General features: G+C 71.5%; 77 protein-coding genes. 28 read left to right on the top strand and 49 right to left on the bottom strand.

Annotated features, from left to right (window positions below; translation table 11 throughout):
- Positions 1 to 935 (bottom strand): serine/threonine-protein kinase (locus IPZ69_RS19575; RefSeq protein WP_235455448.1); only part of this gene is annotated, 935 nt, incomplete at its 3' end.
- Between the two features lie 89 nt (positions 936 to 1,024).
- The gene (locus IPZ69_RS19580; RefSeq protein ID WP_235455449.1) at positions 1,025 to 1,873 is read right to left on the bottom strand and encodes a menaquinone biosynthetic enzyme MqnA/MqnD family protein; all 849 of its coding nucleotides are present in this window, start codon (positions 1,871 to 1,873) and stop codon (positions 1,025 to 1,027) included.
- A 288-nt stretch (positions 1,874 to 2,161) separates the two neighbouring features.
- Between IPZ69_RS19580 and IPZ69_RS19585 the strand changes: the two genes are divergently transcribed.
- Positions 2,162 to 2,365, top strand: a complete 204-nt coding sequence (locus IPZ69_RS19585; RefSeq protein ID WP_003992177.1) for a cold-shock protein — start codon at positions 2,162 to 2,164, stop codon at positions 2,363 to 2,365.
- A gap of 107 nt (positions 2,366 to 2,472) precedes the next feature.
- Here the strand turns inward: IPZ69_RS19585 and IPZ69_RS19590 are convergent, their stop codons facing one another.
- Positions 2,473 to 3,048, bottom strand: coding sequence for a helix-turn-helix domain-containing protein (locus IPZ69_RS19590; RefSeq protein ID WP_235455450.1), 576 nt, complete (start codon positions 3,046 to 3,048; stop codon positions 2,473 to 2,475).
- Positions 3,049 to 3,116: 68 nt separating this feature from the next.
- On the opposite strand from IPZ69_RS19590, the gene IPZ69_RS19595 reads away from it, so the two are divergent.
- From IPZ69_RS19595 to IPZ69_RS19605, 3 genes are read left to right on the top strand one after another with little or no spacing between them, the layout of a single operon-like run.
- Positions 3,117 to 3,848 carry an AzlC family ABC transporter permease gene (locus IPZ69_RS19595; protein WP_235455451.1) on the top strand — a complete coding sequence of 244 codons (732 nt, stop codon included), beginning with the start codon at positions 3,117 to 3,119 and terminating at the stop codon, positions 3,846 to 3,848.
- Entirely contained in the window at positions 3,845 to 4,159 is a 315-nt protein-coding gene (locus IPZ69_RS19600; protein WP_235455452.1) for an AzlD domain-containing protein, read from the top strand. Before IPZ69_RS19595 ends, IPZ69_RS19600 begins: the two co-directional genes overlap by 4 nt.
- Before the next feature lie 49 nt (positions 4,160 to 4,208).
- Entirely contained in the window at positions 4,209 to 4,856 is a 648-nt protein-coding gene (locus tag IPZ69_RS19605) for a class I SAM-dependent DNA methyltransferase (RefSeq protein WP_235455453.1), read from the top strand.
- A gap of 18 nt (positions 4,857 to 4,874) precedes the next feature.
- Here the strand turns inward: IPZ69_RS19605 and kstD are convergent, their stop codons facing one another.
- A complete protein-coding gene (kstD, locus tag IPZ69_RS19610) occupies positions 4,875 to 6,647 on the bottom strand; it encodes a 3-oxosteroid 1-dehydrogenase (RefSeq protein WP_268834792.1) in 1,773 nt (590 codons plus the stop codon).
- A 111-nt stretch (positions 6,648 to 6,758) separates the two neighbouring features.
- Positions 6,759 to 7,316 carry a DUF6817 domain-containing protein gene (locus tag IPZ69_RS19615; RefSeq protein ID WP_235455454.1) on the bottom strand — a complete coding sequence of 186 codons (558 nt, stop codon included), beginning with the start codon at positions 7,314 to 7,316 and terminating at the stop codon, positions 6,759 to 6,761.
- Positions 7,317 to 7,507: 191 nt separating this feature from the next.
- Here IPZ69_RS19615 and IPZ69_RS19620 point away from each other — a divergent pair, with 191 nt between their 5' ends.
- The gene (locus tag IPZ69_RS19620) at positions 7,508 to 8,449 is read left to right on the top strand and encodes a LysR family transcriptional regulator (protein WP_235455455.1); all 942 of its coding nucleotides are present in this window, start codon (positions 7,508 to 7,510) and stop codon (positions 8,447 to 8,449) included.
- Here IPZ69_RS19620 and IPZ69_RS19625 read toward each other — a convergent pair.
- Positions 8,403 to 10,343: an AMP-dependent synthetase/ligase gene (locus IPZ69_RS19625; RefSeq protein WP_235455456.1), complete on the bottom strand. Its 1,941-nt coding sequence runs from the start codon at positions 10,341 to 10,343 to the stop codon at positions 8,403 to 8,405. The genes IPZ69_RS19620 and IPZ69_RS19625 overlap by 47 nt on opposite strands.
- Positions 10,344 to 10,758: 415 nt before the next feature.
- On the opposite strand from IPZ69_RS19625, the gene IPZ69_RS19630 reads away from it, so the two are divergent.
- On the top strand, positions 10,759 to 11,604 hold the full coding sequence (locus IPZ69_RS19630; protein ID WP_235455457.1) for a MaoC family dehydratase: 846 nt from the start codon (positions 10,759 to 10,761) through the stop codon (positions 11,602 to 11,604).
- 39 nt (positions 11,605 to 11,643) lie between these two features.
- Here the strand turns inward: IPZ69_RS19630 and IPZ69_RS19635 are convergent, their stop codons facing one another.
- The 8 genes from IPZ69_RS19635 to IPZ69_RS19670 form a co-directional block, all read right to left on the bottom strand.
- Positions 11,644 to 12,291, bottom strand: coding sequence for a TetR/AcrR family transcriptional regulator (locus IPZ69_RS19635; RefSeq protein ID WP_235455458.1), 648 nt, complete (start codon positions 12,289 to 12,291; stop codon positions 11,644 to 11,646).
- Positions 12,292 to 12,339: 48 nt separating this feature from the next.
- Complete coding sequence (locus IPZ69_RS19640; protein WP_235455459.1) at positions 12,340 to 12,639, bottom strand: DUF4229 domain-containing protein; 300 nt, start codon at positions 12,637 to 12,639, stop codon at positions 12,340 to 12,342.
- A gap of 114 nt (positions 12,640 to 12,753) precedes the next feature.
- On the bottom strand, positions 12,754 to 13,275 hold the full coding sequence (locus tag IPZ69_RS19645) for a GNAT family N-acetyltransferase (protein ID WP_235455460.1): 522 nt from the start codon (positions 13,273 to 13,275) through the stop codon (positions 12,754 to 12,756).
- 1 nt (position 13,276) lies between these two features.
- Entirely contained in the window at positions 13,277 to 14,440 is a 1,164-nt protein-coding gene (mqnE, locus tag IPZ69_RS19650; RefSeq protein WP_235455461.1) for an aminofutalosine synthase MqnE, read from the bottom strand.
- Positions 14,441 to 14,520: 80 nt separating this feature from the next.
- The gene (locus IPZ69_RS19655) at positions 14,521 to 14,976 is read right to left on the bottom strand and encodes an Lrp/AsnC family transcriptional regulator (protein ID WP_235455462.1); all 456 of its coding nucleotides are present in this window, start codon (positions 14,974 to 14,976) and stop codon (positions 14,521 to 14,523) included.
- 67 nt (positions 14,977 to 15,043) lie between these two features.
- Positions 15,044 to 15,718, bottom strand: coding sequence for a UbiX family flavin prenyltransferase (locus IPZ69_RS19660; protein ID WP_235455463.1), 675 nt, complete (start codon positions 15,716 to 15,718; stop codon positions 15,044 to 15,046).
- Positions 15,719 to 15,829: 111 nt separating this feature from the next.
- The gene (mqnP, locus tag IPZ69_RS19665; RefSeq protein WP_235455464.1) at positions 15,830 to 16,732 is read right to left on the bottom strand and encodes a menaquinone biosynthesis prenyltransferase MqnP; all 903 of its coding nucleotides are present in this window, start codon (positions 16,730 to 16,732) and stop codon (positions 15,830 to 15,832) included.
- A gap of 90 nt (positions 16,733 to 16,822) precedes the next feature.
- Positions 16,823 to 16,984, bottom strand: coding sequence for an Arc family DNA-binding protein (locus IPZ69_RS19670; RefSeq protein ID WP_374293487.1), 162 nt, complete (start codon positions 16,982 to 16,984; stop codon positions 16,823 to 16,825).
- A gap of 20 nt (positions 16,985 to 17,004) precedes the next feature.
- On the opposite strand from IPZ69_RS19670, the gene IPZ69_RS19675 reads away from it, so the two are divergent.
- Entirely contained in the window at positions 17,005 to 18,207 is a 1,203-nt protein-coding gene (locus tag IPZ69_RS19675; protein WP_235455466.1) for an RNA-guided endonuclease InsQ/TnpB family protein, read from the top strand.
- Positions 18,208 to 18,241: 34 nt separating this feature from the next.
- Here the strand turns inward: IPZ69_RS19675 and IPZ69_RS19680 are convergent, their stop codons facing one another.
- Positions 18,242 to 19,693, bottom strand: a complete 1,452-nt coding sequence (locus IPZ69_RS19680) for a menaquinone biosynthesis decarboxylase (protein WP_235455467.1) — start codon at positions 19,691 to 19,693, stop codon at positions 18,242 to 18,244.
- Between the two features lie 76 nt (positions 19,694 to 19,769).
- On the opposite strand from IPZ69_RS19680, the gene IPZ69_RS19685 reads away from it, so the two are divergent.
- Positions 19,770 to 20,057 (top strand): PLD nuclease N-terminal domain-containing protein, encoded by a 288-nt coding sequence (locus tag IPZ69_RS19685; protein ID WP_235455468.1) that lies wholly within the window; start codon positions 19,770 to 19,772, stop codon positions 20,055 to 20,057.
- A 35-nt stretch (positions 20,058 to 20,092) separates the two neighbouring features.
- Here the strand turns inward: IPZ69_RS19685 and IPZ69_RS19690 are convergent, their stop codons facing one another.
- Positions 20,093 to 20,416 carry an ArsR/SmtB family transcription factor gene (locus IPZ69_RS19690; protein WP_235455469.1) on the bottom strand — a complete coding sequence of 108 codons (324 nt, stop codon included), beginning with the start codon at positions 20,414 to 20,416 and terminating at the stop codon, positions 20,093 to 20,095.
- A gap of 114 nt (positions 20,417 to 20,530) precedes the next feature.
- Here IPZ69_RS19690 and IPZ69_RS19695 point away from each other — a divergent pair, with 114 nt between their 5' ends.
- Positions 20,531 to 21,505, top strand: a complete 975-nt coding sequence (locus tag IPZ69_RS19695; protein ID WP_235455470.1) for a quinone oxidoreductase family protein — start codon at positions 20,531 to 20,533, stop codon at positions 21,503 to 21,505.
- A 32-nt stretch (positions 21,506 to 21,537) separates the two neighbouring features.
- On the opposite strand, the gene IPZ69_RS19700 is transcribed toward IPZ69_RS19695, so the two are convergent.
- The gene (locus tag IPZ69_RS19700; protein ID WP_235455471.1) at positions 21,538 to 22,305 is read right to left on the bottom strand and encodes a CDP-alcohol phosphatidyltransferase family protein; all 768 of its coding nucleotides are present in this window, start codon (positions 22,303 to 22,305) and stop codon (positions 21,538 to 21,540) included.
- Between the two features lie 115 nt (positions 22,306 to 22,420).
- Here IPZ69_RS19700 and IPZ69_RS19705 point away from each other — a divergent pair, with 115 nt between their 5' ends.
- The 4 genes from IPZ69_RS19705 to IPZ69_RS19720 all read left to right on the top strand — a co-directional run bounded on the left by IPZ69_RS19705 (position 22,421) and on the right by IPZ69_RS19720 (position 28,700).
- Positions 22,421 to 23,425, top strand: coding sequence for an isopenicillin N synthase family dioxygenase (locus IPZ69_RS19705; protein ID WP_235455472.1), 1,005 nt, complete (start codon positions 22,421 to 22,423; stop codon positions 23,423 to 23,425).
- A 130-nt stretch (positions 23,426 to 23,555) separates the two neighbouring features.
- Positions 23,556 to 24,941 (top strand): condensation domain-containing protein, encoded by a 1,386-nt coding sequence (locus IPZ69_RS19710; protein ID WP_235455473.1) that lies wholly within the window; start codon positions 23,556 to 23,558, stop codon positions 24,939 to 24,941.
- 91 nt (positions 24,942 to 25,032) lie between these two features.
- Positions 25,033 to 27,153 carry a hypothetical protein gene (locus tag IPZ69_RS19715; protein ID WP_235455474.1) on the top strand — a complete coding sequence of 707 codons (2,121 nt, stop codon included), beginning with the start codon at positions 25,033 to 25,035 and terminating at the stop codon, positions 27,151 to 27,153.
- Positions 27,153 to 28,700: a hypothetical protein gene (locus IPZ69_RS19720; protein WP_235455475.1), complete on the top strand. Its 1,548-nt coding sequence runs from the start codon at positions 27,153 to 27,155 to the stop codon at positions 28,698 to 28,700. The genes IPZ69_RS19715 and IPZ69_RS19720 overlap by 1 nt, the downstream gene beginning before the upstream one ends.
- A 47-nt stretch (positions 28,701 to 28,747) precedes the next feature.
- Here the strand turns inward: IPZ69_RS19720 and IPZ69_RS19725 are convergent, their stop codons facing one another.
- From IPZ69_RS19725 to hemL, 9 genes are all read right to left on the bottom strand, one after another.
- On the bottom strand, positions 28,748 to 29,152 hold the full coding sequence (locus IPZ69_RS19725) for an SRPBCC family protein (RefSeq protein ID WP_235455476.1): 405 nt from the start codon (positions 29,150 to 29,152) through the stop codon (positions 28,748 to 28,750).
- A complete protein-coding gene (locus IPZ69_RS19730; RefSeq protein WP_235455477.1) occupies positions 29,149 to 31,152 on the bottom strand; it encodes a zinc ribbon domain-containing protein in 2,004 nt (667 codons plus the stop codon). Before IPZ69_RS19730 ends, IPZ69_RS19725 begins: the two co-directional genes overlap by 4 nt.
- Before the next feature lie 172 nt (positions 31,153 to 31,324).
- A complete protein-coding gene (gene ccsB, locus IPZ69_RS19735) occupies positions 31,325 to 32,458 on the bottom strand; it encodes a c-type cytochrome biogenesis protein CcsB (protein ID WP_235455478.1) in 1,134 nt (377 codons plus the stop codon).
- Positions 32,455 to 34,239 carry a cytochrome c biogenesis protein ResB gene (gene resB, locus IPZ69_RS19740; protein ID WP_235455479.1) on the bottom strand — a complete coding sequence of 595 codons (1,785 nt, stop codon included), beginning with the start codon at positions 34,237 to 34,239 and terminating at the stop codon, positions 32,455 to 32,457. Before resB ends, ccsB begins: the two co-directional genes overlap by 4 nt.
- A 3-nt stretch (positions 34,240 to 34,242) precedes the next feature.
- A complete protein-coding gene (locus IPZ69_RS19745) occupies positions 34,243 to 35,019 on the bottom strand; it encodes a cytochrome c biogenesis CcdA family protein (protein ID WP_235455480.1) in 777 nt (258 codons plus the stop codon).
- A gap of 1 nt (position 35,020) precedes the next feature.
- The gene (locus IPZ69_RS19750) at positions 35,021 to 35,608 is read right to left on the bottom strand and encodes a TlpA family protein disulfide reductase (RefSeq protein ID WP_235455481.1); all 588 of its coding nucleotides are present in this window, start codon (positions 35,606 to 35,608) and stop codon (positions 35,021 to 35,023) included.
- A gap of 66 nt (positions 35,609 to 35,674) precedes the next feature.
- Positions 35,675 to 36,982, bottom strand: a complete 1,308-nt coding sequence (locus IPZ69_RS19755; protein WP_235455482.1) for a hypothetical protein — start codon at positions 36,980 to 36,982, stop codon at positions 35,675 to 35,677.
- Positions 36,983 to 37,136: 154 nt separating this feature from the next.
- A complete protein-coding gene (locus IPZ69_RS19760) occupies positions 37,137 to 37,820 on the bottom strand; it encodes a histidine phosphatase family protein (protein WP_235455483.1) in 684 nt (227 codons plus the stop codon).
- A complete protein-coding gene (hemL, locus tag IPZ69_RS19765; RefSeq protein WP_235455484.1) occupies positions 37,817 to 39,151 on the bottom strand; it encodes a glutamate-1-semialdehyde 2,1-aminomutase in 1,335 nt (444 codons plus the stop codon). The genes IPZ69_RS19760 and hemL overlap by 4 nt, the downstream gene beginning before the upstream one ends.
- Before the next feature lie 329 nt (positions 39,152 to 39,480).
- Here hemL and IPZ69_RS19770 point away from each other — a divergent pair, with 329 nt between their 5' ends.
- Positions 39,481 to 40,128 carry a hypothetical protein gene (locus tag IPZ69_RS19770; RefSeq protein WP_235455485.1) on the top strand — a complete coding sequence of 216 codons (648 nt, stop codon included), beginning with the start codon at positions 39,481 to 39,483 and terminating at the stop codon, positions 40,126 to 40,128.
- A gap of 169 nt (positions 40,129 to 40,297) precedes the next feature.
- On the opposite strand, the gene IPZ69_RS19775 is transcribed toward IPZ69_RS19770, so the two are convergent.
- The gene (locus tag IPZ69_RS19775; protein ID WP_235455486.1) at positions 40,298 to 40,945 is read right to left on the bottom strand and encodes a YdcF family protein; all 648 of its coding nucleotides are present in this window, start codon (positions 40,943 to 40,945) and stop codon (positions 40,298 to 40,300) included.
- Positions 40,946 to 41,197: 252 nt separating this feature from the next.
- On the opposite strand from IPZ69_RS19775, the gene IPZ69_RS19780 reads away from it, so the two are divergent.
- Together IPZ69_RS19780 and IPZ69_RS19785 are read left to right on the top strand one after the other, a co-directional pair.
- On the top strand, positions 41,198 to 42,091 hold the full coding sequence (locus IPZ69_RS19780; RefSeq protein ID WP_235455487.1) for a phosphorothioated DNA-binding restriction endonuclease: 894 nt from the start codon (positions 41,198 to 41,200) through the stop codon (positions 42,089 to 42,091).
- Between the two features lie 139 nt (positions 42,092 to 42,230).
- Positions 42,231 to 43,499 carry an ArgE/DapE family deacylase gene (locus IPZ69_RS19785; protein WP_235455488.1) on the top strand — a complete coding sequence of 423 codons (1,269 nt, stop codon included), beginning with the start codon at positions 42,231 to 42,233 and terminating at the stop codon, positions 43,497 to 43,499.
- On the opposite strand, the gene IPZ69_RS19790 is transcribed toward IPZ69_RS19785, so the two are convergent.
- The 13 genes from IPZ69_RS19790 to IPZ69_RS19850 form a co-directional block, all read right to left on the bottom strand.
- Positions 43,468 to 45,306 carry a phosphatidylglycerol lysyltransferase domain-containing protein gene (locus tag IPZ69_RS19790; RefSeq protein WP_235455489.1) on the bottom strand — a complete coding sequence of 613 codons (1,839 nt, stop codon included), beginning with the start codon at positions 45,304 to 45,306 and terminating at the stop codon, positions 43,468 to 43,470. The two genes, IPZ69_RS19785 and IPZ69_RS19790, sit on opposite strands and share 32 nt — an antisense overlap.
- Positions 45,307 to 45,432: 126 nt before the next feature.
- A complete protein-coding gene (locus tag IPZ69_RS19795) occupies positions 45,433 to 45,735 on the bottom strand; it encodes a hypothetical protein (protein ID WP_235455490.1) in 303 nt (100 codons plus the stop codon).
- Between the two features lie 250 nt (positions 45,736 to 45,985).
- Complete coding sequence (gene pstB, locus IPZ69_RS19800) at positions 45,986 to 46,807, bottom strand: phosphate ABC transporter ATP-binding protein PstB (RefSeq protein ID WP_235455491.1); 822 nt, start codon at positions 46,805 to 46,807, stop codon at positions 45,986 to 45,988.
- A 27-nt stretch (positions 46,808 to 46,834) separates the two neighbouring features.
- A complete protein-coding gene (locus tag IPZ69_RS19805) occupies positions 46,835 to 47,743 on the bottom strand; it encodes a sortase (RefSeq protein WP_235455492.1) in 909 nt (302 codons plus the stop codon).
- 79 nt (positions 47,744 to 47,822) lie between these two features.
- Entirely contained in the window at positions 47,823 to 49,820 is a 1,998-nt protein-coding gene (locus IPZ69_RS19810) for an Ig-like domain repeat protein (RefSeq protein ID WP_235455493.1), read from the bottom strand.
- 125 nt (positions 49,821 to 49,945) lie between these two features.
- Positions 49,946 to 52,591, bottom strand: coding sequence for a hypothetical protein (locus IPZ69_RS19815; protein ID WP_235455494.1), 2,646 nt, complete (start codon positions 52,589 to 52,591; stop codon positions 49,946 to 49,948).
- On the bottom strand, positions 52,588 to 54,294 hold the full coding sequence (locus IPZ69_RS19820) for a phosphate ABC transporter substrate-binding protein PstS (protein ID WP_235455495.1): 1,707 nt from the start codon (positions 54,292 to 54,294) through the stop codon (positions 52,588 to 52,590). The genes IPZ69_RS19815 and IPZ69_RS19820 overlap by 4 nt, the downstream gene beginning before the upstream one ends.
- Positions 54,294 to 55,697, bottom strand: coding sequence for a phosphate ABC transporter permease PstA (gene pstA / locus IPZ69_RS19825; protein WP_235455496.1), 1,404 nt, complete (start codon positions 55,695 to 55,697; stop codon positions 54,294 to 54,296). The genes IPZ69_RS19820 and pstA overlap by 1 nt, the downstream gene beginning before the upstream one ends.
- 2 nt (positions 55,698 to 55,699) lie before the next feature.
- Positions 55,700 to 56,719: a phosphate ABC transporter permease subunit PstC gene (gene pstC, locus IPZ69_RS19830; protein WP_235455497.1), complete on the bottom strand. Its 1,020-nt coding sequence runs from the start codon at positions 56,717 to 56,719 to the stop codon at positions 55,700 to 55,702.
- Positions 56,720 to 56,969: 250 nt separating this feature from the next.
- Positions 56,970 to 58,460 carry a HAMP domain-containing sensor histidine kinase gene (locus IPZ69_RS19835; RefSeq protein ID WP_235455498.1) on the bottom strand — a complete coding sequence of 497 codons (1,491 nt, stop codon included), beginning with the start codon at positions 58,458 to 58,460 and terminating at the stop codon, positions 56,970 to 56,972.
- Positions 58,461 to 59,192, bottom strand: coding sequence for a response regulator transcription factor (locus tag IPZ69_RS19840; RefSeq protein ID WP_308407507.1), 732 nt, complete (start codon positions 59,190 to 59,192; stop codon positions 58,461 to 58,463).
- Positions 59,193 to 59,382: 190 nt separating this feature from the next.
- Entirely contained in the window at positions 59,383 to 60,006 is a 624-nt protein-coding gene (locus IPZ69_RS19845) for an FMN reductase (RefSeq protein ID WP_235455500.1), read from the bottom strand.
- Positions 60,003 to 61,139 (bottom strand): LLM class flavin-dependent oxidoreductase, encoded by a 1,137-nt coding sequence (locus IPZ69_RS19850; RefSeq protein ID WP_235455501.1) that lies wholly within the window; start codon positions 61,137 to 61,139, stop codon positions 60,003 to 60,005. The genes IPZ69_RS19845 and IPZ69_RS19850 overlap by 4 nt, the downstream gene beginning before the upstream one ends.
- Before the next feature lie 105 nt (positions 61,140 to 61,244).
- Here IPZ69_RS19850 and IPZ69_RS19855 point away from each other — a divergent pair, with 105 nt between their 5' ends.
- Positions 61,245 to 62,051, top strand: a complete 807-nt coding sequence (locus IPZ69_RS19855; RefSeq protein WP_235455502.1) for a helix-turn-helix transcriptional regulator — start codon at positions 61,245 to 61,247, stop codon at positions 62,049 to 62,051.
- 4 nt (positions 62,052 to 62,055) lie between these two features.
- Here the strand turns inward: IPZ69_RS19855 and IPZ69_RS19860 are convergent, their stop codons facing one another.
- Both IPZ69_RS19860 and IPZ69_RS19865 read right to left on the bottom strand, forming a co-directional pair.
- Entirely contained in the window at positions 62,056 to 62,487 is a 432-nt protein-coding gene (locus tag IPZ69_RS19860) for a GNAT family N-acetyltransferase (protein WP_235455503.1), read from the bottom strand.
- Between the two features lie 21 nt (positions 62,488 to 62,508).
- A complete protein-coding gene (locus tag IPZ69_RS19865; protein WP_235455504.1) occupies positions 62,509 to 63,402 on the bottom strand; it encodes an NADP-dependent oxidoreductase in 894 nt (297 codons plus the stop codon).
- A 126-nt stretch (positions 63,403 to 63,528) separates the two neighbouring features.
- On the opposite strand from IPZ69_RS19865, the gene IPZ69_RS19870 reads away from it, so the two are divergent.
- Complete coding sequence (locus IPZ69_RS19870) at positions 63,529 to 63,945, top strand: winged helix-turn-helix transcriptional regulator (RefSeq protein WP_235455505.1); 417 nt, start codon at positions 63,529 to 63,531, stop codon at positions 63,943 to 63,945.
- A 336-nt stretch (positions 63,946 to 64,281) separates the two neighbouring features.
- Here the strand turns inward: IPZ69_RS19870 and IPZ69_RS19875 are convergent, their stop codons facing one another.
- Positions 64,282 to 64,761, bottom strand: a complete 480-nt coding sequence (locus IPZ69_RS19875) for a MarR family winged helix-turn-helix transcriptional regulator (RefSeq protein WP_235455506.1) — start codon at positions 64,759 to 64,761, stop codon at positions 64,282 to 64,284.
- A gap of 71 nt (positions 64,762 to 64,832) precedes the next feature.
- Positions 64,833 to 65,303: a hypothetical protein gene (locus tag IPZ69_RS19880; protein WP_235455507.1), complete on the bottom strand. Its 471-nt coding sequence runs from the start codon at positions 65,301 to 65,303 to the stop codon at positions 64,833 to 64,835.
- A 160-nt stretch (positions 65,304 to 65,463) separates the two neighbouring features.
- On the opposite strand from IPZ69_RS19880, the gene IPZ69_RS19885 reads away from it, so the two are divergent.
- From IPZ69_RS19885 to IPZ69_RS19895, 3 genes are all read left to right on the top strand, one after another.
- Positions 65,464 to 65,802, top strand: coding sequence for a YnfA family protein (locus IPZ69_RS19885; RefSeq protein ID WP_235455508.1), 339 nt, complete (start codon positions 65,464 to 65,466; stop codon positions 65,800 to 65,802).
- 62 nt (positions 65,803 to 65,864) lie between these two features.
- On the top strand, positions 65,865 to 66,641 hold the full coding sequence (locus tag IPZ69_RS19890) for an SDR family NAD(P)-dependent oxidoreductase (protein ID WP_235455509.1): 777 nt from the start codon (positions 65,865 to 65,867) through the stop codon (positions 66,639 to 66,641).
- Positions 66,641 to 66,835: a hypothetical protein gene (locus IPZ69_RS19895; RefSeq protein WP_235455510.1), complete on the top strand. Its 195-nt coding sequence runs from the start codon at positions 66,641 to 66,643 to the stop codon at positions 66,833 to 66,835. Before IPZ69_RS19890 ends, IPZ69_RS19895 begins: the two co-directional genes overlap by 1 nt.
- A gap of 164 nt (positions 66,836 to 66,999) precedes the next feature.
- Here the strand turns inward: IPZ69_RS19895 and IPZ69_RS19900 are convergent, their stop codons facing one another.
- Together IPZ69_RS19900 and IPZ69_RS19905 are read right to left on the bottom strand one after the other, a co-directional pair.
- A complete protein-coding gene (locus IPZ69_RS19900) occupies positions 67,000 to 67,944 on the bottom strand; it encodes a pyridoxamine 5'-phosphate oxidase family protein (protein ID WP_235455511.1) in 945 nt (314 codons plus the stop codon).
- On the bottom strand, positions 67,941 to 68,639 hold the full coding sequence (locus tag IPZ69_RS19905) for a hemerythrin domain-containing protein (RefSeq protein ID WP_235455512.1): 699 nt from the start codon (positions 68,637 to 68,639) through the stop codon (positions 67,941 to 67,943). Before IPZ69_RS19905 ends, IPZ69_RS19900 begins: the two co-directional genes overlap by 4 nt.
- A 167-nt stretch (positions 68,640 to 68,806) precedes the next feature.
- Here IPZ69_RS19905 and IPZ69_RS19910 point away from each other — a divergent pair, with 167 nt between their 5' ends.
- Positions 68,807 to 72,106 (top strand): BTAD domain-containing putative transcriptional regulator, encoded by a 3,300-nt coding sequence (locus IPZ69_RS19910; RefSeq protein WP_235455513.1) that lies wholly within the window; start codon positions 68,807 to 68,809, stop codon positions 72,104 to 72,106.
- Positions 72,107 to 72,130: 24 nt separating this feature from the next.
- On the opposite strand, the gene IPZ69_RS19915 is transcribed toward IPZ69_RS19910, so the two are convergent.
- Positions 72,131 to 73,324: an RtcB family protein gene (locus tag IPZ69_RS19915; protein WP_235455514.1), complete on the bottom strand. Its 1,194-nt coding sequence runs from the start codon at positions 73,322 to 73,324 to the stop codon at positions 72,131 to 72,133.
- Between the two features lie 217 nt (positions 73,325 to 73,541).
- Here IPZ69_RS19915 and IPZ69_RS19920 point away from each other — a divergent pair, with 217 nt between their 5' ends.
- The 3 genes from IPZ69_RS19920 (at position 73,542) to IPZ69_RS19930 (ending at position 76,908) form a co-directional block, all read left to right on the top strand.
- Positions 73,542 to 74,426: a DUF3558 domain-containing protein gene (locus IPZ69_RS19920; protein WP_235455515.1), complete on the top strand. Its 885-nt coding sequence runs from the start codon at positions 73,542 to 73,544 to the stop codon at positions 74,424 to 74,426.
- Positions 74,427 to 74,544: 118 nt separating this feature from the next.
- Entirely contained in the window at positions 74,545 to 75,471 is a 927-nt protein-coding gene (locus IPZ69_RS19925) for a DUF3558 domain-containing protein (protein ID WP_235455516.1), read from the top strand.
- 153 nt (positions 75,472 to 75,624) lie between these two features.
- Complete coding sequence (locus IPZ69_RS19930; RefSeq protein WP_374293503.1) at positions 75,625 to 76,908, top strand: DUF2637 domain-containing protein; 1,284 nt, start codon at positions 75,625 to 75,627, stop codon at positions 76,906 to 76,908.
- A gap of 92 nt (positions 76,909 to 77,000) precedes the next feature.
- Here IPZ69_RS19930 and lysS read toward each other — a convergent pair whose 3' ends face one another.
- Positions 77,001 to 78,743, bottom strand: coding sequence for a lysine--tRNA ligase (gene lysS / locus IPZ69_RS19935; RefSeq protein ID WP_235455517.1), 1,743 nt, complete (start codon positions 78,741 to 78,743; stop codon positions 77,001 to 77,003).
- A 132-nt stretch (positions 78,744 to 78,875) separates the two neighbouring features.
- Here lysS and argS point away from each other — a divergent pair, with 132 nt between their 5' ends.
- Entirely contained in the window at positions 78,876 to 80,642 is a 1,767-nt protein-coding gene (gene argS, locus IPZ69_RS19940) for an arginine--tRNA ligase (RefSeq protein WP_235455518.1), read from the top strand.
- Positions 80,643 to 80,703: 61 nt separating this feature from the next.
- Here argS and IPZ69_RS19945 read toward each other — a convergent pair whose 3' ends face one another.
- Positions 80,704 to 81,132: an ATP-binding protein gene (locus IPZ69_RS19945; RefSeq protein WP_235455519.1), complete on the bottom strand. Its 429-nt coding sequence runs from the start codon at positions 81,130 to 81,132 to the stop codon at positions 80,704 to 80,706.
- A 112-nt stretch (positions 81,133 to 81,244) separates the two neighbouring features.
- Between IPZ69_RS19945 and IPZ69_RS19950 the strand changes: the two genes are divergently transcribed.
- Together IPZ69_RS19950 and IPZ69_RS19955 are read left to right on the top strand one after the other, a co-directional pair.
- Positions 81,245 to 82,069, top strand: coding sequence for a helix-turn-helix domain-containing protein (locus tag IPZ69_RS19950; RefSeq protein WP_235455520.1), 825 nt, complete (start codon positions 81,245 to 81,247; stop codon positions 82,067 to 82,069).
- A complete protein-coding gene (locus tag IPZ69_RS19955; RefSeq protein ID WP_235455521.1) occupies positions 82,066 to 82,248 on the top strand; it encodes a DUF397 domain-containing protein in 183 nt (60 codons plus the stop codon). The genes IPZ69_RS19950 and IPZ69_RS19955 overlap by 4 nt, the downstream gene beginning before the upstream one ends.
- Positions 82,249 to 84,010 lie beyond the last annotated feature (1,762 nt).

Consider the following 84,010-nt stretch of genomic DNA (forward strand, 5'->3'; position numbering starts at 1 on the left):
GGACCGGTGAACCCCACCGGCCCCGAGGGCGCCGATTCCGTCGTCTCCAGGTTGAGCAGCTGTACGGCGCCCCGGCTGACCTGCTCGACCAGGGTTCCGGGCAGCCAGCCGCCCGTGACCAGCCGGGCCGCGCCGTCGGGTGCCAGGCGGCGGGCGACCTCCTCCGGGGCCGGCCGCGCGGCCGCGTCCTTGGTCAGGCAGGCCTCGGCCACCTCGCGCAGGTCCCCGCCCATCCCGCCGAGTTCCGGCTGCTCGTGGACGACCTTGTAGAGGAGGGCGGCCGAGGAGTCCCCGGGGAACGGCGGCTCACCGGTGGCCGCGTACGCCAGCACCGCGCCGAGGGAGAAGACGTCCGCCGCGCCCGTGACGCCCTTGCCCAGGATCTGTTCGGGCGACATGTAGCCGGGCGAGCCGATCGACACGCCGGAGGAGGTCAGCGACGCCGTGCCGTCCGTGGCGCGGGCGATGCCGAAGTCGATGAGGAGCGGGCCGTCCAGGGTCAGCAGCACGTTGGACGGCTTCACGTCCCGGTGCACCAGCCCCAGCGCGTGCACCGCCGCCAGCGCCTCGGCGAGGCCCGCGCCCAGCGCCCGTACCGTGTGCGCGGGCAGCGCGCCGGCGTCGGCCACGGCCGCCGCGAGGGAGGGGCCGGCCGCGTAGGCGGTGGCGACCCAGGGCACGGCGGCCTCCGGGTCGGCGTCCAGGACCGGCGCGGTCCAGGCTCCGCCGACCCGCCGGGCGGCCTCGACCTCGCGCCGGAAGCGGGCGCGGAACTCCTCGTCGAGCGCGAAGTGCGGGTGCACGATCTTGACGGCGACCGTACGGCCGCCCGCACTCCGCCCCAGGTACACGCGCCCCATCCCGCCGGAACCGAGCCGGCCGAGGAGCCGGTAGGGCCCGACGACGGTCGGTTCGTCGGCCGCGAGCGGCTGCATGGCGTCCCCCTCCCCCTGGGTCCTGCCGTCGAACTGGGCCCTGCCGTCGCACGACAGGGCCTACGCCTGACTGTCCAGCAGCGTAGTGATTAGGGCTGGAGCAGATCCACCTTCACATCCGCCGGGAAGCCGGTCGTCGGCCCGACCCGGCGCGCGAACTCGGCGACCGCCTCCAGTTGCGGCCCGCCGAAGCGGAAGTCGAGGGTGGTGAAGTACCGCTCCAGGACCTTCTCGTCGAAGGCCTCCCAGCGGGCGGCCTGCTCGGCGACCTTGCCGACCTCCTCCAGGGAGAGGTTGCGGGAGGAGAGGAAGGCCTCGTGGACCTGACGCGTGATCATCGGCTCGCGCTCCAGGTAGTCCCGCCGGGCCGCCCAGACCGCGAAGACGAACGGCAGCCCCGTCCACTCCTTCCACAGCGCACCCAGGTCGTGCACGGCGAGTCCGTAGCGCGGCCCGTCGTGGAGGTTCGCCCGCAGCGCCGCGTCGCCGATGAGTACGGCCGCGTCGGCCTCCTGCATCATCAGGCTGAGGTCGGGCGGGCAGGTGTAGTACTCGGGCTGGACGCCGTAGCGCTCGGCGAGCAGCAGTTGGGCCAGGCGCACGGAGGTGCGGGAGGTCGAGCCGAGGGCGACGCGGGCGCCGTCGAGCCGGTCCAGCGGGACCTGCGAGACGATCACGCAGGACATCACCGGGCCGTCGCAGCCGACCGCGATGTCGGGGAAGGCGACCAGGTCGTCGGCGTTGCGCAGGAATTCGACGAGGGTGATCGGGCCGATGTCCAGGTCACCCCGGACCAGCTGCTCGCTGAGCTTCTCCGGCGTGTCCTTGGTCAGCTCGAAGTCGAGGAGGGTGCCGGTTCTCGCGAGCCCCCAGTACAGGGGCAGGCAGTTCAGGAACTGGATGTGGCCGACGCGCGGCCGGGTGCGAGAATTGTCCACATCGCGACACTAGACCCCATGGGGTACGGTGCTGACTCCGACCCCTCCGTCAACCCAATAGGGCGAGTTCTTCAAACATCCGGGTGACGTGATCTTGACCTCTATTGCTTTCGGCTGCCCGCATGCTAGGCTCGCCGCAAGTTGCAGTTTGGTTTCCCTTGCAGTACAGAGCCTGCGGAGCATGTGACCGCGGGCTCTCGTCGTTTTCAGACGTATGCAGTCGTGCAGCACCGTTTCGCACTTGCAGGTTCTGGAGCAGGGCAACCCTTTTGAGCCCAAGGAGGGCTTATGGCTACCGGAACCGTGAAGTGGTTCAACGCCGAAAAGGGCTTTGGCTTCATCGCCCAGGAGGGCGGCGGCCCCGACGTCTTCGTTCACTACTCCGCGATCAACGCCTCCGGCTTCCGCTCCCTCGAGGAGAACCAGCAGGTGAGCTTTGACGTGACGCAGGGCCCGAAGGGTCCGCAGGCGGAGAACGTCACCCCCGTCTGATCTCTGCCTGATCGCAGAACCTGAGAGCAGTACCCAAGGAGCCCCGTGCCGTACGGCGACGGGGCTCCTGCCTTTTTCCACACGCGTTCATTTCTCGTTCACGCGCCTCACATGTGCTGCATGATCAGTACAAAAGTCGTACCGGGCAGCAGCGCCTCGTACGCGTGCGGAACATCCCCGCGATAGGTCAGATAATCCCCGGGCCCCAGTTCCACGGCCTCTCCGCTCGGCCCGGCCTTCACCTTCCCGGTACTCACCACGAGATGCTCGACGGTTCCCGGAATGTGCGGCTCCGAGACCCGGGCCGCGCCGGGTTCCGCACGCAGGTGGTAGATGTCCCGCCGGGCGCCCGGCGGGCTCGCCGACAGCAGGGTGGCGACGTAGTTGGCCTGCTCGGAGGCGACCGCGGGGCCCTCGCCGGCCCGGATCACGCGCACCGACGGCGCCGGCGGCTCGACCAGCGCGCTGAACGGCACCCCCAGTGCCACGCCCAGTGCCCAGATCGTCTCCATGCTGGGATTCCCGCTCGCCGCCTCCAGTTGCGAGAGCGTGGACTTCGCGATGCCGGCCCGTTTGGCCAGCTCGGACAGGGACAGCCCGGCTCGGGTGCGCTCGCGCTTGAGGGACGCGGCGATCCAGTCGAGGGGCAGCCGGGAGGGCGGGGGCGCCGCTGCGTCGGACATGTCGTTCGCTCCATCGGTACGATCGTTCGCCTTGACGAACAGGGTCTCTGCTGTTCATTGTAGAAAACATGCGTTCGCTGCTCCGAACAGACCCAAGACGCGGAACACGCCCCTCGGCGGACGGCCCCGACCGCGCCGACCGCACCGTGCGCGCGCTGGTGCGCGACAGCTCGCTCGTCTGGCTCGCCGGCGGCATCGTCGGCGTGTCCTTCGGGGCGATCTCCGTGGCCGGCGGGCTGCCGGTCTGGGTGCCGGTGCTGATGTCGCTGCTCGTCTACGCGGGCTCCGCCCAGTTCAGCGCGGTCGGTGTGCTCCTCGCCGGCGGCGGCCCGTTCGCCGCGGCGGCCACCGGGCTGCTGCTCAACACCCGCACCGCGGCCTTCGGTCTCGCGGTCGCGGAGTTCATCGGGGAGGGACGCCCGGCACGGTTCCTTGGCGCCCACCTGGTGACCGACGAGACCGTGGCCTTCGCCCTCGCCCAGCCGGACTCGGCCCACAGGCGGGCGGCGTTCTGGATCTCCGGCGCCGGTCTGTTCGCCGCGTGGAACGCGGGCGTGCTGATCGGGGCGCTCGCGGGCGGCGCGCTCGGCGACACCGCGGCGTACGGTCTGGACGCCGCCTTCCCCGCCGTCCTCGTGGCCCTGGTGCTGCCCGCCCTGCGCATGGACACGCGGCTGCGCCGCTCGGCGGCGCTCGGCGCCCTGTTGGCACTGGCGGCGACACCCGCCGTACCGGCCGGAGTGCCCGTGCTGCTCGCGCTCGCCGGGCTCGTGCTGTACGGACGGAAGGAGGCGGCATGAGCGCGACGGCCGCGATGATCCTGGCCCTGGCCGTCGGGACGTACGCGTTCCGGCTGGTCGGCCCCGCGCTGCACGGCCGGGTGGAACTGCCCGCCCGGCTCCAGGAGTTGCTGTCGGCGGGGGCCGTCGTCCTGCTCGTGGCCCTGCTGGCGACGGGCGGGCTCACCGAGGGCGGTGGCTTCGCCGGGTGGGCGCGGCCGGCCGGGGTGCTGGCCGGCGGCGTACTGGCCTGGAGGCGGGCGCCGTTCGTGGTGGTGGTGCTCGGCGCGGCGGGGGTGACGGCGCTGCTGCGGGCGGCCGGGGTGGCGTGAGGGGCGGTTGCCGAAGGGATGTCAGAGGGAGCGGATAGGGTCCGCGACCATGACCGACGCCGACTTCCTCACCACCACCCGGGCCTTCTACGACACGATCGTCGAGGACTACGCGGCCCACTTCCCCGACCCCCTGGGCACGAGACCGCTGGACCGGGCGGTGCTGTCCGCGTTCGCGGAACTGGTCGGGGACGGCGGGCGGGTGGCGGACCTGGGCTGCGGGCCGGGGCGGGTGACGGCGCACCTGGACTCGCTCGGCCTGCGGGTCTTCGGGGTCGATCTGTCCGGGGGAATGGTCGAGTTCGCCCGCCGGGAGCATCCGGGACTGACCTTTCGGCAGGGCTCGATGCTCGACCTGGACCTGGCCGACGGGGACCTGGCGGGGGTGGTCGCCTGGTACTCGGTGATCCACACCCCTGTGGACCGGCTGCCGGACCTGCTCGCCGAGTTCGACCGGGTCCTGGCCCCGGGCGGCCATCTCCTGCTGGCCTTCCAGGTCGGCGACGAACCCCTGTGCCTGGACCGGCCGTTCGGCCACCCGGTCCGCCTCGACTTCCACCGCCGGCAGCCCGGCCGGATGACCGAGCTGCTGGCGGCGGCCGGATTCGAGCCGCTGGCCCGGACCGTGCGCGAGCCGAACCGCGAGGACGGCGAGTCGACCCCGCAGGCCTTCCTGATCGCCCGCAAGCCCGGCTGACAAACCCCCGGAACACCTCTACAGCGTCCCGGCGATGTCCAGCGCGGCGATGTAGCCGAAGGTCATCGCCGGGCCGATGGTCGACCCCGCGCCCGCGTAACTGTGTCCCATGACGGCCGCGCTGGCGTTCCCGGCGGCGTACAGCCCGCGGATCACCGAACCGTCGGCCCGCAGCACCCGCGCCCGCGCGTCCGTCACCAGCCCGCCCTTCGTGCCGAGGTCGCCCGGCACGATCCGGAAGGCGTAGTACGGGGGCAGCCACAGGGGCGCGAGGCAGGAGTCCGGGAGGACGATCGGGTCCGTGTAGTAGTGGTCGTAGGCGCTGTCGCCGCGGTGGAAGTCGGGGTCCTTGCCGCTCAGGGCCTGGGAGTTGAACCGGTCGACGGTGGACCTGAGGGCGCCCGCCGGGACGCCGATGGCGGAGGCGAGCGCGTCCCAGCTCCAGGCCTTGTGGGCGGCCCGGGAGCCGTACCAGTCGTCGGGGAACGGCAGCGTCGGCGCGACGTCCCGGAACAGGTAGCGGTTGCGGTAGTTCTGGTCGACGATCAGCCAGGCCGGGATGTCCGGGTCGGTCGGGTTGCGGTCGTACATGGTGTGGACGACGTCGCTGTACGGGGCGGCCTCGTTGACGAACCGGCGCCCGGCCGCGTTGACCATCAGGCCGCCGGGAAGGGTGCGTTCGGCGAGGCAGAAGTAGGCCTGGCCGGGCAGCGGAATGGCGGGGCCCCACCAGGCGTCGTCCATCAGGTCGAGCGCGCCGCCCACCCGCTCGCCGGCCCGGATGCCGTCGCCCGTGTTCTCCTTGGCGCCGACGGTCCACTCCGTCCCGATGGGCTGCCGCTGGTACCGCGCCCGCATGGCGGCGTTGTGCTCGAACCCGCCGGACCCGACGGCGACCGCGCGCCGGGCGCGGACGAGTCCGGCGGCGCCGTCCCGGGTGACGACCGCGCCGGTGACCGCCCCGTTCTCGGTGTACAGTTCGGTGAGCGGGGTGTTGAGCCAGACCGGGACCTGGGCGTCCAGCAGCCCCTTGCGCAGCCCGGCCGCGAGGGACTGCCCCATGGTGAGGGGCTTCTGCCCGAGCAGGGCGGCCTTGGTGCCGCGGGCCAGGCACTCGGCGGCGACGGCGGCACCCTTGACGTTCACCGCCGCGAGGGCGAGCCACTTGTAGTCGGCGCTGAAGACCACCATGCCGGCCGGGACCGCCAGGTATGCCGGGTTGAGGTGGGCGAGTTCGCCGCCGAGGAGGTTGCCGTCGAGCTGGTCGGGCTCGATGGACCGGCCGCCCGGCAGGCCGCCCGGCAGCTCGGGGTAGTAGTCGCTGTAGCCCTCCATCCACCGGAACCGCAGCGGGCTGTTGGCCATGACGAACGCGATCATGCCCGGCCCGTGGGCGAGGAAGGCCTGCTGCCGCGAGGCGGGCACGTCGGACCCCACCACGGCCGCGAGATAGGCACTGGCCTTCGCCGGGGTGTCCGGCACGCCGGCGGCCAGGAGGACGGGGTTGTTCGGTATCCAGATCCCGGCTCCCGAGCGGGCGGCGGACCCGCCGAAGGTGGCCGCCTTCTCCACGACGACACAGCTCAGCCCCTGCTTGGCGGCGGTGAGCGCGGCCGTCATACCCGCGGCGCCCGCCCCGATGACGACGACGTCGTACGTACCGAGGACGGGTAAGTCGGCGGCGTCGGCGCTCTGCCCGGTGGCCGTGCCGACCGCGAGGGCGGCGCCGGCGCCCGCGGCGGCGCCGAGCACATGTCTCCGGGTGGGTGCTCCGGTGCGTCTCACGGCCATGGCAGGTCCCTCCAGAGGCGGGTTCGGGGGACCGGACTGTCGCGCGAGGGTCTTGTGAAGTCAAGGCCCGCGAGGGGCCGTGCGCCGGCCGCGGCGGCGGGCGGACCGGGGTTACGGCCGCAGGACGGCGTGGCAGTCCCGCCGGGCCGGATCGCTCAGCAGGGCCTCGCAGCGGGTGAAGAGGTCGAGCAGATCGGGGCCGTACGTCCGGCGGAAGGCGGGGTCCCGGCGGGCGAGGTCGAGTTCGTTGGCGGCGGTCAGCTCGGCGAAGTCGCGCAGGAGCTGGGGCGCGGGGTGCCTTGGGCCGCCGCCCGGGAAGCGGTCGTGGAAGGGGGAGGCGCCGTCCGTGAGGGTCGGGTAGGTGCCCTTCCGGTCGCAGCTCGCGTAGAAGTACACGATCGCCTCGGCCTCGGTGCCGATCACGGACACGAGGTCCGGGCGCCGGTCCAGGGGCAGCAGCGCGCCGGGGAACCCGTCGGTGCCGTAGGCCGCGTGGCACAGGCCGGCGAGCTGGAGGGCGGGGCGGGCGCCCCAGTAGGCGAGGAGCGCGCGGACGCGTTCGAGGTGGGCGAGGAGGGTGCCGCCGGGGTGAGGCAGGGCGTCGGCGCCGGTTCGAAGGAGGAGTTCCCTGGCCTCTGCCGCACGGTCTGCCACCCGTTCTGCTGCCACGGTGCCGCGTCCTTTCGGCGGTGGAGGGACGGAGGTGGTCGGCACCCGCTCCCTCTCCCCGTACCGGGTCCGGACTCGACGTGGGAGGTGGAGCGGGTTGCCGCCGGGGCCCTGTGGAGATCGTCGTACACGCCCTGAACCGAGTCAATCCTAAGGATGTGTCACCAACTCCAAGCGTTAACTTGGGTGTTATGACCTTGGAGGACCTGCGGGTGTTCGTGGCGGTGTGCCGGGCCGGGAGCCTGAGCGCGGTGGCCCGGGAGCTCGGCTGTACGCAGTCGGCGGTCAGCCAGCACGTGAAGCGGCTGGAGCGGGAGACGGGGGTCGCGCTGCTGGAGCGACAGCCGCGGGGCGTCGTGCCGACCCGGGCGGGCCGGCTGCTGGAGACTGCGGCGGCCGAGGGGATATCGGGCCTGGACCTGGCGGTGCGGCAGCTGCGGGATCTGGTCGACGGCCACAGCGGCCAAGTGCGGGTGGCGACCGGGGCGACGACCGTGCGGCACTTCATGTCGGAGGCGCTGGTGACGTTCCGCCGGCGTCATCCCAAGGTGAACCTGGAGTTCCGGACGGTGAGTTCGGGACGGGGCAGCTTCGACGCCCTGGCCGACGGGACGCTGGATCTCGCCTGGATCACCATCGGCCCGCCGGTGCGGGGGATCGAGCAGCGGCCGGTGGTGGAGCTGCCGTGGGTGCTGGCGGTCCGCTCGGACGACCCGCTGGCGGCGCACGCGTCCCTGGACGCCGCCGGCCTGCGGGACGTACGCCTGATCCGTCTGCCCCCGAACTCCACGTCCGCCACGCATCTCGACGCCACCTGCGCCGAGTCGGGGGTGCGGCTGGCGTACGACACGAGCGTCGCCGACTGGGACACGGCGCTGCTGCTGGCCGAACTGGGCGTGGGGCGGGCGGTGGTGCCCGCGGTCCCGGGCCTCGCCGTGCCGGGAAACGGCGAGCTCCGGCTGGTCCAGCTGCCCGGCCTGCGCCCCCTGCCGGTCGGCTGGGCCGTGCGCCGCTGGGACGCGCTCAGTCCGCCCGCCCGCTCCTTCGCGGCCACGGTCGCCGAACAGCGCCGCGAGCGGCTCGCGGTCAGCCCCCGTACAGCTCCTCCACCTCCGTCGCGAAGTCCCGCATGATCTGCTCGCGCCGCAGCTTCATCGACGGGGTGAGATGGCCGTCCAGCTCGGTGAAGTCCACCGGCAGGATCGTGAACTTGCGGATCGACTCCGGGCGCGAGACCAGCCGGTTCGCCTCGTCCACGGCCCGCTGCAGGATCGCCCTCAGCTCGGCGTCGTCCACGAGGAGTTCCGGCGGCACGGGGTGCTTGCCGTTCATCTGGCGCCAGTGGGTGATGCCGTCGAGGTCGAGGGTGATGAGGGCGCTGACGAAGGGGCGGGTGTCGCCGACGAGCATGCACTGGGAGATCAGCGGGTGCGAGCGCAGCCAGTTCTCCAGCGGGGCGGGGGCCACCGACTTGCCGCCCGCGGTGATCAGCAGCTCCTTCTTGCGGCCGGTGATCGTCAGATAGCCCTCGTCGTCGAGCTCGCCGATGTCGCCGGTCGGCAGCCAGCCGTCCCGTGTCGCGGGCACCACGCCGCCCGCCTGCGGATCCCAGTATCCGCGCAGCACGTGCTCGCCCGCGATCAGGATCTCGCCGTCGGCCGCGATACGGACCTTCGTGCCGGGCAGCGGCCAGCCCACGGTCCCCAGCCGGGGCTTCAGCGGCGGGGTCACCGTGGATGCGCCGGTGGTCTCCGTCAGGCCGTACCCCTCGAAGATCTCGATGCCCGCGCCCGCGTAGAACGCGGCGAGCCGGCGGCCCAGCGGGGAGCCGCCGCAGATCGCGTACCGCACGCGCCCGCCCATGGCGTTGCGGATACGGCGGTAGACCAGCGGATCGTAGAAACCACGGGCCGTCTTCAGGGCGCGGCTCGGGCCGGGGCCGGTGCCCGTCTGCTGGGCCTCGACCGCCTCGCCGTACCGCCGCGCCACCGCCGCCGCCCGGTCGAAGGACGACGCCCGGCCGCCCGACTCCGCCTTGGCCCGCGCGCTGTTGAAGACCTTCTCCAGCATGTAGGGGATGGTGAGCAGGCAGGTCGGCTTGAAGGCGGCCAGGTCCGGCAGCAGGTCCTCCGCCTTCAGGCTCGGGACGTGTCCGAGCCGCACCCGCGCCCGGACGCAGGCGATGCCCACCATCCGTCCGAAGACGTGCGACATCGGCAGGAAGAGGAGCACCGACACGTCCTCCCCCTTCGCCTTGAAGATGGGGTGGAGGAGCTCGATCGCGTTGTCCACCTCGGCGAAGAAGTTGCCGTGCGAGAGCGCGCAGCCCTTGGGGCGGCCGGTGGTGCCGGAGGTGTAGATGAGGGTGGCGAGCGTGTCGGGGCCGAGCATCCCCCGGCGTACGGCCACCTCCGCGTCCGGCACCAGCGCGCCGAGTTCGGCGAGCCGGTCCACATGCCCCTTCTCCATCACCCACAGGTGCCGCAGGTCGGGGATGTGGTCGAGTTCGGGGCCCAGCGCGGAGGCCTGGGCCGCCGTCTCCGTCACGAGGGCCACCGCGCCCGAGTCCTGCAGGATCCAGCGGGTCTGGAAGAGGGAGGAGGTGGGATAGATGGGGACGGTCACCAGGCCCGCGGCCCAGGCCGCGAAGTCGAGCAGCGTCCACTCGTACGTCGTCCTGGCCATGACGGCGATCCGGTCGCCCGGCACCAGGCCCTCCGCGATGAGGCCCTTGGCCACCGCGAGGACCTCCTCGGCGAACCGGGCGGCCGTCAGGTCCACCCAGGAACCGTCGGCCGTCCGCCGGCTGAGGACCACCGCGCGGGGGGCCGTCTCCGCGTTGTCGAACGGCAGGTCCCCCAGCGATCCGTGCTTCACGGGCGGGGCGAACGGCGGTACGAACGCCTCCCGCACGGCCCCGTCGAGCCGGCGCGTCTCGGGCTCGACGAGGATCGGCAGACCGTCGTAGTCGGTGGCCGAAACAGGTGCGGTTGAGGAGGCGGGGGCATTCGGAAAGGGCGTGGACACGGGGCGGCTCCTCGGGCGTGCAGCGACGGAACGCTTGCTGCCTGTCGTACGTGCCTCGCGCACCGAGGCGTTCAGCGGCGGGCCGTGGATTGGGGGTTACCGCCAGTTAGGCAGGAGATCGTACCCAGCCACCTGTGGCGGGATTGTGCGGTTTACGGGCGGGTCCGGGGCCGGGGCTGTGCAGTCTCACGGGTGACGTGAGGGAGGCTCAGTTTCGGTACAGGACCGCCGCGAGCGTGTCCTGGTTGGGTAGCCTTACCTCCGGTAACCTTACTCCGGAGTAAGCATTCCGGTAAGTAGCCGCGCACGCACACCGAGCCGCATGGGAGTTGGACATGGCCGACCGCTACCTGAGCTTCACCGGCACGGCGCCCGGCCGCTTCCCGACCAGCGGCCAGAGCCTGCTGGGGGCGTGATGACGTCCGCCGCTCTTGTCCTCACCGACTCCCCCGCCCTCGCGCCCCTGCTCGCCCGGGGCGCGCTGCGCTCCCCGTTCAAGCGGCCCTGCCCGGACGCCGACTACCCGCGCACCCGGCTGGTGCTGCCCGGCGTGCGCGTCGACCTGTCCCGGCTGGCCGCGTACGAGCGGGTGTGCGGCTTCGCCACCGGCGACGACGGGCTGCCGGTCACCTATCCGCACGTCCTCGGCTTCCCGCTGGCCATGCGGCTGATGAGCGACCGGCGCTTTCCGCTGCCGCTGCTCGGCCTGGTCCACACGTCGATCGAGATCACCCGGCACACGTCCCTGCCCGCCACCGGGGAGTACGAACTCGCCGCGCACGTCGAGGGACTGGCAGCGCACCGGCGCGGGACGCAGGCCACCGTCGTCACCGAGGTGCGGGGCGCCGGGGAGGTCGTCTGGGAGTCGCGGAGCACGTATCTCGCCCGGCACCGCACCGGTTCCGCCGCCGCGCGGCCGGCCGGGGACGAGCCGGGCGGGCTGCCCGAAGTCGCCGAGTGGCGGATCGCGGAGGACGTCGGACGCCGGTACGGGGCCGCGTCCGGGGACCGCAACCCCATCCACCTGCACCCGCTCACCGCCCGCCTCTTCGGCTTCCCGCGGGCCATCGCGCACGGCATGTGGACCGTGGCCCGCTGTCTCGCCGCGCACGGGGTGCCCCAGTCCACCCGGGTGCGGGCGGAGTTCAGGGCACCGGTCCTGCTGCCCGGGACGGTGGAGTACGCGGCGCGGGACGGCCGGTTCGAACTGCGCGGCGGGGGCCGCACCCATGTGGAGGGGCGTGTGGACAGGCTCGGGTGAGGGGCGAGGAGCAAGGGGCCTACGGTCGCCCTGCCCCGCTCAGACCGTGGCCGGAGGAGTCCAGGGCCGCCCCTCCATGAGGTTGCCCAGGCCCGCCCAGGCGAAGTTCATCAGGGTCGCCGCGGACTGCCGGGCGGTGACGCCCGGGGTGGCGTTGGCCCAGGCGGCGAGGGACTCGGCGGCGCCGACCAGCGCCTCGGCCAGCCCGGCGACCTCCCGCTTGGGCAGGTCGGGGTCCCGGTGCGCGTCCCGGGCGGCGACCACGATCAGGTGGGTCACGAACGCGACGAGTTCCTCGCGCATCGCGGCGACCTCGGCGGCGAAGGGCTCGCCGTGGGTGCGGGCCTGCAGATGCAGCACCGACCAGCCGTCCGGGTGCTCGGCGGTGTGCGCGAAGAACGCCTGGAGCCCGTCCCAGAGTTGGCGGTCGGCGGGCAGTCCCGGCCGGACCCCGCCGCGGACCGCTTCGATCAGCGCCTTGCCCTCACGGCGGATGCACGCCGTGAACAGGTCTTCCTTGGAGTTCAGGTACAGGTACACCAACGGCTTGGACACGCCCGCCAGTTCGGCGATCTCGTCCATCGACGCGGCCATGTATCCCCGCTGGCCGAAGGTTCTCACGGCGGCGTCGAGCATCTGCTGCTCCCGCACCGCCCGCGGCATCCGCTTGGTCTTCACGGCACCCATGAGGGAAAGACTAGTTGGGCGCCGCACTCCCCAGCGCGCGCAAGGGTGTTACGAAGCCTGACCCTGCGCCCGCGCCGTGTCGTCCGCCACGTCCTCCTGGCTGCGGTTGGCGGCCAGGTTGGCCTTGGCGCGGTCGACCTTCTGCACGACCTGCACGGACGCCCGGTCCCGCTCCTTGCGCAGCACGACCCAGCTGATCGGCGCCGAGATCACCATGGCGAGCAGGATGATCCACAGGAAGTTGGAGTCGCCGAAGCCGCGCGGGAAGAGGCCGGCGTAGACAGCGCCCCAGACGACCAGGAAGCAGCCCGCCAAGATACCGAGGCGCATCAGCGTGTAGCGGAGCATCTCAATCCACTCTTCCGAATCGAACGGTCTGAACAGCCACAAAGGGCACCGTCCAGTGAAGCACGTTCCGGACCCGATCTTGCAGGGGGGTGGCCGGGGGCGCGGGGCGGGCGGTCACAGCGGCAGCAGCATCGTGATGTCGTCGCGGTGGTCGCCCGGCCCGACCCGTATCGCGCCCGGCACGCGGCCGACCTCCCGGTATCCGCAGGAGGCGTAGAACCGCTCCAGGCCCAGGCCGCTGCGGCAGGTGAGCCGGATCGCGTCGATGTCCTCGAAGCCGCGCCCCGCGTCGGCGGCGGCCGCCAGCAGGTCACGGCCGTACCCCCGGCCCTGGTACTTCGGGTGCACCATCACGGTGTAGAGCCACAGCCAGTGCGTCTTCAGCCGGTGCGTGTTGAAGGCGAGGAACGCGGTCGCGGCCACCCGCCCCTCCTCGTCGTGCCCGACGAGCAGCCGCATCCGTCCCCCGGCCATCTCCGCGAGGTGCCTCAGCAGCTCCGGGCGTATGTCCTCCCGGGTGACCGGCGCCACGAAGCCGACCGCCCCGCCGGAGTTGGTGACCTCGGTCCACAGATCGAGGACACCGTCCCGCAGGGCGGGCGTGACGGCGGGGTCCAGCGTGAAGGTGAGCGGCACGTCAGACGCGCATGGGCTGCGGGGACTCGCGGCGCGCCGGGTCCGGGCCGTCGTACTCGCGGATGATCTCGTACCGCGTGTTGCGCTCCACCGGCCGGAAGCCCGCGTCGCGGATCAGGTCCAGCAGGTCCTCGCGGGTCAGCTTGTTCGGGGTGCCGTAGTTGTCCGCGTCGTGCGTGATCTTGTACTCGACGACCGAGCCGTCCATGTCGTCGGCGCCGTGCTGGAGGGCGAGCTGGGCGGTCTGGACGCCGTGCATGACCCAGAAGACCTTGACGTGCGGGACGTTGTCGAAGAGCAGCCGGGAGACCGCGAAGGTCTTCAGGGCCTCGGCGCCGGTCGCCATCTGGGTCCGGGCCTGCAGCCGGTTGCGGATCTTGCCGTCCTGCATGTCCACGAAGTCGTGCTGGTAGCGCAGCGGGATGAAGACCTGGAAGCCGCCGGTCTCGTCCTGCAGCTCGCGCAGCCGCAGCACGTGGTCGACGCGGTGGCGGGGCTCCTCGATGTGGCCGTACAGCATGGTGCACGGGGTCTTGAGGCCCTTCTCGTGCGCCAGCCGGTGGATCCGGGACCAGTCCTCCCAGTGGGTCCGGTGGTCCACGATGTGCTGGCGCACCTCCCAGTCGAAGATCTCCGCGCCACCGCCGGTGAGGGACTCCAGACCCGCGTCGATGAGCTCGTCGAGGATCTCGGAGGCGCTGAGCCCCGAGATGGTCTCGAAGTGGTGGATCTCCGTCGCCGTGAAGGCCTTCAGCGACACGTCCGGCAGGGCGGCCTTCAGCTCGCGCAGGGAGCGCGGGTAGTAGCGCCACGGCAGGTTCGGGTGCAGCCCGTTGACGATGTGGAGCTCGGTGAGGTTCTCCGACTCCATCGCCTTGGCGAGCTTGACCGCCTCCTCGATGCGCATCGTGTACGCGTCCTTCTCGCCCGGCTTGCGCTGGAACGAGCAGTACGCGCACGAGGCCGTGCACACGTTGGTCATGTTGAGGTGCCGGTTGACGTTGAAGTGCACGACGTCGCCGTTCTTGCGCGTCCGCACCTCGTGGGCCAGGCCGCCGAGCCAGGCCAGGTCGTCCGACTCGTACAGCGCGATGCCGTCCTCGCGGGTCAGCCGCTCACCGGAGCGGACCTTCTCCTCCAGCTCGCGCTTGAGCCCGACGTCCATGCCAACACCTTTCCTCGACAGCTCGACCAACCGTACTCCCCCGCCTCCAGGGCGAACGGCACCCCCGGGCGCCCTCGCCCCTAGACCTCTTCGGGCAGCTCGCCGACCCGGTTCTCCCACTTCGTGGACAGCACGATGGTGGTGCGGGTGCGGGAGACGCCCTTGGTGCCGCTGAGCCGCCGGATGATCTTCTCCAGGCCGTCGACGTCCGTGGCCCGGACCTTGAGCATGTAGGAGTCGTCGCCGGCGATGAACCAGCAGTCCTCGATCTCCGGCAGGTCCTTGAGCCGCCGGGCCACGTCCTCGTGGTCGACGGCGTCGGAGAGCGAGATGCCGATCAGGGCGGTGACACCGAGGCCGAGGGAGGCGGAGTCCACCGTGGCCCGGTAGCCGGTGATGACACCGGCCGCCTCCAGCCGGTTGATGCGGTCGGTGACGCTGGGTCCCGACAGGCCGACGAGGCGCCCCAGCTCCGCGTAGGAGGCCCGGCCGTTCTCCCTCAGGGCCTGGATGAGCTGCCTGTCCACCGCGTCCATGCGATCGAAGCCTTCCACTGAAGAGTTCCGAAGAGATGAGAGGTACTGCGACTTGCTCAGATGACGCTCACGTCGTGCGGGTTCCGCCGCCGAGTTCGCCCTCCCAGCGACGGTAGAGCCGGTGCGCGACACCCGCCGCGTCCAGCACGCGTCCGGCGACGAAGTCCACCAGGTCCTGGATGTGGGTCGCCCCCGCGTAGAAGGCCGGCGAGGCGGGCACCACACTCGCACCCGCGTCGTCGAGGGAGACCAGGTGGCGCAGGGTCTGGCCGTTCAGCGGGGTCTCCCGTACGGCCACGACGAGCGGGCGGCGCTCCTTGAGGGTGACGCTCGCCGCCCGCTGCAACAGGTCCTTGGACAGCCCCAGGGCGACACCGGCCACGCACGCGGTCGAGGCGGGCACGATGAGCATCCCCTTCGCCGGGTACGACCCGGAGGACGGCCCGGCGGCGAGGTCACCCGCGCTCCAGTACCGCATGCCGTCCACGTCCACCTGGAACGTGCCGGGCTTGCCGTCGGCGCCCCGCGCCAGCCATTCCCGCAGGTCCTCCTGCCAGTGGCCGTCCCTGAAGGCGATCCCGGTCTCGTCGAGCAGCGTGAGCCGCGAGGCCCGTGACACCACCAGGTCGACGCTCTCACCGGCGTCCAGCAGCGCCCGCAGCACGGCGGCGGCATACGGCGTACCCGACGCCCCCGACACCCCCACGATCCAAGGCGCGCGCTGCGTTTCTCCTGCGTTCACACCTTGAGCGTACCGGTGGGACGCGGGGTGTTCAGGCCGGGTCGGCCGTCACCGGGTCCGGCCGGGGTCCGAGCCCGGGATCCGATCCTCCCGAGCACCCCGGCACCGTACTCAGACGGTCAGGCCCCGGACCAGAAGGTCGAGCAGGGCGCACACGAACAGGGCAATGCCGATGAAGCCGTTGACGCTGAAGAACGCCCTGTTCAGGCGGGACAGGTCGTGCGGGCGGACGATGGTGTGCTCGTAGACGAACGCGCCCGCGACGATCAGCAGGCCGAGCCAGAAGAACGCGCCGGCGTCGGTGAGCGCCGCGTACCAGGCGAACAGGGCCGTCGTGATCACATGGCAGACCCGCGCGCCCCGGATGGCCGCCGGGATGCCGAAGCGGGCCGGGACCGACATGACGCCGATCTCGCGGTCGGTCTCGACGTCCTGGCAGGCGTAGATCAGGTCGAAGCCGCCGATCCAGATGCCGACGGCGAGACCGAGGACGACCGCGTCCCAGGACCACTCGCCGGTGATCGCCAGCCAGCCGCCGATGGGCCCCATGGCCTGGGCCAGGCCCAGGATGGCCTGCGGGAAGTTCGTGAACCGCTTGCCGTAGGGGTACACCACCATCGGGACGACCGCGATGGGGGCCAGGGCCAGACAGAGCGGGTTCAGCAGGGCCGCCGAGGCCAGGAAGACCACCAGGGCGATCAGCGCGCCCGTCCAGGCGTGCTTCACCGACATCGCGCCGGTCACCAGCTCGCGGTGGGCGGTCCTGGGGTTGCGGGCGTCGATCTCGCGGTCGATGATCCGGTTCACCGCCATGGCGAAGGTGCGCAGGCCGACCATGCAGATCGTGACCAGCAGCAGGCGGCCCCAGTGGATGTTCTTGTCCCACTCGAACATCGCGGTCAGCGCGGCGATGTAGGCGAAGGGCAGCGCGAACACCGAGTGCTCGATCATCACCAGGCGCAGGAACGCCTTGGTGCGTCCCGGCTGCGGGATCGCGGCGGATGCGGAACTCACTGAGAACCTCCGAGAATGCCCCGGCTTTCAGATCGGGGCGGAATCAAACTCCTGCGGGGCAGGGTGCGGAAAGGTGAATCACTGTGATGGTCACTCGCCGTCTGGAGTGCCGACCGAGCGCTCGCCGTCCAAGCGGTAAATGATCTCGGAGTTGAGAGACCGACGGGCCGACTTGGCCTGGGCAACGAGCCAGGCGTGGAGGTCGGCGGGGAGCCTGAGCGTGATACGCACTTCATCATTCACGCTCCGCATTCTAGTGGTAGCGTAGTGTCATGACGACACCACGAGTGGTAGGCAGCGCCGGGCACGCCCGGTACACCTACCGGCTGCGTGTATCGTCGACCGCCCACTCGGCGCTGCTGGCCGAATGGGACCGCTGCCGGTGGATCTGGAACGAGTGCGTCGCCCGCTCGAAGAGGGCCCACCGCAGCGGAGAGAAGTGCGGCCCCGCCCGACTCGACAAGATGCTGACCGAGGCCCGTGCCGTCGCACCATGGCTGGCCGAAGGCAGCTCTGTGCCGCAACAGCAACTCATCCGCGACTTCGGCAAGTCCCGAGCGAAGGCGCTCAAGGACATCAAGGACCGCCTGCCGCAACGGCAGCGGGCCGGCCTGCCGAAGCACAAGAAAAAGCGTGAGGCCGGCCCCAGCCTCAACTACACGCGGCGCGGCTTCCGACTGAATGACGGACGTCTGCACCTCGCGGGCGGCATCGTCCTGACCGTGGTGTGGTCGCGGGACCTGCCCGCCGATCCGTCCAGTGTGCGCGTGTACCGGGACGGTCTCGGGCACTGGTATGCCTCGTTCGTCGTTTCCGCGGAAGTCCAGCCGCTCCCCGTCACCGGCGCGGTGATCGGCGTGGACTGGGGCGTCCACGAGACCGCGACCACCACGAGCGACGCCCACGACCTCCCGCACGCCGAGCACGGCAGGAATGCCAAGGCCAAGCTGACCCGGTACGACCGGATGATGGCCCGCCGTAAACCGGCCAAGGGGCAGTCGGCTTCGAAGGGCTATCGCGAGGCGAAGAAGTTGCGGGCGAAGACGTACCAAAAGATCGCCCGGCAGCGGCAGGACACCGCCCGCAAGTGGGCCAAACGCATCGTGACCGACCACGACGCGCTCGCCGTGGAGAACTTCCGCCCGAAGTTCCTCGCCAAAACCACCATGGCACGCAAGGCCGCCGACGCGGCGATCGGCGCCACCAAGCAGGCCCTGCTGGAGATGGGCCGCAAGCACGGGCGAGACATCCGTCTGGTGCACCCCGCGCACACCACCATGGACTGCGCGTCGTGCGGAGCGAGAACCAAGCACGCACTTCCTCTTTCGGAACGTACCTACACCTGCATCACCTGCGGAGCCGTGTCCCCCAGAGACAAGAACTCCGCCCGCGTGATGCTTGTCCGGGCTGGTCTGAACCCGACTGGTGCCGAGGGCGTAAGACCTCTTGGAGCGCCGCTCCAGGAGGCAGCCTGAGCCAGGAATCCCCTCCCTTTCGGGAGGGGAGCAGTCAAAGGCCGTACTCCTTCCAGCGGCGGTCCACCAGGGCCGCCGTATCCGGGTCCGACAGGACCATGTCCGGCCATCCGCCGTCCCTCGTGTAGCCCTCCTCGGGCCACTTCTTCGTCGCGTCGATGCCTGCCTTGCCGCCCCAGAACTGCTGGTAGGAGGAGTGGTCGAGGTGGTCGACCGGGCCTTCCACGATGCTCAGGTCGCGGGCGTAGTCGGTGTTGCCGAGCGCCCGCCAGGCGACCTCGTGCAGATCGTGGACGTCGCAGTCGGAGTCGACGACCACGATCAGCTTGGTGAGGGACATCATGTGGGCCCCCCAGATCGCGTGCATGACCTTCTGGGCGTGTTTCGGGTACTTCTTGTCGATCGAGACGATCGCGCAGTTGTGGAAGCCGCCGGCCTCGGGGAGGTGGTAGTCGACGATGTCCGGGACGATGATCTTCAGCAGCGGCAGGAAGAAGCGCTCCGTCGCACGACCCAGCGGTCCGTCCTCCGTCGGAGGCCGGCCTACGACGATCGACTGCAGCAGCGGCCGCTTCCGCATCGTCACGCAGTCGATCTTCAGCGCCGGGAAGGGCTCCTGCGGGGTGTAGAAGCCGGTGTGGTCGCCGAAGGGGCCCTCCGGGAGCATCTCGCCGGGCTCCAGCCAGCCCTCCACGACGACCTCGGCGTTGGCCGGGACCTGGAGCGGGACCGTCTTGCAGTCGACCATCTCGATCCGCTTGCCCGCGAGGAAGCCCGCGAAGAGGTACTCGTCGATGTCCCCGGGCAGTGGCGCGGTGGAGGCGTACGTCACGGCGGGCGGGCAGCCGAAGGCGATCGCGACCGGCAGGCGCTCACCGCGCCGGGCGGCCACCTGGTAGTGGTTGCGGCTGTCCTTGTGGATCTGCCAGTGCATGCCGATGGTGCGCCGGTCGTGCCGCTGGAGGCGGTACAGCCCGAGGTTGCGGATGCCCGTCTCCGGGTCCTTGGTGTGGGTCAGGCCCAGGTTGAAGAAGGAGCCGCCGTCCTTGGGCCAGGTGAACAGGGCGGGCAGCGCGTCGAGGTCGACGTCGTCGCCGTGCAGGACGACCTCCTGCACGGGGGCGTCCTTCACCTTCTTCGGCGGTACGTGCGCCATCGCGCCGAGCTTCCCGAACGCCTCGCGCACGCCCACGAAGCCGTGCGGCAGCTCGGGCCGCAGCAGTCCGCCGATCTTGTCGCTGATCTCGCCGTACGACTTCAGGCCGAGCGCCTTGAGCAGGCGCCGGTCGGTACCGAAGACGTTCATGGCGAGCGGCATGGCGGAGCCGCGCACGTTCTCGAAGAGGAGTGCGGGACCGCCGGACTTCTGCACCCGGTCGACGATCTCACCGACCTCCAGATACGGGTCGACCTCGGCCTTGATGCGCTTGAGGTCTCCCTCGCGCTCCAGCGCCCTGAGCAGGGAGCGAAGATCGTCGTAAGCCATGCGTCCCAGTATCTGCCACCGGCTACCCTGGGCCGGTCACCGGGGCCGCCTCACTTCTCCGCGGGAGCGTACGACCATGCTCAGGTACCTGCCCTTGCTGCTGGTCCTCGCCCTGTGGATCTACGCCTTCGTGGACTGCCTGAACACCCCCGAGCAGGAGGTGCGCGGGATGCCGAAGGTCGTCTGGATCATCGTCATCCTGCTCTTCGGCGAGGTGCTGGTCGGCCCGGTCGCCTGGCTGATCGCCGGCAAGGTCCGAAACGCCCCGCGGCGCGACTCCGCGCCGGACCGGTGGGTCGCTCCCGACGACAACCCCGAGTTCCTGAAGTCGCTGCGCAAGGACGAGGACCCCGAGAAGGACTGACGCGGCGGCGGCCGCCGTCCCGCGTGCGCGGCGGTTCAGTCGCCCCTGAGCACCAGGTCCAGCAGTCCCGGGAAGCGGGCGTCGAACTCGGCCCGGCGCAGCCGGTTGACCCGCTTGGGGCCCTCGTCGCGCTGCTCGACCAGCCCCGCGCCGCGCAGTACGGAGAAGTGGTGGCTGAGGGCCGCCTTCCCGACCGGCACGTCGAAGCTGCCGCAGCTGCGCGACCACTCGGCCGAGCCGGCCAGTTCCCGCACCAGCGCGAGCCGCACGGGGTCGGCGAGCGCGGCCAGCGCGGTGAGGACGGGGACGTCGTCGGGGTGGGTGTGCTCCGGGGCGGCCCGATGACCGGTGGTGGCCATGCCGTCCTCCTCACCGCCGCGTGTCCGCCGCGAAATCACTTGCCGAGTGTTCGATGGAAACCATACACTCCCGAGTGTTCGCTTTTCGTTGAACAGTCGAGCCGGGGGTAAGGCATGCGTGCGGTGCGGTTCCAGGAGTACGGCGGTCCCGAGGTCCTGAAGACGGTGGAGGCGGACGTGCCCGAGCCCGGACCCGGGCAGGTGAGCGTCGACGTGGCGTACGCGGGCGTGAACTTCGCGGACCTGAAGGCCCGTTCGGAGGGCTACCGGGTCGGCGGGCTGCCGTACGTCCCCGGTCTGGAGGTCTCCGGGCGGATCCGGGCGGTCGGGGCCGGCGTCGAGGGCCTGGCCGTCGGCCAGGAGGTGGCCGCGCTGACCGACGGCGGCGGATACGCCGAGGTGACCGTGGCCGACGCGGTGACCGTCTTCCCGCTGCCGGCGGGCGTCGGCCTGCGCACGGCGGCCACCCTGACGACGGTGCTGCCCACGGCGTACGCGCTGGTGCACTCCGTGGGCCGGCTGCGCTCCGGCGAGACGGTGCTGGTGCAGGGCGCGGCGGGCGGAGTCGGCACCGTGGTGGGCCAGTTGGCGCGGGCGGCGGGCGCCGGGGCGGTGTACGGCGTGGTGTCCTCCGCGCCGAAGGCGGCGTACGCCAAGGACCACGGCTACGACGAGGTCTTCGTGGGCGCCTTCGAGCAGCCGGTACGGCAGGCGACCGGCGGCCGGGGAGTCGACCTCGCCCTGGACCCGGTGGGCGGCGAGACCCTGCGGGCGTCCCTGGACTCCCTGGCCGCCTTCGGCCGCCTGGTCTCCTACGGCAACGCGAGCTCGGCGGCGCCGTGGACCGCGGGCCCGCCGGAGCTGTACCCGCTCGGCAGGTCGGTCGCCGGCTTCTCCATCCTCAGCCTCACGACGACGGCCCCGGCGGAGCTCCGCCGCCTGGCCGAGCGGGCCTTCGAGAAGGCGGTCGACGGCACGGTGTCCCTCCCGGTGACCGCGGAGTTCGCCCTCGCGGAGGCGGCACAGGCGCACCGGCTGATGGGCGCGCGCACGAGCACCGGCAAGCTCCTGCTGCGCGTGGCGGACTGACACCGACCGCCCGCGCGCGGTCGTTTCGCTCCTCAGCGCAGCCGGGACGACGACAGGATCGACAGCAGGTGGGCCGGGACCATCACCCAGGTGATCGCGGCCAGCGCGCCCAGCGCCCACCGGGTCGGCTCGATCCCGCCGGTCGCCGTGTCCGCGACGGCCGCGGCGAGCAGGACCAGTGACGCCTCGATGCCGTTCGTCACCCGGTGGATCTTGAAGGCGGCCGCCAGCCGCCGCACCGTCGCCACGCCCTGGGAGCGCGGCCGGGTCGACTCGTCGTCGGCGACACCCAGCCCGCGCCGGGCCCGCGCCACGTCCACCAGGTCGGTCGAGGCCTTCAGCAGCACGACACCGAGCGCGGTGACGAGACCGACCGACAGCCAGCCGCCGAACCCGTTCTCGGCGGCGCGGAATCCGACGCCCGCCATCAGCGCCGCGTCGGCGAGGTAGGCGCCGAGGCGGTCGACGTAGATCCCCGCCGCGCTGTTCTGCCCCTTCCAGCGGGCGACTTCACCGTCGACGCAGTCGAAGAGGAGGAACAACTGCATGAGGATCACGGCGAGTACGGCACCGGTCAGACCCGGGATCAGCAGGGCGGCGCCGGCCGCGACGCCGCAGACGACCATCGTCCACGTCAACTGGTCCGGCGTGATGGGGGTGCGCACCAACTGGCGGGTGAACCGCAGGGAGACGCTCCGCATGTACAGCCGGCCCGCCCAGTGTTCGCCGTTGCGGCTCGCCAGCTTGGCCTGCGGCTGGCAGACCTCCCGCAGATCCTCCAGTACCGGAGCAGCAACCATGACCCGTCCTCCCGCCCGATGTGATCGGGACAGGGTACAGAGGGGTGATCGGATCGCCGACACGGTGGGCCGGATACGCGTTGCCCCGTTCTTTCCGGCGGCGGAGAGTGGACGTATGGATCAGACATCGGTGAGCGGCCCGAGGCCCTCGTCCCGTATCCCGACCATCGATCTGCGGCCCTGGCTGAGCGGGGACGCCGAGGCGCGCGCCGGTCTCGCCCGTACCGTCGACCAGGCCCTGCAGAACGCCGGGTTCCTGCTCGTCACCGGGCACGGTGTGGACCCCGGGCTGCGCCGTGACGTCCGGGGGGCCGCGCGCGCGTTCTTCGCGCTGCCCGTGGAGGTCAAGGAGGCCTACGCGGCGAAGGTGGGCGGGCGCGGCTGGCTCGGTCCGGGGGCCGAGGCCAACGGGTACGCGGAGGGGACCGAGACCCCGCCCGATCTGAAGGAGTCGCTGACGTTCGCGACGCACGAGCCGTTCGAGGATCCGGTCGTCAACGCCGAGTGGTACGCGCCCAATGTGTGGCCCCGCGAGGTTCCCCGGCTCCGGCCGCTGTGCGAGGAGTACCTGGAGCGGATGGCCGGGCTGGAACGGGAGCTGCTGTCCCTGCTGGGGTACGCCCTCGGGCTCGAACGCGACTTCTTCGCACGGCACATGGACCGTCCGACGTACGGCTTCAACATCAACTGGTATCCGGGGACGGACGTCGTCGGCGCGCCACGGCCCGGCCAGTTCCGGATCGGACCGCACACCGACTTCGGGACCGTCACCATCCTCGACCGGCAGGCGGGCCGGGGCGGGTTGCAGGTGTACACGGACCCCGCGGACGGCGGAGTCGGCTGGGCGGACGCGCCCTACGATCCGGCCGCCTTCACCGTCAACCTCGGTGATCTCATGGCCCGTTGGACCGGTGACCGGTGGCGTTCGGGCCGGCACCGCGTGCTGCCGCCGCCCGCGGACGCGCCCACCGAGGAGTTGATGTCCCTCGTCTACTTCGGCGAGTGCACCCCGGGGACGCTCGTAGAGTCCGTGCCGGCGCCCGTGGGGCGGGTGGCGTACCCGCCCGTGGACTCGCACGTCTACCTGCGGGAGAAGCTGGATTCGATCACCGTGGAGTGATCGCTTCGGCGTTCGAGCCTCCCCTCGTTCCGGTCAAAAGCCGCGGCACGGCATGTCCCGGTCGCGTCTCGCGGCATTCCCTTGAAGGGGACCCGATCAACGGGTCCCCTCTTGCGATCGGAGTTGGCCCGTGCGAATCACCGACATCCAACGCTGCGAGGTCCGGCCGGGACGACTCGTCGAGTGGACGCTCAGTCCGGCGACCGTCGCGGCCGCCTCCGGGCTGCCGGAGGACTCCCGGCCGCCGGCGTACATCCAGGAGTCGCACCTCAGGACGGCCCGCTGCGTGCGCGAGGACGGGCTGTTCGTGCCGACCTGGCTCGGTACGGCGTTCGACCTCCCGGGGCGGGTGGATCTCGACGTGCTCCAGGCGGCGCTGCGCGACTGGACGCTGCGCCACGAGACGCTGCGCAGCGGCTTCCGCTGGGACGGTGACGAGCTGCGCCGGTTCACGCTGGACGCGGACACGGTGTCCCTGCGCCGGGAGGTGGTCGGCGACTTCACCGACGCCTCGGCGCTGGTCCGGCACCTCCAGGACCGGTTCGACGTGGCGGCCGACGCGCTGGCCTGGCCGAACCTGATCTACGCGGCGGTCGTCCGGGACGACGGCACCAGCGTGTACATGGCCTTCGACCACAGCAACGTCGACGCCTACTCCCTCCACGGCATCCCCGCCGACATCCACGAGCTGTACGCGACGGGCGCCGAGGGGTGCGACCGCGTGCGGCCGGAACCGGCCGCCAGTTACGTGGACTTCTGCGAGATCGAGCGGGCGGACGCGGACCGGATCGACGAGGGCCACGACATCGTGGGCCGCTGGCGGGAGTTCATCCGGCGGTGCGACGGAACGCTGCCCGGTTTCCCGGTGGACCTGGGCCTGGAGCCGGGCGGCCGGCTGCCCACCCAGCGGATGATGAGCGAGCCGCTCGTGGACGCGGACACGGCCGCCGCCTTCGAGGCGTACTGCCGGCCCTTCGGCGGCAGCCTGGTCGGGCTGCTGGCCGCGACCGGCCTGATCGTCCACGAGCTCGGCGGGCAGTCGGTGTACCGCACGGTGGTGCCGTTCCACACCCGGGTGAAGTCGCGCTGGTCGCGGTCGGTGGGCTGGTACGTCGGGGGCGCGCCGATCGAGGTCCCGGTGGCGCGGACGCCCGACCTGCCGAGCGCGCTGCGGGCCGTGCGCGCCGAGTTGCAGGCCGCCCGCCCGCTGGCGCGCATGCCGCTCGCCCGGGTGCTGCGCCTGCTCGGCGCCGACTTCCGCCCGACGTCACCGGACCTGTACTCGATCGTGTCGTTCGTCGACGCCCGGGGCATCGCCGGCTCCGAGCGGTGGGCCGAGCAGAAGGCGTACGGGCTGATGCGGGTGTCGTACGGCGACCAGGTGTGCGCGTGGGTCAACCGGCTGCACGAGGGCCTGTGGTTCGCGAGCCGCTACCCGGACACCGATGTCGCGTACAAGAACATGCGGCTGTACGTCGAGCGGCTGCGGGATCACATCGCCTCGACCGTGGCGTAACGGGGCGCGCCGGATTCGTGACCCAACGGTCATCCCTGACTCTGGTCCGAATCAACTCCCCCTTCCTACACTGGTGTTGAGGGGGGATGCGGTGCACAGACGTCTGCATGGACGCGGGGCCCTGTTCGACACGGATCCGCCCGGGCTCGCTCCGCGGCTCCTGGGTCTGCGCCCCTACCAGCACCGTGCGCATCCGTTCGAGCACCCGGCGGAGCTGCCCTTCGTCGTGCTCACCGGGGCCCGGGGGCTGGGCAAGAGCGCGGTGCTCGACGAGCTGCGGGAGGCCTACAAGGGGCACACTCCGGTCGCCTTGGCCGACTGTGCGGAGCAGCAGTTCGCGGGGCCGCCCGCGGACCGGCCGGCCGAGTCCTGGTCGCCGGTGGCGCAGGCGCTGCTGGTGATCGCCGAGCAGCTCGCCGAGCCGGTCACCGGCGCCGGCCGGATCACCTTCCCCCGGCTGATGTCGGGGCTGGTGGCGGTGGCCGCGGGCGGCTGGAGCGACGCCGACTCGGAGCGGATCCGGCGCGAGGTGGAGCGGATCCTGCTGCTGAACGAGAGCGGGTCGTGGATCAGCAGCTTCGCCGGGCGGTGGGCGGGCAAGGTGGCGGCGAAGGTGGTCGCCGCGGCGACCGGCACCGGGCCGTTCCTGTCGGGGGCGGTGGAGGCCACCCTGGAGTCCGTCGCCGAGGGGTTCGCGAGCCGGCGGCACCAGAAGGCGTCGGTCTGGTACCGGACGTATCCGAACGCGGGCGGCAACGCCAAGCGCGGCCTCATCCTGCTGTCCGGGCACTTCCGGGCGGGCGGCACCTCCCGCGAGCACGCCGAGCGGTATCTGGTGCGGGCGCTGCTCGCCGACCTGACCGAGGCCTACACGGGCGTGCTGCCCCGCATGCAGCGCCTCGGACGGCCGCTCGTGCTCCTGGACAACGCGCAGAGCGCGCCCGGCCCCGGGCTCGTGGAGGCCGTGCTGCGGGACCGGTCGGAGGGCATCGCCGACCAGGTGGCGTTCGTCGGCGCGCTGCGCGGCGACGGGCGGGAGGCGCTGCGCAACGCCGTGCGCCGGGCGCTGCCCGAGGTGGCGCGGCGCGGCGAGTGGACGCCGGACCCGGCCGTGCCCTCCTCGCGGGCCCTCGTCGTCTCCCTGCCGCCCCTCTCCCCCGACGACACGCTGCACATCGTGGGCGCGGTCTGCGGCGAGATCCCGGTGCCGCCCCAACTTCCGCACGCCGCACACCGGTTGACCGGCGGAAATCCGCTGGGCATCGGACTGCTCGCGGAGTCGGCCGCCCAGCACCTGCCCCAGGTCTCCTCGCTCGGCGAACTGCTGACCGCCGACGTCCGGCTGAGCGAGGACACCGACGGCTGTCCCGCCTACCGCGAACTCCTCGACCGGCTGGTGCCCGCCGACCGGCTGGACGAGCTGACCGTGCTGGCCGCCGCCCACGACCACGACTCGGCCTGCGCGCTGGCCGCGGCCCTGCTCCCGGACGACTTCGGCCCGTCGGACGTCCGCGCGTTACAGACCCGGCTGGCCCAGGAGGGACTGCCGGGCGCGCCGGGCCGGTTCGTCGGCGACCCCTTCGTACGGACCCTGCTGCTGCTCCGGCTGCATCTGCGGGGCACCGACCACGGGGCGTGGCGCACGGCGCACGAGACGCTGATCGCGCACTACGGCCACGACGGCCGGGACGGAGCGGCGGACGCACCGGAACGTTCCCGCTACCGGCTGCACCACGAACTCGCCCTGGGGACGACCGAGTCGGCGGTCGCCCATCTGCGCGACACCTTCCCCACCCGCGACACCCGCGCCTGGCTGCGCACCCTGTGCTTCATCGCCTCGGCACCGTACTTCCACGCGCACGACGCCGAGGGCCGCGACTTCACCGGCCGGGGCGACCGGCGCGCCGCCGTCGCCCTGGGCCGCACGGACGCCGAGCACGAGGTGCCTCAGGACGTGGATGCCGTACTGCACCTGCGCGTAAGGCGGTTGCTGCACGCCGTGTGGCAGCTGGCCGATCCGCTGGTGCTGCCCGATCCGAAGGTCTGCGACCGGCTGCGGTTCGAGCTGGAGCAGTTGTCCAACCTGCGGCCCGCGGGCAACGCGCTGCTGTGGCGGGCGTCGCGGGACTGGCCGGCGGCCGCGCTCGCCGGACGCCCGCTGGACGCCCCCGACGACGAGGACGACCCGGACGACCGGAGCGGGGAGGCGTGATGGCGCGCAGGGGCCTGGGCACATGGGTGCGCGAGGGCGTCTGGGAGATCCCGCTCCGCCGCTATCTGGCACTGCTCGTCACGGCGGGCCTGGTGACCGGCGCGGTCTTCGCCGTGCGCGGCCTCACGCACGACGACCGGTCCTGCGCGCCCGGGGTGGTCCGGCCCCGGGGCAGTACCGAGTGCGTGGGCGTGGCGACGACGGCGTACGACTTCGGGCGGCCCCAACTGCGGGACGCGGTGCGGGCGATCCAGCGGGAGAACGACCGGCTCAAGCCGGGGAGTTATGTGACGGTGGCGGTGATGCTGCCGTACACCTCGGCCGCCCCGGCCAGCCTGAGCGACATCCAGCACGAGCTCCAGGGCGCGTACTTGGCGCAGTACCAGGCCAATCACGACTCCAACGGCGAGGCCCCGGCGATCCGGCTGGTGCTGGCCAACCCCGGGGCGACCGGCCTGCATTGGAAGGAGACGGTCGACCGGCTGGCGGCGATGACCGGGGGCGCGGACCGGCTGCGGGCGGTCGCCGGGGTCGGGCAGAGCACGGACAACAACAAGAAGGCGGTCGAACGGCTGACCCGGCTGGGGATTCCGGTGGTCGGCTCCTCCATCACCGCCGACGACCTGGCCAACGGGCAGGGCGGCAAGGACCCCTTCCCGGGGCTGGCCCGGGTCTCGCCGACCAACACCGACGAGGCCCGCGCGCTGGCCTCGTTCGCCAAGGTGAGCGCGGGCCGGGCGCTGCTGGTGTACGACAAGCCGGGCGACCCGTACACGCGCACGCTGCAGACGTCGTTCGCCGCGCTGATCAAGGGCTCGCCCTACGAGCCGCAACCGTTCACCCCGCCCGCCGACCGCAGCCAGGAGGGCACCACCGCCAACACCTTCCGGCAGATCACCCACCTGGTGTGCGACACGTCCAAGGAGACGGACACGATCCTGTTCGCGGGCCGGCACACCCAGCTGCGGCAGTTCATCAACGCGCTCGGCGGGCGGGGCTGCCAGGACCGGAAGTTCACGCTGCTGACCGGGGACGAGGGCTCGTACCTGACCGGCGAGAAGGACCTGGACCGCGGCGCCCTGCGGCACCACCTCGCCGTCCGCTACACCTCCCTCGCCCACCCGGACGCCTGGGCCCGGGACCCGGCGCGGACCGGCGGCTCGGCGCGCGAGGCGGCGGCGCTCCAGCGGCTGCTGGCGAGCGCCGAGCGCGAGCCGGTCGGGCCGATCGGCACGGTCGCGCTGGACGACGGGCAGCTGATCATCGCGTACGACGCGATGCGGCTGGCCGTGAAGGGCGTCCGCGAGGCCGTGCCGGAGGGGAGGAAGATCCCGGCGCTCTCCGACGTCGGCCTGCAGTGGCCGCAGGTGAAGGGGTCGCTGCGGGTGGACGGGGCGAGCGGCTGGATCTGCCTGGACGTGCACGGCAATCCGTACGACAAGGCCGTACCGATCGTGGAGCTCACCCCGGAGGGTGGCTCCCGGTTCGTACGGATCGCCTGGCCGGAGGGGAAGCCGCCGGCGAAGGAGTGCCTGCCGCCGTCCTAGGCACTGTCCCCAGGGGCTGCCTCCAGAGGCTGTCTCTAGGGCTGTCTCTAGGGCGCGGACGCCACCAGGTCGATCAGGCGTTCGAAGCGGGTGCGCCAGCGGGGCTCCGTCTCCGCGTCGCCCTGGAACTCGTGGGTGAAGCGCAGCGCGCTCGCCCCGTCCCCGGCCCGCTCCAGATGGAACCGGATCCGGCCGCCGCCCTCCACCGTGTACTCGGCGACCCGGTCCACGTCCCACGCGGTGACCCGCCCGCTGCCCAGGTCGCGCAGGGTGACCGCGCCACCGAGCCGGGGCTCCAGGACGTCGGCGGCGGTGAACCACCCCGCCAGGCCCTCGGGCGTGGACAGCGCGGGCCAGACCTTCTCCATGGGCCGCGGAAACCGCACCAGAAAGTGCAGGATGTGCGTGTTCCCATGCGTCTGGCTGGTGCCCTGCTCGATGGCTCCGGTCATGACACCAGTGTCTCTGACCAGCCAAGCGATCTCACGTTGGACGAAAGGTCCTTGATCGTTTCCCACCAAGGCGGGGAAGCATGGGCGTGTAGATGGAACCCCGCGCCCAATGCCGCCCCTCTCGGCCGATGCCGGATGGTGGGTGTGCTGGTCGCCGTGGCGCCCTGGTACCGGCGGGCTGCGCGAGGCAGCGCCATCCGGCCCGTTGGTGCGCGTCCCTCCGGACACTTTTCCACCGGACCGAGAGGCCTGGTGGAGGAGGGTGCCCTGCGTCGCCTGGGCGCGGGGCGTGTTGGCCTATGGCGGGTCGGTCCGGTCTTCGACCGATCCCAGCTGGTCTTCGACGTGGGGTTGACCACGGCCTTGAGTTCGAGCTTGTCGTCCACCGAACGGATCACCATGGCTCCGCAGGCGCGATCGGCTACGGTCTTGGTCTGGTGAGTGAGTCCGCGGGCGGCGATACGGCGCCATGCCCCCTGGTCGCGGTCGCCCTGCCAGCCACAACTGTGCCGGTTGGGGCAAATGGCCCACTTCCAGCCTGGCGTGGCGGGCCGATCGGGAGCTTTGCAGTGCCTCAGCGGGGCCAAACACTGGGGACAGTGCTTGGATGTGTTGCGGGGTGGGACGGTCACCACCGCGACACCGACCTCGGCCGCGAGGTGTCGCACATGGGTGGCGATCTGCCCGCGCACAGCCTGGGAGAGGCGAGTGTTCACGGTACGGCCCATGCCTCGGGCCTCCATTGACCGCAAGTCCTCCAGATAGATCACCGTGGCATTGGCGGCAATGGCCTGATCGACGACCCACCGCGCGGCGGCTCGCGCGAGTGCCTGGTTGAGGTTGGATCGGCGCTCGGACACGTGCCGGATCTCGTCCCGCAGAACATCCTGCTTACCCGCCAAGGTCGGAGGGAGCGCACTGCCCTTGTTGAGCCGCTGGTAGTGGTCGACCTTTGCATGCAGGTGTTCGGACTGTCGGCGGAGCCGGTGCTGCTTCGCGAGTACCCCAGCAGCCCGGAACTCGGCACCGGCGCCGAGGACCGCGATCTCGCCATCCGAATGCAGTCGTACCGCTCCGGCGGACAGGAGGGTGTTCAGACCCCAGTCCACGCCGAGCGCGACCGTGTGCCCGGTGCGCCGAGCCTTCGGCACCGCATGGCTGTAAGTCATGTCGGCGCGCACCGTTCCTCCCGTGGTGCGGACAGTAGGCAGGTGCAACACCGCACAGGCGGGAACAGTCGGCGGAAGGGCGATGGAGCACGCGACCCAGGTCCAGTCCCGATATGACTGCGGGTTGGGGCAAGTGGGCAGCTGCAGCCGCAGCAGCGCTCGCTTCGGGTCGGCCTCGGAGCGAGCGATGGAGGCCTGCTGACCGTCACAGGCGGCCAGCAGCAGCATCCGTGCCACTCGCGGTGGATCTTCCATCTCGAACACGTCCGCCGGCATACGGCTGGCTGCCCGCACATACGCGGAGACCTGCCGTGTCCGGCTCTTGATAACACTGGATGGCAGATGCTGCCCGCCGGGAACCGCTTCGCGTACCGCGTCCCATTCGTTCGTGGTGCGCTTCCGCGGATCGACGGGCCAGGTGGCCAGCACCCCGGCAGTTACCTCGGCCCGCCAGTGTGCCGAGCGCAGCACCCTTCCGGCCTGTTCCTGGGCCATGCGCACGATCCGATCGTTGACCCTGACATCCTCGGCGGCAGCTCCCGACCAGCCCAGACGTCGAAGCGCCATCCACGCGTTCGACGGCAGCTTCCGTCCCAGCGCGTCCTCGCCAGAGGCAAGCTGATTCACGTCATGACCGTTCCAATGATCGGCCAGCAATTGGGAAGCCATGCCCGACACCAGGTCCGTGCACCAGCCGATGCGTTTGGCCAACGTGGCCGAGGACAGTGCCGCGCCGCGCTTTTCGTCGACCCCACTGCACAGCAGAGCCTGCGCGCAGGCAGTCCGGGATGTCTCGCCCTCGGTAAGCAATAGCTTCACCTTCACACCCATCCCCTCCCGTCGCCCTGCCGATCGGCTCAACGACGGCACACGAAATGAGTTACGTATTCGATCTCCGAATATGCTCTCCACCCTGCCTATGGCCCCAACTCCCAGCCACCCGCACACCAAAGGCCGGTTCCCGTGACCCGCGTCATAGGAACCGGCCTTCGCGGTGCCGGTCTCAGAAGGGGATGCCCGTGAGCTCGCCCAGGCTCTTCACGCCGGCGTAGGAGTGCTTGCCGGAGACGAAGATGTTGACGCCGTAGTAGTTGAACAGCCAGCAGCCGAACGCGACCATCGCCAGGTAGGCGGCCTTGCGGCCCTTCCAGCCGGCCGTGGCGCGGGCGTGCAGGTAGCAGGCGTAGGCGACCCAGGTGATGAAGGACCAGGTCTCCTTGGGGTCCCAGTTCCAGTAGCGGCCCCAGGCGTCGCCCGCCCAGATCGCGCCCGCGATGATCGTGAACGTCCACAGCGGGAAGACGGCCGCGTTGACGCGGTAGGCGAACTTGTCCAGCGAGGCGGAGGCGGGCAGCCGCTCCAGGAAGGAGGTCGCGAACTTGCCGGGCGTGCCGCCGTTCTCCAGCTTGTTCTCGTACGAGTCCTTGAACAGGTAGAGGATCGTCGTGACCGCTCCCACGTAGAACACCGCGCCGCAGAAGATCGCGGTGGAGACGTGGATGTACAGCCAGTACGAGTGCAGCGCCGGGACCAGCTGGTCGCTCGCCGTGTAGAGGACGGTCACCGCGAGGCCCAGGTCGAGCAGGACCGAGGTGATGAGGAACAGGCCCATCCAGCGCACGTTCTTCTTCAGCGCCAGCAGCGCGAGGTACACGCCGACGGCGACCGTGGAGAACGTGAGGTTGAACTCGTACATGTTGCCCCACGGCGCCCGCTCCACGGAGGCCGCGCGGGCGACGACGCCGCACAGCTCCACCACGAAGGCGAGCACGGTCAGGGACACGGCGATCCGGCCGTAGAGGTCGCCCTGCTCGTCGCCGCCGTGGGCGCCGGGACCGTCCGGCACGTCACGGGCGCCGGACGTGGACCGGACGACGACCTTGGGACGCTCCAGGACGGCGGTGCCGCCGGCGGTCTTCACGGTGACCGGGGGCGCGGCCGCCCTCTTCGGCGCGTCGGCGGTGAGCGCGGCGGCCGTGCGGCCGACCTTGCTGCGGCTGCCGAGGAGCCATTCCGCGATGTAGGCGAAGAAGGCCAGCGTGTAGACGGCCATCGAGGAGTAGATCAGCGTGTTGCTGATGCTCGCCAGGTGCTCGTTGGTCGCGGCGGCGAGATCGGTTGCGGCGGCGAGAGTCACTTCTCAGCCCCTTCGGCAGGTACGACTGGGAGGTCGGGGTTTTCTGAAGGGTCGTCGTCGGGGTCGGGGGCCCCCGGCGCCTGGTCGTAGAGGATTCCGGCGAGGTCGCCCAGTTCCTCGGGCACCTTGGCGGACTCGCTGCGGCCGAGCCCGGCCATCTCGACGACGGTGACGCCGTCGGGGCCCGCGACCGCGCGCACCCAGACGCGGCGGCGCTGGATGAACAGGGAGGCGGCGAGACCGAAGATCGCGGCGATCGCGCCGGTCAGCGCCCAGCCGCCGCCGGGCTCCTGGACGACCTCGAAGCCGGCCCACTCCTTGATGTCCTTCTCGAAGGTGACCGTGCCGGCGCCGTTCGGCAGCTGCATGGTCTGCCCGGGCTTCAGGTTCTTCCGCAGCTGCTGACCCTTGGCGTCCTTGAAGTCCTTCATGTGGGTCTTGTCGAGCTGGTACACGCTCTGCGGCAGACCCGCGTCGACGCCCAGGTCGCCGTAGTAGGGCTCCAGGTTCAGCATCGGGTTGAGCAGCGCCGGGAACGCCGAGGCGATCTCCCTGCCCGGTCCGCCGTAGGTCGGCAGGAGGTAGGCCTTGATGCCGAGCTGCTCGCTCGCGCCCTTGGCGTTCTTGTAGCCGTCCATCACCTTGACCACGCCCTGCGAGGTGACGTTCCCGTCGAGCGGCAGCAGCGGCACGGCGTCGTGGAAGACGACGGTGCCCTTGCCGTCCCGGACGGTGATGACGGGGGCGTAGCCGTGGCTGACGAGGTAGACCTTGGCCCCGTCGATCACCAGCGGCTCGTTGACCTTGATGGTGGTCGAGGTCTCCTTGCCGTACGCGCCCTTGATGTAGCTGAGTTTCGCCTGGAAGGTGCGCGGCGTGCCGCGGTTGGGGCCGGTGAGCTCGTAGGTGCCCTTGAAGTCCTTCAAGTCGAAGCTGAACGGCACCAGGTCGTCATTGTGGAAGAGGTTGCCGGACTTGAAGTCGTCGTACTGGAGGATCGTGTTGGAGAAACCGCCCCCCTCGACGACCAGCTTGTTGCCGTCCGACTTGTAGAGCTGGCCGGAGGCGAAGGCCACCAGCAGCACGATCAGCGCGATGTGGAAGACCAGGTTGCCCAGCTCGCGGACGTAGCCCTTCTCGGCGGAGACCGTGGCACCGATGGGGGTACCTCCCTGGTCGAGCGAAGCCGAGAGCTCGGGGGAATGGGCGCGGAAGCGGCGCTTCTTCAGCAGGGCGAGCGCGGCCTCGCGAACCCGCTCGGGGTCGGCCTCGGTGCGCCAGGTGGTGTACGCGGGCATCCGGGTCAGCCGCTTGGGCGCGGCCGGCGGGCGGCCGCGCAGCTGGCCCACGAACTGCCAGGTGCGCGGGACGATGCAGCCGATGAGGGAGACGAACAGCAGGATGTAGATCGCGGAGAACCACACCGAGCTGTAGACGTGGAAGAGGCCGAGCTTGTCGTAGATCGGCGCGAGTGTGGTGTGGCTCTTCTGGAAGTCGGCGACCTTGGTGGCGTCGGCACCGGTCTGCGGGATCAGCGAGCCGGGGATCGCACCGAGCGAGAGCAGCAGGAGCAGCAGCAGCGCGACCCGCATGGAGGTCAGCTGGCGCCAGAACCAGCGGACCCAGCCGATGACGCCCAGCGACGGCAGGCTGAGCTCTTCCCTCGGGGCGGTGGACAACTGGGAGCCGGCGGCGCCCAGGTCGTTGTCCTCGGCGGCGCCCGGGGCCTGGCTCTGGTCCTCGGCGTCGGCCGCGGAGTTGTCGGCGGTGGTCTTGCTCATCGGTCAGATCCCCACATTGAAGCCGTCGGACCAGGTCTGCATCTGATTCACGAGACTGTCCCACGCCCCGGTGAGCAGGAGCACACCGGTCGCGATCATCATCGTGCCGCCGATGCGCATCACCCAGACATAGTGGCGTTTGACCCAGCCGAAGGCGCCGAGGGCCTTGCGGAAGGCGACGGCGGTGAGGACGAAGGGCACGCCGAGGCCGAGGCAGTAGGCGACGGTCAGTATGGCGCCGCGGCCGGCGCTCGCCTGCTGGGAGGACAGGGCGACGACGGAGGCAAGGGTGGGGCCGATGCACGGCGTCCAGCCGATCCCGAAGAGCGCGCCGAGCACGGGCGCACCCACCAGGCCCGTGGCGGGGCGCTTGTGGAAGCGGAACTCACGCTGGGTCAGCCAGGGCATCAGCCCCATGAAGAAGACGCCCAGCAGGATCATCAGCACGCCGAGCACCTTGGACAGCGTGTCCCGGTACTCCTGCAGGTTCTGCCCGAAGTAGCCGAACAGCGCTCCGCCGGAGACGAAGACGGCGGTGAAGCCGAGCACGAACAGCGAGGCGCCCGCCACCATCCGGCCGCGGCGGGCCTCACCCAGGTCGGTACCGGTGACCCCGGTCACATAGGAGAGGTAGCCGGGGACGAGAGGCAGGACGCACGGCGAGAAGAACGAGACCAGGCCGCCGAGCATGGCGATCGGCAGGGCCAGCAGCAGGGCGCCGCTGTAGACGGTCTCGTTCTTGCCCACCAACTCCGCGGCGAGCGGCACCAGCGCGCTCATGTCACTTCTCCGCGAGGACCGGCTTGACCATCTTGAGCAGGCTCTCCTCGCTAAGCGCCTCCAGGGCCCGCGCGGCGATCTTCCCGTCCCGGTCGATGACGAGCGTGGAGGGGATCAGCTGCGGGTTGAGCGTGCCCTTCTTGAAGCGGAGCATCAGCTTGCCGGTCGGGTCGTACAGGCTGGGGTAGGTGATCCCCTGTTCCTTCTCGAAGGCGATCGCCTGGGTGGTGTTGGTGTCCCGGGTGTTGATGCCGACGAACTGGACGCCCTTGTCCTGGTAGTCCTTGGCGACCTTGGCGAAGTACTTGCCCTCCGCGCGGCACGGCCCGCACCAGGAGCCCCACACGTTGACGACGACGACCTTGCCCTTGTAGTCGGCGATGTCGAGGCTCTTGCCCTCGATGGTCTTGCCGGACAGGTCCGGCGCCGCGTCCCGGTGGCTCTTGGCGGCCGTGGCGATCCCGTTCTTGCCGGTCACGAAGTTGGTGTTGCCGCCTCCGCCCGAGGTGCCGCCCGATGTGCACGCAGACAGGGCGAGGGCCGCTGCGGCGGCCGTGGCGGCAAGCAGGACGCGGCTACGGGTGCTCATGTGAAAAGTTTCGCATGCCCGTTCTGGGGATCTTGCGCACCCCCCTTGCGGAGGGAAACCCGCACATCAGGTGGTATTCACGGCGGCTCCGGAGGTCAGGAAGCCCTTCCAGCCGCCCGCCGGGCGCTGCCCGACCTCCAGCGTACGCAACTTGGCCAGCACCTGGGGCTGCTGCGCGTCCAGCCAGTCCACGAACTGCCGGAAGGAGACGAGCCGGACGTCGCCGCCCTTCTCCTTCTCCCGCGCGATGTGCTTGAACGCCTCCTCGACGGCGTCCATGTAGATGCCGCCGTTCCACTGCTCGAAGTGGTTGCCTATGAAGAGGGGTGCGCGATTTGACTCGTATGCCCGCTTGAATCCCGCTATGTAGGACTGCGCGGACTGCCGCCGCCAGCCGGGGTAGTTGTGGGCCGGCGCCTTGGTCGTGTTGACCGACTGGTTGGCGAGCATGTTGTAGTCCATCGACAGGACCTCGAAGCTGCGGCCGGGGAACGGTATCTGCTGCAACGGCAGGTCCCAGACGCCCAGCTTCTTCTCCGGCCAGATCTGGCGGCCGCCGGGCGAGGAGGCGTCGTAGCGCCAGCCGAGTTCGCGCGCGGTGGGCAGCAGGTTGTTCTGGCCGAGCAGACAGGGCGTACGACCGCCGACGAGCTCCTTGTCGTAGTCGAACGGCAGCGAGGGCAGATCGGTCCAGCCGGAGTTGGTGCGCCACTGCTTCACGAAGCCCTTGGCCTGCTGGATCTCGCTCCGCCACTGCTGTGCGGTCCAGTTGGCGACGGTGCCGTGGCCGGTGCAGAAGTGGCCGTTGAAGTGGGTGCCGATCTCGTGCCCCTCCAGCCAGGCGCGGCGGATGTTCGCCAGCGTGGCCTTGACGTGGTCGTCGGTGAGGTAGCCGATGTCGGAGGCGCCGCGCGCGTTGTTCGGGGGGTTGTAGAGCCGCTTCTTGGACTCGGGCAGCAGATAGAGCCCGGAGAGGAAGAAGGTCATGCTCGCGCCGTGCTGCTTGGCGAGGTCGAGGAAGCGCGGGAAGAGACCGTTGCCGACCTCTCCGGCCCCGTCCCAGGAGAAGATCACGAACTGCGGCGGGGTCTGTCCCGGCTCCAGCCGCTCGGGCTTGGCGGGCTGGTGGGGCTGCTTGCCCGTGAAGGACGTGGAGCCGTCCCCGATGGGCCGGCCGGAAGGCGCGCCGTCCTTGCCGCCGCCGGACCCCGCACCGTCCTTGCCGCCGGACCCCGAACCGCCTTTGCCACCAGTGGAACCCGAACGGTGCCCGTCCCCGTCAGACGAATCGAGAGCGCCGCAGCCGGCGAGACCGGCGGCGGCCGCGGCGCCCGCGCCGAGGCCGAGCATTCCCCTACGGGACAAAGTGCGCATGAGAAACCCCGATTCGTCAGGCCCTGCTGGTGGTCACCCACTCAGAGGGCGCGACGAACCGGGAGGTTCCGCTATTTGTAATACTTTCTTGATGAACCCCCGCAAAGGTGTCCAATGACACCTTTGCGGATGAGTTGCGGGCCGGGCCGATGCGTCAGGCGCCGAAGGCCTTGCCCTGACCCTTCACCGGCTTGGCACCGGCGAGGAGATGGGCGGGGACGAGGTCGCGGGCCGGCTCGGAGTAGCCGACCGACACGATCCTGTCGCCCTGGTAGGTGAAGGTCGTCAGCGAGGCGAGCGTGCACTGCCGCTTGCGCGGGTCGTGCCACAGCCGCCGCTTCTCGACGTACGAGCGCACGATCCAGATCGGCAGCTGGTGGCTGACCAGCACCGCCTCGTGTCCGCGCGCCCGGTCCTTGGCCGCGTCCAGCGCGCCCATCATCCGGACGACCTGGTCGACGTACGGCTCGCCCCAGGACGGCCGGAGCGGGTTGACGAGGTGCTTCCAGTTGGCGGGCTTGCGCAGCGCGCCGTCCCCGACCCCGAAGGTCTTGCCCTGGAAGACGTTCTCGGCCTCGATGAGCCGCTCGTCGGTGTCGAGGTCCAGCCCGTGCGCCTTGGCGATCGGGGTCGCGGTCTCCTGCGCCCGCTCCAGCGGGGAGGCGACGGCGTACGTCACGTCCCGCGGGGCGAGGTGCTCGGCGACCCGGTCGGCCATCTGCCGGCCGAGCTCGGACAGGTGGTAGCCGGGCAGCCGCCCGTACAGCACCCCGTCCGGGTTGGCGACCTCGCCGTGCCGCATGAGGTGTACGACGGTGATGTCCTTGCTGCTGCTCATGCTGCCGTGGCCTCCGCGGCCGCTCGGGCCGCCGCCGGAAGGGCGTCGGCGATCTTCTGGATGGCCCGCTCGTCGTGCGCGGTGGACACGAACCAGGACTCGAAGGACGACGGCGGCAGGTAGACGCCGTTCGCCAGGAGGGAGTGGAAGAAGGCGGTGAAGCGGAAGGACTCCTGCGCCTTGGCGTCCTCGTAGTTGCGGACCTCCCGGCCGGTGAAGAAGACCGAGAACATGTTGGAGGCGCTCTGCAGCGTGTGCGCGACGCCCTCCTTGGTGAGCGCCTCGGTGACCAGCGACTGGATCTGCGCCGAGACGGCGTCGACCTTGTCGTAGGCCGCGTCGTCGAGCAGGCGCAGCTGGGCGAGGCCGGCGGCGGTGGCGACCGGGTTCCCGGAGAGGGTGCCGGCCTGGTAGACGGGCCCGGCGGGCGCGAGGTGGGCCATGACGTCGGCCCGGCCGCCGAAGGCGGCGGCGGGGAAGCCGCCTCCCATGACCTTGCCGAAGGTCATCAGGTCCGGCTTGACGCCGTCGATGCCGTACCAGCCGCTCCTGCTGGTACGGAAGCCGGTCATCACCTCGTCGGAGATGAACAGGGCGCCGTTGCGCTGGCAGGCGTCCTTGAGCCCCTGGTTGAACCCGGGCAGCGGCGGCACGACGCCCATGTTGCCGGGCGAGGCCTCGGTGATGACGCAGGCGATCTCGCCGGGGTGCCGGTGGAAGGCCTCGTGCACGGCTTCGAGGTCGTTGTACGGCAGCACGATCGTGTCGCCGGCCTGGGCGCCGGTGACGCCGGGCGTGTCGGGCAGCGCGAAGGTCGCGACCCCGCTGCCGGCCGCGGCGAGCAGGGAGTCCACGTGACCGTGGTAACACCCGGCGAACTTGATCACCTTGGACCGCTGGGTGAACCCGCGGGCCAGCCGGATCGCCGACATGGTGGCCTCGGTCCCGCTGGACACGAGCCGCACCTGCTCGACGGGCTCCACCCGCGCGACGATCTCCTCGGCCAGGGCGACCTCGCCCTCACCGGGCGTACCGAAGGACGTACCGCGTGCGACGGCCTCCTGGACGGCGGCGATGACGTCGGGGTGCGCGTGCCCGAGGATCATGGGACCCCACGAGCAGACGAGATCGACGTACTCCCGCCCGTCCGCGTCGGTCAGGTAGGGGCCGGTGCCGGACACCATGAAACGGGGCGTACCGCCGACGGCACGGAAGGCACGCACCGGGGAGTTCACGCCGCCGGGCGTGACGACGGCCGCGCGGTCGAACAGGGCCTGCGAGGCAGGCGCTTCGTAGGGATAGGGCGCTCCTGCGACGGGCGATTCACTCATGACCTGCGACTTCTCCGACCTCTCCGGCGTAAGCCGACATTCCGGGACCTATTCGGACTTTCTCCGAGGCTGGTCGCCGGGGTGACCTCCTCAGGGTAGGCCGCGACCGTGACCACTCCGACAATCACGTGGTCGTTGCCGTGCCATCTGCGAGACTGGGTGGCGGTACACGCAGCTCGTCCGGCACATCGTGGCCGGGGACTGCGAAGATCCTGCGGACTGGTGTTTCCACGCACGTTTCGGCGGGCGGCCGTGGGGGAGGTCACTGACACGATGATCGGGTTGCGCGGCGGGGGCCACGCGTCCTAGAAAAGCAGTCGGGTGGAGATATGCATCGCGGTGGCGGACTGGGCGAGGGGACTGATGACCTGGGTCCTCGTCGTGCCCGGCGGGGAAGGCACCGGCGCGACGCGGAGGAAGCGAACGAAGCACGGCAGACTGGCGTGCCGAGTGAGTCGGACCGGGACGACCGACGTATCGATCGTCGGGCCGATCGTCGGATCGACCGGCTGAAGGCCGAGAGCAGGAATGGTGGTCGGGTGGGGGTGACGTACAAATACTTCGGCGCGCCCGACGGTGCGACCGCGGCCCGCGTCCCGATTTCGATGCGCCCCGAGGAACTCGGCGGCGACGAGCTCGGCATGAACGGCATGTTCACCAAGATCAAGCCGGAGACGATGGCCGCGATGGTGCTGACCGGCATCGAAGGCGTGCCCCTGCACAAGGTCCCGCCCCTGGAGCTGGTGGTCCTGCACCCCGACTACGCCGTCGTGAAACTCCCCATGACCGTCGTGGACCCCCTGCGGGGCATAGGCGAGGAGGCGGTGGGCGCGGCGGCCTTCATCTGGTCGACGGTCCCGGACCGCGGCGGTCCCCGGGACGCGTTCAACGTCTATCAGCTGCTCCACGAGTGGCAGGACTTCAGCCATCGGTTGCATGAGGCGGGGCATCAGCCGTATTGCCTGGTGTGGCCCTGAGCTGGGGTTTCATGGGTTTTGGGCGGGGTCTTCGGGCCTCGCCCTTTTTGGTGCCGGGGAGGGGCCGTCAGGCGGCCAGGACACATCGAGGGCACATTGATTTCGCTGGGGCCTCGGCCAGCGCCAGGCACCCGGCCCGCAGGCGCAGGCGCTGCACCGCTACGAGGCTTCAGAGCGCGACAAGGCGGCTGTCGAACCCGGCGTGCACAAGTCGCCCGTAGGCGTCACGGACGTCCCCCGGTACGTCCTGTTCGACGGCGAAGCCGAGCTTCGGGTACTCGATCACCCGCTGCAGGTCGCCGACGAGCATGTCGACGACGAGCCTCTCGTCGCCGATGGACTTGATGTAGTCGTCCAACTCCAGCGGCTCGGAGGCGCACACGATCTCCGCCTCGGGCCAGAGCTTGCGGCACGTCGCGTACGAGCGGCGCTCCATGTACGGCTTGGAGATCAGCAGCAGCGACTGCACTTCCACCCCGACCTCGGCCAGCATTTCGCGGGAGAAGGCGATGTTCTGACCGGTGTTGGCCGCCTTCGGCTCGACCAGAATCGCCTCGTCCGGCATACCCAGGCTGAGCGCGTGTTCGCGGTAATGGACGGCCTCGCCGCGCGGAAAGCGGGCACGGGTGGTGGGGCTGTTGCCGCCGCTGAAGACCACGAGTGGGAAGAGGCCGACGCGGTAGAGGCCGGCGGCCGTGGTGGCGACGCCGAGGTCGTGGCTGCCCAGTCCGACGGCCGCCGAGCAGGGGCGCGGGGTGTGTCCCATCTGGTGGTAGTCCCAGATCAACTTCGCGTCGTGGAAATGCGTATCGGCCATCCGACTCTGCTGGTGCTGTGGCACCGACACCTCCCTGGGGTGATGACTACCCACGACATTCCACCAGCGCTTGGCGGACGCCGCGCCCAGGACACCGGCGCCGACGGAGTTTCCTGCGAGCAGCCCGAAGAGCGCTGGCTACCGTCAGCGGGCTGATCTTGCGAGGCGGCGCACGAGAAGCAGGGCCGTGGTGAGGTAGATGGCGTTCTCCGAGGACATGCGTAGGCCGGAGCATCACTACGATCACCGGACATGGACTGGCTGGAGCGCACCGCGAAGCTGAGGCAGTGGAGTAGGGGCGGGGCGCGGGCGCCGCACAAGCCTCTGCTGTTCCTGTACGCCCTCGGCCGGTTCCAGGAGGATGCCGATGGCGAGCTGCGCTACAGCGCGGTGGAGGAGGAGCTGGCGCGTCTGCTGGCCGAGTACGGCCCGCCCAACAAGACCACCCCCGCCTACCCGTTCCACCACCTCGTCAGCGACGGAGTCTGGGAGGTGCGAACGGACCGCGGACCGGGCAGCCCGGGCAACGGGGCGAGGGATCTACGGAACACCGGTGCCGCCGGCCGCCTCGCCCCCGATCTGCGAGCGGCGCTGCGGAAAGAACCGGCGCTGCTCGGCCGTATCGCCCGGGTCCTGCTCGACCTGCACTTCCCGCCCACCTTGCACGGCGACCTGTGCGAGGCCGTCGGCCTGGAGTTGGAGCCGGTCGAGACCGGACGGCTCTCGGACGCACGCCGCCGGCGAAACCGGCGGATGCGTGAACTGGTGCTCACCGCCTACGAATACCGATGCGCCTTCTGCGGCTACGACGGATGGATCGGCGCGGTGCCGGTCGGTCTGGAGGCCGCCCATGTGCGGTGGTGGGCGTTCGACGGCCCCGACGACGTCGACAACGGCCTGTGCCTGTGCTCGCTGCACCACAAGCTCTTCGACAAGGGCGTCCTCGGCCTCGGCGACGGCCACCGCATCCTGGTCTCCCAGCGCTTCGTCGGCCACAGCCCCGCCGCCCATGACCACGTCATAGCCCTGGCCGGGCGCCCGATCGTGGGCCCGCAGCCGGGCGTCCGTCCTGTCGCGTCCTCCCACCGGGCCTGGCACACCGACCAGGTCTTCCATGGCGCTCCACGCCCTGCCGCGCAAGGGTGATCCGAGCCGGCGGAAAAAGAGCACGGGGTACCGACGGCCCGAGAACATGCGGGCATCTGTTCGGGCCGCAGGTGGAGAGCGATGATCGGGGTGAACTGGATCCAGGTGGTCGTGGTCCGGGCCGACGAAAGGAGTCCACGTGCTGACGGACGAGGAGGCCGCCGCGCTCGCCTGGATCGACGCGGGGGACGTGGCGCGGACACTGGTCGAGTTGATCGCGGTGCCGAGTGTGACCGGGAGTGCCGCCGAGTCGGAGCTTCAGCAGGGGCTGGCCGGGCGGCTGGAGCGGCTCGGGCTGGAGGTCGATCTGTGGTCCATGGATCTGGACGCGCTGCGCGCGGACCCCGGCTTTCCCGGGATGGAGGTGGCGCGCGAGGAGGCCTGGGGGCTGGTCGGGCACACGCCGGACGGCGGTGACGGGCCGACGCTGATCATGCAGGGGCACGTGGACGTCGTACCGCCGGGCGACCTCGCGGCCTGGGACGGGGACCCGTTCGTGCCGAGAGTGACCGGTGACGTCGTGCACGGGCGTGGCGCCTGTGACATGAAGGCCGGGCTGGTGGCGCACCTCGCCGCGGTGGCGGCGATCCGGGCGGCGGGGATCCGGCTGCGCGGCCGGGTCGGCGTGCACTTCGTCGTCGGTGAGGAGGACGGCGGTGTCGGCGCCTTCGGCACGCTGCGCCGCGGCCACCGGGGCGACGCCTGTGTCATCACCGAGCCCACCGCCGGCACCCTGATCACCGCGAACGCGGGCGCGCTGACCTTCCGTCTCGCCGTGCCCGGCAAGGCCGCCCACGCCGGCTCCCGGGACGCCGGGGTGAGCGCGATCGACGCGTACGTGCCGCTGCACCGCGCCCTGGCCCGCCTGGAGACGGAGCGCAATCGCGACCCGTCACCGCTGATGGCCGAGTACGCCATCCCCTATGCCCTGTCCGTCGGCACGGTCCGCGCGGGCGACTGGGCGAGCAGCGTCCCCGACCTGCTGGTGGCCGAGGGCCGGCTCGGCGTCCGGCTCGGCGAGGAGCCGGACGCCGCCCGCGCCGAGCTGGAGCGCGCGGTGGCCGAGGCCTGCGCCGCCGACCCCTGGCTACGGGACCATCCGGCGACCGTGAGCTGGCCGGGCGGCCAGTTCGCCAGCGGGCGCCTGCCGGATGGGCACCCGCTGCGGGACGTGGTCCGCGACGCCTGCGCCGACGCGAACGGCTGGGCCGCCCGGCCCCGGGAGCGCGGGGCGCCCTACGGGAGCGACCTGCGGCTGTACGCCGGGGCCGGGATACCGACGCTGCAGTTCGGCCCGGGGGACGTGCGGGTGGCGCACAGCGCGCAGGAACGGGTGTCCGTGGCCGAAGTGGTGGCCGTGGCACGGGCGTTGGTGCTCACGGTGCTGCGGACTGTGGGGACGAGGTGAGTTCCGGGCAGGCGGTCCGCTTGCGCCGGGCGAAGGACGGGAGCGCGGGCGGGGTGAGGAAGCCCTCGGCCCGCGCGCTCGCCAGCCCGATGCGCGGGATGTCGCTGCTCTTCGCGAAGAGCAGGAACCGCGGCTCCCACACCGGCCGGTACTTGGCGTTGGCGCGGTAGAGGGACTCGATCTGCCACCAGCGGGAGAAGAAGGTGAGGGTCGAGCGCCACAGCCGCAGCACGGGGCCGGCGCCGAGCCGCGAGCCCCGCTCGAAGACCGAGCGGAACATGGCGAAGTTCAGCGACACCCGCCGTACGTCCAACTCCTCGGCGCGCAGCAGCAGTTCCACGACCATGAACTCCATCAGGCCGTTCTCGCAGTCGCGGTCACGGCGCATCAGGTCGAGGGAGAGGCCGTGCTCGCCCCAGGGGACGAAGCTGAGCAGGGCCCGCGGTTCGCCCTCCGCGTCCCGGCACTCCAGCATCACGCAGCGGCCGTCGCAGGGGTCGCCGAGGCGGCCCAGGGCCATGGAGAAGCCCCGCTCGGTCGTGCCGTCGCGCCAGTGGTCGGCCCGTTCGACGAGGACCGCCATCTCGTCGTCGGGGATGTCCTCGTGGCGGCGCATGCGCACGGTGTAGCCGGCGCGGCGGACGCGGTTGTGCGCCTGCCGGACGACCCGCATCGCCCGTCCCTCCAGGGTGAAGTCGGACAGGTCGACGATCGCCTCGTCGCCCAGTTCGAGGGCGTCCAGTCCGTGCCGGGCGTAGATGGTGCCGGCCTCCTCGCTCGCGCCCATCACGGCCGGCGTCCACGCGTGCCGGCGGGCCTGGGCCAGCCATGCGTCGATGGCGCCGGGCCAGGCCTCGGGGTCGCCGATCGGGTCGCCGGAGGCGAGGCTGACGCCGCCGACCACGCGGTAGGCGATGGCGGCCTTGCCACTGGGCGAGAAGATGACGGCCTTGTCGCGGCGCAGGGCGAAGTAGCCGAGCGAGTCGCGGGCGCCGTGCCGGTCGAGGAGGGCGCGCAGCCGGTGCTCGTCGTCCTCGGCGAGCAGCGCCTGGCCGCGCGGGGCGCGGAAGCAGGCGTACAGGACGAGCAGGAAGGTCGCCGCGATCAGGATGTTGATGATCACGTCGACCCAGCGGGGCGCGTCCACGGCGTCGATGCGGTCGGCGAGCGGGCCGACGCTGATGCCGCGCAGCAGGGTGTAGGCGATCTTGTCGGCGAGGGATGCCCCCGACAGCTTGTTGGTCGCGTCGACCAGCAGGGTGCCGAGCGTGCCGCTGATCAGGATGCCGCCCACGCCGACGGCGAGCGCGAGGCGCGGGTTGGAGCGGTCGCCGATGGCGTCGAACTCGCGCCGGCCCAGCAGCAGCGCGGCCACGAACAGGCCGGTGAGCAGGGCGGAGAGCCAGTTGAAGAGGTGCTCGCGGTAGGCGGCGTGGGTGAGTGCCAGGGCGTAGAGGCCGAAGAGCGGGCCGGCCATCAGGAGGTTGAAGACCCAGGCGGCCCGTTTGCGGCGGCGCATCACCACGGCGAGGAACAGCGCGAGCGCCGCCGAGACCAGGCCGGCGGTGGCCAGGTACGGCGTGAAGAACTCGCCCGCGTTGTGCTCGTGGACCTCCTCGCGGAACGGCAGCGAGACGACGGCGGCGATGTTGAGCACCGCGAGCAGCCGCAGGTACCAGACGGTGGCCGCGGCGGCCCGTGCTCTGAGCCGGGCGTCGGCGGGCGGGAGGATGCGCCGGATGTTGCGCTGGGGGTTGCGTTGAGCGGGGATCTGTGGGGAGATCGGGGTCGACTGCTGTACGGACATGGTGACTGGTCACCTTGGGGACGGGAATTTGGGGGACGGGACGCTCGGCGGACCTACGGCCCGTCGCACGCCTTCGTCACCGACCCTACAGTTTGTAGGGTAATGGAGCCAGGTGACCGACAGGACTCACTCGACAGGGTCCGTACGACGACGGGCCGCCGCCAGGTGCCAGGCCAGGTTGCCCACCGCCGCGCCCGCCGCCACCACGGCCACGATGACACCACCCGTGGCCAGCCCGTCACTGAAGAGGTGCGGCCGCCGGTCGAGGCTGTGCAGACCGAAGCCGCACAGTTCGTACACCCCCACGGCGGCGACGACCAGGCTCACGACGAGCAGCGCGATCGTCGGCCCGAGGCCGTCGGTCGCCCCGAACGCCGCCTTCCGCGCTGGTCGCGGCGGTTCCTGCGTGCCCGTGCCCGTGCCCGGCATGGCTCCCCCGTTCAACAGGCGTCGGCTGTCCGACGCATGGCCGTGGACAGTTGGGAAACCTACAGTACGTAGGGTCCAGTGACCGTACGGTTGACGCCGTGCCGGTCCGCAGGACCGCCGATATGGCGGGCATCTCCGTGCCTGCCGGGGGTGTTGCCGCGACTGTGGCGGTCATCACCCCGAGGGCGGGCGGGGCCGCCCGCGGACCGACCGGCCGCCGAGCAGCCGGCCGCCGAGCCTGCGACCGGCCTCAGCCGAAGCGGCCGGCCACGTAGTCCGCGGTCCGCGTGTCCACGGGGCTGTTGAAGACCTGCTCCGTGGGACCGTGCTCGACGATGCCACCCGGGGTGCCCTGCTCGGCGAGGAAGAAGGCGCACTGGTCGGAGACGCGCGCCGCCTGCTGCATGTTGTGCGTGACGATCACGATGGTCACCTGGCCGGCGAGCTCGTGGATCGTCTCCTCGACCCGGCGGGTGGAGGTGGGGTCGAGCGCGGAGCAGGGCTCGTCCATGAGCAGCACGCGCGGGCGGACGGCCAGCGCGCGGGCGATGCACAGACGCTGCTGCTGGCCGCCGGAGAGCGCGCCACCGGGCTGGCGCAGCCGGTCGCGGACCTCCTTCCACAGACCCGCGCGGGTCAACGACTCCTCGACGAGCTCGTCCTTCTCCCGGCGGTTCACCTTCGTCCCGGTCAGCTTCAGACCCGCCACCACGTTGTCGTAGATCGACATGGCCGGGAACGGGTTGGGCTTCTGGAAGACCATGCCGATCCGGCGGCGGGCGTCGGTCAGGCGCCACTCGGGGGCGTAGATGTCCTCGCCCTCGAAGAGCACCTCGCCGCCGAAGGCCGCGCTCGGGATCAGCTCGTGCATCCGGTTCAGGGTGCGCAGGAAGGTCGACTTGCCGCAGCCGGAGGGGCCGATCAGGGCGGTCACCCGGCCCGCGGGCATCGTCAGCGAGACACGGCTGAGCACCTGGTGGCTGCCGAACCAGGCGGAGACCTCGCGGGCGTCCAGGGTGGCGGGCGCGGCGGCCGGCGTCGCGGTCAGGGGAAGTACGGCGGTGTCGGTCATGATGGGGCTACCTCGGGTCGGGGGCGGTCACAGCAGGTTGGGCAGCAGCTCGGTGGTGCGCGTGGCGACCTGCAGGCCGAGCACCGCGACGACCGGGGCGAAGACGATCCACGTCTGGTGGCGGCCCCAGCGGTGCCACGCCCAGACGGCGGCCACGGCGGCGAGCAGCAGCGCCTGCAGCCACATCACCAGCGGCCACGGCACCCCGGAGGGGTGGGCCAGCGGCTCCTCGGACTCCGGCAGGGTGCCGGAGCGGATGACCGCCGAGGGAGTCTGGAAGGGCGCGGAGATCAGCTCGGCGTCGACGCGCAGCACACCGGCCGGCATGAAGCGCGCGCCGGTCGCGGTGATCAGAACGAGGCGGCCCTTGCCCGAGGCCAGCGCGGCGGGCGCCGGGTCGCCGGCCCGCCGTACGTCGGTGACCTGGTACTTGGCCTTGCCCTGGCCGGTCGTCACGCTGAACGTGTCGCCCTCGGCGAGGTCGGCCAGGTGGGCGAACGGGGCGCCGTACGCGCCCGCCCGGCCCATCAGCACGCTGGTGCCGGCCTGTCCCGGCATCGGGGTGTCCCTGCGGTGACCGGGGCCGTCGGTCATGACGGAGGAGTCGGTGCCTTCGAGAACGACCTGGTTCAGGTTCAGTCTCGGTACGTCGATGAGGGCCATCGGGGTGCCAGGCGCCAGCAGCTTGCCCTGCTGGTCGGTCTGGGACACCGGGGCCGTGCCCAGGGCGAGCTGTTCGCGCAGTTCGTCGAACGCGGCGTGCTGCGCGCTGTGCTCCTGGATCCCGCTGATCAGCAGCAGCTGGGCGGAGATGCCCAGCAGCAGGGCGGCGAGGCTGAGCAGCCCGCCGCGGGCGAGGTGGCGGACCGCGGTGACACTGCGGACGAACGTGCGCGGCGCGGCCGGAGCGAGCTTGGTCGGTACGGCGACGGTCACGGCGGCCCGCCTCCTTCGGTGGTGTAAGTGGTGCGGACTGCCGGGGAGATGGGGCTGATCTCCCCGGCAGCCGCGCGGGTCAGGTGGACTTGATGACGAAGTTCGCGCCGGTCTTGGCGTTCACCGTCGAAGAGCCCGCGTAGTAGGCGTGCAGGGTGTGCGAACCACGGCTGAGCAGGGGCAGGGTGATGGTCACCGAGCCGCGGCTGAGCGTGCCGGTGGCGATCACCTTGGTGCCCTCGTAGATGCGCACGGTGCCGGTCGGGGTCGTGCCGGTCGCGGCGACCTTCACCGTGACCTTGGCGTGGCTGGTGTGGCTGACCGAGACGGGCGCGGTGGTCGACACCGACGGCGTGGCCTTGGTGATCTTGAGGGAGGCGGTCGTCGAGGAGGCGAGGAGCTTGCCGTTGCCGGCGTAGGAGATCGTCAGGCTGTGCGTGGCCACCTTGAGGTGGTTCGACAGGCTGATGGTGACCTTGCCGGTGGTGCCCAGGGTGCCGGTGCCGAGGACGGTGGTGCCCTCCTTCACCGTCACGCTGCCGGTCGGGACGACGCCGTGCGTGTCGGTGACGGTGACGGCGACCTTCGGCGTCTTGCCATAGGCGGTGGTGGCCGTGGTCACCGTGGTCTTGCTGGCGTACTTGATGGCGCCGGTCCACGTGGCGGCGGCACCGGTGCCGTTGAGGTTGGCGCCGGCGACCGTGGCGGTGTAGGTGCCGAGCGGCAGGTTGCCGAAGGTGTACGACGTGGTGCCGGCCGGGACGTCCTTGACGGCCACGACGGCGCCGTCCGAACCGGTCAGCGTGAGCCGGTAGTCGGTGAGGGGCAGACCGGTGGCGGCGGGGGCGGTCCAGCTGAGCTTGACGCTCGCGTCGCCGCGGGTGCCCTTCAGCCCGGTCGGCGCGGCGGGCGTCGAGGTGTCGATGCCCGACTCCTCCAGGCCGCCCAGCTTGGCGTGCTTGGCCAGGCTGATCGAGCCGTTGTAGGACTCGTTCACGAAGCCGAAGGAGGCGATGACACCCTCGGCGGCGTCCGTGGCCATGGCGGCCTCGTGGCTGCCGGTGGTCACGAAGACGTCGTAGAGGTCCTTGTCGAAGAAGACGCTCGTCGGGTCGATCGCCCGGGACGGCACGACGTTGTAGACGTCACGGCCGAACGTGGCGTTCTCGTAGTAGGCGTTGACCGGGGCGAGCTTGCCGTTGACCGTCGCCACGGGGGTGGTGGCGCCGGAGTCGCCGGGCAGCTGCACCGCGGCCAGGTGACCGCCCGCGGCCGCCGAGGTCTTGGTGAAGTCCGGGGAGACGCCGTTGTTCTGGGCGATCCAGGAACCGACCGAGAAGGGCACCAGCGCGCCGTCCTCGGTGAGGGCCGCGTTGCCCTGGTTCTCCTGGACGGTCGGGATGCTCGGGGCGAGGGTCGCGTCGGTCAGTCCGATCGCGGAGAGGAAGAACTTGCGGGTGCCCGAGCCGCTCTGCGGGATCTTCGGGTGCACGGTCTGGCCGTTCACCGTGGTGAGCGTGCCGGAGTAGATGTCGTGCAGCTGGTCCACGGTCAGCGTGTCCAGGGCGGAACCCTTGACCGCGACACCGACCGCGTCACGGGCCATCGGGATGTAGGTGAGCGCGGTGCCGGAGGTGGACGGGCCGCTGGAGGAGCGGGCGAAGTCGACCTGGCCCTTGATGGAGACGCCGGAGGAGTCCGGGTACTTGTCGCCGGTCAGGGACTCGCTGAGGGCGAGACGGCCCTTGCCGGAGCCGTTCGGGCGCAGGAAGGCCGGGCCGCCGGAGCGGGTGGTGATGTTGGAGGTGGTGGAGCCGGTGCCGGGCTCGATCGCGTCGTACGAGGCGATACCCGCGCCGGTCGCCGACTTCACGGCGGTGGCGGAGTAGCTCGTGCCGTTGACCGTGTCGCCCGCGAGGGCGTTGAGCACGTCCTGGGTGGTGTCGGAGCCCACGCCGACCAGCTGGCGGAAGGATCCGGCGGGGGTGGGGTCGGCGTACGCGGGGCTCGCCAGAGCCAGGCCGCCGGCCACCACGGCGGCAGCGACGAGCGCCGCCGTAGAGCGCGTTCTGCGCATCGAGAGTCTCCTGAATAGTGCGTGGGTGCGGGAGAAGGGATCTGGCAGGGTGGTACGGGCCGTCCGCCCCGACTGCCTTTCGGGGCGGGCGGCCGTCTGCATGGAGCACCCGGGGGTGCTCCGGCTCAGGGGAGGAGTCGCCGCAGCCGCTCGGGCAGCGTCAACTCCGGGATCACGGTGATCGTGCGGCCGCCCGGGAGCGGCATCCGCAGCGGAAGCCGCAGCCTGCTGCCGCCCGCGAAGGGCGCGCCCACTCCGGCCACGGCGCCGAGCGCGGCCCCGACCGGGACGGCGTAGCGCAGCGGGGTGGCCGGGTCGGCGGGGGTGTCACCGGAGGCGGTGGTCTGTACGGCCTTGCCGCCGTCGAACGAGGCCTGGGGGCTCGGCGAGGTGCTCGCGCCGCCGGCTCCCGTGCCGCCGGAGGTGCCGCCCGGCGCGCCGCCGGAGCCGGTGCCGCCGGAGGTGTCGCCGCCTCCGGTGCTCCCGCCGCTTCCGCTGCCGCCGCCGGAGCCGCCGCCGGAGCCTCCGCCGTCGGTGGAGGTCGGGCCCTTGTAGTGCAGGAGGGCATCGGCGGCGTGCACCGCGCGGGTGCGCAGCTCACGGGAGAGCGGGGCGTAGCCGACCGGCAGGCGGCCCGGGTCGGCGCCGCTGACCTGCCCGGCACCCGCCGCGTAGCGCAGCAGCGTCGCGTAGTCCGCGCGGGCGTCCGCCTTCAGCGAGCCCGGCCGCGCGGCCGCGTACACCAGCTGGGCCAGCGGGTAGGCGCCCTTCGCCTTGGCGTTCGCCGGGTCGATCTCGGCGACGTCCTTGCCGGAGGCGCTCTTGGCCGCGTCGGCCAGCGCGCCGGCGGTCGGGGCGGCGAACTTGCCGGCCGCGTTGCGCAGCTTGGCCGTCTGCAGGCCGTACCGGGCGGCGGAGGCCGCGTCGGTGACGGTGATGACGAACCGGGAGCCGACGGTCTGCGGGCCCGGGCTGCGGTAGGCGGGCGGGTTGGACAGCGGGTCCCAGGTCGACTTCCACAGGGTGTCGGCGCGCCGGGCGTGCAGGGCGCCGGAGTGCATGTCGTCCACGTACGGGTGGAAGTCGGTCATGCACTGCTTGGCGGTCTTGGGCGCGTCGGTCCCGGGCGGGACCGTGCACCAGGGGTCGCTCTTCGGGTACTCGTCGACGTGCTCGGGGGCGAAGGGGAGACCGGCGGGGTTCAGTTCCGTGTTGGTGCTGTAGTACGGGTTGACCCGCATGCCCCAGTCGTCGGAGACGCCGGAGAGGAACTGACGGGCCTCCTTGTCCGACCGGATCCACTGCCACATCGCGCGGGCGGAGTCACTGTGCCCGAGCGAGGTCAGCAGGTCGGTGTCGGTGGCCGGGGTCTCGGCGACCGAGAGGTGCGCGAACTCCGGGTTGAGGGAGATGAACTCGGGGTCGCTCGCCAGGCCGGCCGGGTTGTTCTTCGCCCAGCTGTAGCCGCGGGCCGCCTTGTCGCCGAGCACCGAACCCCAGGTGGAGTTGCGGTACGACTCGGTGAGCAGCTTGGCGACGAGCCGGGGCGTCAGTTTGATCGACGCGACCTTGGTGCCCGCGAGCTTCCTGATGTCGTCGGGTGCTCCGGCCTTGGGTCTGCGCTCGATCGTGAAGCCGATGACCGTACCGGACAGGGCCACGGGCGCGTACGTCGTCGTACCGGACGGCGCCGTGGTGCCCTCGTCGGCGCCCAGGGCGCGGGTGGTGAAGCCGAGGCCGAAGCCGCCGTCGTTGCCGAGTCGGCTGCGGGTGTCGGGCTCGCCGAGCTCCGTGTAGCCGTACACCTTGCCGGACGGGCACAGGGCCATCTGCCAGCTGGTCATGGCGTCGGCGGCCAGCTCGCTGCCGGTGGTGGGGCGCTCTTCGCTGCCCAGCGGGCAGTTGTTGCCCACCTGGTTGAAGTGGAGCGGGATCGCGACGCGGTTCTGCCAGTTGGTCGAGGAGACCGGGGAGCCCGCGTTGACCTGGCTGTGGTCCTGGTACGGCTTGCCGTCGAGGTCGAGGTGGCCCTGCGGGACGATGACCAGCCAGCAGGGGCGCGGCTTGGTGACACCGTTCGTCGTCACCGGAGCGCCACAGCCCAGGTGCGGGGCCTCGTTGGCGGTCTGCACCTCGAAGTACTCCTCGCCGGTGCCGGCGGCACCGGTGCGGGCGAAGTCCACCTCGTTGGTGGTGTTGTGGTTGAAGAACCGGTTGTTCTGGGTGTTGGTGAGGACCGTCTCGCCGGTGACCGACTTGAACGGCACCTCGCCGGGCGCGTTGGGATTGGCCGCCCCGTACCGGTTGTCCTGGCCGTAGTTGGTGGGGTCGGCGCTGTAGAAGATCTGGCGGGTGTCGTCCAGCCCGTTGCCGGGCCAGCTGCCCCGGTCGGTGGTCGGGGAGGCGCCGTACTGGCACTGGGTGCGCGGCGGACCGGGGTTGGACGGGACGGTGCCGTCGTCGTCGCCCCAGCACTGCATGATCTGCACGAAGTCGGTGTTGAACATCGTGCCGGCGAAGGTGGTCGGGGTGCCGCCCTTCCAGCTGACCGTGACGGCCTGGCTGGTGAGGTGGCTGGTCTGGTCGACCGTGAACCTCATGTCCTTGAACTCGCCCCGCCCCGAGACGGTCACCGAGGAACCGGCGTTGCCGACGGCGGTGGCGGTGGGGGCCGCCTGGGCGACCGCGAGGCCCGCGAGAGCCCCGACGGTGGCGCCGGCCAGGAGGCGGACCAGGGCGCGGCGCACGCGACCGGGCCGTCTGCCGCTCATCGTGAACTCCCGTCCGTGGCGCGGTTCTCGGACCGCGAGCCCACCAGGCGGGAGACCACCGAGGGCAGCAGCAGGAGGCCGAGGACCAGGAACGCGGCCAGCAGCATCAGCGTCTGTGTGCTGCTCCAGCCGTGCGCGGCGGCCACGGCGACGGGCTGGGCGAGGGCCACGGTGCCGTCGGCGCCCGTTCCGTTGCCGCCCGCGGCGCCACCGCCCGAACCGCCGCCCGGGGCCAGGGTCTGCCCGGTGTCCGGGTCGACGGACGGCTTACCGCTGCCGCCGGGGCCGGAGCCGCCCGTACCGCCGCCCCCGGAGGAGCCGCCGGCCGCCGCGCCGCCCGAGGCACCGCCGCCCGAGCTGCCGCCCGCGCCGCCGGATCCGCCGGGGCCCTTGGCACCGCCGCTGCCGCCGGTGCACGGCGGGGCGCCCTTCTTGTCACAGGCCGCCGGGTAGGGCGCGGTCTCGGCGAGCCGGTTGTGGCCGCTCGTGGTGAAGGTCGGGTTGTTGCAGCCCTTGATGTTGATGTTCTGTGCCTGCACGCCCGGGATCCGGCGGATCTGGTCGAAGCCCGCCCGGACCAGGTTGATCGGCAGCGGCGAGTAGCCGAGCTGCGGTGCCGCCTGCTGGCCCTGGCACATGAAGTAGTACGAGAACGCGCCCAGCGTCTTGCCCTTGACCTTGGTGAAGGTGCCCTGCACCTTCAGCGGCAGGATCATGTACGAGTAGCTGGAGAGCGGGTAGTTGCGCCGGTCGGTGTCGTTGTAGACGCCGTTGAGCTGCTGGGTCAGGTAGTCCGGCGAGCTCTTGTTGGTGTTGATCTGGGCCTTGAGCAGCGACACCGCGACGTTCTTCGGGGTCGGTTCGGTGTAGTAGCCCGAGTGGTTCAGGATCTTGGCGACCGGGTAGTGCGCGTTGAGCGCGTAGGAGTAGTTGACGTAACCGATCGCGCCCTCGCCGTAGTTCTGGGCGACGTAACCGGCGACACCGAGGTCACCGGACTGGGCGATCATGCCGGAGACGGTCGGGTAGTACGAGGTCTGACCGCAGGCGCCGGAGCGGCCGACGCGGCGGCAGTAGGCCTGCCACAGCGACTTGTGCTGGTTGGCCATCCACATCGTGAACTGGGCCGTGGAGCCCGAGCCGTCGGAGCGGACCACCGGGACGATGGTGCGGTGCGGGAGCTGCAGGCCGGGGTTGTCCGCCTTGATGACCGGGTCGTCCCAGGTCTTGATGACACCGGTGAAGATCTTCGTGACGACGTCGCCCGACAGCCGCAGGTTGGTGACCCGCTTGCCGTTGACCGTCAGGTGGTACATGAAGACGGTGCCGCCGGCCACGATCGGCATGTACGCGTACGACCCGGGCGCCGGGCGCTCGGCCGCCGAGCCGTCGGTCGGGTGCGTCTGGAACGGGATGTCCGACACCGCGAAGTCGACGGTTCCGCTGAGGAACTGGCGGCGGCCGTCGGAGGAACCGGTACCGGCGTACGAGATGCGCATGCCGTACTGGTTCACGGCGCGGCGCCACTCGTCGACGGCGTTCTCCGCCCAGGTGGATCCGGCACCCGCGATCGGGGTGTAGCTCTCGGCCGCGGCCGGCGCGGCCATGGGCCCGACCAGCAGCCCGGCGAGCACGCCGAGCGTCGCGCCGAGGGTTCCCAGCGCGCGCAGGCGCCGGAAACGAGTGGTGAGGTGGCTGAGCATCAGGCGTTCTCTCCGGAGTTCTCGCCGGGGATGGACTCGGATGGGGGTTCTTCGCGCGTAGCGGTTCGCGACTCGGTGTCGGGCTCCGCCTCGGGCCGGGGCTTCGTCAGCCGGACCGCGGGCTTGGCGTCCTCGGGCTCCGCGCCGGAGGGGACCGCGGGGAGCGGCCGGGTGTCCTGCGCGTCGGCCTGCTTGCCCTGGCCGGCGTCGAACAACGACAGCCCCGGGGTGTGCAGTTCGGCGAAGCGCTCCACGTCGCGGCGGGAGGCGCGGGCCGCGCGCTTGGCCTGACGGCGGTTGAGGTGGCCGGGGCCACGGCCGCCGATGATCCGGGCGATGGTGAACAGCACCAGGACCAGGGCCATCAGGACGGCCGCCGCGCCGAAACCACGGGCGATCATCGTGGGCTCGGGCGACTTGACGAAGTTGAAGACGGCGAGCGGCAGCGACACCATCGGCCCGGCCGACGGGTCGAGGTTCTTCGCCGCGGTGAAGCCGGCCGTGAGCAGCACCGGTGAGGTCTCGCCGATACCGCGGGCGGTACCGAGGATGACGGCGGTGGCCAGGCCCGAGCGTGCCGTGGGCAGCACGACGTGCCACACGGTCCGCCAGCGCGGCGCGCCCAGCGCCTCCGAGGCCTCGGTCAGCGTGCCCGGCACCAGCCGCAGCACCACGTCCGCGGCGCGGATCACGATCGGCAGCATCATCACGCTGATCGCGAAGCCCGCGGCCAGACCCGACTTCTGCATGCCGAGCCCGAGGATCCAGACCGCGTACACCATCAGACCGGCGACGATCGACGGCAGCGCGGTCATCGCCTCGACGATCGTGCGCACGAACCGGGAGAAGCGGCCCTGGATCTGGTTCAGGTACACGGCGCAGGCGAGCCCCAGCGGCACGGTGATCACCAGCGCGATGGTGATCATGATGAGCGTGCCGAGCATCGCGTGCGCGATACCGCCGTGGGTGAGCGGGTCGAGCGGGCCCGACGCCTGCATGTCCTGGGTGAAGAAGTTGCCGTGCGGCAGCGCCTCGCGCCCGCGCCAGGCGGTGAAGCCGACGACGAGGGTGAGCGCGATGAACAGCAGCGTGGCCGCCGTCCACAGCACGATGGTCATCACCCGGTCCCGTACCGCCTGCCCGTTCTCCTCCAGGCCGGTCAGCACCGCGTAGATACCGAGGAAGGACACATAGGCGGTGAGAGTGAAGCCCAGGGGCCCGGAGAACGGGGCGAGTTCACCGAACAGCAGCACGGCGACGCACAGTCCCGAGGCCGCGGCGCCGAACAGGGACAGCACGCCGGAGCGGGTGAGACCGCCGATCCGGCGGGGCACGTCGGGGACCTCGGGGAGCGCTTCGACGGGCGCGGCCGTCTCGGGGACGAGCTCTTCTACGACGGTCATGTCTATGCCTCGCTCTGCGCGCCGGACCGGGAGCGGGCCACGATGGAAGAGGCGGTGAAGTTGACCGCCAGGGTGAGCAGGAAGAGCGCCAGGCCCGCCGCCATCAGCGCCGACATGCCGAAGGGGGAGGCGTCGCCGTAGTGCAGGGCGATCAGCGAGGACACGGAGTTCGAGCCGGTCTGCAGGATGTGCGGCTGGATGGCGAACACCGGCGAGATGATCAGGTAGACGGCGATGGTCTCGCCGAGCGCCCGGCCGAGCCCCAGCATGGTGCCGCCGATGATGCCGCCCTTGCCGTACGGCAGGACGACCGCCCGGATCATGCCCCAGCGGGTGGCGCCGAGTGCGTACGCGCCCTCGCGCTCGCCGGCCGGCGCCTGGGCGAACACCTCGCGCATCACCGAGCACTGGATCGGCGCGACCATCAGCGCGACGACGATGCCGGCGACGAAGGTCGAGGCGGTGTAGACGCTCTGGGAGGCCAGCGGCTCACCGGGCTGCGCGCCGTCCACCTTCAGGAACGGGATCCATCCGAACCAGTCGGAGAGCCAGCGCGACAGTCCGATCACGTGCTGCTGGAGGAAGAACAGGCCCCACAGGCCGTAGACCACCGACGGCACGGCGGCCATCAGGTCCACCATCGTCACCAGGGTGCGGCGCAGCGGGCGCGGGGCCACGTCGGAGATGAACAGCGCGGTTCCCACGGCGAGCGGCACGGAGATCGTCACCGCGACGACGGCGATGAGCAGGGTGCCGGTGAGCACGGCCGCGATGCCGAAGTTGTGGACGTCCGGCTGCCACTCGGCGGTCGTCAGGAAGGCCCAGATGCCTCTGGTGCGCAGCGCCTGACCCGCCCTCAACAGCAGGAACAGTCCGACGGCCGCCATGATGGCGAGGACCGTGACACCGGTGGCCGTCAACTGGTACCGGAAGATCCGGTCACCGAGCCCTCTCGCGGCGTTGGCCCGCCGCGGCACGGGTCTTTCGGCCTCCGGCCCGGCAGCACTCGACAGCGTGGACACTACGTGCGTCCCCCCACCCCTACGGAAATGACACTCCCCGCACAGGACCGGTCGGTCGCCGTGCGGACAGAGTCAATGGCCGGATGCTTTCGCGCCAACGCGTCGAACATGGATGGGACGTGAACGGTCCATGCCATTTCAGTGGTAGTGATGTGCATGCCTGTGCGCGCTGTGGCATACGGCGCGCCGGCGCACTACGGGACCTCCAGGACGGCGCCGGACGGGCCTCTCGGACCGCGCCGGGCGGCCCTCAGACGGCGCCGGGCATGCCTGAGCCGACCGTGAAGCCGATGACCGAGCCGCCGCCCTCGCGCCGGAAGGCGAAGGGTGTGCCGCCGTGGGCCACGGCCACCTCGCGCACGATGGACAGGCCGAGGCCCGAGCCGGGCAGGGAGCGGGCGTCGGCGGCGCGGTAGAAGCGGTCGAAGATGCGGATGAGGTCGCCGTCGGAGACCCCCGGCCCCCGGTCCAGGACCGTGACCCGGACCGTGCCGCCGCGGGCATCCCTGGCCTGGCCCGCTCCCCCGGCCCCGACGGCGCCCCAGGCCCCGGCGGCGCCCGGCAGCGGGCCGGTGATCTCGACCTCGATGGGCGCCTTGCCGCCCTCGTCGAACTTCGCCGCGTTCTCCACGAGGTTGGAGATGGCCCGCTGCAGCATCCCGGGGCGGCCGTCCGTGCTCGTGTCGCCGCTCGCCCGCAGCACCATCTCCCGACCGGTACGGCGCCGGGCGAGGCCCACCACGTCCTCAGCGAGGTCGGCGAGGTCCACCCGCTGCGGCGGCTCGGCGTCGGACTGCCCGGCCGCGAGGTCCACGAGCTCGTTGACCAGGTCGGTCAGCTCCCGCGCCTCCTGGCTGAGGTCGGCGACGAGCTCCTCGCGGGTGGCGGGCGGGAGTTCGTCGATCCGGCGCAGCAGGGAGATGTTCGTCCGCAGCGAGGTCAGCGGGGTGCGCAGCTCGTGGCCCGCGTCCTGGACCAGACGGCGCTGGTCCTCCTCGGACTGGGCGAGCCGGCCGAGCATGCGGTCGAAGGCGCGGCCGAGGCGCCCCACCTCGTCCAGGCCCGCGACCGGTACCTCGATGCCCAGCTGCCGGGTGCGGGCGACGTCCTCGGCGGCCGAGGTGAGCACGACCAGGCGCCGGGTGATGCGGCGGGCCAGCCACCAGCCGAAGAGCCCGGCGCCGACCACGACGGCCGCCATGAGGGCGAGCGTGCGCTGCTGGAGCGCCCGCAGCAGGTCCTCGGTGTCGCTGAACTCCTGGGCGACCTGCACCGCGCCCCGCCCGTCGCCGAGCGAGACGGTGGCGATACGGAACAGGTCGGAGCCGACCGGGACGTCCCGGTACTCGACCGTCGTCCCGGCCTCCCGCGCGCTCGCCGTGGCCCGGTCGCGGCCGGAGACGGGCAGCACCGGGCTGCCGTGGTCGACGATCTGCCCCCGCGCGCCGAGCACCTGGACATCCGTGCGGGCGGGCCGCACCAGGTCGTGCCCCGGGCGGGAGGAGCTGAAATCCTCCGGCACCATCTCGTGCTGCCGCACCTCGTCCTGCACGTCCTGCACGACCTGCGTGAACACCGACTGCTGGTCCACTCGCACCAGCCGGGCGGCGGCGCTGTAGGACAGGATGCCGACGAGGATCGTGACGGCGGCGGTGACGGCCGCGAAGGACACGGCGAAGGTCGTGCGCAGCGACACCAGTTTGGGCCGGCGCCGCGCCAGCAGCCGCCGCAGGCGGCCCACTCAGTCCTCCCGCAGCACGTAACCCACGCCCCGGACGGTGTGGATCAGCTGCGGCGCGTCGGGCTCGTCCAGCTTGCGGCGCAGATAGCCGACGTAGACGGCCAGGTTCTTCGAGCCGGGGCCGAAGTCGTAGCCCCAGATGCGGTCGTAGATGGTCGAGTGGTCGAGCACGATGCCCGCGTTGCGGACCAGCAGCTCCAGCAGCTCGAACTCGGTGCGGGTCAGCTCCAGCTCGCGCCTGCCGCGCCAGGCCCGGCGGGCCTGGAGGTCCATGCGCAGCCCGGCGGCCCCGATCTGGCGGTCGGGGAGCTGGGTGTCCTTGGCCGGTTCGCTCGCGCCGCCGTTCGCGTTGGTCCCGGCGACGCCGGCGGTGACCGGGCTGGTGCGGCGCAGCAGGGCGCGCAGCCGGGCGAAGACCTCCTCGACGTCGAACGGCTTGACCACGTAGTCGTCGGCGCCGGCGTCGAGCCCGGCGATCCGGTCGGCGGTCTCCACGAGCGCGGTGAGCATCAGGATCGGCGTGCGGTCGCCCTCGGCGCGCAGCACCCGGCACACCTGGAGCCCGTCGATCCCGGGCATCATCACGTCCAGGAGGAGCACGTCCGGCGGGGTGCGATGGGCCTGCGCCAGCGCCTCGACGCCGTCGGCGACCGCCGTGACCTGGTAACCCTCCAGGGTCAGGGCCCGCTCCAGGGCGTGTCGGATGGCGCGGTCGTCTTCGGCGAGCAGCACTGTCTGGGGCACGCTCCCAGTCTGCCAAGGCCTCGGCCGGTTCGGCCGGGCTGAGCGGGCCTACGATCACCCTTTTTACCGGTCTCTCACCGTCACAGGGGCAACGCGCGACGAGGGCCCGCCGTCTTCTCGGTGAAGTCGGCGGGCCCTCGTCCTGGCGTGGAACGCCCCGGTCCCCCACACCGGACGATCACCCACCGGACGAGCTGACGCGGGCCAGCTGTTCCGCGAACGGCACCACCGTGAAGTCGGCGACCTCCAGATGCGCCGGCTTCTTCTCCTCGCGGCCCGCCGACAGACCCGTCATCAGCGCGGCCAGCTCACCGGCCGCCCGGTCGACGCGCTCCGGCAGCCCCTCGGCGCCCCAGTCCTCCGAGGCGGCGTACACCCCGGTCGGGACGGTCACGGCCCGCAGGTGGGCGAAGAGCGGACGCAGCGCGTGCTCCAGCACCAGGGAGTGCCGGGCGGTGCCGCCGGTCGCGGCGATCAGCACCGGCTTGCCCGCCAGCGCGTCCTTGTCGAGCACGTCGAAGAAGGACTTGAACAGTCCGCTGTACGAGGCGGAGAACACCGGCGTGACGACGATCAGCCCGTCCGCCCGCGTCACCGCGTCCAGCGCGGCCGCCAGCGCCTTCCCTGGGAATCCGTTGGTGAAGTTGTGCGCGATCTCCACGGCGAGGTCGCGCAGCTCGACGACCTCGACGACCTCGCCGTCCACCGGGGTCTTCCGGTCGACGGCGGCGGCCAGCCGGTCGGCCAGCAGCCGGGTGGAGGACGGGACGCTCAGCCCCGCCGAGACGACGACGAGCTTCATGCGGCGGTCTCCTCTTCCCCGGTGTCCCCGGTCTTCTCGGTTTCCCGGGCTTCCCCGGCGGTCTCCTTGGCGGCCAGCAGCGACGCGTGGGTCGGCGCGTCCGGCACGTCGGCCGGGCGGCCCTTGGCGAACTCCTCGCGCAGCACCGGCACGACCTCCTCGCCCAGCAGGTCGAGCTGCTCCAGCACGGTCTTCAGCGGCAGGCCCGCGTGGTCCATCAGGAACAGCTGACGCTGGTAGTCGCCCGCGTACTCGCGGAAGGACAGCGTCTTCTCGATGACCTGCTGCGGGGAGCCGACGGTCAGCGGGGTCTGGTCGGTGAAGTCCTCCAGGGACGGCCCGTGACCGTAGACCGGCGCGTTGTCGAAGTACGGACGGAACTCGCGCACCGCGTCCTGCGAGTTCTTCCGCATGAACACCTGGCCGCCGAGCCCGACGATCGCCTGCTCCGGGGTGCCGTGGCCGTAGTGGGCGTACCGCGTCCGGTAGAGCTCGATCATCCGCTTGGTGTGTTCGGCCGGCCAGAAGATGTTGTTGTGGAAGAAGCCGTCGCCGTAGTACGCGGCCTGCTCGGCGATCTCCGGGGAGCGGATGGAGCCGTGCCAGACGAACGGCGGTACGTCGTCCATCGGCCGCGGGGTGGAGGTGAAGCCCTGCAGCGGGGTGCGGAACTTCCCTTCCCAGTTCACGACGTCCTCGCGCCACAGGCGGTGCAGCAGGGCGTAGTTCTCGATGGCGAGGTTGATGCCCTGGCGGATGTCCTGTCCGAACCAGGGGTAGACCGGGCCGGTGTTGCCGCGGCCCATCATCAGGTCCACCCGGCCGTCGGCCAGGTGCTGGAGCATCGCGAAGTCCTCCGCGATCTTCACCGGGTCGTTGGTGGTGATGAGGGTGGTGGACGTGGAGAGGACCAGCTTCTCGGTCGTCGCCGCTATGTAGCCCAGCATCGTGGTCGGGGACGACGGCACGAACGGCGGGTTGTGGTGCTCACCGGTCGCGAAGACGTCCAGGCCGACCTCCTCCGCCTTCTGCGCGATGGCGACCATGGCCTTGATGCGCTCGCGCTCGGTCGGCGTCCGGCCCGTGGTCGGGTCCGGAGTGACGTCACCGACGCTGAAGATCCCGAACTGCATGGTCGCTCATCCTCCAAGTTGTTGACGGTTCAACTATACCCCTCCAACCGTCACCCCTTCCCCGGTATTCCGACCGTTGTCAGTGCCCCGTTCTACGATCCCCTCATGGCCGCCCCACGCCGTGACACCCGAGGCATCGTCGACGCCGCGGAGCTCTTCGCGCACGTGGACTTCCGCCGCCGCGAGCCCGCCGAGCCGCTGCGCCCCTATCTGGAGCACTACTGGCTGATCGACTGGGACCTCCCCCAGCCGTACGCCTCGCACGTCGTCCCGCACCCCTCGGTGAACGTCGTCTTCCAGACGTACGCCGACCAGGAGCCCTTCGCCGAGGTCGCCGGCATCGGGCTCGGGCTCTTCACCCAGAAACTGGAGGGGAGGGGACGGGTCTGCGGAATCCAGTTCCGGCCCGGCGGCTACCGCCCCTTCGCCCCCGACCGGCCGGTCTCGGAGTGGACGGGCCGACGGGTCCGGCTCCCCGACACCGACCCGGCACCCGTCCTCACCCCGGACGACGAGGACGCCCGCGTCGCGGCCCTCGACGCCTTCCTGCTCTCCCTGGACCCCCGCCCCGACCCGCAGGCCGACCTCGCGATGGCCCTCGTCGACCGGATCCGCGCCGACCGCACGATCCGCCGCGTCGCCGACTTCGCCGCGGCCGAGGGCATGTCCGTACGACTGCTCCAGCGGCTGTTCGCCGCCTACGTCGGCGTCGGCCCGAAGTGGGTCATCCTGCGCTACCGCATCCACGAGGCCCTGGAGCGCGCCGAGACCGAGCACGCGGTGGACTGGGCGGCGCTCGCCGCCGACCTCGGCTATGCGGACCAGGCACACCTCGTCCGCGACTTCACCGCGACGGTGGGGGTCCCCCCGACCGCCTACGCCACGAAGGCCTCCGGCCCGGCAGCCACCTGAACCTCTAGTCCAGCGGCTTTCTGAAGTGGAACGCCGCGATGGACATCCGCTCGCGCAGATAGAAGCGGTGCGCGTCGGTGCGGTGCGTACCGGAGTCCAGCTCCAGCTCGTGGCAGCCGAGGGCGCGGGCGCGCTCCTCCAGGTGGGCCAGGAGCGCGCGCCCTACACCTCCGGAGCGGACGGCCGCCGAGGTGACCAGGTCGTCGACGTACAACTGACGCAGCGTGCCGGTGTTGACGATCACCCGCCAGCCGGCGACCCCGGCGCACACCCCCTCGTCGGTGTAGGCGGCGGTGAACCGCAGCCCCTGCGCGTGCCCCTCCTCGTACACCTGCCCGAAGAGCTCCTCGGTCAGATGCGGGCGCAGCTCGCGCAGAACGGGCAACAGCTCGGTGGCGAGCCGGGGATCGCCCGGCTTCACGTCAACGATCTCCATGGGCCGCACCCTAGACAATCGCTACGGGACGAGGACCAGCCGCCCCCGGACCCCGCCCTCGGCCAGCCGGGCGTGCGCCTTGGCGGCCTCGTCCAGGCCGTAGGTCTCGGCCACCCGCAGGGTCAGCACGCCCTCGTCCACCAGCCGCGACAGCTCGGCCAGCCGCGCCCCGTCGGCGTCCACCTCGACCGCCGTGGTCCGCACGCCCCGCACGGACGCCGGGTGGGCCCCCGGACGGACGCCCACGTAGGCGCCGCCGTCCCGCACCCACTCCAGGGCCCGCTCACCGAGGAACGCCGCGTCCAGGACGGCGTCGGCCTCGCCCGGCGCCGCCTCGGCGGTCGTGAAGCGCGCCGCCCCCAGGGACCGTACGAGCTCCTCGTCCCCCTCGCGGGCGACCGCGGTCACCTCGATCCCGCGGTGCGCGGCGAGCTGCACGGCGAACCCGCCGACCGCGCCGGCCGCGCCCGTCACCAGCAGCGACTGCCCGACCGAGAGCTCCAGCAGGTCCAGGGCCTGCGCGGCGGTCAGCGCGTTCAGCGGCAGCGTGGCCGCGTGCGCGGCGTCCGCCGTCGTCGGCGCCTTGGCGACCGCGTCCGTGTCGACGACGACGTACTCGGCGTGCGTGCCGAGCGGCTTCGCCATGCCGTAGTGCAGGGCCACCACCTCGTCGCCGACGCTCCACGCTCCCCCATCGACGCCCACGGCGTCGACCGTCCCGGCCACGTCCCAGCCGAGGCCGATCCGCCGGCCGGCCCCGCCGAAGAACCCGGCCCTGACCCCCGCGTCGACCGGGTTCAGCGCGGCGGCCGCCACCTTGATCCGCACCTCGCGCGCACCCGGCTCGGGCAGCTCGCTCTCCACGATCTCCACGACCTCGGGCCCGCCGAACTCCGTCACCACTGCAGCACGCATGACCAACAACTCCCCTTGTCAGCTGTTCGCTTCGGTATCTCCTCCGCTGCGCACAACCCTAGGAAGAGCTACTATCTTTCAGTAAGTAGTTACCTTGGAGTGCGTTGGTCCCCCGGAGGTGAGCCCATGCCGACCACGACCGCGGCACAGCGGCGCGAACAGGCCCGTATCGAGTACGACGCGTTCATCCGCGGCTGCCCCACCAACCAGCTGCTCGACCGGATCAGCGACAAGTGGGTCAGCCTGGTGGTCGCCGCGCTCGCCGCCGGCCCCATGCGCTACAGCGACCTCGGCCGCCGGATCGCGGGCGTGAGCCCCAAGATGCTGACGCAGACCCTGCGTTCACTGGAGCGCGACGGCCTGCTGACCCGCACGGTCACACCGTCCGTCCCGGTCCGCGTCGACTACGAACTCACCCCGCTCGGCGCCAGCCTGGCCTGCCTGCTGACCGCCGTGAAGGACTGGGCGGAAACCCACTTCAACGAGGTCCACGCGGCCCGCGACCGCTACGACTCGGACAGCGAGCCCGGGACGGAGAGCTAGCCGGAGCGGGGGGCGATCGGGCGTGGGCCGAGGCCGGAGGGCGGGCCGCGCCGGCCGAGGCCGGAAGGCGACCGGGCGCGAGCCCAAGCGGGGAGGCGACCCGACGCGGGCCGAAGCCGGAGGACGACGCGCCGCGAGCCGGAGTCGGAGGACAACCGGGCGCCGACCGGAGTAGGAGGGTGGCCCGGCGCCGGCCGAGGCCGGAAGGCGACCGGGTGCGAGCCGGAGTCGGAGGCTGACCGGGCGCCGGCCGAAGCCCGGGAGCAGCCCGGCGCCCGCCGGAGCAGGAGGGCAGCCCGGCGCTAGCCGAAGGCGCAGAAAAGACCCGCGTGGGCGCTACTCGCGCCCTTCCCGCAGGCGGGTTACCTGTTCTCCGCTGAATTCCACCGTTCGCCGCATGTGGCCGACGATCACGGCGAGTTCGGTGTCGTTCAGGTCGTCGAAGAGCGCCGTCCAGTCGCCGCCCAGCCGGTCCCACATCCGTCCGAACTCGGCGATCTTCTCCGGCACGGTCGCCACGAGCACCCGGCGCCGGTCGGCCGCGTCCCGCTCCCGGACGACGTATCCCGTCTTCTCCAGCCGGTCCACCAGCCGGGTCGCCGACCCGGTCGTCAGCCCCGTCAGCTCCGCGACCCGGCCCGTCGTCACCGGGCCGCTCTCCAGCGTGAGCAGGTTCAGGCACTGCAGATCGGTGGGGTGCAGGCCGAGCCGGTCGGCGACGGCCTGGTTGAACAGGGCGTACGACGCCATGTAGCGGCGGGAGACGGTGGACAGCTCGGCCAGCAGCCTCGCCCGCTCGGTCCCGTTCCCGGACATGCCGCACTCCCCTTCGTCTGCGCCGCGCAGAGATCGTATCGATCGTACGCCGCGCAGCTCGTCCGTCCCGCTCAGAACGAGTACGCGTCCCCGGTGTCGAGCACCAGCACCCGCACCTGGTCGTTCGTCCGGTCGCGGTCCACCATGCCGCCGCTCCACACCGTGGCGATCTCCAGCCTGACCTCCTGCGGCCGGTCCCGCAGCATCAGCCCGAGGTCGATCCGCTGTCCGGGCCCGTCCGCGGGCAGCGGGCCCGTGCCGCACACCACCTCCCGCTCACCCGTGCGGACGCAGCCGACCGGCAGGATCTGCCGGTCGGCGAGCGGAACCGACCAGCGCAGCCGCACGTCGGCCTCCGGGACGGCGGACGGCCCGTGGTTGCTCGGGGTCAGCTGGACCTCGACCCGGTCCCCCTCCATCACCGCCGAGCCGTGAAACGCCAGGTCGGCCTCCGGTACCCCGCCCGCCCGTGCGGGCCCGGTGACCGTGACCGCGGCGAGTACGGCACCCCCCATTGCAAGCACCTTCGTCGTCGTCCGCATGCTCACCACTCCGCGTTGTGCGTTGTTTTCGTTATGTATGTCGTGTACGTCGTGTACGTCGTGCCGGTCCTGATACCGGTATGACAAACACATCTATCCCCCGTGCGGCAGCGGACAGGCGCCATCCATCAGGTGACGCGCGCGTGCGAGGCTGGCGGACATGCCGATCCTCCGCTCCGCCGCCCTCTTCGTCGTCGCCGCGTTCTTCGAGATCGGCGGCGCCTGGCTGGTCTGGCAGGGCGTGCGCGAGCACCGCGGCTGGCTGTGGGTGGCGGGCGGGGTGCTGGCCCTCGGCGCGTACGGCTTCGTCGCCACCTTCCAGCCGGACGCCCATTTCGGACGCATCCTCGCCGCGTACGGCGGGATCTTCGTCGCCGGTTCGATCCTGTGGGGCGTGGTCGCCGACGGCTACCGGCCCGACCGCTGGGACCTCGCCGGCGCGCTGATCTGCCTCGCCGGCATGGCCGTGATCATGTGGGCGCCGAGGAGCGGGAGCTGACGGCGGCCTACCCTGGTCGGGAAACGAACGTGCGCACGTCCCCAGGACCCGAGGAGCAGCCCATGGCCCCCGCAGCACCGTCCGCCGCCTCCCGCATCGCCGTCGTCACGGGTGCGAGCAGCGGTATCGGCGCCGCCACGGCACGCGAGCTCGCCCGGGCCGGCTACCGGGTCGTCCTCACCGCCCGCCGCAAGGACCGCATCGAGGCGCTGGCGGAGGAGATCGCCGCGGCGGGCCACGCGGCGACGGCGTACCAGCTCGACGTCACCGACCGGGCGGCGGTGGACGAGTTCGCGACGGCCTTCAAGACCGTCGGCGTCCTGGTCAACAACGCGGGCGGCGCGCTCGGCGCCGACCCGGTGGCCACCGGGGACCCGGCGGACTGGCGCACGATGTACGAGACCAACGTCATCGGCACCCTGAACCTCACCCAGGCCCTGCTCCCCAAGCTGGAGGCGAGCGGCGACGGCACGGTCGTCGTGGTGTCCTCCACCGCGGGCCACGGCACGTACGAGGGCGGCGGTGGCTATGTCGCCGCCAAGCACGGCGCCCACGTCCTCGCGGAGACCCTGCGCCTGGAGATCGTCGGCAAGCCGGTCCGGGTCATCGAGATCGCCCCCGGCATGGTCAAGACCGAGGAGTTCGCCCTGACCCGCTTCGGCGGCGACACGGACAGGGCGGAGAAGGTCTACCAGGGCGTGGCCGAGCCCCTCACCGCCGGCGACGTGGCCGAGACGATCGCCTGGGCCGTCACCCGCCCCAGCCACGTCAACGTGGACCTCCTGGTCCTGCGCCCGCGCGCCCAGGCCTCCAACACCAAGGTCCACCGGGAGCTGTGATGCCCGAGGTTCCCGAAGTCCCCGAGGTTTCCGAGGTTTCCGAGGTTTCCGCGAACAGCGCCTCCGCCGAGAAGCGCCGCCTGGAGCAGGAGACCAAGAACGAGCGCCAGGTCTGGTACTTCCTGGCCTACTTCCTCTTCGGCATCCACTTCATCGCGTTCGTCATGATCTACGCGGTGCGGCACGCGAAGTAGCGCGCCGTCCCGCCGACCGCGGGGGGCACCTGGTCGGCGGGACGGCTGTCAGTGGTGCGGGGACCGCATCACGTTCCGCACCGGCACCGGATCGGGCCGCGCGGACGGGGACGGGCGGACGAGCCGTCCCACCGCTCCCGCGACCGCGACGGCCACGAGGGTGATCAGGACGCCCATCGCGACCGGCCGGGCCGGGCAGCGGACGCCGCGACCTCGCGGAACCGGTCCCAGCGCACCTGGGGCCGGGCCAGACCCCGGCGTTGCAGATACCGGTCGGTGGCCCGCTGGGTGCTGCGCAGCACCCGCGGCGCGTCGCTCGGCCGTCCCGAGCCCATCGGCTCCAGCACCTTGCCGGGAACCAGCAGCCAGCCCTCGTCGGTCCGGCACAGCTCACCGCGGACCAGCGCGTTCCGCATGTGGTTGAGCCGCTCGTCGTGCCGGTGCACCAGCAGCGAGGCCGGGCCGGGAGCCACCGCGCGGTCGTCGGGCGGGAGCACCGCGAAGCCGCCGGCCGCCGGTGCCGTCCGGGTCCGGGCCAGGACGGGCGCCCCGGACGCGTCGCGGGCGCCGAGGACCGCGGTGGAGTAGCCGGCGAGCCGCGCGGCCCCGGGCAGCGGTGCGCCGCCCGCGACGGCTGACATCTGCGGCAGGGGCGGCACCGAGGCGGGCCGCACGATCACCTGTTCCGGAGCCACGGTGATGACGAGCCGCAGGTAGTACCAGTCCATCAACCGCCGCATGGGCCACGCGAGATACGACCGGCTGTGCGGCTGCCGCTCGAAGAGCATCCGCCAGTAGTCCTCAAGGTCCTCGGGGCCCGTCCTGATGTCCTCGGGGCACTCGGCCCGGCCGCCGACGAAGATCTGCGGGGCGTCGCCGAGACCGCTGCCGGTGGGGTCGGAGAAGAGCAGGGCGACGCGTCCGTCCCGGCGCACGTTCAGCGCCTTCTGCGCGAACGCCAGGGACGTGGTCAGCCGGAGCGTGCCGTCCTCGTGCCGCCGCACCGCCGTCGGCCAGGCCAGCGGCGTACCGTCCCGGCCCAGCGTGGCGAACTCGCAGGTGCGGTAGGCGTCGAGGACGGCGAGCGGGGCGGAGTCGAGGACGGTCACCGTCCCGCCTCCCCGGTCAGCGGGGCCCGCATGCCGCGGCAGAAGGAGGCGTACTGCCGCCGGCCCACCAGCCGCCACACGAGGCGTCCCAGCAGCGGCGCCCGGCCGAGGAAGTAGGCCCGCTCCTCCTCGGTGGCGTCCTCCAGAATCGCGCCGATGGCGAGCATGACCTTGTTCTTCGGGAGGGTCTCCAGCCCGCGGCGGCCGACCTCGTCCCATTCGTCGACGGTCAGGTGCTCCTCGACCAGCGGAAGGACCAGCCGCTCCTCGTCGTCGAGGTGGTCGAGCAGCACGAGCCGGTGCTCCTCCAGCGCCAGGGCGAGCTCCTGCCCGGCGACGCTGTCGGCCGACCGCTGCCACTGGGGTGCCCACTGCGCGACCGCCGCCAGGGTGGCGTCGATGCGTTCGTGCTGCTCGGCCATCCGGACGACCAGCTCCTCGTTCGCGGCCCGAGCGCGCACGAGCGGCCAGATCAGCTCGTCCTCAAGGGTGTGGTGGTGGTGCAGACCCGTCACGTAGTCGGTCAGATAGGCCGAGACCTCCGCGGCCCGTGCCGACGCGCCGTCCGGTACGGCACGCACCAGCCGGGGCAGCAGCGCCGACTCGCGGCGGAAGACGCGGTGGACCACGACCATCTCGTGGGTGTAGGGACGCCCGTCGGCGGGGAGGCCGGACGGTGCACTGCTGAGGGACACGCGGGTGTGCTCCAACGATCGGTTTCGGACAACGGATGCCCACGCTGCCGCCGCCCACTTGGCGACGACTTGGCGTCCCGCTCGGCGCCGTGCCCGATGCCTTCCTGGCCAGGGCGTTTACCCCTCATTGACGGGATGCGTACGGTCCTCGGCTAGATTCCGGCGACGTGCTGCGTATCAGAGTCCTGGGTCCTTTGGGTGCCGACGTCGCGGGGGAACCGGTGGGACTGGGAGCCCCGCGGCAGCGGGCGCTCCTCGCGCTTCTGATCGCGGCCCGCGGCGCGGTGGTCTCCGTCGACCGCGTGGCGGACGACCTGTGGCGCGGGGCGCCCCCGGCCAAGGCGACCGTGTCCCTGCACGCGTACGTGTCGAACCTGCGCCGCCTGCTCGAACCCGAGCGGCTGCCCCGTACCCCCGCCTCGGTCCTGGTCTCCTCGCCCCCGGGATACGCCCTGCGGCTGCCCGAAGAGGCGGTGGACGCCTGGCGTTTCGAGGCCTGGGTGGGCCGCGCCCGGCGCGCCCCGGCCGCGCAGGCCCGCGAGTCGCTGGCCGAGGCGCTGCGCTGGTGGCGGGGGCCCGCCTTCCTGGAGCACGCGGACGAGACCTGGGCGGGGCCCGAGGTGGCCCGGCTGGGCGCGCTGCGCGCCGAGGCCCGTGAACTCGCCGTCGCGGCCGATCTGCGCACCGGGCACCTGGCCGAGGCCGCAGCGGCGGCCGAGGAGATGGTGCGGGAGAGCCCGTTGCGGGAGGAGGGCTGGCGGCTGCTGACGCTCGCCCACTGGGCCGGCGGCCGGCGCGGCGATGCCCTCGGCGCGCTGCGCGGCGCGAAGTCCGTACTGCGCGACGAACTCGGCTGCGATCCCTCCCCGGCCCTGGCGGAGCTGGAACAGGCCGTCCTCGCCCAGCGGCTGGACGTGCTGCGCGCGGCCGTACCGGAACCGCCGTCGGCCGGCGCCGCCCCGGCCGGTCTGCCCGGCGGCGGACACGAGCTCTTCGTCGGCAGGAGCGCGGAGTTGCGAGCCCTGGACACGGCCGCGCGGGCCGCCCGGCGCACGGGCGGCACGGTGCTGGTCACCGGGGAGGCGGGCGCGGGCAAGTCCGCCCTGCTCGGCCGGCTCGCCGACCGTCTGCGCAGGGAGGGCTGGACGGTGGTGATCGGCCGCTGCCCGGAGTACGAGGGCGCACCGCCGGCCTGGGCCTGGGTGGAGGCGCTCGGCACGCTCGCCCGGACCGTGCCCCCGGCGCAGCACCGGGAACTGGCGGCCCTGCTGTACGAACCGGACGGCACGGCCGCCACGACCCGCGACGAGGCGACCGCGGGACTCTTCCGTATGCACCGCGCCTTCACCGCCTGGCTCCGGGACGCGGCCGGCGCGCGGCCGCTCGCCGTGCTGGTCGAGGACCTGCACCGCGCCGACGGCCAGACCCTCGCCCTGCTCGAAGCGGCGACCGCGGTCACCGGCGTGGCCCTCCTCACCGTCGCCAGCTACCGCCCGGCCGAGGGGGGCGAGCAGCTGGCCAAGACCCTGGCCCACCTCGCTCCCCGGCTGCCGCACCGCATCGCGCTCACCGGTCTGTCACCGGGCGACGTCGCCACCGTGGTCGACGCCGTCTGCGGCGAACCCGTGGACGCGACCACGGTGGCGGCGCTCGCCGAACGCACCGGCGGCAATCCGTTCTATGTATGGGAGAGCGCGCGGCTGCTGGCCGGCGAGGGCGCGCTGGTGGCCGTGTCCGAGGTACCCCAGGGGGTGCGGGACGTGCTGCGCAGACGGCTGGCGCTGCTGTCCGCCGACGCGCGTGCGGCCCTGCGGCTCGCGGCCGTCGCGGGGCTGGAGTCCGACGTGGCGCTGCTGGCGGACGCGGACGAGGAGACCGTACTGGCGGGGCTCGACGCCGCCGTGGCCGCGGATCTGCTGACCGAGCCCGGGCCCGGACGCGTCCGGTTCGTGCACGCGCTGGTCCGCGACACCGTGTACACCGACCTGTCGGGCATACGCCGCTCGCGCCTGCACGACCGCATCGCCCGGGAACTGCGCCGGCACCGCCCGGACGACCTGGCCGGACTGGCCCACCACTTCGCCCGCTCGGGCAGGACGGCGAACGCTCCCCTGGCCGTCGACTACGCGCTGCGCGCCGCCGAGGTGGCCGAGCGGCGCTACGCCCACGACGTGGCCGTCGGGCTGATCCAGCAGGCCCTGGACGCGCAGGCCGCGGCCACCGCCGACACCGACGCCCACCCGGACGACACGGTCGCGCTGCTGGTGCGGCTGCTCGGCGCGCAGGTGCGGGCCGGTGCCACGGACGCGGCCCGGCACACCCGGCAGCAGGCGGTCGACCTGGCGGTGCGGGCGGGCCGGGACGACCTGGCCGCGGCGGTCTACGGCGCCTGGACCGAGCCCTCGCCCTGGCGCAGCCGGCTGGAGGGCTTCTGGGACCGGACCGCGCTGGCCCGCCTGGAACGGCTCGCCCACGACGACACACTGGACGGTCCGACCCGTGCCCGCGTGCTCCAGGTCCTGGCGGACGCGGTGGCGGGCGAGGACGCGCCACGGGCGGCCACGGCGGCGCGGGCCCAGCTGGCGCTGGCGCGGGCCGACGGCGAACCGCGGCTGCTGGCCTCGGCGCTGATGACGTCGGCCCGGCTGCTGCCGCACGAACTGCAGGGCGCCGACCGCACGCCGCTCGTCGACGAACTGCGCGGCCTCGCCCGGACGCACGACCTTCCCGCCTACCACTGGGTGTGCGAGCACCTCGACGGACTGACCGCCGCGACCCGCAACGATCCGGACGCGGTACGCCGGCACACCGCCGCGGGCCTGGAACTGGCGCAGCGCTACCGGATGCGCTGGGCGCGGGCCATCAACGCCACCACGTTGGCCATGCTGGCCGCGACCGCCGGCCGTTTCGACGAGGCGGAGGCCCGGTACGCCGAGGCGGACGGGCTGTTCCAGCGGGTCGGGGCGCACCACGCCACGGGCCCGCGCACGCTGGGCCTGTGGACCATCCGGCTCACCCAGGGGCGGGAGGCCGACATCGAGCCGGTCGTCCGCCAGGTGCACGCGGCCGTCGGCGCCCCCGTCGCCGTCGCGCACGCCCTGGTCCTGGCCCGCCTGGGCCGGCTGGACGAGGCCCGGGCCGTGTCCTTCCCGCCGCGTCCGGTGACGGACCACCTCTACGGCGTGGAGCTGGACTACCGCTGCGAGCTCGCGGTCCGGCTGGGCGACCGGGACACGGCGGCCGAGCTGATCCGGCAACTGCTGCCCCTGCGGGAGCAGTTCGCCGGCGCGGCGGGCGGGGCGTACGCCACGCGTCCGCTCGCCCATCCGCTCGGCGACCTGTACCGGTTCACCGGTGAGCGGCGGTCCGCGGCCGAGGCCTACGCCCTGGCCGAGCGAGTCGCCCGCGCCTGGGACTCGGCCCACCACGCCGCCGCGGCACGTCGGGCCGCGGCCCGGCTCGGTTAGCCCGGCCCGGCCGGCCCGGCCGCGTCAGCCCTTCACGCAGACGACCTGCTTCAGCTTCGCCACTACCTCAACGAGGTCCCGCTGCTGGTCGATGACCTGCTCGATCGGCTTGTAGGCGCCCGGGATCTCGTCGACGACGCCGGAGTCCTTGCGGCACTCCACGCCCCGTGTCTGCTCCTCCAGGTCCTTCGTCGAGAAGCGGCGCTTGGCCGCGTTGCGGCTCATGCGCCGGCCGGCGCCGTGCGAGGCCGAGTTGAAGGACTGCTCGTTCCCGAGGCCCTTCACGATGTACGAGCCGGTGCCCATGGAGCCGGGGATGATCCCGTACTCGCCGGAGCCCGCGCGGATCGCGCCCTTGCGGGTGACGAGCAGGTCCATGCCCTCGTACCGCTCCTCCGCCACGTAGTTGTGGTGGCAGGAGATCTCCGGCTCGAAGGTGACCTTCGCCTTCTTGAATTCGCGACGGATCACCTCCTTGGAAATCGCCATCATGACGGCGCGGTTGTACCGCGCGTATTCCTGCGCCCAGAACAGGTCGTGCCGGTACGCGGCCATCTGCGGGGTGTCCGAGACGAAGACCGCGAGGTCACGGTCGACCAAGCCCTGGTTGTGCGGGAGCTTCTGGGCCACGCCGATGTGGTGCTCGGCCAACTCCTTGCCGATGTTCCGGGATCCGGAGTGCAGCATGATCCAGACCGCATTGTCCGAATCGAGACAAAACTCCCAAAAGTGATTTCCGCTGCCGAGCGTGCCCATCTGCTTCGTCGCCCGCTCCTCGCGGAACTTCACGGCCTCGGCGACCCCGTCGAAGCGTCCCCAGAACCCGTCCCAGCCGGCGGTCGGCAGACCGTGCAGCCGTCCGGGGTCCACGGCGTCGTCATGCATCCCCCGCCCCACCGGAATGGCCTGCTCGATCTTCGACCGGAGCCGGGAGAGATCACCGGGGAGGTCGTTAGCGGTCAGTGACGTCCGCACCGCCGACATGCCGCAGCCGATGTCGACGCCGACCGCCGCCGGGCACACCGCGCCCCGCATCGCGATGACCGAGCCGACCGTCGCACCCTTTCCGAAGTGGACGTCCGGCATGACCGCCAGGCCCTTGATCCAGGGCAGGGTGGCGACGTTGCGGAGCTGCTGCAGCGCCACGTCCTCCACGGTCGCGGGATCGGTCCACATACGGATCGGAACCTTCGCGCCCGGCATTTCCACGTACGACATATCGTCCTCTTTCCCCCGGTAACCAAACAGAAGCCTTGAAACGCAAAAACCGGAGCCAAGGTCAACGAAAGGGACAACGGACCGGCGTCCACGGTGGTGCGTGCGATACACATTGTTGTCTGGGGGCGCCCCGCCGCGGCAAGCGATTAACCAGCGGGGACACTGGATCACCGACCGCGGCTTTCGTCGCGCGGACACCGTCGAGAGGAGCCTGACCGTGCAGCGGAAGGCCTACGTACCCGGCACCGCAGCGCTCCTCGCGGCCCTGCTGGCCGGCTGCACCAGCGGCTCGGCGGACAAGGACACGACGGACAACGCGAACCCGGGCACCGGCACCACGGCCTCCGCGGTCGCCGAGCCCGGCAAGTACCGCGTCCTGCCCGAAGCCTGCAGCGCGGTCGACCACGACACCCTCGACTCCCTGCTGCCCGGCATCGCGCAGATCGCCGACGCGGATCAGCGGGACAAGGCGTACGAGGGCGAGGCGACGCTGACGTACGACACCGACCGGAAGGTCGGCTGCCGCTGGAAGGTCGAGTCCGCCGCCGCGACCGACCACCTGCTCGTCGACTTCGAGCGGGTCGTCTCGTACGACACCGCGGTCAGCGACGACAGCCAGGCCGAGCAGCTCTACGCCACCCGGGAGACCGCGGCCGACCTGCCCGAGCCCACCGCCTCCACGGTGGCCGCCGGCAGCGAGCCGAGCTCCTCGTCCACCGAGTCGCCCTCGTCGCCCTCCTCGTCGCCGACGTCCTCGCCGACGTCGACCGTGTCCCCGACCGGCTCCCCGTCCGGCTCCCCGCCCGCCTCCGGATCGGGCTCCGGCTCGCAGTCCTCCCCCTCCGCCTCCTCCGCCGCCAACCTCCAGCCCCGCACCCTCGACGGGCTCGGCGACGAGGGCTTCCTCGACGACCAGCTGAACGGCGCCGGTTCGGCGGCCGGACAGCGGACGGTGACTGTGGTGTTCCGCACGTCCAACGTCATCGTGACCATCGAGTACGAGGAGCAGCCGACCGCCACCGGCACGGTCCCGGACAGCAAGGAAATGCAGGACAGGGCGCAAAATCTGGCCGCACAACTGGCCGACTCCCTCAACGGTTAGCCGCGCCGCGGCCCCGCGCCGGGGCCGTACGCAAAGCCCGTGAACCGGAACCGCACAGCTCGCTCACCGCGTACCGTGACCCCTCGGACCCGATCCGACCGCAGGAAACCCGAGCGTCATGAGTGAAGGAACCATGCAGCGAGCAGCCATGCGAGACGACCACCGTGCCCAGCGTGACGAGCGTGACCAGCGAGCGGGAGGCCTCCGCCGCATCCTTGTCTGCGCCGCCGCCGTCCCCGTGATGCTCGTCGCCGCCGGCTGCTCCTCGGACTCCGGCGACGACGGCGGCGACAAGGCCCAGCAGTCCGCCAGCAGCAGCGCCACCGGCGGCGACAACACCAAGAGCGCCTCCCCGACCGTGCAGGCGGCCGCCTACCGGAAGCTTCCGGAGGTGTGCGGGGTGGTGTCGGGCAAGACTCTGGGCGAACTCGTACCGAAGGGGTCGAAGTCGGGCAAGGAGGGCTCTACGGACGATACGGCGTCCCGTGCCAGCTGCTCCTGGAACAGCCTGGACAACAACGGCGTGAAGGGCTCCCAGTTCCGCTGGCTCAACGTCTCCCTCCTCCGCTTCGACTCCGACGCCAGCCGCGGCTCCGCCGAGAAGCAGGCGCAGGCGTACTACCAGAAGCAGGTCCAGGACGCCCGGTCCGTGGACGGCGCGAAGAACGCCAACTCGGCGCCGGTCTCCGGAACGGGTGACGAGGCGACCTCGGTGCGCTACGACCTGAAGAAGAAGGAAGGCACCTTCAAGCAGCACACGGTCGTGGCGCGCGTCGAGAACGTCGTCATCACCCTCGACTACAACGGTGCGGGCCTGGCCGGCGACAAGACGCCGAGCGCCGACACCCTGTCGAAGGCGGCCCTGAAGGCGGCCAAGGAGGTCGTCGCCTCGGTGACCTCGGCGAACAGCGGAGGGTCGGGCTCCGGGGCGAATTCGGGCACGACGAAGCCCTCGCCGTCCAAGTCGGCGTCGAAGTCGGCGGGCGGTTCCTCCTCGAAGGCCCCGAGTGCCTCTCCGTCCAAGTCAGCGTCGAAGAAGAGCTGACCGTCACACCTGGCACACAACGCCCAGCTCATCCACACAATGTGACGGAGTCCGGCCTTCCGCCGGGCCGGGCTCCGGGACCACCGGCAACACGTTCGCCGCACTCATGTGCCACCCTGTTGCGCGCAACAACACGCAAGGGGAGGGGAGTACGTGGCCGCGCCACTGCAGCTGACTCGGATGCACCGCATCCTCATTGGCGTGGTCGTGACCGGCGCCGTGATCATCGCCGGTATCGGCTTCGCCGGTTCCTACGCGGCCGTCCGCGAGCTGGCCATCCAAAAGGGCTTCGGGAACTTCTCGTACGTCTTCCCGATCGGCATCGACGCGGGCATCTGTGTCCTGCTCGCCCTGGACCTGCTGCTCACCTGGATCCGCATCCCGTTCCCGCTCCTGCGCCAGACGGCCTGGGTGCTGACCGCGGCGACGATCGCCTTCAACGGCGCCGCCGCCTGGCCGGACCCGCTGGGCGTGGGCATGCACGCGGTGATCCCGATCCTGTTCGTGGTCGCCGTCGAGGCCGCCCGCCACGCCATCGGCCGGATCGCCGACATCACCGCCGACAAGCACATGGAGGGCGTCCGCCTCACCCGCTGGCTGCTCTCCCCCGTGCCGACCTTCCTGCTGTGGCGCCGGATGAAGCTGTGGGAGCTGCGCTCCTACGACCAGGTGATCAAGCTGGAGCAGGAGCGTCTCGTCTACCAGGCCCGCCTCCAGGCCCGCTTCGGCCGCGCCTGGCGCCGCAAGGCCCCGGTGGAGTCCCTGATGCCGCTGCGCCTGGCCCGCTACGGAGTCCCTCTCGGCGAGACGGCCCCGGCAGGCCTGGCCGCGGCGGGCATCGAGCCGGCGGTGATACCCCCGGCACGGACGCAGGCCACCCCCGCGCCCGTCCCGCAGCAGAGCGCTCCTCCCGTCGAGCAGCGCCCCGAGCTGCTCGGCAACCCCAACGCCGGGCAACCGGAAGCCCCGCAGGCCCCGGACGACCAGAGCCCGTGGTTCCAGGGCCCCCTTGAGCAGATCAACTACCAGGGCGACTACGACCCCACCTTCGACCCCCCGTACGTGCCCGAGCAGCAGTACGCGGCCTGGTTCGCGGAGCAGCAGCAGTACCAGGAGTTCCAGGAACAGCAGCAGCGGTTCCTGGAGCCCGAGGCCGCCGAGCCCTCCCCGGAGGACACCGGCAGCTTCCCCATCCCGGTGGGCCCGAACCGCACCCGCGAACTCGGCGAGGGCGGCGGCCCGCCGGAGCCCGACGAGGAGGCCTACTACCAGGTCTTCCGCCAGTCGATAGACGGCAGCTTCCCCACCCCCGGCCAGTACCGCGACGACGTGGAGTCGACGTACGGCATCGCGCTCCCGGCCCGCGAGGCCGACCGCATGGTCAACCGCTTCACCAACCGCTTCAACGCGGAACTGGAAGCCGACCACATCGCCTGACGGCGGAGCACGGCAGTCGGAAGCAGACGGAAGTAAACGGACACGGCGCACAGAAAAGGGGCCCTCTCGCGAGGGCCCCTTTCCGTTGCGTCCTACTCCCCGAGCAGCTTGCGCACCCGGTCCTGCCCGACCGCCAGCAGCAGCGTGGGCAGCCGCGGCCCGGTGTCCCGGCTCACCAGCAGGTGGTACAGCAGCGCGAAGAACGTCCGCTGGGCGGTCTTGATCTCCGGCGGCAGCTCCTTGGGCGTGGCGTCGGCGGAGAACCCGGCCTGGACCTTGGGCACGCCGTAGACGAGGTGGGTCAGCCCGTCCAGGGACCAGTGCTCGGCCAGCCCGTCGAGCAGCAGCCGCACCGACTGCTGGGAGGCCTCGTCGAGGGACTTCAGCAGCTCGGCGTCGGGCTCGTCGCGCACGATGGTCCGCTGGTCGGCGGGGACGTGCGTGTTGATCCAGGCCTCGGCCTTGTCGTACCGCGGCCGGGCCTCGTCCAGCGAGCCGAGCGGGTTCTGCGGGTCCAGCTCGCTGAGGATCCGCAGCGCCTGGTCCTGGTGCCCGGCGGTGATGTCGGCGACCGACGCCAGCGTCCGGTACGCCATCGGGCGCGCCGTCTTTGTCAGCTCACCGGCGGCGGTCCGCACCGCGCGGGAGTGCGCGGCGACGTCGGCCGGCAGCGCGGAGCCGTCGGCGACCTTGCCCGCGAGCTTGTCCCACTCGTCGTACAGCCGCTGGATCTCCTGGTCGAAGGCGATCTTGAAGGACTGGTTCGGCCGGCGCCGGGCGTACAGCCAGCGCAGGATCTGCGGCTCCATGATCTGCAGGGCGTCCGCCGGGGTCGGCACGCCGCCCCGGGAGGACGACATCTTCGCCATGCCGGAGATGCCGACGAACGCGTACATGGGACCGATGGGCTGCTTGCCGCCGAAGATCCCGACGATCTGCCCGCCGACCTGGAACGACGACCCCGGCGAGGAGTGGTCGACACCGGACGGCTCGAAGATCACGCCCTCGTACGCCCACCGCATCGGCCAGTCGACCTTCCAGACCAGCTTGCCGCGGTTGAACTCGCTCAGCCGGACGGTCTCCGAGAAGCCGCACTCGTCGCAGGTGTAGGCCAGCTCGGTGGTGTCGTCGTCGTACGAGGTGACGGTGGTGAGGTCCTTGCCGCAGTCGCCGCAGTACGGCTTGTACGGGAAGTACCCGCCCAAGCCGGAGCTGCCGTCGTCCTCGCTCGCCGCGCCCGAACCCTCCTCGGCCTCCAGCTCGGCCTCGTCGACGGCCTTCTGCTGCTGCTTCTTCGCGGCCTTCGGCTTGGTCCGGTACTGCGCGAGGATCGCGTCGATGTCGCCACGGTGCTTCATGGCGTGCAGGATCTGCTCGCGGTACACCCCGGAGGTGTACTGGTCCGTCTGGCTGATCCCGTCGAACTCGACGCCCATCTCGGCCAGCGACTCGACCATGGCGGCCTTGAAGTGCTCGGCCCAGTTCGGGTACGCGGAGCCCTTCGGGGCGGGCACGGCGGTCAGGGGCTTGCCGATGTGCTCGGCCCAGGACTCGTCGATGCCCGCGATGCCGGCCGGCACCTTGCGGTAGCGGTCGTAGTCGTCCCAGGAGATGAGGTGGCGCACCTGGTACCCGCGCCGCCGGATCTCGTCGGCGACCAGGTGGGGGGTCATGACCTCGCGCAGGTTCCCCAGGTGGATGGGGCCCGAGGGCGACAGACCGGAGGCGACGACGACCGGTTTGCCCGGGGCCCGACGCTCCGACTCCTCGATGACCTCATCCGCGAAACGGGAGACCCAGTCGGTGGTCTCGGTGCTCTGAGCCACGTTCGGCACGTCCTCTTGTCCTGGAACTCTTGTGGGACCTCCATACTCCCAGACCGACCCTCGACCGGGAAAACCGCTTTACCTCCCATGGGATACTGGCCGGGTCTATCCATCCCCACGAGGAGAACGGCACCCATTCCTATGGCCCCGGTCACGTCCCTCAGCGACTCAGTCCAGCAGCACCTCGCGACGGCTCTCTCGGCGGCCCTGCCGGACGCCGGCTCCGCGGACCCGCTGCTGCGACGAAGCGACCGGGCCGACTTCCAGGCCAACGGGATCCTGGCGCTGGCCAAGAAGGCCAAGGCGAACCCGCGGGAGCTGGCCACCCAGGTCGTCTCCCAGGTCGTCGCGGGTGACGTGATCAAGGAGATCGAGGTCTCCGGCCCCGGCTTCCTCAACATCACCATCAGCGACAGGGCGATCACCGAGAACCTGGCCGCGCGGTACGCGGACACGGACCGCCTCGGCGTCCCGTTCGCGGAGCGGCCCGGCACGACGGTGATCGACTACGCCCAGCCGAACGTGGCGAAGGAGATGCACGTCGGTCACCTGCGCTCCGCCGTGATCGGCGACGCGGTCGTCCAGATCCTGGAGTTCACCGGCGAGAGCGTGGTCCGCCGGCACCACATCGGCGACTGGGGCACCCAGTTCGGCATGCTCATCCAGTACCTGGACGAGCACCCGCACGAGCTGGACCACAAGGCCGCCGAGGTGACCGGCGAGGAGGCGATGTCGAACCTCGACCGCCTCTACAAGGCCGCGCGGGGGCTCTTCGACTCCGACGAGGAGTTCAAGACGCGGGCCCGCCGCCGGGTGGTCGACCTCCAGGCCGGCGAGCCGAAGACCCTCGCCATGTGGCAGAAGTTCGTGGACGAGTCGAAGATCTACTTCTTCTCCGTCTTCGAGAAGCTGGACATGGAGGTCCGCGACCCCGACATCGTCGGCGAGTCCGGCTACAACGACATGCTGGCCGAGACCTGCCGCCTCCTGGAGGAGTCCGGCGTCGCGGTCCGCTCCGAGGGCGCCCTGTGCGTCTTCTTCGAGGACGTCAAGGGCCCGGACGGCAAGCCGGTCCCGCTGATCGTGCAGAAGTCGGACGGCGGCTACGGCTACGCGGCCACCGACCTCTCGGCGATCCGCGACCGCGTCTTCAACCTGAAGGCGAACACGCTCCTGTACGTCGTCGACGCCCGGCAGGCCCTGCACTTCCGGATGGTCTTCGAGACGGCCCGCCGCGCGGGCTGGCTGAACGACGACGTGAAGGCGCAGCAGCTCGCCTTCGGCACGGTCCTCGGCAAGGACGGCAAGCCGTTCAAGACCCGTGCGGGCGAGACGGTCAAGCTGCAGGACCTCCTCGACGAGGCGGTCGACCGCGCCACGACCGTCGTCCGGGAGAAGGCCGAGAAGGTGGGCCTGTCCGAGCGGGAGATCGTCGAGAACGGCCGGTACGTCGGCATCGGCGCGGTGAAGTACGCCGACCTGTCGACCTCCGCCGTGCGCGACTACAAGTTCGACCTGGACCAGATGGTCTCGCTGAACGGCGACACGTCCGTCTACCTCCAGTACGCGTACGCCCGTATCCAGTCGATCCTGCGCAAGGCCGGCGAGGCCCGCCCGACGGCCCACCCGGAGCTGGAACTGGCGCCCGCCGAGCGCGCGATGGGCCTCCACCTGGACCAGTTCGCCGAGACCGTTCTGGAAGTGGCGTCGGCGTACGAGCCGCACAAGCTGGCCGCGTACCTCTACCAGCTGGCGACGCTCCTCACGACCTTCTACGACCAGTGCCCGGTCCTGAAGGCCGAGACCCCGCAGCAGATGGAGAACCGCCTGTTCCTGGTCGACCTGACGGCCCGCACCCTGCACCAGGGCATGGCCCTGCTGGGCATCCGGACGCCTGAGCGTCTCTGACCACGGCACATACGTCGACGGCCCCCGCCGGAGGACTTCCCTCCGGCGGGGGCCGCTGTCGTCACGGGCCGGGCCATCGGCCCCCTACGGCCGGGCGCGCGAATTCGCACCACACCGCCTTGCCGAGCCCTCGCTCCCCCACCCCCCACTTGTCGGCGAGGGCGGCCACGAGCAACAGCCCGCGCCCGCCCTCGTCCGCCTCGTCGGCGACCCTCGGGGTGCCGGATCCGCTGTCGTGCACCTCGACCCGGAAGACGTCGCCGTCGTAGCGGAGCCGCAGCAGGAAGCCGCGGCCCGGCGGGACTCCGTGCAGCAGCGCGTTGGTGGCCAGCTCGGTCACGCAGAGCGTGATGTCGTCGGCCCGTTCCCAGTCGTACAGCCCCCAGTACTTCGACGTCCACCACGCGAACCGCCGCGCGGCGGGCGCGGACCTGCGGTCTCGGGCGTAGAACTGGTCGCGGTGACAGGGGAGTTCGTTTCCGGCGTTCACAGGACGAATGTCGCGCAGCGTAACTACCGTAGATCACTGGGTGAGCCCGTACAGATTTTTTGTACGGGTTCGTACGGGGTCGCGTACGGGCAGGGTGGGGAGTTGGACCGGCATGAACTCCAAGAAGCCTCCGCGAAGGAAGAACCTCTCGGCCATGAAGATGCTCGGGGTTCAGGTCGGAACGGCTCGCCGTGCGGCGGGCTTCACCCAACGGGCCCTGGGCGAGCGGCTCATGGTCGACGAGGAGACGATCGCGTCGATCGAACAGGGCCGACGGCCGCTGAAGCGGGATCTGGCCGAGCTGCTCGACCAACTTCTGGAGACCAAAGGGCTGTTGAGCGCCGGGGTGGACAACCTGCCGGAGATCGACCAGTTCCCGCTCTACGCGGAGCAGTACATGGCGCACGAGCGGGAGGCCATCGCCCTGTCCTGGTACGACGCGCTGGTCGTCCCCGGCCTGCTCCAGACCCGCGAGTACGCGCGCGCGGTGCTGCGCGAGCGCGTACCGGCGTACGACGAGGACGAGTTGGCGACCAAGACGGAGGCTCGGGTCGCCCGCCAGGAGATCCTGCAGCGCAAGTGCCCACCGACGTTGAGTTTTGTGGTGTGGGAGCCGGTGCTGTACATCGGTTTCGGGGGCGAGGAAGTCCGCCGCGATCAGCTCCGTCGGCTACTGGAGTGCGCCGAACTTCCGGGACTGTCAGTGCAGTTCCTGTCACGGACATCCACGCACGCGGGCGTGAACGGCCCCTTCACCCTGCTGGAGACACCCGATTACCAGCACCTCGCCTACACGGAGGGCCAACGCGGCAGCCAGTGGGTTTCTGACCCGGATGAGGTGTCCATCCTGGCGCGCAAGTATGCGATGCTGCGGTCACAGGCCATGTCCCCTCAGGAGTCGAAGGGCCTGCTCAACCGCCTGCTAGGAGACAAATGAGCACCGCATTGCAGTGGTTCAAGTCGAGCTATAGCGGCGATGAGGGCGGCCAGTGCCTCGAAGTTGCCCCCACCCTCCACACCATCCACATCCGCGACTCCAAGAACACCCCCGAAGACGGCCCCACCCTCCAGGTCACCCCGGCCACGTGGATTGCCTTCACCGCTTGCTTCAAGTGACCGTTGGGCCGCCCGCTTCTTCCTCAGTGTCGTGCCTCCACGACCCGAGTAAAGGGCGCTCCGCGTCGCCTTCGGCGATGGCCCTACGGGCCACCCTTGACTCGGCCCGCTCCAGCACGGGTGAGAAGCGAGCGAGCAGCCCGGAGAAAGTGGCCGGCTTGGGGGGTTTGCCGTGGGGTGGGCTGCGTTCTGGGCCAGGGATGACGGGCGCGACCGCGCCTCGCCTGCACGCCGGGTGGACTTAGCGGCGAACGGCCAGTGGGAGGTGGCGCGGTCGCGTCTCGCCTGCACGCCGGGAGGGTTTGGCGGGTTGCGGGCAGTGGGAGGTGGCGCGGTCGCGCCTCGCCCGCACGCCGGGTGGGCTTAGCGGGTGGACGGCCGGTGGGCGGGAGCGCGCGAGCCAAGTGGCGGCACGCCGGGAGGGTTTGGCGGGTTGCGGGCAGTGGGAGGTGGCGCGGTCGCGCCTCGCCCGCACGCCGGGAGGGCTTAGCGAGTGGACGGCCGGTGGGCGGGAGCGCGCGAGCCGAGTCGCGGCACGTTGGGTGCGCTTAGCGGGTGGACGGCCGGTGGGCGGGAGCGCGCGAGCCGAGTCGCGGCACGCCGGGGGCTTAGCGAGTGGACGGCCAGTGGGCGGGAGCGCGCGAGCCAAGTGGCGGCACGCCGGGAGGGTTTGGCGGCTTACGGCTGGTGGGAGGTGGCGCGGTCGTGCCTCGGCAGCACGCCGGGGGTTGGCGGCGAGCGGCCGGTGGAAGGCTGGTGCGCATCGGCTGGGCGGCGGCACGCCGGGTGAGCCCAGCGGCGAGCGGTCGGTGGGTGGCTGGGTGGGGGCGCACGTCGGGTGGGTTTGGCAGCTATCGGTGAGTAGCGGGAGAGGGTGCGGGCTGGTGGGCGGGGGACGTCCCGCCTCGCTCGTCACATTGGCCTCACCGATCACGTCCCGGGAAGCAAGTGGACGCTTTCGGCCAGCCGGGACCTCAACATCCAGGGCTGATGCGACCATCGGATGTCCCAAACCTTCCACATGCTTACCCAAGGCGACCCACGGTCCACCGGGGCCTGCCATCCGACCCGCACACACCCTCCCCCCCACCACCAGGACACAGCCCAGCCGCCCGAGCATGCGACGCGCACCCACACCTCACCACTGTCGACGGCAAGTCGCCCTTCCCAGCAGCAAGCCGGCACCTAGCCTTGGCGGGCCCGCCTTCCCGGCCGCAGGCCGCTAAGCCGTCCTGGCGTGCCGCCGCTCGGCCCGCGCGCCCCCACCCACCGGCCGCAAGCCGCTAAGCCCCCCGGCGTGGGAGCCAGGCGCGTCCGCGCCACCCGCCCACCGGGCGCTCGTCGCCAAACCAGTCGGTGCCAGCGAGACGCGGATGCGCCCCACCCACCGGTCATCCACCCGCTAAGCCGTCCCGGCGTGCCGGCGAGACGTGGATGCGCCCCACCCACCGGTCATCCACCCGCTAAGCCGTCCCGGCGTGCCGGCGAGACGTGGATGCGCCTCACCCACCGGCCGTTCACCCGCTAAGCCGTCCCGGCGTGCCGCCGCTTGGCCTGTGCGCTCCCACCCACCGGCCGCAAGCCGCTAGACCGGCCCGGCGTGCATGTGAAGTGCGGTTGCGCCACCCACCCACCGGCCGCAAGCCGCTGGGCCCACCCGGCGTGCCGGCGAGACGTGGATGCGCCTCACCCACCGGCCGTTCACCCGCTAAGCCGTCCCGGCGTGCCGCCACTCGGCCTGCGCGCCCCCACCCACCGGCCG

The sequence above is a fragment of the Streptomyces olivochromogenes genome (genome assembly GCF_021538895.1).
Taxonomy (GTDB): domain Bacteria; phylum Actinomycetota; class Actinomycetes; order Streptomycetales; family Streptomycetaceae; genus Streptomyces; species Streptomyces olivochromogenes_A.

Excerpts from the sequence above, each read along its gene's own strand:
- IPZ69_RS19860 (WP_235455503.1), bottom strand. The coding sequence starts at position 62,487 with ATGGAGATCGTTGACGTGAAGCCGGGCGATCCCCGGCTCGCCACCGAG.
- IPZ69_RS19815 (WP_235455494.1), bottom strand. The coding sequence starts at position 52,591 with ATGAGCGGCAGACGGCCCGGTCGCGTGCGCCGCGCCCTGGTCCGCCTC.
- IPZ69_RS19725 (WP_235455476.1), bottom strand. The coding sequence starts at position 29,152 with ATGACCGGAGCCATCGAGCAGGGCACCAGCCAGACGCATGGGAACACG.
- IPZ69_RS19695 (WP_235455470.1), top strand. The coding sequence starts at position 20,531 with ATGCGTGCGGTGCGGTTCCAGGAGTACGGCGGTCCCGAGGTCCTGAAG.
- pstA (WP_235455496.1), bottom strand. The coding sequence starts at position 55,697 with ATGACCGTCGTAGAAGAGCTCGTCCCCGAGACGGCCGCGCCCGTCGAA.
- IPZ69_RS19605 (WP_235455453.1), top strand. The coding sequence starts at position 4,209 with ATGACCGACGCCGACTTCCTCACCACCACCCGGGCCTTCTACGACACG.
- IPZ69_RS19950 (WP_235455520.1), top strand. The coding sequence starts at position 81,245 with ATGAACTCCAAGAAGCCTCCGCGAAGGAAGAACCTCTCGGCCATGAAG.
- IPZ69_RS19700 (WP_235455471.1), bottom strand. The coding sequence starts at position 22,305 with ATGGTTGCTGCTCCGGTACTGGAGGATCTGCGGGAGGTCTGCCAGCCG.
- argS (WP_235455518.1), top strand. The coding sequence starts at position 78,876 with ATGGCCCCGGTCACGTCCCTCAGCGACTCAGTCCAGCAGCACCTCGCG.
- IPZ69_RS19640 (WP_235455459.1), bottom strand. The coding sequence starts at position 12,639 with ATGCTCCGCTACACGCTGATGCGCCTCGGTATCTTGGCGGGCTGCTTC.
- IPZ69_RS19850 (WP_235455501.1), bottom strand. The coding sequence starts at position 61,139 with ATGCAGTTCGGGATCTTCAGCGTCGGTGACGTCACTCCGGACCCGACC.
- IPZ69_RS19810 (WP_235455493.1), bottom strand. The coding sequence starts at position 49,820 with ATGCGCAGAACGCGCTCTACGGCGGCGCTCGTCGCTGCCGCCGTGGTG.
- IPZ69_RS19590 (WP_235455450.1), bottom strand. The coding sequence starts at position 3,048 with ATGTCCGACGCAGCGGCGCCCCCGCCCTCCCGGCTGCCCCTCGACTGG.
- IPZ69_RS19750 (WP_235455481.1), bottom strand. The coding sequence starts at position 35,608 with ATGAGCACCCGTAGCCGCGTCCTGCTTGCCGCCACGGCCGCCGCAGCG.
- IPZ69_RS19870 (WP_235455505.1), top strand. The coding sequence starts at position 63,529 with ATGCCGACCACGACCGCGGCACAGCGGCGCGAACAGGCCCGTATCGAG.
- IPZ69_RS19885 (WP_235455508.1), top strand. The coding sequence starts at position 65,464 with ATGCCGATCCTCCGCTCCGCCGCCCTCTTCGTCGTCGCCGCGTTCTTC.
- IPZ69_RS19585 (WP_003992177.1), top strand. The coding sequence starts at position 2,162 with ATGGCTACCGGAACCGTGAAGTGGTTCAACGCCGAAAAGGGCTTTGGC.
- IPZ69_RS19685 (WP_235455468.1), top strand. The coding sequence starts at position 19,770 with ATGCTCAGGTACCTGCCCTTGCTGCTGGTCCTCGCCCTGTGGATCTAC.
- IPZ69_RS19755 (WP_235455482.1), bottom strand. The coding sequence starts at position 36,982 with ATGCGCACTTTGTCCCGTAGGGGAATGCTCGGCCTCGGCGCGGGCGCC.
- IPZ69_RS19770 (WP_235455485.1), top strand. The coding sequence starts at position 39,481 with ATGCATCGCGGTGGCGGACTGGGCGAGGGGACTGATGACCTGGGTCCT.
- IPZ69_RS19795 (WP_235455490.1), bottom strand. The coding sequence starts at position 45,735 with ATGCCGGGCACGGGCACGGGCACGCAGGAACCGCCGCGACCAGCGCGG.
- IPZ69_RS19630 (WP_235455457.1), top strand. The coding sequence starts at position 10,759 with ATGACGTCCGCCGCTCTTGTCCTCACCGACTCCCCCGCCCTCGCGCCC.
- pstB (WP_235455491.1), bottom strand. The coding sequence starts at position 46,807 with ATGACCGACACCGCCGTACTTCCCCTGACCGCGACGCCGGCCGCCGCG.
- kstD (WP_268834792.1), bottom strand. The coding sequence starts at position 6,647 with ATGGCCGTGAGACGCACCGGAGCACCCACCCGGAGACATGTGCTCGGC.
- IPZ69_RS19865 (WP_235455504.1), bottom strand. The coding sequence starts at position 63,402 with ATGCGTGCTGCAGTGGTGACGGAGTTCGGCGGGCCCGAGGTCGTGGAG.
- IPZ69_RS19675 (WP_235455466.1), top strand. The coding sequence starts at position 17,005 with ATGACGACACCACGAGTGGTAGGCAGCGCCGGGCACGCCCGGTACACC.
- IPZ69_RS19875 (WP_235455506.1), bottom strand. The coding sequence starts at position 64,761 with ATGTCCGGGAACGGGACCGAGCGGGCGAGGCTGCTGGCCGAGCTGTCC.
- IPZ69_RS19620 (WP_235455455.1), top strand. The coding sequence starts at position 7,508 with ATGACCTTGGAGGACCTGCGGGTGTTCGTGGCGGTGTGCCGGGCCGGG.
- IPZ69_RS19890 (WP_235455509.1), top strand. The coding sequence starts at position 65,865 with ATGGCCCCCGCAGCACCGTCCGCCGCCTCCCGCATCGCCGTCGTCACG.
- IPZ69_RS19705 (WP_235455472.1), top strand. The coding sequence starts at position 22,421 with ATGGATCAGACATCGGTGAGCGGCCCGAGGCCCTCGTCCCGTATCCCG.
- IPZ69_RS19690 (WP_235455469.1), bottom strand. The coding sequence starts at position 20,416 with ATGGCCACCACCGGTCATCGGGCCGCCCCGGAGCACACCCACCCCGAC.
- IPZ69_RS19780 (WP_235455487.1), top strand. The coding sequence starts at position 41,198 with ATGGACTGGCTGGAGCGCACCGCGAAGCTGAGGCAGTGGAGTAGGGGC.
- IPZ69_RS19655 (WP_235455462.1), bottom strand. The coding sequence starts at position 14,976 with ATGGACGCGGTGGACAGGCAGCTCATCCAGGCCCTGAGGGAGAACGGC.
- IPZ69_RS19895 (WP_235455510.1), top strand. The coding sequence starts at position 66,641 with ATGCCCGAGGTTCCCGAAGTCCCCGAGGTTTCCGAGGTTTCCGAGGTT.
- IPZ69_RS19680 (WP_235455467.1), bottom strand. The coding sequence starts at position 19,693 with ATGGCTTACGACGATCTTCGCTCCCTGCTCAGGGCGCTGGAGCGCGAG.
- IPZ69_RS19760 (WP_235455483.1), bottom strand. The coding sequence starts at position 37,820 with ATGAGCAGCAGCAAGGACATCACCGTCGTACACCTCATGCGGCACGGC.
- IPZ69_RS19600 (WP_235455452.1), top strand. The coding sequence starts at position 3,845 with ATGAGCGCGACGGCCGCGATGATCCTGGCCCTGGCCGTCGGGACGTAC.
- IPZ69_RS19775 (WP_235455486.1), bottom strand. The coding sequence starts at position 40,945 with ATGGCCGATACGCATTTCCACGACGCGAAGTTGATCTGGGACTACCAC.
- IPZ69_RS19595 (WP_235455451.1), top strand. The coding sequence starts at position 3,117 with ATGCGTTCGCTGCTCCGAACAGACCCAAGACGCGGAACACGCCCCTCG.
- IPZ69_RS19820 (WP_235455495.1), bottom strand. The coding sequence starts at position 54,294 with ATGCTCAGCCACCTCACCACTCGTTTCCGGCGCCTGCGCGCGCTGGGA.
- hemL (WP_235455484.1), bottom strand. The coding sequence starts at position 39,151 with ATGAGTGAATCGCCCGTCGCAGGAGCGCCCTATCCCTACGAAGCGCCT.
- IPZ69_RS19845 (WP_235455500.1), bottom strand. The coding sequence starts at position 60,006 with ATGAAGCTCGTCGTCGTCTCGGCGGGGCTGAGCGTCCCGTCCTCCACC.
- resB (WP_235455479.1), bottom strand. The coding sequence starts at position 34,239 with ATGAGCAAGACCACCGCCGACAACTCCGCGGCCGACGCCGAGGACCAG.
- IPZ69_RS19855 (WP_235455502.1), top strand. The coding sequence starts at position 61,245 with ATGGCCGCCCCACGCCGTGACACCCGAGGCATCGTCGACGCCGCGGAG.
- mqnE (WP_235455461.1), bottom strand. The coding sequence starts at position 14,440 with ATGGACGTCGGGCTCAAGCGCGAGCTGGAGGAGAAGGTCCGCTCCGGT.
- IPZ69_RS19720 (WP_235455475.1), top strand. The coding sequence starts at position 27,153 with ATGGCGCGCAGGGGCCTGGGCACATGGGTGCGCGAGGGCGTCTGGGAG.
- IPZ69_RS19730 (WP_235455477.1), bottom strand. The coding sequence starts at position 31,152 with ATGGGTGTGAAGGTGAAGCTATTGCTTACCGAGGGCGAGACATCCCGG.
- IPZ69_RS19955 (WP_235455521.1), top strand. The coding sequence starts at position 82,066 with ATGAGCACCGCATTGCAGTGGTTCAAGTCGAGCTATAGCGGCGATGAG.
- IPZ69_RS19745 (WP_235455480.1), bottom strand. The coding sequence starts at position 35,019 with ATGAGCGCGCTGGTGCCGCTCGCCGCGGAGTTGGTGGGCAAGAACGAG.
- IPZ69_RS19880 (WP_235455507.1), bottom strand. The coding sequence starts at position 65,303 with ATGCGGACGACGACGAAGGTGCTTGCAATGGGGGGTGCCGTACTCGCC.
- IPZ69_RS19790 (WP_235455489.1), bottom strand. The coding sequence starts at position 45,306 with ATGTCCGTACAGCAGTCGACCCCGATCTCCCCACAGATCCCCGCTCAA.
- IPZ69_RS19670 (WP_374293487.1), bottom strand. The coding sequence starts at position 16,984 with ATGCGGAGCGTGAATGATGAAGTGCGTATCACGCTCAGGCTCCCCGCC.
- IPZ69_RS19915 (WP_235455514.1), bottom strand. The coding sequence starts at position 73,324 with ATGTCGTACGTGGAAATGCCGGGCGCGAAGGTTCCGATCCGTATGTGG.
- IPZ69_RS19925 (WP_235455516.1), top strand. The coding sequence starts at position 74,545 with ATGAGTGAAGGAACCATGCAGCGAGCAGCCATGCGAGACGACCACCGT.
- IPZ69_RS19635 (WP_235455458.1), bottom strand. The coding sequence starts at position 12,291 with ATGGGTGCCGTGAAGACCAAGCGGATGCCGCGGGCGGTGCGGGAGCAG.